Source organism: Methylobacterium sp. P1-11 (genome assembly GCF_008329595.1).
In the GTDB taxonomy this organism is placed as follows: Bacteria; Pseudomonadota; Alphaproteobacteria; order Rhizobiales; family Beijerinckiaceae; genus Methylobacterium.
The window spans coordinates 1-113003 of the sequence record NZ_NPKS01000018.1 but is presented as its reverse complement, the minus strand read 5'-3'; the positions used below and the strand labels follow the sequence as shown (position 1 = coordinate 113003).

100 protein-coding genes and 7 pseudogenes (1 of these 107 running past the window's edge) are annotated in these 113003 nt (G+C 67.7%); 53 read left to right on the top strand and 54 right to left on the bottom strand.

The window, feature by feature from the left end:
• Positions 1 to 1311, top strand: partial view of a PAS domain S-box protein gene (locus CIW48_RS19030; protein WP_149312158.1) — the 3' portion only. 927 nt of this gene lie to the left of the window's left edge; 1311 of the gene's 2238 nt are visible here — the last part of the coding sequence; the start codon falls outside the window, past its left edge; its stop codon occupies positions 1309 to 1311.
• Positions 1312 to 1429: 118 nt separating this feature from the next.
• On the opposite strand, the gene CIW48_RS19025 is transcribed toward CIW48_RS19030, so the two are convergent.
• The 3 genes from CIW48_RS19025 to CIW48_RS19015 form a co-directional block, all read right to left on the bottom strand.
• On the bottom strand, positions 1430 to 1600 hold the full coding sequence (locus CIW48_RS19025) for a DUF3606 domain-containing protein (protein WP_149312157.1): 171 nt from the start codon (positions 1598 to 1600) through the stop codon (positions 1430 to 1432).
• 98 nt (positions 1601 to 1698) lie between these two features.
• Complete coding sequence (locus tag CIW48_RS19020; protein WP_149312156.1) at positions 1699 to 4527, bottom strand: PAS domain-containing protein; 2829 nt, start codon at positions 4525 to 4527, stop codon at positions 1699 to 1701.
• Complete coding sequence (locus CIW48_RS19015; RefSeq protein ID WP_149312155.1) at positions 4524 to 4733, bottom strand: hypothetical protein; 210 nt, start codon at positions 4731 to 4733, stop codon at positions 4524 to 4526. The genes CIW48_RS19020 and CIW48_RS19015 overlap by 4 nt, the downstream gene beginning before the upstream one ends.
• Before the next feature lie 344 nt (positions 4734 to 5077).
• Between CIW48_RS19015 and CIW48_RS19010 the strand changes: the two are divergent.
• A pseudogene (locus CIW48_RS19010) lies at positions 5078 to 5281 on the top strand (IS110 family transposase); the annotation flags it as partial.
• Positions 5282 to 5567: 286 nt separating this feature from the next.
• Here CIW48_RS19010 and CIW48_RS19005 read toward each other — a convergent pair.
• The 3 genes and pseudogenes from CIW48_RS19005 to CIW48_RS18995 all read right to left on the bottom strand — a co-directional run.
• Positions 5568 to 7667: a response regulator gene (locus CIW48_RS19005; protein WP_149312154.1), complete on the bottom strand. Its 2100-nt coding sequence runs from the start codon at positions 7665 to 7667 to the stop codon at positions 5568 to 5570.
• Positions 7664 to 13477 carry a HAMP domain-containing protein gene (locus CIW48_RS19000; protein ID WP_149312153.1) on the bottom strand — a complete coding sequence of 1938 codons (5814 nt, stop codon included), beginning with the start codon at positions 13475 to 13477 and terminating at the stop codon, positions 7664 to 7666. The genes CIW48_RS19005 and CIW48_RS19000 overlap by 4 nt, the downstream gene beginning before the upstream one ends.
• A 354-nt stretch (positions 13478 to 13831) precedes the next feature.
• Positions 13832 to 14570: pseudogene (locus CIW48_RS18995) on the bottom strand (integrase core domain-containing protein); the annotation flags it as partial.
• A 1424-nt stretch (positions 14571 to 15994) separates the two neighbouring features.
• Here CIW48_RS18995 and CIW48_RS18990 point away from each other — a divergent pair.
• The 3 genes from CIW48_RS18990 to CIW48_RS18980 all read left to right on the top strand — a co-directional run bounded on the left by CIW48_RS18990 (position 15995) and on the right by CIW48_RS18980 (position 19781).
• The gene (locus CIW48_RS18990; protein WP_246695321.1) at positions 15995 to 16939 is read left to right on the top strand and encodes a hypothetical protein; all 945 of its coding nucleotides are present in this window, start codon (positions 15995 to 15997) and stop codon (positions 16937 to 16939) included.
• Positions 16940 to 17078: 139 nt separating this feature from the next.
• Positions 17079 to 17738 carry a DUF1345 domain-containing protein gene (locus CIW48_RS18985; RefSeq protein WP_091776619.1) on the top strand — a complete coding sequence of 220 codons (660 nt, stop codon included), beginning with the start codon at positions 17079 to 17081 and terminating at the stop codon, positions 17736 to 17738.
• A 768-nt stretch (positions 17739 to 18506) separates the two neighbouring features.
• A complete protein-coding gene (locus tag CIW48_RS18980) occupies positions 18507 to 19781 on the top strand; it encodes an FAD-dependent oxidoreductase (protein ID WP_149312182.1) in 1275 nt (424 codons plus the stop codon).
• A 253-nt stretch (positions 19782 to 20034) separates the two neighbouring features.
• Here the strand turns inward: CIW48_RS18980 and CIW48_RS33675 are convergent, their stop codons facing one another.
• Positions 20035 to 20391 (bottom strand): hypothetical protein, encoded by a 357-nt coding sequence (locus tag CIW48_RS33675; RefSeq protein ID WP_197739358.1) that lies wholly within the window; start codon positions 20389 to 20391, stop codon positions 20035 to 20037.
• 110 nt (positions 20392 to 20501) lie between these two features.
• Complete coding sequence (locus CIW48_RS18970) at positions 20502 to 21398, bottom strand: hypothetical protein (protein ID WP_149312151.1); 897 nt, start codon at positions 21396 to 21398, stop codon at positions 20502 to 20504.
• Positions 21399 to 21558: 160 nt separating this feature from the next.
• Here CIW48_RS18970 and CIW48_RS18965 point away from each other — a divergent pair, with 160 nt between their 5' ends.
• Positions 21559 to 21792: a hypothetical protein gene (locus CIW48_RS18965; RefSeq protein WP_149312150.1), complete on the top strand. Its 234-nt coding sequence runs from the start codon at positions 21559 to 21561 to the stop codon at positions 21790 to 21792.
• A gap of 31 nt (positions 21793 to 21823) precedes the next feature.
• Here CIW48_RS18965 and CIW48_RS18960 read toward each other — a convergent pair whose 3' ends face one another.
• Positions 21824 to 22885: a histidine kinase dimerization/phosphoacceptor domain -containing protein gene (locus CIW48_RS18960; RefSeq protein ID WP_173009311.1), complete on the bottom strand. Its 1062-nt coding sequence runs from the start codon at positions 22883 to 22885 to the stop codon at positions 21824 to 21826.
• A 590-nt stretch (positions 22886 to 23475) separates the two neighbouring features.
• Between CIW48_RS18960 and CIW48_RS18955 the strand changes: the two genes are divergently transcribed.
• The 3 genes from CIW48_RS18955 to CIW48_RS18945 are packed head-to-tail and all read left to right on the top strand — an operon-like array spanning position 23476 to position 28583.
• Entirely contained in the window at positions 23476 to 23664 is a 189-nt protein-coding gene (locus CIW48_RS18955) for a type II toxin-antitoxin system ParD family antitoxin (RefSeq protein ID WP_149312148.1), read from the top strand.
• Between the two features lie 4 nt (positions 23665 to 23668).
• Positions 23669 to 26434: a PAS domain S-box protein gene (locus tag CIW48_RS18950; protein WP_173009310.1), complete on the top strand. Its 2766-nt coding sequence runs from the start codon at positions 23669 to 23671 to the stop codon at positions 26432 to 26434.
• Positions 26427 to 28583: an ATP-binding protein gene (locus CIW48_RS18945; RefSeq protein WP_149312147.1), complete on the top strand. Its 2157-nt coding sequence runs from the start codon at positions 26427 to 26429 to the stop codon at positions 28581 to 28583. The genes CIW48_RS18950 and CIW48_RS18945 overlap by 8 nt, the downstream gene beginning before the upstream one ends.
• Before the next feature lie 30 nt (positions 28584 to 28613).
• On the opposite strand, the gene CIW48_RS18940 is transcribed toward CIW48_RS18945, so the two are convergent.
• Positions 28614 to 29618, bottom strand: coding sequence for a CorA family divalent cation transporter (locus tag CIW48_RS18940; RefSeq protein WP_246695320.1), 1005 nt, complete (start codon positions 29616 to 29618; stop codon positions 28614 to 28616).
• A gap of 307 nt (positions 29619 to 29925) precedes the next feature.
• On the opposite strand from CIW48_RS18940, the gene CIW48_RS18935 reads away from it, so the two are divergent.
• On the top strand, positions 29926 to 30825 hold the full coding sequence (locus CIW48_RS18935; RefSeq protein WP_173009309.1) for a phosphatidylserine decarboxylase: 900 nt from the start codon (positions 29926 to 29928) through the stop codon (positions 30823 to 30825).
• Between the two features lie 81 nt (positions 30826 to 30906).
• On the top strand, positions 30907 to 31830 hold the full coding sequence (locus CIW48_RS18930) for a DUF6328 family protein (RefSeq protein ID WP_149312145.1): 924 nt from the start codon (positions 30907 to 30909) through the stop codon (positions 31828 to 31830).
• 350 nt (positions 31831 to 32180) lie between these two features.
• On the opposite strand, the pseudogene CIW48_RS18925 reads toward CIW48_RS18930, so the two are convergent.
• From CIW48_RS18925 to CIW48_RS18910, 4 genes and pseudogenes are all read right to left on the bottom strand, one after another.
• A pseudogene (locus tag CIW48_RS18925) lies at positions 32181 to 32336 on the bottom strand (chromate transporter); the annotation flags it as partial.
• 22 nt (positions 32337 to 32358) lie between these two features.
• Positions 32359 to 33171 (bottom strand): rhodanese-like domain-containing protein, encoded by an 813-nt coding sequence (locus CIW48_RS18920; protein WP_149312144.1) that lies wholly within the window; start codon positions 33169 to 33171, stop codon positions 32359 to 32361.
• A gap of 14 nt (positions 33172 to 33185) precedes the next feature.
• Positions 33186 to 34430, bottom strand: a complete 1245-nt coding sequence (gene chrA / locus CIW48_RS18915; RefSeq protein ID WP_149312143.1) for a chromate efflux transporter — start codon at positions 34428 to 34430, stop codon at positions 33186 to 33188.
• Entirely contained in the window at positions 34427 to 34933 is a 507-nt protein-coding gene (locus tag CIW48_RS18910; RefSeq protein ID WP_149312142.1) for a DoxX family protein, read from the bottom strand. Before CIW48_RS18910 ends, chrA begins: the two co-directional genes overlap by 4 nt.
• 179 nt (positions 34934 to 35112) lie before the next feature.
• Here CIW48_RS18910 and CIW48_RS34080 point away from each other — a divergent pair.
• A pseudogene (locus tag CIW48_RS34080) lies at positions 35113 to 35361 on the top strand (cation:proton antiporter); the annotation flags it as partial.
• A 243-nt stretch (positions 35362 to 35604) separates the two neighbouring features.
• On the opposite strand, the gene CIW48_RS18900 reads toward CIW48_RS34080, so the two are convergent.
• The 5 genes from CIW48_RS18900 to CIW48_RS18880 all read right to left on the bottom strand — a co-directional run bounded on the left by CIW48_RS18900 (position 35605) and on the right by CIW48_RS18880 (position 44600).
• The gene (locus CIW48_RS18900; RefSeq protein WP_149312140.1) at positions 35605 to 36453 is read right to left on the bottom strand and encodes a MaoC family dehydratase N-terminal domain-containing protein; all 849 of its coding nucleotides are present in this window, start codon (positions 36451 to 36453) and stop codon (positions 35605 to 35607) included.
• A 468-nt stretch (positions 36454 to 36921) separates the two neighbouring features.
• Positions 36922 to 39963: a PAS domain-containing protein gene (locus CIW48_RS18895; protein WP_149312139.1), complete on the bottom strand. Its 3042-nt coding sequence runs from the start codon at positions 39961 to 39963 to the stop codon at positions 36922 to 36924.
• Between the two features lie 409 nt (positions 39964 to 40372).
• Positions 40373 to 42835: a two-component system VirA-like sensor kinase gene (locus CIW48_RS18890; RefSeq protein WP_149312138.1), complete on the bottom strand. Its 2463-nt coding sequence runs from the start codon at positions 42833 to 42835 to the stop codon at positions 40373 to 40375.
• A complete protein-coding gene (locus CIW48_RS18885) occupies positions 42832 to 43836 on the bottom strand; it encodes a cytochrome c peroxidase (protein ID WP_149312137.1) in 1005 nt (334 codons plus the stop codon). The genes CIW48_RS18890 and CIW48_RS18885 overlap by 4 nt, the downstream gene beginning before the upstream one ends.
• A 2-nt stretch (positions 43837 to 43838) precedes the next feature.
• Positions 43839 to 44600, bottom strand: coding sequence for a response regulator (locus tag CIW48_RS18880; protein WP_149312136.1), 762 nt, complete (start codon positions 44598 to 44600; stop codon positions 43839 to 43841).
• 374 nt (positions 44601 to 44974) lie between these two features.
• Between CIW48_RS18880 and CIW48_RS18875 the strand changes: the two genes are divergently transcribed.
• The 4 genes from CIW48_RS18875 (at position 44975) to CIW48_RS18860 (ending at position 48819) form a co-directional block, all read left to right on the top strand.
• Positions 44975 to 45277, top strand: coding sequence for a hypothetical protein (locus tag CIW48_RS18875; RefSeq protein WP_149312135.1), 303 nt, complete (start codon positions 44975 to 44977; stop codon positions 45275 to 45277).
• A 157-nt stretch (positions 45278 to 45434) separates the two neighbouring features.
• Complete coding sequence (locus CIW48_RS18870; protein ID WP_149312134.1) at positions 45435 to 46718, top strand: nucleotide disphospho-sugar-binding domain-containing protein; 1284 nt, start codon at positions 45435 to 45437, stop codon at positions 46716 to 46718.
• On the top strand, positions 46709 to 47965 hold the full coding sequence (locus CIW48_RS18865) for a Bcr/CflA family efflux MFS transporter (protein ID WP_149312133.1): 1257 nt from the start codon (positions 46709 to 46711) through the stop codon (positions 47963 to 47965). Before CIW48_RS18870 ends, CIW48_RS18865 begins: the two co-directional genes overlap by 10 nt.
• On the top strand, positions 47962 to 48819 hold the full coding sequence (locus CIW48_RS18860; RefSeq protein WP_149312132.1) for an alpha/beta hydrolase: 858 nt from the start codon (positions 47962 to 47964) through the stop codon (positions 48817 to 48819). Before CIW48_RS18865 ends, CIW48_RS18860 begins: the two co-directional genes overlap by 4 nt.
• Before the next feature lie 78 nt (positions 48820 to 48897).
• Here the strand turns inward: CIW48_RS18860 and CIW48_RS18855 are convergent, their stop codons facing one another.
• Positions 48898 to 49110, bottom strand: a complete 213-nt coding sequence (locus CIW48_RS18855) for a hypothetical protein (protein WP_246695319.1) — start codon at positions 49108 to 49110, stop codon at positions 48898 to 48900.
• Positions 49111 to 49397: 287 nt separating this feature from the next.
• Between CIW48_RS18855 and CIW48_RS18850 the strand changes: the two genes are divergently transcribed.
• The 9 genes from CIW48_RS18850 (at position 49398) to CIW48_RS18810 (ending at position 57984) form a co-directional block, all read left to right on the top strand.
• Entirely contained in the window at positions 49398 to 50636 is a 1239-nt protein-coding gene (locus tag CIW48_RS18850; RefSeq protein ID WP_149312130.1) for a cytochrome P450, read from the top strand.
• A 148-nt stretch (positions 50637 to 50784) separates the two neighbouring features.
• Entirely contained in the window at positions 50785 to 52089 is a 1305-nt protein-coding gene (locus tag CIW48_RS18845) for a glycosyltransferase (RefSeq protein WP_149312129.1), read from the top strand.
• Positions 52090 to 52353: 264 nt separating this feature from the next.
• Positions 52354 to 52599 carry a hypothetical protein gene (locus CIW48_RS18840; RefSeq protein WP_149312128.1) on the top strand — a complete coding sequence of 82 codons (246 nt, stop codon included), beginning with the start codon at positions 52354 to 52356 and terminating at the stop codon, positions 52597 to 52599.
• A gap of 146 nt (positions 52600 to 52745) precedes the next feature.
• Complete coding sequence (locus tag CIW48_RS18835; protein ID WP_246695318.1) at positions 52746 to 53540, top strand: adenylate/guanylate cyclase domain-containing protein; 795 nt, start codon at positions 52746 to 52748, stop codon at positions 53538 to 53540.
• 420 nt (positions 53541 to 53960) lie between these two features.
• The gene (locus CIW48_RS18830; protein WP_149312126.1) at positions 53961 to 54458 is read left to right on the top strand and encodes a peptide deformylase; all 498 of its coding nucleotides are present in this window, start codon (positions 53961 to 53963) and stop codon (positions 54456 to 54458) included.
• 204 nt (positions 54459 to 54662) lie between these two features.
• Positions 54663 to 55781 carry an HWE histidine kinase domain-containing protein gene (locus tag CIW48_RS18825; RefSeq protein WP_149312179.1) on the top strand — a complete coding sequence of 373 codons (1119 nt, stop codon included), beginning with the start codon at positions 54663 to 54665 and terminating at the stop codon, positions 55779 to 55781.
• Positions 55778 to 56236: a response regulator gene (locus CIW48_RS18820; RefSeq protein WP_149312125.1), complete on the top strand. Its 459-nt coding sequence runs from the start codon at positions 55778 to 55780 to the stop codon at positions 56234 to 56236. The genes CIW48_RS18825 and CIW48_RS18820 overlap by 4 nt, the downstream gene beginning before the upstream one ends.
• Before the next feature lie 56 nt (positions 56237 to 56292).
• Positions 56293 to 56487, top strand: coding sequence for a helix-hairpin-helix domain-containing protein (locus CIW48_RS18815; protein WP_149312124.1), 195 nt, complete (start codon positions 56293 to 56295; stop codon positions 56485 to 56487).
• Between the two features lie 252 nt (positions 56488 to 56739).
• Positions 56740 to 57984: a capsule biosynthesis protein gene (locus CIW48_RS18810; RefSeq protein WP_149312123.1), complete on the top strand. Its 1245-nt coding sequence runs from the start codon at positions 56740 to 56742 to the stop codon at positions 57982 to 57984.
• A gap of 357 nt (positions 57985 to 58341) precedes the next feature.
• Here CIW48_RS18810 and CIW48_RS18805 read toward each other — a convergent pair whose 3' ends face one another.
• The 3 genes from CIW48_RS18805 to CIW48_RS18795 form a co-directional block, all read right to left on the bottom strand.
• Positions 58342 to 61059, bottom strand: a complete 2718-nt coding sequence (locus CIW48_RS18805) for an ATP-binding protein (RefSeq protein ID WP_149312122.1) — start codon at positions 61057 to 61059, stop codon at positions 58342 to 58344.
• 62 nt (positions 61060 to 61121) lie between these two features.
• Complete coding sequence (locus CIW48_RS18800) at positions 61122 to 62159, bottom strand: HD domain-containing phosphohydrolase (RefSeq protein ID WP_149312121.1); 1038 nt, start codon at positions 62157 to 62159, stop codon at positions 61122 to 61124.
• Between the two features lie 54 nt (positions 62160 to 62213).
• On the bottom strand, positions 62214 to 63524 hold the full coding sequence (locus CIW48_RS18795) for a Tad domain-containing protein (protein ID WP_149312120.1): 1311 nt from the start codon (positions 63522 to 63524) through the stop codon (positions 62214 to 62216).
• A 480-nt stretch (positions 63525 to 64004) separates the two neighbouring features.
• Here CIW48_RS18795 and CIW48_RS18790 point away from each other — a divergent pair, with 480 nt between their 5' ends.
• Both CIW48_RS18790 and CIW48_RS18785 read left to right on the top strand, forming a co-directional pair.
• Entirely contained in the window at positions 64005 to 64613 is a 609-nt protein-coding gene (locus tag CIW48_RS18790; protein WP_246695324.1) for a TadE/TadG family type IV pilus assembly protein, read from the top strand.
• Positions 64607 to 65194 carry a TadE/TadG family type IV pilus assembly protein gene (locus CIW48_RS18785; RefSeq protein ID WP_149312119.1) on the top strand — a complete coding sequence of 196 codons (588 nt, stop codon included), beginning with the start codon at positions 64607 to 64609 and terminating at the stop codon, positions 65192 to 65194. Before CIW48_RS18790 ends, CIW48_RS18785 begins: the two co-directional genes overlap by 7 nt.
• A 100-nt stretch (positions 65195 to 65294) precedes the next feature.
• On the opposite strand, the gene CIW48_RS18780 is transcribed toward CIW48_RS18785, so the two are convergent.
• Positions 65295 to 65516, bottom strand: a complete 222-nt coding sequence (locus tag CIW48_RS18780) for a hypothetical protein (protein WP_091776669.1) — start codon at positions 65514 to 65516, stop codon at positions 65295 to 65297.
• A gap of 376 nt (positions 65517 to 65892) precedes the next feature.
• On the opposite strand from CIW48_RS18780, the gene CIW48_RS18775 reads away from it, so the two are divergent.
• Positions 65893 to 66129, top strand: a complete 237-nt coding sequence (locus CIW48_RS18775) for a hypothetical protein (protein ID WP_149312118.1) — start codon at positions 65893 to 65895, stop codon at positions 66127 to 66129.
• Positions 66130 to 66204: 75 nt separating this feature from the next.
• Here the strand turns inward: CIW48_RS18775 and CIW48_RS18770 are convergent, their stop codons facing one another.
• From CIW48_RS18770 to CIW48_RS33735, 3 genes are all read right to left on the bottom strand, one after another.
• On the bottom strand, positions 66205 to 66585 hold the full coding sequence (locus CIW48_RS18770; protein WP_149312117.1) for a TonB family protein: 381 nt from the start codon (positions 66583 to 66585) through the stop codon (positions 66205 to 66207).
• A gap of 87 nt (positions 66586 to 66672) precedes the next feature.
• Complete coding sequence (locus CIW48_RS18765) at positions 66673 to 67422, bottom strand: sigma-70 family RNA polymerase sigma factor (RefSeq protein WP_149312116.1); 750 nt, start codon at positions 67420 to 67422, stop codon at positions 66673 to 66675.
• A gap of 80 nt (positions 67423 to 67502) precedes the next feature.
• Positions 67503 to 67661: a hypothetical protein gene (locus CIW48_RS33735; RefSeq protein WP_207105491.1), complete on the bottom strand. Its 159-nt coding sequence runs from the start codon at positions 67659 to 67661 to the stop codon at positions 67503 to 67505.
• A 60-nt stretch (positions 67662 to 67721) separates the two neighbouring features.
• Between CIW48_RS33735 and CIW48_RS18760 the strand changes: the two genes are divergently transcribed.
• Complete coding sequence (locus CIW48_RS18760; RefSeq protein WP_091776676.1) at positions 67722 to 67967, top strand: hypothetical protein; 246 nt, start codon at positions 67722 to 67724, stop codon at positions 67965 to 67967.
• Between the two features lie 42 nt (positions 67968 to 68009).
• On the opposite strand, the gene CIW48_RS18755 is transcribed toward CIW48_RS18760, so the two are convergent.
• From CIW48_RS18755 to CIW48_RS18730, 6 genes and pseudogenes are all read right to left on the bottom strand, one after another.
• Positions 68010 to 68261 carry a metal-sensitive transcriptional regulator gene (locus tag CIW48_RS18755; protein ID WP_348645134.1) on the bottom strand — a complete coding sequence of 84 codons (252 nt, stop codon included), beginning with the start codon at positions 68259 to 68261 and terminating at the stop codon, positions 68010 to 68012.
• A gap of 181 nt (positions 68262 to 68442) precedes the next feature.
• A pseudogene (locus CIW48_RS18750) lies at positions 68443 to 69300 on the bottom strand (manganese catalase family protein).
• A 485-nt stretch (positions 69301 to 69785) separates the two neighbouring features.
• The gene (locus CIW48_RS18745; protein WP_091776682.1) at positions 69786 to 70067 is read right to left on the bottom strand and encodes a hypothetical protein; all 282 of its coding nucleotides are present in this window, start codon (positions 70065 to 70067) and stop codon (positions 69786 to 69788) included.
• Between the two features lie 668 nt (positions 70068 to 70735).
• Positions 70736 to 72775 carry a YgiQ family radical SAM protein gene (locus CIW48_RS18740; protein ID WP_149312114.1) on the bottom strand — a complete coding sequence of 680 codons (2040 nt, stop codon included), beginning with the start codon at positions 72773 to 72775 and terminating at the stop codon, positions 70736 to 70738.
• Positions 72776 to 73065: 290 nt separating this feature from the next.
• Complete coding sequence (locus tag CIW48_RS18735; RefSeq protein ID WP_149312113.1) at positions 73066 to 74100, bottom strand: alpha/beta fold hydrolase; 1035 nt, start codon at positions 74098 to 74100, stop codon at positions 73066 to 73068.
• Positions 74097 to 74996, bottom strand: coding sequence for a fatty acid desaturase (locus tag CIW48_RS18730; protein WP_149312112.1), 900 nt, complete (start codon positions 74994 to 74996; stop codon positions 74097 to 74099). The genes CIW48_RS18735 and CIW48_RS18730 overlap by 4 nt, the downstream gene beginning before the upstream one ends.
• 80 nt (positions 74997 to 75076) lie before the next feature.
• Between CIW48_RS18730 and CIW48_RS18725 the strand changes: the two genes are divergently transcribed.
• Positions 75077 to 77113, top strand: coding sequence for a molybdopterin oxidoreductase family protein (locus CIW48_RS18725; RefSeq protein WP_149312111.1), 2037 nt, complete (start codon positions 75077 to 75079; stop codon positions 77111 to 77113).
• Positions 77114 to 77122: 9 nt separating this feature from the next.
• Here the strand turns inward: CIW48_RS18725 and CIW48_RS18720 are convergent, their stop codons facing one another.
• Genes CIW48_RS18720 through CIW48_RS18705 form a run of 4 tightly spaced genes read right to left on the bottom strand, consistent with a single transcriptional unit; the run spans position 77123 to position 82174 of the window.
• Positions 77123 to 78775 carry an ABC transporter ATP-binding protein gene (locus tag CIW48_RS18720; protein WP_149312110.1) on the bottom strand — a complete coding sequence of 551 codons (1653 nt, stop codon included), beginning with the start codon at positions 78773 to 78775 and terminating at the stop codon, positions 77123 to 77125.
• Positions 78772 to 79608 (bottom strand): ABC transporter permease, encoded by an 837-nt coding sequence (locus CIW48_RS18715; protein WP_149312177.1) that lies wholly within the window; start codon positions 79606 to 79608, stop codon positions 78772 to 78774. Before CIW48_RS18715 ends, CIW48_RS18720 begins: the two co-directional genes overlap by 4 nt.
• Positions 79608 to 80594, bottom strand: a complete 987-nt coding sequence (locus CIW48_RS18710; protein ID WP_149312109.1) for an ABC transporter permease — start codon at positions 80592 to 80594, stop codon at positions 79608 to 79610. Before CIW48_RS18710 ends, CIW48_RS18715 begins: the two co-directional genes overlap by 1 nt.
• Positions 80591 to 82174, bottom strand: coding sequence for an ABC transporter substrate-binding protein (locus tag CIW48_RS18705; RefSeq protein WP_149312108.1), 1584 nt, complete (start codon positions 82172 to 82174; stop codon positions 80591 to 80593). The genes CIW48_RS18710 and CIW48_RS18705 overlap by 4 nt, the downstream gene beginning before the upstream one ends.
• Positions 82175 to 82426: 252 nt before the next feature.
• Here CIW48_RS18705 and CIW48_RS18700 point away from each other — a divergent pair, with 252 nt between their 5' ends.
• The 3 genes from CIW48_RS18700 to CIW48_RS18690 all read left to right on the top strand — a co-directional run bounded on the left by CIW48_RS18700 (position 82427) and on the right by CIW48_RS18690 (position 85953).
• Entirely contained in the window at positions 82427 to 83986 is a 1560-nt protein-coding gene (locus CIW48_RS18700) for an ABC transporter substrate-binding protein (protein ID WP_149312107.1), read from the top strand.
• The gene (locus CIW48_RS18695; protein ID WP_149312106.1) at positions 83983 to 85566 is read left to right on the top strand and encodes a GMC family oxidoreductase; all 1584 of its coding nucleotides are present in this window, start codon (positions 83983 to 83985) and stop codon (positions 85564 to 85566) included. Before CIW48_RS18700 ends, CIW48_RS18695 begins: the two co-directional genes overlap by 4 nt.
• A gap of 141 nt (positions 85567 to 85707) precedes the next feature.
• Complete coding sequence (locus CIW48_RS18690; RefSeq protein WP_173009308.1) at positions 85708 to 85953, top strand: ABC transporter permease subunit; 246 nt, start codon at positions 85708 to 85710, stop codon at positions 85951 to 85953.
• 161 nt (positions 85954 to 86114) lie between these two features.
• On the opposite strand, the gene CIW48_RS18685 is transcribed toward CIW48_RS18690, so the two are convergent.
• The 4 genes from CIW48_RS18685 to CIW48_RS18670 all read right to left on the bottom strand — a co-directional run bounded on the left by CIW48_RS18685 (position 86115) and on the right by CIW48_RS18670 (position 90818).
• Positions 86115 to 86882, bottom strand: coding sequence for an ABC transporter ATP-binding protein (locus CIW48_RS18685; RefSeq protein WP_091776701.1), 768 nt, complete (start codon positions 86880 to 86882; stop codon positions 86115 to 86117).
• A gap of 6 nt (positions 86883 to 86888) precedes the next feature.
• Positions 86889 to 88718, bottom strand: a complete 1830-nt coding sequence (locus tag CIW48_RS18680; RefSeq protein ID WP_149312104.1) for a branched-chain amino acid ABC transporter ATP-binding protein/permease — start codon at positions 88716 to 88718, stop codon at positions 86889 to 86891.
• On the bottom strand, positions 88715 to 89590 hold the full coding sequence (locus CIW48_RS18675) for a branched-chain amino acid ABC transporter permease (RefSeq protein ID WP_012329745.1): 876 nt from the start codon (positions 89588 to 89590) through the stop codon (positions 88715 to 88717). Before CIW48_RS18675 ends, CIW48_RS18680 begins: the two co-directional genes overlap by 4 nt.
• 64 nt (positions 89591 to 89654) lie before the next feature.
• Positions 89655 to 90818: an ABC transporter substrate-binding protein gene (locus CIW48_RS18670; protein ID WP_149312103.1), complete on the bottom strand. Its 1164-nt coding sequence runs from the start codon at positions 90816 to 90818 to the stop codon at positions 89655 to 89657.
• 682 nt (positions 90819 to 91500) lie between these two features.
• Between CIW48_RS18670 and CIW48_RS18665 the strand changes: the two genes are divergently transcribed.
• The 11 genes from CIW48_RS18665 to CIW48_RS18615 all read left to right on the top strand — a co-directional run bounded on the left by CIW48_RS18665 (position 91501) and on the right by CIW48_RS18615 (position 101628).
• On the top strand, positions 91501 to 92694 hold the full coding sequence (locus CIW48_RS18665; protein ID WP_149312102.1) for an alpha-hydroxy acid oxidase: 1194 nt from the start codon (positions 91501 to 91503) through the stop codon (positions 92692 to 92694).
• Positions 92695 to 92937: 243 nt separating this feature from the next.
• The gene (locus CIW48_RS18660) at positions 92938 to 93972 is read left to right on the top strand and encodes a polyamine ABC transporter substrate-binding protein (RefSeq protein ID WP_197739357.1); all 1035 of its coding nucleotides are present in this window, start codon (positions 92938 to 92940) and stop codon (positions 93970 to 93972) included.
• A 141-nt stretch (positions 93973 to 94113) separates the two neighbouring features.
• Entirely contained in the window at positions 94114 to 94977 is an 864-nt protein-coding gene (locus CIW48_RS18655) for an ABC transporter permease (protein ID WP_149312101.1), read from the top strand.
• A complete protein-coding gene (locus CIW48_RS18650) occupies positions 94977 to 95795 on the top strand; it encodes an ABC transporter permease (RefSeq protein ID WP_149312100.1) in 819 nt (272 codons plus the stop codon). The genes CIW48_RS18655 and CIW48_RS18650 overlap by 1 nt, the downstream gene beginning before the upstream one ends.
• Positions 95776 to 96921, top strand: coding sequence for an ABC transporter ATP-binding protein (locus CIW48_RS18645; protein ID WP_149312099.1), 1146 nt, complete (start codon positions 95776 to 95778; stop codon positions 96919 to 96921). Before CIW48_RS18650 ends, CIW48_RS18645 begins: the two co-directional genes overlap by 20 nt.
• A 66-nt stretch (positions 96922 to 96987) precedes the next feature.
• On the top strand, positions 96988 to 97605 hold the full coding sequence (locus CIW48_RS18640) for a glutathione S-transferase (RefSeq protein WP_149312098.1): 618 nt from the start codon (positions 96988 to 96990) through the stop codon (positions 97603 to 97605).
• A 460-nt stretch (positions 97606 to 98065) separates the two neighbouring features.
• Positions 98066 to 98488 carry a RidA family protein gene (locus tag CIW48_RS18635; protein WP_091776717.1) on the top strand — a complete coding sequence of 141 codons (423 nt, stop codon included), beginning with the start codon at positions 98066 to 98068 and terminating at the stop codon, positions 98486 to 98488.
• Positions 98485 to 99159: a DUF1028 domain-containing protein gene (locus tag CIW48_RS18630; protein ID WP_149312097.1), complete on the top strand. Its 675-nt coding sequence runs from the start codon at positions 98485 to 98487 to the stop codon at positions 99157 to 99159. Before CIW48_RS18635 ends, CIW48_RS18630 begins: the two co-directional genes overlap by 4 nt.
• 59 nt (positions 99160 to 99218) lie before the next feature.
• Positions 99219 to 100166, top strand: coding sequence for a LysR family transcriptional regulator (locus tag CIW48_RS18625; protein WP_091776720.1), 948 nt, complete (start codon positions 99219 to 99221; stop codon positions 100164 to 100166).
• 77 nt (positions 100167 to 100243) lie between these two features.
• Positions 100244 to 100699: a type II 3-dehydroquinate dehydratase gene (locus CIW48_RS18620; RefSeq protein WP_149312096.1), complete on the top strand. Its 456-nt coding sequence runs from the start codon at positions 100244 to 100246 to the stop codon at positions 100697 to 100699.
• A complete protein-coding gene (locus CIW48_RS18615; protein WP_149312095.1) occupies positions 100696 to 101628 on the top strand; it encodes a glyoxylate/hydroxypyruvate reductase A in 933 nt (310 codons plus the stop codon). The genes CIW48_RS18620 and CIW48_RS18615 overlap by 4 nt, the downstream gene beginning before the upstream one ends.
• Before the next feature lie 393 nt (positions 101629 to 102021).
• On the opposite strand, the gene CIW48_RS18610 is transcribed toward CIW48_RS18615, so the two are convergent.
• A complete protein-coding gene (locus CIW48_RS18610) occupies positions 102022 to 103269 on the bottom strand; it encodes an NAD(P)/FAD-dependent oxidoreductase (RefSeq protein ID WP_149312094.1) in 1248 nt (415 codons plus the stop codon).
• A 693-nt stretch (positions 103270 to 103962) separates the two neighbouring features.
• Between CIW48_RS18610 and CIW48_RS34555 the strand changes: the two are divergent.
• The 3 genes and pseudogenes from CIW48_RS34555 to CIW48_RS34070 all read left to right on the top strand — a co-directional run.
• Positions 103963 to 104202, top strand: a pseudogene (locus CIW48_RS34555) (AAA family ATPase); the annotation flags it as partial.
• Positions 104184 to 104480, top strand: a complete 297-nt coding sequence (locus CIW48_RS34550) for an AAA family ATPase (RefSeq protein WP_281407359.1) — start codon at positions 104184 to 104186, stop codon at positions 104478 to 104480. The pseudogene CIW48_RS34555 and the gene CIW48_RS34550, both read left to right, overlap by 19 nt.
• A gap of 23 nt (positions 104481 to 104503) precedes the next feature.
• A complete protein-coding gene (locus tag CIW48_RS34070; protein ID WP_246695315.1) occupies positions 104504 to 105013 on the top strand; it encodes a hypothetical protein in 510 nt (169 codons plus the stop codon).
• A 116-nt stretch (positions 105014 to 105129) separates the two neighbouring features.
• Here CIW48_RS34070 and CIW48_RS18600 read toward each other — a convergent pair whose 3' ends face one another.
• The 5 genes from CIW48_RS18600 to CIW48_RS18580 all read right to left on the bottom strand — a co-directional run bounded on the left by CIW48_RS18600 (position 105130) and on the right by CIW48_RS18580 (position 106841).
• Positions 105130 to 105375: a hypothetical protein gene (locus tag CIW48_RS18600; RefSeq protein WP_149312093.1), complete on the bottom strand. Its 246-nt coding sequence runs from the start codon at positions 105373 to 105375 to the stop codon at positions 105130 to 105132.
• Between the two features lie 98 nt (positions 105376 to 105473).
• Positions 105474 to 105842, bottom strand: coding sequence for a hypothetical protein (locus CIW48_RS18595; RefSeq protein WP_149312092.1), 369 nt, complete (start codon positions 105840 to 105842; stop codon positions 105474 to 105476).
• 203 nt (positions 105843 to 106045) lie between these two features.
• The gene (locus CIW48_RS18590; RefSeq protein ID WP_149312091.1) at positions 106046 to 106249 is read right to left on the bottom strand and encodes a hypothetical protein; all 204 of its coding nucleotides are present in this window, start codon (positions 106247 to 106249) and stop codon (positions 106046 to 106048) included.
• An 80-nt stretch (positions 106250 to 106329) separates the two neighbouring features.
• Positions 106330 to 106572 carry a DUF6522 family protein gene (locus CIW48_RS18585; RefSeq protein ID WP_149312090.1) on the bottom strand — a complete coding sequence of 81 codons (243 nt, stop codon included), beginning with the start codon at positions 106570 to 106572 and terminating at the stop codon, positions 106330 to 106332.
• Between the two features lie 83 nt (positions 106573 to 106655).
• Complete coding sequence (locus tag CIW48_RS18580) at positions 106656 to 106841, bottom strand: hypothetical protein (RefSeq protein ID WP_149312089.1); 186 nt, start codon at positions 106839 to 106841, stop codon at positions 106656 to 106658.
• Positions 106842 to 107111: 270 nt separating this feature from the next.
• Between CIW48_RS18580 and CIW48_RS18575 the strand changes: the two genes are divergently transcribed.
• The 4 genes from CIW48_RS18575 (at position 107112) to CIW48_RS18560 (ending at position 108823) form a co-directional block, all read left to right on the top strand.
• Positions 107112 to 107327: a hypothetical protein gene (locus CIW48_RS18575; RefSeq protein WP_149312088.1), complete on the top strand. Its 216-nt coding sequence runs from the start codon at positions 107112 to 107114 to the stop codon at positions 107325 to 107327.
• Positions 107328 to 107522: 195 nt separating this feature from the next.
• On the top strand, positions 107523 to 107741 hold the full coding sequence (locus tag CIW48_RS18570; RefSeq protein WP_149312087.1) for a hypothetical protein: 219 nt from the start codon (positions 107523 to 107525) through the stop codon (positions 107739 to 107741).
• 157 nt (positions 107742 to 107898) lie between these two features.
• A complete protein-coding gene (locus CIW48_RS18565; RefSeq protein WP_149312086.1) occupies positions 107899 to 108135 on the top strand; it encodes a hypothetical protein in 237 nt (78 codons plus the stop codon).
• A 115-nt stretch (positions 108136 to 108250) separates the two neighbouring features.
• Positions 108251 to 108823 (top strand): hypothetical protein, encoded by a 573-nt coding sequence (locus CIW48_RS18560; protein WP_149312085.1) that lies wholly within the window; start codon positions 108251 to 108253, stop codon positions 108821 to 108823.
• Between the two features lie 11 nt (positions 108824 to 108834).
• Here CIW48_RS18560 and CIW48_RS34065 read toward each other — a convergent pair whose 3' ends face one another.
• From CIW48_RS34065 to CIW48_RS18525, 6 genes and pseudogenes are all read right to left on the bottom strand, one after another.
• Positions 108835 to 109218 (bottom strand): hypothetical protein, encoded by a 384-nt coding sequence (locus tag CIW48_RS34065; protein ID WP_149312084.1) that lies wholly within the window; start codon positions 109216 to 109218, stop codon positions 108835 to 108837.
• Positions 109219 to 109686: 468 nt separating this feature from the next.
• Positions 109687 to 110279: pseudogene (locus CIW48_RS18545) on the bottom strand (integrase core domain-containing protein); the annotation flags it as partial.
• Positions 110280 to 110369: 90 nt separating this feature from the next.
• Positions 110370 to 110594: a hypothetical protein gene (locus CIW48_RS18540; RefSeq protein ID WP_149312082.1), complete on the bottom strand. Its 225-nt coding sequence runs from the start codon at positions 110592 to 110594 to the stop codon at positions 110370 to 110372.
• A gap of 95 nt (positions 110595 to 110689) precedes the next feature.
• Positions 110690 to 110878, bottom strand: coding sequence for a hypothetical protein (locus CIW48_RS18535; RefSeq protein ID WP_149312081.1), 189 nt, complete (start codon positions 110876 to 110878; stop codon positions 110690 to 110692).
• A 109-nt stretch (positions 110879 to 110987) separates the two neighbouring features.
• Positions 110988 to 111221, bottom strand: coding sequence for a hypothetical protein (locus tag CIW48_RS18530; RefSeq protein WP_149312080.1), 234 nt, complete (start codon positions 111219 to 111221; stop codon positions 110988 to 110990).
• A 200-nt stretch (positions 111222 to 111421) separates the two neighbouring features.
• Entirely contained in the window at positions 111422 to 111652 is a 231-nt protein-coding gene (locus CIW48_RS18525) for an SH3 domain-containing protein (protein WP_246695314.1), read from the bottom strand.
• Positions 111653 to 111743: 91 nt separating this feature from the next.
• Here CIW48_RS18525 and CIW48_RS33325 point away from each other — a divergent pair, with 91 nt between their 5' ends.
• On the top strand, positions 111744 to 111890 hold the full coding sequence (locus CIW48_RS33325) for a hypothetical protein (RefSeq protein WP_173009306.1): 147 nt from the start codon (positions 111744 to 111746) through the stop codon (positions 111888 to 111890).
• Positions 111881 to 112063 (top strand): hypothetical protein, encoded by a 183-nt coding sequence (locus CIW48_RS18520; protein ID WP_149312079.1) that lies wholly within the window; start codon positions 111881 to 111883, stop codon positions 112061 to 112063. Before CIW48_RS33325 ends, CIW48_RS18520 begins: the two co-directional genes overlap by 10 nt.
• Positions 112064 to 112317: 254 nt before the next feature.
• Here the strand turns inward: CIW48_RS18520 and CIW48_RS18515 are convergent, their stop codons facing one another.
• The gene (locus CIW48_RS18515) at positions 112318 to 112536 is read right to left on the bottom strand and encodes a hypothetical protein (protein ID WP_149312078.1); all 219 of its coding nucleotides are present in this window, start codon (positions 112534 to 112536) and stop codon (positions 112318 to 112320) included.
• Positions 112537 to 113003: the final 467 nt, after the last annotated feature.

Sequence of the window (113003 nt, the reverse complement as noted above, 5' to 3'; positions counted from 1 at the left end):
CTCGGCTGGGATGCGCGCGTGCGTGCCCTGTTCGGACTGCCGCCGGACGCACCCATCAGCTACGAGGTCTTTCTGGCCGGCTTGCATCCCGACGACCGGGATTGGGTCGACAAGACGATCCAGGCCACCCTCGATCCGGCCGGCGGTGGCGCCTACGACGTCGTCTATCGCACGGTCGGGCTGACGGATGGCGTGGAGCGCTGGATCTCGGCCAAGGGGCAGGCCTTCTTCGCCAAGGGACGGGCCGCGCGCTTCATCGGCACGGTCCGCGACATCACGGAGAGCCGGCGCGCCGAGCAGATGCTCCGGGAGACTGAGGAGCGTTACCGGCTGGCGGCCCGTGCCACCAACGATGCGATCTGGGACTGGAACCTGCAGACAGACCACATCCGCTGGAATGAGGCGGTGCAAACGCTGTTCGGCTATGCGGCCGGCGCGGTCGGGCCGAGCGGCGCCTGGTGGACCTCGCGCATCCATCCGGACGACCGCGAACGCATCAAGACCAGCATCCACGCGGTCATCGACGGTGGCACCGACCACTGGACCGACGAGTACCGCTTCCTGAGGGCGGACGACACCTATGCGGCCATCCTCGACCGCGGCTACGTGCTGCGCGACGAGGCCGCCAAGGCGGTGCGCATGATCGGCGCCATGCTCGACATCACCGAGCGCAAGCGCGCCGAGGAACACCAGCGCCTGCTCACAGCCGAGTTGCAGCACCGGGTCAAGAACACGCTGGCGCTGGTTCAGGCGATTGCCAGCCAGACGCTGCGCGGCGCCACGGATTTGGACGAGGCACGCGAGGCCTTCGCCGCGCGGCTGATCTCGCTTGGGCGCGCCCACGACATCCTGACCCAGGCGAGTTGGACCGCCGCGCCGATTGCCGACGTGATTGACGGCGCCCTCGGCGTTCACCGGCAGACGGATGCATCCCGGATCCGGGTCAACGGACCCGACGTGCTGCTCGGCGCCAAGCCGGCCCTGTCCCTCGCCCTCGCGCTGCACGAGCTCGCCACGAACGCCGCCAAGTACGGGGCGCTCTCGAACGCGGGCGGCGCGATCGACCTGTGCTGGCATGTCGTTCACCAGGGCGAGCAGCCCCGGTTCTGTCTGACCTGGACCGAGCAGGGCGGCCCCCCGATCCTGAGCCAACCTACGCGTCGCGGGTTCGGCTCGCGGCTGATCGAGCGCAGTTTCGCGGCCGAGGTCGCCGGCGAGGTGAGGCTGACCTATGCGCCGACTGGCTTGGTCTGCCGGCTGGAGGCGCCGCTCGCCTCGATGCAGGAGCCGCGCGAGGCCGCCGCCGCGTAGCTCAGGACCGGCCGCAGGATCACCGGAGAGGGATCTCGGCGCCCCGTCATCAGGAGACCGATCTACTGGCCCCTGGATCTACTGGGCCCTGGTCTGGCTCATCAGGAACAGTACGACGTCAAATCTTGAGGCAGGAGGATAGTATTGCGATGCGCGAGCCGACGATGCGGATCGCGCATCGCAACTTCTCGTCACTCACGTCCATGCGGGCGGCGAACCGTTCGCGGGCGGGGCGGTCCCAGATATCGAGGTGGGAGCGCTCCGGACGATCTCCATGCGTTTCGGCCATGGGTATGATGCCGTGTCCCGGCGGACACGCTCTGATGCTGTTGCTGGTGTGTGGGCAGAACGCAGCGCCTGGAGGTTCGTTGCCGCGTCGTGCGCGGATCAGCGCCTGGACCGAAGTCCGAGAACCTGGTGCAGGATGCGGCCCAGTTGCTCGGCCGAATACGGCTTTTGCAGGAGCTCGAACCCGTGTGTGCCCTCCTGCGCGAGCACGTGGCTGTAGCCGGAAGCCAGCACGACCGGCAGCGCCGGCAGCCGACGCTGCAGCTCCTTGGCGAGGGCCACGCCGCCCATGCCCGGCATGACCACGTCCGAGAACACCAGGTCGAACCCGTTGCCGCTCCGCCCGAGCCGGTCCAGCGCCTCCTCGGCGTTTGCCGCCCAGGTCGTCTTGTAGCCAAGGTCTTCCAGGATCTGGGTCGCGAACTGGCCGACCCCGACGTTGTCTTCCACCACGAGAACGCACTGGCCGGCCCCGAGCGGAGCCGGACCCTCATCCGGGCGCGGGGTCCCCTCCGGCCGGTCCTCGGCCGCGGCCTCCGGCAGGTAGAGCGTGAACGTCGTGCCTACCCCGAGGGTGCTGCGTACGTCGACGTCGCCGCCGGACTGTTTCGCGAAGCCGAACACCTGGGACAGGCCGAGCCCGGTACCCCGTCCAACCTCCTTCGTGGTGAAGAACGGCTCGAAGATCCGGCCGAGCTGATCGGCCGGGATGCCCGCGCCGGTGTCGGTCAGCGACATGGCCGCGAAAGGGTTCCTCGAGCCGGCATGGCCGCGGATCGCGGGAAGCGTCGCGCCGCGGGCCAGCCGCAGGATCAACGTGCCCTCGCCCTCCATGGCATCCCTCGCGTTCACCGCCATGTTGACCAGAGCCGACTCGAACTGGCTCAGGTCCGCACGGATGAAGCAGGGGTCGTCCGGCACCTCCGTCATGACCCGCACCCGGGCGCCCGTGACCGTGTCGAGCATGTCGGCGATGCCGCGCACCCTCTGGCCGACGTCGAACACCTCGGGCTTGAGCGTCTGACGGCGGGCGAAGGCGAGGAGCTGGCCGGTGAGCTTGGCCGCCCGTTCCACAGTGTCGGAGACCGCGTCGAGGTAGCGGCCCTTGCGTTCCTCCGGCAGGTCGGGCCGGCGCAGGAAGTCCACCGACGAGCGGATGATGGTCAGCAGGTTGTTGAAGTCGTGCGCCACGCCCCCGGTCAATTGCCCGACGGCCTCTAGCTTCTGGGACTGCCGTAGAGCCTCCTGCGCCAGCGCGAGCTCGGCTTGGCCGCGCAGGCGCTCGGTGACGTCGGTCACGAACTGGTAGCAGCCGATGCGCTCGCCGTGTTCGTTGCGCAGGGTCCGGAAGTTGATCTCGTAGTAGGGACGAACACGCTCAGGGTCGCCGTAATCCTCGACGATGGTGACCTCTTCCCCGGCGAGGCCCCGCCCCCAACCGGCACGGACCTGGGCCTGGTGCTCGGGCTGATCGGCGAGGAGGTCGAGCATGTTGTCGGCGACCTTGGGACGAACGCCGTAGATGCGTTCGAACTCGTCGGCGTTGGCCTTATTGATGGCCAGGATGTTGTAGGCGAGATCCGCCGCCATCACCATGACGTCGGTGCGTTCCACGATGGTGGCAAGGAGGTCGCGCTCCGCCGTGCGCTCGGAGACTTGCCGCTCCAGCTTGGTGTTGAGGACGCGCAGCTCCTCCTCCATGCGCTTGCGCTCGGAGATATCGGTGAAGAACACCGCGACCCGGCCGGCGGCGGGGTCGCTCACGCGGAGCGCGCGGACGTCGAACCAGCGCCCGAACACCTCGGCCCAGTTCTCGAAATGCGCGGGCTCGCCGGTCAGCGCGACACGTCCGTAGGTCTCAAGCCAGTGGCGTTCGAGGTTGGGCGCGAACTCGCTGACCCATCGTCCGATCACGTTCGCGCCGGTCTGCCGTTCGAAGGCCGGGTTGGCTTCGGTGATGCGGTAGTCGACGGCTTCGTTCGCATCATCGAACCTCATCTCGATGATGCAGAACCCGACGTCGATGGTCTCGAACAGGGTTCGGTAGCGGCTCTCGCTCTCGGCCAGGGCGGCCCGCGAGCGTACCTGCTCGGTCACCTCGTAACCGCCCGCGAAGATGCCCGCGACCGTCCCGGTCTCGTCACGGACGGGCTGGTACAGGAAGTCGAGATAGCGATCGTCCCCATCCGTGAACCGGATCGGCACCGTGCGGGCGGCAAAGGCCTCGCCGGTCGCGTAAACGCGGTCGAGCAGTTCGAAGAAGCCTTGGTCGCGCAATTCCGGGAACACCTCGGGGACGGTCCGACCGAGGTAATCCCGTTCGCCGGCGACGGCGATGTAGGCGTCGTTGACGTATTCGAACACGTGTTCCCGGCCGCGCAACACGGCCACGAACCCAGGCATCTGCTGGAGCAGGGCCTGCTGCCGCTGACGCTCGGATGCGGCCTTGCGCTCCGTCAGGACCTGCCGGGTCGTCTCCGTGCAGGCGCAGAACAAGCCGATGACCGAACCGTCTTCCCCCGGCACCGGCGTGTAGGAGAATGCGAAGTGGGCCTCTTCCGGGTAGCCGTTCCGGTGCAGGGTGAGTTGCAGGTCGTCCATATGCACCGGGTCGCCCGCGAACACGCGGTTCATCAGCGACCCGACTTCGTCCCGGACCTCAGGCCAGGTCTCGAAGAACGGGCGGCCCAGAGCGGCCGGATGCCGGGCGCCCAGCATGGGCGCGTAGCTGTCGTTATAGACCAGGGTGCGGTCGGCGCCCCAGGCGATGAACATCGGCTGGCGCGAGCTGAGCATGACGCGCATCAGGACTATGAGTGAGTGCGGCCAGTGCTCCCGAGGTCCGAGGGACGTCGTCGACCAGTCACGGTCGCGCATCAACGCGCCCATGACGCCGCCGCCCGCGAACAGCGAAGGGTTCGACGTCATCGGCCCTGGCCGGTCCCAGGGCCCGCGGACAGTCGGGCCGTCGAGCCGGGCTGTCCCGACCCCTTCTTCTCCCTGACGCGAAGCGGCCGGGCGGCCATGCGGGTCAGGGCGCCGGCGAGGGCATCGTTCACCGCGGCCAATGGGCCGTGGATCCGAGCGGGCAGCGAGGCGATCTGGGCCACGTGGCGGGGGTGTTCGGCGGGCATCTGCAACTTCTAGCACATGCGGCCCACAGGTATTCCCTTACGCGACGCCATAGAAGCGTCCATCCGGTCGATTGAGGATGATTCACGCCGCTAGCAGGGCCGGGCGGGAACGCGGCGTTAGGGACGTTGCGGTTAAAGCTGCGGTTGCGAAGCGCAAGCGCCGGTAAGGAATTCGACTTCTACAAACCTGGTAACGACGACGATATCTGGGAGTATTCGCCGATGGCCCTGCCAGGAGCTGGTCCAGGATCGCACCAGGGATACGGGGTGCTTTGCGTCGTACCATCGGGAACTTCCTTCGGATCCACTATGGCCGCCCCCACACGAAATTCCCGACAGTCCTCCGCCTGCTCGTAGTCGGCTTGACCTCTCTGATCCGGCGCGCGAAGGCGATGCCGACCTCGATGGACCCGCGGCTGCCGACGCTGCTGCAGCGCAAGCCGGTGCGCGTCCTGACCGTGGCAGCGGCCAATCGCACGGCGCGGGTCGCCTGGGCGATCATGACCCGCGGCGGCACTACCCGCGCACCAGCGGCCACGGCCGCCTGACAGCACGCAGAGGAGACTTTTCCAGGTTGCGAGGACGATGAGAGTTGATGGCGAACCGGTCAGACCGGGAGCCGGGACACCCCGCGTTATGTCCAGGGCGTCATAGCCCGCGAAGCAGAGTGGGACCCAGTTCGCGGATACCATCAGGGCCAGCAGTCAACATGAACGACTGCATCGACAGGCCGGACACAAGACTGCACCCGACCGACGCGTCAGAAGCTCAATTCGCCACTTGCAATGCGGGAGCCAACCACACAGGACATCGCAATCTAGCATACCTCCATATTCACTCGATAGCGGTCAATCGGCCATCCAGAGTCGTCCCCCCACGAGAGCTTCGAAGCAGATTTCGCAAAACCTCAACCAAATCGCTCGCGCGGTACGGCTTCTGCAGCAACTCGAAGCCATTGGTGTCCTGATCTTCCCGAAGATAGCCGGAGGTCAGCAAGATTGGCATTTGCGGCCATCGCTGACGGATGGTGTGTCCGAGGTCAATGCCGTTCGTTGCACCAGGCATATTAACGTCGCTGAAGACCAGGGCGATGTCAGTCTCCATCTGCAGGAGGCGCAAAGCCTCGCTTCCGTCCCGTGCACTGATTACCCGGAAAGCGAGCGCCTCAAAGGTTGAGACAACGGTAGATCGAACTTCGGCGTCATCCTCGACGACGAGCACGGCCTTGCCGGCGCCGTTCACCGGATGCAGAGCTCCGGCAGTCGTCGCCGGATCGATTTCCTTCGACGTGGAACTCCGCCTGAGAAGCGCAGGCAATGTGATAACAAATCGGGTACCATGGTCAGGGCTGCTGTCGACAGAGATAGTTCCACCACTCTGCTGTACGAAGCCGTAGACCATGCTGAGACCGAGGCCAGTGCCCTTGCCGGCCTCCTTCGTTGTGAAGAAGGGTTCGAATACCCGGGCGAGGATAGTGGGCGGCATCCCGGTGCCCGAGTCGGAAACCGCAATCTCTACGGAGCAGGAGCCTTCAACGGATCCCGGCGCAGGGGCGTCGCGACGCTGGATGCAGATGTCCAACGCACCTCCGTCCGGCATCGCGTCCCGTGCATTCACAGCAAGATTGATGAGGGCGGCCTCGAACTGCGCGTGATCGACACAGACCTCCGGCAGGTTCTCCTCCACGTTCGCGGAGATCGTGATCCGCTCGCCGAGCGTCCGTTCAAGAAGCTTGACCAGACCAGGGATGAAGCTCGCGAAGTCCAACGCTCTCGGCTGCAGAGGAGAGCGCCGGGAGAAGGCCAGCAGCCGGCTGGTGAGCTCTGCACAGCGATGCGCCCCGTCGATAGCACTTTCGACGCGGCGGAGCGCTTTCTCGTTCCCCTGAAGCGAGCCTTTCATCAGGTCGAGATTGCCGATCACGATGCTCAACATGTTGTTGAAATCGTGGGCGATCCCGCCGGTCAGACGGCCGACTGCCTCAAGCTTGGAGGCGTGCTGCAAGCTGAGCTCAAGCTCCTTGCGCTCGGTTACGTCGAACCACATCCCGAAAAGTTCGATCGCTGTGCCGCTTTCATCGCGGTTGACGGCGATCTGGTCGAGGATGTGCCGCTCTGTGCCGTCCGCGTTGCGCCAGCGATACTCCAGAGCCACTGCGCCGGCCTTCGACACGGTCCGCAGATCTGCCAAAACGCGCTCCCGGTCGTCCGCTTCGAGGCGAGACTCCCAAAGGCTAGATTCGGCAAAGGTCTCGCGCGAAAAGCCCGTGATGCGCTCGATGCTGTCGTTCGTGAAGTGAAGCCGCCGGTCTTCCAAGCCGAGCGGTGAGGTGTAGAGCGCGATGGGAAGGCCGCGCAGCACGGCGGCTTGATGCTCCGCCTGCCTGCGCAGCGCCTGTTCGGCTTCCAGTTTCTCGCCGCGCACGCGCAGGTTCTCCAGGAGCAGCTGCTTCTCGGCCGCCGCCTTGCGCTTGATCTCCTCGGTCTTGCGATACAGGTCGACGAAGACGTCGACCTTCGATTTCAAGACGAGAGGCTGGATGGGCTTGAACACATAGTCCACCGCTCCCGCGGAGTAGCCGCGGAAGATGTGCATGTCGTCTTTGTTGTGCGCCGTAAGAAACAGGATCGGGACACGAGACGTGCGCGAGCGGCTGCGGATGAGCGCGGCCACCTCATAGCCATCCATGCGCGGCATCTGCACGTCGAGCAGGATCACGGCGAAGTCATCCCGGAGGGCCCGGCGCAGGGCCTCCTCCGGTGAGTTTGCCAGGACAAGATCCACCGCCGGATTAGCAAGGATCTCTGAGGCGGCCAACAGATTGCGTTGGTCGTCATCGACAACCAGGATTTTCGTTCGGATTGTATCCGGATCGGCGAGCTGTTCGGCGGCAGCACCTGTACCAGTCGGATGGAAATCCAGTCGGTCCGTCATTGTGTTTGCCGTTCAAGGTCCTGTGCGCCGCCGCGAACCGGCACGGCGCCGTTTAAGACCTCACCACGCCTCGCCAATTGCACGCGTAGCACGGCGAGGAGCTGGTCCATGTCGATCGGCTTCGAGACGTAATCGGACGCGCCCGCCTCAAGGCACTTTTCGCGGTCGCCTTTCATGGCCTTCGCGGTCACCGCGATGAGCGGCAAGCTTTGGAAGGCAGGCTGAGCCCGGATCGCGCGCATCGTCTCGTAGCCGTCCATCCCGGGCATCATGATGTCGATCAACATCGCGTCGATGTTCGGGTTGGTCTTGAGCAGCGCGATGCCGTCCTGCCCGTTCTCCGCGAACAGGACCTCCAGCCCATGCTGCTCAAGGGCGCTCGTGAGCGAGAAGATGTTGCGCAGGTCGTCGTCGACCAGGATGACTCGACACCCCTGGAGAGACGCCACGTCCTTACGCTCGACGCGGATCTGCGCGTCGAGCGGAACACTGGCGATGGCGCGATGCAGGAACAGGGCGGTCTCGTCGAGGAGCCGCTCGGACGAGCGCGTGTCCTTGAGGATGATCGTCGAGGCGGCCTGTCTGAGCTGCTGCTCCTCGGCGGCCGTGAGCTCCCGGCCCGTATAGACGATGATCGGCAATTCCTCTCCGTCTTGCGAGGCGCGGATCCGCTCGATCAGTTCGGAACCACCGATATCGGGCAGGCCGAGATCGATGATCGCGCAGTCGAACCGGCCGCCGGTCAGAGCTTCCAGCGCGGCCTCGGCCGTGCCGACACCGAAGATCTTGACGTCTTCCTCGCTGAGGAGCGCCGTGATGCTGGCGCGCTGGTTCTCGTCGTCCTCGACGAGCAGAAGGTTACGCACCGGCCGGGTGATGAACTCCTTCGAGCGCTCAAGGGCCCGCATCAGGCCCTCGCGCTCCACGGGCTTCTCCAGGAAGCCGAACGCACCCGCGCGCAGGCCGCGCTTCTTCTCGTCGTTGACCGAGATGACGTGGATCGGAATGTGCCGGGTGCGCGGATCGTTCTTCAGGAGGTCGAGCAACGCCCAGCCGTCCATGTCGGGCAGGCCGATGTCGAGGGTGATGGCGTGCGGCTTGAAGCGATGGGCGAGACTCAGCGCGCCCGCGCCGTCCTGCGCGATCAGGCCCTTGAACCCGCGCTCGCGCGCAAGCTCCAGCAACACCGAGGCGAACATCGCGTCGTCCTCCACGATGAGCACGATATGGTCGCCCGGGTGTACGGCGTGGCGGTCGTCTGCTGAGGCCGAGAGCGCCATCGCGGCGTTCGGCTGCCGGCCCATCAGCGCCGACGTTCCGTTCCCCTCGGACGTCTCCGCCCCACGCGCAGGGACCGTCTGCACAGGCGGTTCGAAGGGCAGGAACAGGGTGAAGGTGCTGCCCGAACCGACGCGGCTCTCGACCACGATCTCGCCGCCCAGCAGACGGGCGATCTCGCGGCTGATCGCCAAGCCGAGGCCGGTGCCACCGTACTTGCGGCTCGTGGTTCCGTCGGCCTGCTGAAACGCCTCGAAGATGATCCGCTGCTTGTCCTCGGCAATGCCGATGCCGGTGTCCGTAACGGACAAGGCCATCCACTGGCTCCCGGCGCGCAGCGGTGAGCCCTCCGCGGAGCCGATCCTCAGAGAAACGCTGCCGTTCTCAGTGAACTTGAAGGCGTTGGAGAGAAGGTTCCGGAGAACCTGCTGCAGGCGTTTCGAATCCGTGCGCACCGCGCGCGGCAGGCTCGGCTCGACATCGATGACGAAGGCGAGGTGACGCTCCTCGGCGAGTTGCCGGAAGGTCCTGTTGAGGTTCTCGACAAGGTCCTGCAGCGTCACGTCGCCGATCTCGAGCGATACGGTCCCGGACTCGATCTTGGAGAGATCGAGGATGTCGTTGATGAGCGACAGGAGGTCGGTCCCGGCCGCATTGATGGTCTTGGCGAATTCCCGCTGCTTGTCGGTGAGGTTCCCGTCCCGGTTCTCGGAGAGAAGTTTCGAGAGGATCAAGAGGCTGTTGAGCGGGGTGCGCAACTCGTGACTCATATTGGCCAGGAACTGCGACTTGTAGCGCGAGGTCAGGCTCAGCTGCTCGGCCTTCTCCTCCAGGGCTGTCTTGGCGACGGAAACCTCGCGGTTCTTGCCTTCGACCTCGCGCTTCTGGATCTCAAGGAGCCGGGCCTTCTCCTCCAGCTCCTCGTTGGTCTGCTGCAGACGCTCGCGCTGGCTCTTCAGAAGATCTTCGGATTGCTGCAGCGAGGCGGCCTGGAGCTCCAGGCGGTCGTTGGTCTTCTTCAGCTCCTCCTGCCGGCTCTGCAATTCGCCGGTCAGCAACTGCGACTGCTTGAGCAGGCCTTCGGTCCGCATGTTGGCGGCGATCGTGTTCAGCACGATGCCGATCGACTCCGTCAATTGGTCGAGGAAGGATTGATGCGTCTCGCTGAACCGGTTGAACGAGGCCAACTCGATGACCGCCCGGACTTCCTGCTCGAACAGGACGGGGAGCACGATGATGTTGAGCGGCGGCGCCTCGCCGAGCGCCGAGCCGATCGTGATGTAGTCTCCGGGCACATGGGTGAGGAGGATGCGCTTCTTCTCGAAGGCGCATTGGCCCACGAGACCCTGGCGCAGGCGGTACCGGTTCGAGAGGTTCTTGCGCTCCGTGAAGGCGTAGCTCGCCATCAGATCCAGAACGGGCTCTCCGCCCTCATCCTCCACCATGTAGAACACGCCACGCTGGGCGTTCACGAGCGATGCGATCTCGGACAGGATCAGGTTCGACACGGTGGCGAGGTCGCGCTCGCCCTGCAGCATGCGGGTGAACTTGGCGAGGTTGGTCTTCAGCCAATCCTGCTCGGCGTTCTTGAGGGTCGTGTCCCGCAGGTTGCGGATCATCTCGTTGATGTTGTCCTTCAGCGAGGCGACCTCGCCGGAGGCCTCGACTGAGATCGAGCGCGCGAGATCGCCCTTCGTCACGGCGGTCGCCACTTCGGCGATGGCGCGCACCTGGGTCGTCAGGTTCGCCGCGAGCTGGTTCACGTTGTCCGTTAGATCCCGCCACAGGCCCGCGGCACCCGGCACCCGGGCCTGACCGCCGAGCTTGCCCTCGACACCCACCTCACGGGCGACGTTGGTGACCTGATCGGCAAAGGTGGCGAGCGTCTCGATCATCTCGTTGACGGTGTCGGCTAGGGCAGCGATCTCGCCCTTCGCGTCGACCGAGAGCTTCCGCTTGAGGTCGCCCTGCGCCACCGCGGTGACGACGTCCGCGATGCCGCGCACCTGTCCGGTGAGGTTGGCCGCCATCATGTTGACGTTGTCGGTGAGGTCCTTCCAGGTTCCACCGACTCCGCGAACCTGCGCCTGTCCGCCGAGCTTGCCCTCCGAGCCGACCTCGCGGGCGACGCGGGTCACCTCGGAGGCGAAGGAATTGAGCTGATCCACCATCGTGTTGATGGTCGACTTGAGCTCCAGGATCTCGCCCTTGACATCGACGGTGATCTTCTTGGACAGGTCGCCGTTGGCCACCGCGGTAGTCACGTCGGCGATGTTGCGCACCTGACCCGTCAGGTTGGCGGCCATCATGTTGACGTTGTCGGTGAGGTCCTTCCAGGTCCCGCCGACGCCGCGGACCTGGGCTTGGCCACCAAGCTTGCCCTCAATGCCGACTTCGCGGGCGACGCGGACCACCTCGGAGGCGAAGGAATTGAGCTGATCCACCATCGTGTTGATGGTCGACTTGAGCTCCAGGATCTCGCCCTCGACAGCGACGGTGATCTTCTTGGAGAGATCGCCGTTGGCGACAGCTGTCGTGACCTCCGCGATGTTGCGGACCTGACCGGTGAGGTTGGCGGCCATCATGTTGACGTTGTCGGTCAGGCCTTTCCACACGCCCCCGACGCCCTTGACCTGCGCCTGACCGCCGAGCTTGCCCTCCGTGCCGACCTCGCGGGCCACGCGGGTCACCTCGGAGGCGAAGGAATTGAGCTGGTCCACCATCGTGTTGATGGTCGACTTGAGCTCCAGGATCTCGCCCTTCACGTCGACGGTGATCTTCTTGGACAGATCGCCGTTGGCCACCGCGGTAGTCACGTCGGCGATGTTGCGCACCTGACCCGTCAGATTGGCCGCCATCAGGTTCACGTTGTCGGTCAGATCGGCCCAGGTGCCCGCCACGCCTTCGACGCGGGCCTGTCCGCCGAGCTTGCCCTCCGAGCCGACTTCCTTCGCGACGCGAGTCACCTCGGAAGCGAAGGAATTGAGCTGATCCACCATCGTGTTGATGGTGTTCTTGAGCTCCAGAATCTCGCCGCGCACGTCGACGGTGATCTTCTTGGAGAGGTCGCCGTTGGCCACCGCGGTGGTCACGTCGGCGATGTTACGCACCTGGCCCGTCAAATTGGCGGCCATCAGGTTCACGTTGTCGGTCAGATCGGCCCAGGTGCCGGCGACTCCGCGCACTTGCGCCTGACCGCCGAGCTTGCCTTCCGAGCCGACCTCGCGGGCGACGCGGGTCACCTCGGAGGCGAAGGAGTTGAGCTGATCCACCATCGTGTTGATGGTGTTCTTGAGTTCCAGAATCTCGCCGCGCACGTCGACGGTGATCTTCTTGGACAGATCGCCGTTGGCCACCGCCGTGGTCACGTCGGCGATGTTGCGGACCTGACCGGTGAGGTTGGCGGCCATCATGTTGACGTTGTCGGTCAGGTCCTTCCAGGTTCCGCCGACACCTTCGACCTGGGCCTGACCACCGAGTTTGCCCTCCGTGCCAACCTCGCGGGCCACGCGGGTCACCTCGGAGGCGAAGGAGTTCAGCTGGTCGACCATCGTGTTGATGGTCAACTTCAAAGCCAGGATCTCGCCTTTGACGTCGACCGTGATCTTTTTGGAAAGATCACCCCGTGCGACAGCTGTCGTGACCTCGGCGATGTTGCGCACCTGACCGGTGAGGTTCTCGGCCATCATGTTGACGTTGTCGGTCAGGTCCTTCCAGACACCCCCGACGCCCTTGACCTGCGCCTGTCCGCCGAGCTTGCCTTCGGAGCCCACTTCCTTGGCGACGCGGGTCACCTCCGAGGCGAAGGAGTTGAGCTGATCGACCATCGTGTTGATGGTCGATTTCAGGTCGAGGATCTCGCCCTTCACGTCGACGGTGATTTTCTTGGACAGGTCGCCGTTGGCGACGGCTGTCGTGACCTCCGCAATGTTGCGCACCTGCCCGGTGAGATTGGCCGCCATCAGATTCACGTTGTCCGTGAGGTCCTTCCAGGTGCCGCCCACTCCCTTGACTTGGGCCTGACCACCGAGCTTGCCCTCTGAGCCGACCTCGCGGGCGACGCGGGTGACCTCGGAGGCGAAGGAGTTCAGCTGGTCCACCATCGTGTTGACCACTTTGCCGATGCGCAGGAACTCGCCCCTCAACGGGCGGCCCTCGATCTCGAGCTGCATGGTCTGTCCGAGATCGCCCTTGGCCACCGCCCCGATGACCCGCGCGACTTCGGTGGTCGGCTGAACGAGGTCGCCGATCATCGTGTTGACCGAATCGACGCAGTCGTTCCAGCCGCCGGTTGCCGCCGGCAGCTTGCCGCGCTCATTGATGCGCCCGTCCTTGCCCACCGCGCGCGCGACTTTGTCCAGTTCTCGCGCGAGCCCTTGGTTCAGCTCGACGATGTCGTTAAACGCCTCCGCGATCTCGCCATCGATGCCTGTCAGATCGAGCGGCAGGCGGGTCGAGAAGTCGCCCTTCCGAAACGCGCGGAGACTCTTCAGGAGGAGCTTCGGCTCCAACTGCGACGTGGTCGGCGTCATTCGGATACACCTTTAGGGTAGATGCATATGCCCAACGAGGCAGCCGTCTGGGTCGCGCGCGGCAGCGACGAACAACCGACGACGAACAGCAGCAATAGGGCCCAGCGAGGATGGTTGTCCAATCGTTCGACCCGCGATTGAGGGCCAGCACGTTGCACTTCCCGATGAGCAACCGCTGGACCGGACACGGGGCGGCGCGCAGCCGAACGTTACAGTTTAGCTTTCGCCGCGCGCTCTGGACTTAATGCATGTTAGGGGCGGTCAACTTTAGCTGAAGACCGACCCGACGTCCTGCGGGCTTGAAATCATCAAGCCTTGAACTGACCGTCATTTTGGACCGGGCCAGTTGCGAGGCTAGTGCATGGTGCCGGCCAAGGGTAGCCGCAAGGCCAGATCTGGGTAGCTGACAGGCGCGGGCGGCCGATAGCCCAGCGACGAATGCGGTCGGACACGGTTGTAGGTGGATTGCCATAGACCGCTCACGATCTGCGCCTCGGTCAGCGAGGAGAAGATCTCCTGGCGTAGTCATTCGTGGCGCATCTTGCCGTTGAAGCCGTCGCAGTGACCGTTCTCCCACGGCGGTCCTGGCGCGATGTACTGGATCTGTGGGCCCGCCTCGGCGACCCGTTTGCGTAGCGCATTCGCGATCGTCTCGGGACCATTGTCGCAGCGGATGTGCTCCGGGATGCCGTGCAGGCACATCGCGTCGACCAGCGCCTCGATCACGCCAAAGCTGTTGATGGGCCGCGCCACCTTCGAGCAGAGGCAAGCCCGGCTGTGCGCGTCGATCCGCGTCAGGAGGCGCAGGCTTCGTCCGTCGTGCGTCCGGACCTGCACGAAGTCGAAGCTCCACACGTGGTTGCGGTGGAGCGGCCGCAGGCGCTTGCCCGAGCCGTCGTTCGGCTTGAGGCGCCTGTGCGACCTATGTCGGCCGGGGGACCTTCAGCCCCTCGCGACGCCAGATGTCCTCATGGTGAGCTTGCCGAACCATGGGCTTAGTCCTTGCCTCTCGCCGGCCCGCTGGCTGCAGCAGCGCGGTAACGCGGCGATAGCCGTAGCGCCCGTACTCGGACGCCAGGGCAACGATGGCGCGGCCTTTGTCCGCGCGTCATCCCAACTCCTCCGGTCCAGACTGATCCTCTCAACCAGCCCGGTCCAAAGCCAGCCGGTCATGTCAGTTCCGACTTGCCGGCCTGCTATGATCGGTTCGGTTGTGAAAATTCGCTTTGGATGGTCTCACCTGACATCCAAATCGGACCGGTGGCAGCGGCTTGCCGCGGCGTTACCCATGATGAACCAGCATCAGGATCGCGGCCGGGATCGCAGCGCGCTGGATCGAACAGCGGTCGGGTGACGTTCCTCACCGCCTACTCTGGCCAAACAGGAGGAACGCTCATGCGTATTCGCTATCTGCTGCCGCTCGTCGGCTTGCTCGCGCTCACGGCCTGCAAAGACGAGAAGAAGGCCGAGAATCCCGCGGCTCCTCCGCCTCCTGCGAGCACTGCGCCGGCAAACCCTGCGCCTCCGGCAACGACGACAAATCCGGCTCCAGCCAACAAGCCGTAATCAACGAGCCTTCGAGGTGGCGGGCCCTGTCATGCATTCCGAGGCCACAGGACCCGCCACGCGCAACCGGGGCTAATGTCGCCGCTCCGGTTGCGAAACTCACACCTGAACCGAACCACCTGGATCGGCTGCCATGGGTGGAGGCTGTGCGAAAACGCCGAAAATCGTCGGCGGCGGTAGAATAATCTCCTCTCAGCCGCGGGGTGCATTGGCTGAATAGGTGGCCTATGGGCACTATAACAGCCCTCTGGCGAGCTGAAATAGCGGCTGAGCAGAGGTTTGTTCTACGGCTTCGCAACGCGCCTGCGTTTTCACACAGCCTCGGTGGTTTTCAGACGGTCGGCTTTCGTGCGGCCATACGTGAGAGCGGACGTCATCGCCCCACTCGCTCACGGCTTATCGCGGATGTAGGTACGGCACCTGAAATTGCGCGCATGGCAGAGCAGTCGAAACCACCCGTCAGTGCCGTGGCCTGCATTCCAGCCGTCACCATCGGAAGCCGCTCTAGCGTGACTGTTCCGACACCGCTGTTCTGCGCCTAGCTGCTCTGCGTCCCATCCAAGTCAGCTGTCCTGACAGCCGTTGCCGCCTCCCGAACGCGATCCTTTTCGCCGTCCAGGAGTTTCAACTCGGAATGGACTGCAGAAGCTGACCTGCCGCCCGCAAGCTGACGTTCTGGAACGCGCCCATCTCAGCCACTCGGTGGCGTGCGTGGGCAGATCCGAAGCGGACCTCGGCTCAGGCCTGATCACAGCTCAAGAACCACCGACTACGTCACCCCTGCGCATTCATCCCTCCAACGCAGCGTTTTTGCCTAGCGTTGCTGTTCTGTGACAGGCAGGCGCCCGTTTGCGCGTCTAGTCATCGTTGTGCGCATCAGTCGAGGAACGCCGCAGGGTGATGATCGGGCACGCTCTGCTGGCGAGATGCATCTCGCAATCCGCTATCGCCATGTTGCTGACCTCGAGCCTCGCTGCGGCCCCTGGGCTCGCCGAGGAGCCGAAGGATGACAAGGCGAAATCCTCGTCGAACAGCGGCAGCTCGGGCGGGGAGCGCGGCAAAACCGACGGGCAGAAGGATGTCGATACGGAGCACCTGTTCGGCTTCACCGAAGGCTCTGACACCGGTGAGAAGGGCGAGCAGGAGGTCCTGGTCGACACCATCTCGCGGTTCAGCAAGCGCCGTGATGGTCCGGGCCCTTCCACCTACCGCGTACTCGACACGCGGTTCTCCTACCAGTTCAACCCCGCTGACCGGTTCAGCGTCGAGCTGAGCGCCTTCGGCAATCTCCGTCGGCAACGCAACATCGCGGACTTGGACGACAAGGCGTTCGGCACCTTCGACGGCGCCTCGGCGGAGCTGAAGTACCAGTTCCTGAAAGGATCGGCCGAGCAGCCACTGGGCTTCGCTATCGAGCTGCGCCCGCGCTTCACGCGGATCCTGCCCGTCGAGGGCAACGGCGCGAACGTGTTCGACATGGAAAGCCTCATCCAGCTCGATGTGCAGCTTGTGCCCGGCGGGGTATGGTACGGCAGCAACATCAGCTTCGAGCCTGCGGCCGGGCGCCAGCGGGGCTCCGCGGGCCGGGGCTACCGATCCTCGACCTTCCTCTGGTCAAACGCAGTGGTTGGGCAGGTGACGGAAGGGACTTTCGTGGGCCCGGAGGTGCGCTACTTGCGCGGCTACGACGGGGTTTTCCTAAATCGGCTGGAGAGCGCGGCAGTGCTCATCGGCCCTGTCCTGCATCACCGGTTCACCGAGAAGATCTGGCTGACCGTGGCCTACGCGGCTCAAGCGTGGGGGCGCGACACCGCTCCGGCCTATGCCCGGCGCGGCCTTGGCCTGACACAGTTCGAGCGCCAAAACTTACGCGTGAAGTTCGGCATGGAATTCTAAGCGGTAAAAACGACCTCGCCCGCGAACCGCTCTGAGCCGTTGCACCACAGTTGGCGCCGTCGTGGGGAGCAAACGCTCTAAACTCCGAATCGGTCGCCCCTGGCAGGCGGCGCGCGCTCCTCAGCGTTGAGTCCGAGAAATGCATCTTCCCAGAACCGCTCAAGCATTTTGGCTCCGGCCGCGACTTCTCGGCTCGGCTGCGCTTTGCTTGGCATTAAGCCTGATCCTACCGGTCCCATCGGTTTGGACAAGGCTCCTAATCGGCTGGTGTGTCGGCGTAGTCAGCTATGTGGCGCTGGTCGTCTTTCAGCTGACGCGCGGATCGAGTGAAGCGCTCCGCCGCGAAGCATCCCGCCTCGATGATAGCGCGTTCACGATCTCCCTGTTTGCAGTTCTTGCCGCTGCTGCGAGCTGCGGAGCTGTGGCAATGTTGCTGTTCGGCCAGGATGAGCAGGATGTATATCGAATCCCTCATATTGTGCTCTCGGCCCTGACGCTGCTCTGCGCATGGGCCTTCGTGCAGGTGGTCTTCACCACTCACTACGCGCACGTCTACTATGGCGAAGAGGGCGGCAAGCCGCGCGGCGGCTTGGATTTCAACGGCGATGACCATCCAGATTTTTGGGATTTCTTCTACTTTTCCGTAACAATTGGAGCGACATCGCAGACATCCGACACTGACATTACTGCAAAGCAAATGCGTAGGATCGCAACCCTGCAGACGCTATACGCCTACTTCTTCAACACGAGCCTCCTGGCGTTAGCGGTGAACATGGCCGCTGGCCTTGCTCAGCATTGAAATAGACGACGGATACAGCGCACGAATTCTGCTTGGCCACACCAAGTTTGAGAGGGCAGCTCGTTGTCCCGGCATCGACGTCGAGGATGCGCTTGTGCTGGCACAAGGCACTGCGATCTGAGCGTCCGGCGTCTCGGCTACAGCGTCGAGAGGCTTCGGAACCAGCCTGACGGTAATGCGCCCGTCCCGGTCATTCGATGGGTGCAGGACAAGGTCTCAGAAGCGGACATCGCGTCCCCGATCGCCATCGATAGCCCCATCTCGCGCGGGCGCCGCCAGGGAGGCCCTGCGCACCGAGAAACTCAAGAACTGCGAGCACCTGCTCTCGCTGGCCGACAAGCTCCAAGCCGAGAGCGCCGCCTTCCTGGTCCGCGCGAAGTAGGTGGAGGCCGATTGCGGTCGCGTCCCGGCCCAGCTGAACAGGGTCGAAAACCAACTCGATCGCTTTCGGGTCGAGGAATTCTTGGACCGCGCCATGCGCGAGATCTCCGAAATCGTACCCGAACTCCGGCCCTGGACCATGCGCGGCGCAGACCTCCGCACGGAGCCGCTCACCCGCGCCACTCCCACGTAGAAGATGGACTTGCGCGTCTTCCACAATCACTACTTCGAGGCTCAGGACGAGCGCCGCGACGCACGAAGGACCGGCTGAAGCTCAGCGTCACCAATCTGCGGAAGGTCCGGCCGGCCACATGACCGCCTCGAACAAGGCCGCCCCCTAATCCTCGACGCTTGTCCTACCCAATGGCCGGCCTCACCTACAGCCACATGGCCAGTGAGTTCGACGTCATCATCGTAGGGGGAGGCGCCGCCGGCATCGGCGCGGCGCGGCAGCTTGCAGCGCACGGGAAGGCGGTGCTGCTGCTTGAGGCGTCGTCGCGCCTCGGTGGGCGCGCGTTCACGCAAGATTTTGGCGGGTACCCGCTCGACCTCGGCTGCGAATGGCTGCACTCGGGCGACCGGAACGCCTGGGTCGGCATCGCCGAGGCGTCAGGTTTCACGGTCGACCGCAGCGACCCTCCTTGGACCAAGGCGCACCCCGGCATCGTCCAAGACGAGGACGAGCGGGAGGCGGCGCAGAGGGCGTTCCAAGACTGGAACGAGCGGCTTCCTCACGTCGCTCGTGGCAGCGACCGCGCCAGCGATGCGCTTGAACCCGGCGGCGTTTGGAACGCCTACGTGCGGGCCATCGCCGGCTTCATGAGCGGGGTCGCACCCGAGGAGATCTCCGCCAGCGATTACCTGGCCTACGACACGGCCTCGACCGGTCGGAACTGGAACGTGCCTCTCGGCTACGGCACCCTGGTCGCAGCAAGCCTGCCGTCCACAGTGACGCTGCGTTTGGCCACTCCCGTCGAGCGGATTGACCTGACGGCGGACGGCGTCGCCGTCTCGACGCGCGCTGGCACCGTCCGCGCCGGGGCGGCAATCCTCACAGTCTCGACCGCGGTCCTGGGCGGCGACGCCATCCGCCTGCCTTCCGGGACCGAACCCTGGCGCGAGGCAGCCGCCGCCCTGCCGCTCGGGTACAACGAGAAGGTCTTCCTGGAGATCGGGCGCGATGCCGCGTTCGAGCCGGACGCGCATGCCTACGGGAATTTGCGCGACCCGAGGTCTGCCTCCTACTCGATCAGGCCCAACGGCTGGCCGATCATCGAGGCGTTCCTCGGAAGCGACGGAGCTCGCATCCTGAAGGAGGAGGGCCCAGCTGCCGGGTTCGCGTACGTGTCCGCTCAGTTGGTCGCGCTGTTCGGGACAACGGTGGCCTCGGCCATCCGTCCGCTCGCCGCGACGTCGTGGAGCCTGATGGCGTCCATCGGCGGCGCGTATAGCTGCGCACTGCCGGGCCGATCACAGGCGCGGGCACGGCTGGCCCGGCCCTTCGAGGACCGGCTCTTCTTCGCCGGCGAGGCCACGCATCCCTTGGACTTCACAACCGCCCACGGGGCCCACGACAGCGGACAGAGGGCTGCCGACGAGGTCCTGGCGTCGCTTCGGGACAGGCACCGCCTCGGAGGACGAGACCCGCTCGCCGCCGCGTGAGGGCGCGCGGCCTGGCAGCCACCTCAGCCGCGGTAGCGCAGCGCCTCGACCGGTGCGGCCCGCGCCGGTTCCGGATCGCGGCGGTTCGGGTCGTAGAGGTGATATAGGCGGGGATCGGCTCGCACCAGTCGTCCGGGACCCGGACAAGCGTCCTGGCCTCCAGGTGCGCCCGCAGCCCGTCGTCGGAGAGGTAGGCGTTCCTGAAACCATCCAGTGCAGCCTGCAGCAGCGGCGCCACGGTGTTGAACACCGATCAACCGTCGACCCAAACCCGCACCTCGCGCCCGTCCTTCTCGAACTCCCATGCGTAGAAGCTGGCGGGGCCGCGACAGCGGCCATGCGCACGTTCGCGGAGGAGGTGCACGACCTGCTGCTGGAAGGTGATCCATTCTGGGTCGACGCCGCCCGCGAAAACCGAGTTGGCGTCGTTGTAGGGCATCACGCCGTCCGCGCCCTGCAGCATCAGCATGGGCACCGGCGAGCGGAGCGGGATCGAGGTCGCCGTCCTGAGACTCTGGGGCCAGATATCGACCAAGCCGAGCTGGGTGCTGGACCAATCCCGCGACGCAATGAGACGCCCGTATGAGCCTTCGGCGAGAAGGCTTAACACGGAATGCTTCGGCCAGGGCGCCGGCCACGGTCGGCCCTCCCGTCAGGGCGTTGGTCAGCGGGGGAGATTTAACCCAGGGCACCGCGGAATTTCGTCAGGATCGTCCCGCGTTACGCCCTCAGACGCGTGGAACGTGCGCGCTCCAAGGAGGCTGCCCTGCGACGCTCCTCGCGCAAAGCCTCGATGGTCGGCTGCCACCAGCCGCGTGCGGTCTCGTCAGGACCCGCTTCCTCCCGCGCGGGCCAGGCCTGGACCAACTCGTCGTGCGTCGGCCTGCGCCGCGCCGCCCAGACCAGCGCGCCGGCTCCTGCCGCAACCCCCGGATAGAAGCGGGCGGCAACCGAGGGCTCGACGACCTCGCCGGTGACCGCCTCGAACACCAGGCAGCCCACATAGGTCTGCAGCACGCGCCCAAGCGGCGGCAGCGCGTCCTCTGGCACGGGGTAGCGGTTGCGGCGACGTTCGGCGGCCTCGGCCAGTCTGTCCGCGTGCTCGGGGGAGGCCCTGCGGCTCGCCTCGCGCTTCCGCCGCTCCTCGGGCTCGGCTTGGCGCGCAGCGTCCTCGATGGCGGGCCAGCGCCTGCGCAGCTCTTCCAAGGACCGGAACGGCACGCGCCACGCCTTCGATGCCGGGTCCCATCGCGCCCAGGGCACCATCCGCAGCTCGGCTACGACGGCGCGGGAGTACGGCGTCCGCACCACTAAGTCTTGGGCGGCCTCCAAGTAGGGGCTCGCGAGCGGCTCGAAGGCGAAGGCATCGCGGCCGCGCTCGTCGGCATGGGCGAGCACGCCCGGCCACTCGCGGCTCGACCAGGCGTTCAGGCGCCGCTCCGCGGTGGCACCCGGCACGAACCAGGCGCCCAGGTCGTCGCGCCACCGCGCGCGGGGGAACGCCGCACGGAACCGCTCCACGGTCATCCGGTCATACGGGAAGGCCGCCCTTGCCCCAGGCACACCGTCGCCGGCCTCCTGCTGCGTCGCGCTGAACTGCACCGTCTCGCCGGCCACCGATCGACCTCTGTGCCCTCTCGGCCGAACCGCCTTTCCGGGCGGATGAAGTGCAAGTTCCGGCAAGAGCCACCAGTTCCCGCGTCGCCTGCCTCGATGTCCCGGGGACCGAATGGCGCGGCGCGGGTTGCTCGTCAGGGGTGCGCATCCGCGGGTCCCGATGCCGGTCTACTACTTCGACTTATGCGCGCGAGGGCGCCTGGAGGCTGATGAAGACGGGCTCGAACCGGCGAGCGCCGAAGAGGCCTACCTGGAGGCATGCGCCGCCATTCCGCCAGTGGCGGCCGAGCTGCTAAGCGCCGGCGACCATCCCAGGCGGTACAACTTCGTCGTGACGAACGAAGTAGGGCAGGTCCTGTTCGAGATCCCGTTCCGCGAGATCCTCGACAGGTAGCGCCCGGGGAACCGCTTCGAAGCCGGTGCCATCAGCCCTCGACGGCGGCGGAACGCTTACGGCCGGGTTCCGGCTCGGCCGCCCGCGCGTCGGACGCTTGGGGGAAGGTCACCGAGACGACAGTGCCGGGCCGGCCCTCATCGGGCTCGACAGTGAGCTGCCCGCCGAGTTGCTGCGCCATCGATTGAACCAGGCGGCGGCCAATGCCTCCGGCGCGGGGCGCCCGCTCCGGGTCGAAGCCGATGCCATCGTCCTTCACACGCAGCAGGAACTCCGGCCCTCGGCGCACAAAGGACACGCTCACGGTGCCAGAGCGCTCATCGGGGAAGGCGTACTTCAGCGCGTTGGTCACCGCCTCGTTGATGATCAGGCCGACCGCCACCGCTTGATCGTGCGGGAGCGAGTGGGGCTCGGCCCTGACCTCCACCGCGACGGGGCGCAGGTCCACGAGTGAGGCCTGCAGGTCGGCGCAGAGCTCTTCGATGAACTCCCGCGTGTTCACCTCCGCGGCGGCGCCGGGCCCGATGCGTAGCCGGTCGTGCACGCGGGCCATGACCTGAACCCGGTTGGTCGTGTTGACGAGCATGGTCTTGGCCGCACCATCGCCAATCCGACGCTCCTGCGTGCGAAGCAGGGAGGCGACGATGGTGAGGTCGTTCTTGAAGCGGTGGACAGCCTCACGCAGGAACAGGTCCTTCTGCTCCTCCGCCGCGCACGCCCGTTGCTCGGCCGCACGGGCCTCGTGCTCGGCACACCGGGTCCGGTGGAGTGACCTGCGCAACTCCTCGACCAGGGCCGCCAGGAAGAGGCTGAAGATCAAAAACGCCAACCAGGCGAACTGGTCGCGCGGTTGCGCGATCCAGAAGCTGTCCCAAGGCTCGAGGCGCAGCGTGACCAGGACGGCCGCGGCGACCGCCGCGACGTAGCCGGCCCGATGGTTGAACAGGACTGCCGACAGGAACACGGCCGGGAAGTAGAAGAAGAACGGGTAGACCTGCATCGACGGCCATGCCCAACGGCCAGCGGCGTAGGCCACTCCGACAATGACAAGGGCGGCCAGATAGCCAACCCAGCGCGACCGCCGGTGCAGCATCTGCTCAGTGATGAGCCCCCACATCGGTTCCGCGCCATAGCCCCCGGCGGCGCAAGCGCAGCCGCCAAGCCAGAATACTGAGAGCTTGAGCGCATGGCCAGCACAGTAATCGAGGCGCAGGCCGGCAGATTCCTAAGCCGACATCACCGCGCCGTAGGACGAGTAGGCCCAGCGTACGAGAGTTCGGTCAGGACCAGGCGAAGAAGCGTGTCGTAACCGTGAGGCTTCGGCCGGTTCCAGACACTTGGAGGCAGCGCATGCGCGGAATCTCCGCGTAACCCGAAGGTGATGACAGGCACTGCCCGCCACCGTTCGTGAACGATGTGGGCGAGCGCCAGGCCATCCTTATCGCCCCGATTGCCTCTTCGGCGGAGCGCGCGCACCGCTGGGGTCGTTGCGACTGTCGCCTCGCTCATGCTCGGGCTCTGGCAGGTACACCCGGCGCTGCGGCGGCGGCGCCACGGCAAAGCGGGGTAAGGGGTTCACCCGACGGCCGCTCGCCGCGCCCGACGTCGCGGTGCTTACCAAGGTCGGGGCCTTGCGGCACGCCGCCGCGTTGTGTGACCTGATCCTACAGGCCACAGCCCCTCATGCCCGTCCGCAAATCCGTCACCATCTCTCTCAGCCCGGAGCTGTTCGCCGTCGCCGAGCGGCTGCTCGCGTCGGGCCGTTACGGCAACATGAGCGAGGTGATGCGCACGGCCCTTCGGCTTCTCGAAGAGCGCGAACTCGCTTTCAAGGCCCACCGCGAAACCATATCTGCGCCGCACGAGGCCTGAACCGGTGAGCGACAGCCTAGCTTTCTTAGCGGGTGGCGGCGAGGCCGCCCGCATGATCCGCGAGCGCGATTGGTTGAACCACCCGCTCGGGCCACCCCATACTTGGCCGGCAGAGCTTCGCACAGCACTCAGCCTGGTGCTGAACTCGCCGGAATCCATGCTCTTGGCCTGGGGCCCGGACCTCACATTCTTCTTCAACGACACCTATGCGCCCCTGCTCGGGCCGCGGCGGCCCTGGGCTATGGGCGAGCGCTTCGACGTGGTCTGGGCCGACGCGTGGGACCAAGCCAAGCCCATCGTCGACGACGCCTTCGCGGGCCGAAGCTCGCGCTTCAACGACCTGCCCTGGAAGCTCGACACCGACCGCGGTCCGGCCGAGACCTGGTTCTCGTTCTCCTACTCGCGCGTGCTCGACTGCGAGGGCCGAATCGCGGGCCTCTTCGTCTTCACCAACGAGACCACCGCGCGGGTCCTGGCCGACCGGGCCCTCCGCGAGAGCGAAGAGCACTTCCGCCAGACGGTCGAGCTCAACCCGCAGGTGCCTTGGACCTGTGACCCGCAAGGCAACATCACCTCCCACTCGCACCGCTGGCTCGAGCTTACAGGCCAGGCACCGGGTGAGCCGGACGGCACCGGCTGGACCAAGGCGCTCCACCCCGAAGACCTGGGGCCGACGGCGGCCGTGTTCGCGGAACGCCTGGCGTCGGGCGAGCCCGTGGATGTCGATTACCGCATCCGCATCGCCGCCACCGGCGAGTACCGCTGGCAGCGTGCCCGCGCCTACCCGCGCCGTGACGAGGCCGGCACGGTCATCCGTTGGTACGGCGTCGTCGAGGACGTGCACGACCGCAGGCTTGCCGAGGCGGCCCTGCGCGCGAGCGAGGCCGAGATGCGCCTCGTCGCCGATGCGTTGCCCCTGCTGGTCTCCTTCGTGGATCGCTCCCTGACCTACCGCTTCGCGAACCATGCCTACCGCGACTGGTTCGACCGCGCGCCTGAGGAAGTGGTCGGTCGAACCATCCCCGACCTGGTTGATGAGGCGGGCTTCCGGGCTCGCTTGCCCCACATCGAGCGGGCGCTCTCCGGTTCGCCGGTTCGCCTGGACCTAGCTTGGCCGTGGCCGGACGGAAGGCGCCGCATCGCCGACATCCGCTACGAGCCGCGCCGCGACGCCAGGGGCGCGGTCGACGGCTTCTACGTGTTCGTCCAGGACGTCACCGCCCAGCGCGACGCCGAGGCGGGGCTGGCCGCCGAGCGAGACCGCCTCTGGGATCTCAGCGAGGACCTGCTCGTCAACGCCGACTACGAGGGTCGGCTCCTTCGGGTGAGTCCGTCATGGACCGTTCTGCTCGGCCACGACGAGGAGACGCTGCTGACCCGGCCTTATGCCGAGATCGTCCACCCCGACGACTTTCCCGTCGTGATGAAGTCGCTGCTCGACATGCGGACGACGGGCCGGCCAGTCCGGTTCGAGGACCGGGTGAAGGCCGCCGACGGGACCTGGCGCTGGATCGCCTGGAAGCTGGCGCCGGAGCCTGGCGGCGAGCGGCTGACGGGCATCGGTCGCGATGTCACCGTCGAGAAGGAGGCTGCGGAGGAGCGCGCCCGCCTCGAAGAACAGCTGCGGCAGGCGCAGAAGATGGAGGCGGTCGGCCAGTTGACCGGCGGCTTGGCGCATGACTTCAACAACCTGCTCGCCGGCATCTCCGGCTCGCTGGAGCTGATGCAGACCCGGATGAGCCAGGGCCGCCTGTCCGACCTCGACCGCTACATGACGGCGGCGCAGGGTGCCTCGAAGCGCGCCGCAGCGCTCACCCACCGCCTGCTCGCCTTCTCGCGGCGCCAGACCCTCGACCCGAAGCCCACCGACGTGAACGCCCTCGTCCATGGCATGGAGGAGCTGATCCGGCGCACGGTCGGTCCTGCCATCGAGGTCGAGGTGGTCGGCGCCTCCGGCCTGTGGCCGGCACTGGTCGACCCGCACCAGCTTGAGAACGCGCTGCTGAACCTCTGCATCAACGCACGCGACGCGATGCCGGAGCGTGGCCGTATCACCGTCGAGACGGCCAACAGGTGGCTCGACACCTACGCGGCCAGGAAGCACGACATCCCGCCGGGACAGTACCTGTCGCTCTGCGTGACCGACACAGGGACCGGTATGACCCCGGACGTCATCGCCAAGGCGTTCGACCCGTTCTTCACGACCAAGCCCATCGGGCAGGGCACCGGCCTCGGGCTGAGCATGATCTACGGCTTCGCCAAGCAATCGGGCGGGCAGGTGCGCATCTATTCCGAAATCGGCGAGGGCACGACCGTCCGCATCTACCTGCCGCGCCACCGCGGTGCATTGGACGAAGACGACCCGCTGGCGGGTTTTGGGGAGGTGCAGCGTGCCGAGCAGGGCGAGACGGTCCTGGTGGTCGACGACGAGCCGACCGTGCGCATGCTGGTGACCGAGGTGCTTGAGGATCTGGGCTACACGGCCATCGAAGCGGCCGACAGCGCCTCGGGGCTGAAGGTGCTGCAATCGGACGTGCGCATCGACTTGCTGATCACCGACGTGGGGTTGCCCGGTGGCATGAACGGGCGGCAGATGGCGGATGCCGGCCGCGAGCGCCGGCCCGACCTGAAGGTGTTGTTCATCACCGGCTACGCCGAGAACGCAGTGGTCGGCAACGGCCACCTGGAGCCCGGCATGGCCGTGCTGACCAAGCCCTTCGTGGTCGAGACGCTGGGCGTGCGCATCCGCGAGATGATCGCACATGGCTGATGCCGAACGGCCAAGCCTCCCCGAGGCGGCGCCCTCCCGGTCGATGAGGGCCGCCGCGCGGGCCCGGTGGATCGCGCGGGCCTGCGGCATCATCGGCGCGGGCGTGTCCCTGATCGTTCTCGCCGGCTGGTGGCTCGACGTGCCGGCGATGCGGCGCCTCATCCCCGGCCAGCCGCCGATGGTCGTCCTCACCGCGCTCGGCACCCTCCTGCTCGGGGCGGCCTTGCTGTTCGCGGCCCGGCGCGACGGCGCGCGGGTTAGCCGTCGCGTCGGGCGGGGCCTTGCCGGCGCGGCCGCGGCCACCGCGCTCGGCGGGGGACTGCAATACGCCCTGTCAGGAAGCTTCCGCCTCGACGACTTCGTCCAGCGGCTTGTGTTCGCGCCGCTGGCACCCGGCAGCGGCATGGCCCTGGCAACCGCCGTCGGCCTCGTCGGCGCGGCTTCGGGCCTCATCCTCCAGGATGCCCGGAGCCGTCACCTCCGTCGCATTGGCACCGCCGCGGCCATGCTCGCCTTCGTCGTCGCGGCGGTTGGCGGCCTCGGCTACGCATACGGCCTCGGCGCCTTCCACCAGGGTGGCCCGTTCTCCCGCATGGCGCTTCTCACCGCGCTGACGCTCGGCACGCTGTCGCTCGGGGTGCTCCTCAGCCGCCCCAACCGGCCGTGGGTGGCGACCGCGCTCGGCGGGGGCGAGGCCGGGCCCATGACCCGCCACCTGCTGCCGGCGACCGTGGTCGCGCCGCTGGTGCTCGGCCTGCTGCAACTCCATGCCGTCCGTGCAGGCCTGCTGGAGGCCGAGACCGGGACGGCCCTCCTCGTCATCGTCCTGGCGCTCTGGCTCGCCGCCCTGACCGCCCGGCTGGCCCGGAACATCGAGCGACGCGCCGTGGCCGACCGGCATCTCCGCGACGCCCTGCAGGGCATGAATGAGACCTTTGAGCGTCGGGTCGAGGAGAGGACCCGCGAACTCGCCGAGGCGCAGGACGCGCTGGTTCAGGCCCAGAAGATGGAGGCCATCGGGCAACTGACGGGAGGCGTGGCGCACGATTTCAACAACCTGCTCACCATCATCCGCTCGTCCATCGACTTCCTGCGCCGGCCCGAACTCTCGGCAGAGCGCCGCACCCGCTACATGGACGCGGTCTCCGACACGGTGGAGCGGGCGGCGAAGCTGACCGCGCAGCTTCTCGCCTTCGCCCGGCGCCAGGCGCTCACGCCGGAGGTGTTCGACGCCGGCGAGCGCCTCGCGGCCGTGGCCGCCATGCTCGATTCCCTCACGGGCGCGCGCATCCGCATCGTGACGGAGAAGCCCGAAACCCCCTGCTTCGTGCGGGCCGACGCCAGCCAATTTGAGACCGCGCTGGTGAACCTCGCGGTGAATGCGCGCGACGCCATGGCGGGCGAGGGCACGCTGACCATCGCGTTGACTTGCAACCGCCAGAAGCCGACGATCCGCGGCCACGCAGCCTCCGCGAACGGTTTCGTGGTGGTGGCAGTCACGGACACGGGTTCCGGCATCCCGCCGGAGCAGCTCGGGCGGATCTTCGAGCCGTTCTTCACCACCAAGGAGGTGGGCAAGGGCACCGGGTTGGGGCTCAGCCAGGTCATCGGCTTCGCCAAGCAGTCCGGCGGCGACGTCGACGTGGCGAGCGTCCTCGGGCGCGGCACCAGCTTCACGCTCTACCTGCCCCAGGCGGACGCGGACGAGGGCGCGGCGAGGGACGCGGCGGAGCCGGAGGGCGTGCCGGTCGAGGATGCCGACCAGTGCATCCTGGTGGTGGAGGACAACGTCGAGATCGGTCGCTTCTGCACGCAGATCCTGCACGATCTCGGCTACGGCACCGTCCTGACCCAGACCGCGGAGGCAGCGCTCGCCGAGATCGAGGCGGTGCCCTTCCGCTTCGACGCGGTCTTCTCGGACGTGGTGATGCCCGGCATGGGCGGAATTGAGCTCGCAAAGACGCTGCGGGAGCTCCACCCTGAGATGCCGGTGATCCTCACATCCGGCTACAGCCACGTGCTGGCGCAGGACGAAGTCCACGGGTTCGAGCTCGTGCGCAAGCCCTACTCAGCCGAGCAGGTCGGCAAGGTCCTGCGGACTGCCATCACGCGCATGCCGAAGGTTCGAGCAGCCCCCTCGGAGGCGTAGGCCCCGAAAGTCGGCACAGGGGCGCCGCCGTCAGCCGCGAGGTGGCCTGATCCCGAGGGCCCGAATGATGCCGTAGGTCGCCACCGCCGAGGCAAGGGACAAGCCGCCGACATACAGGAAGCCGTGCGGATCGTCGGCAAACGGCAGACCCTTTACGTTCATGCCGAACAGCCCAGTGAGAAAGGTAGGAGGCAAGAACAGGGCCGAGAGGACGGACAGCACGTAGAGTTGGCGGTTGCTCTCCTCGGCTACGCGGGCGGCCACCTCCTCCTGCAGCAACCGGGCGCGCTCGGCGAGCGCGGTCACGTCCCGGTCGAGGGCATCCAGCCGCTGTGCCAGCCGCGCCGCCACTGCGACCGCCGGCCCGTGCAGGTCCGGGGCGGCGTCCTCTTCCAGCCGGTGGAAGACTGCGGCAAGCCCGAGCAGTTGCCTGTGCAGGCGCACGGTGCTCCGCCGGATCGGGCCCAAGCGCCTGCGGTCGTCGCGCACGCGCCCGTCGAGCACACGGTCCTCGATCCCGTCGACCTCGTCCGAGAGTCGCTGGCCCGTCGCCGCCATGGAAGCGACCACGTAGCCAACCATCGTCTCCAGGAGCAGCACGGGCGAAAGAATCGGATGCCCCTGCTCGGCGGTGGCGCGGGTGGCATCCGGGCTCTCCGCCGGGCCCCAGCGTCCGCTCACCAGCGAGCGCGGCCCCATCACGAAGTGCAGGCGACCCGAGGCGTCCGGCCTGGCTCCGGGCCGGGCCAAGTCGGCAACCACACCGCCGACGTGGCCGTCCGCGACGGTGACGCGCTGGTGCTCGTCAGGACGGAAGACAGCCTCGGCAAGGTGCTGCGGCCCGACATGCCCGGCGTCGATCAGTGGCCCGAGCTCGGCCACCTTCAGGTCGAAGTGAAGCCAGAGGAAGCCGGCACCGAAGGCACCCAGGTCGGGGAGCGCCTCGTCAGGTTGGAGGCGGTGGCCGCAGCCCCGCTCGTTGAAGGACATCGCCCAGAGCAGGCCGGGCGGCGAGGCGCCTTGCGACATGGTCATCGCGGGTCGGACCGGCCGGCTCAGTCGCTCGCGAACGCCACAAGCGCGAAGGTGCCGGCGATGGCGAGACGGCGGGCGATGAGAAGGGCGGGAAGGGTCATCGTGAGCGTCCGCGACTGAGGTCTCCTCAACGGCCAGCGGCTGCGGTTCGTTGCGGGGGGGTAGGTGGCGGACGCATCGGCTGTGGACGCGGAGGCACGCGGCGAATGCCGCCATGCGTCGGCGGCCGGCCGGAGGAACGCCCCTAGCCTGCGAGGGTTGTTGCTCCCGGACCCGCCATCTTTGCCGGGTCGCGGAAGGGGACGTGATGGCGGCCGATCCGAAGCCATTGAAGCTGTGGGACCGCGACAAGGGCAAGGCGGTCGAGGAGTTCATGCCCGACCACCAGACAACCTATGAGACGAGGCCGCTGCGCGCCCCGGGGCAGTGGCTGCGCGCGACACCTCTCTTCGACAAGCTCTACGCACTCTACCAGGACGCGCCCTGGACGAGACGTAGCATCGACCCGTTCGTGCGCGAGTACCACATCGACATGAGCGAATTCGAGGAGCGCCGGTACCGCTCCTACGCCGACTGGTTCGTGCGCGAGTTCAAGCCCGGCAAGCGCCACTTCCCCGAGGATCCGGGCACGATGGGCGCGCCGGCCGAGGCGCGCTACTTCGGCTGGGAGCGGTTCGGCCCCGAGCAGCGCTTCCCGGTCAAGGGCCAGTCACTCGCGGCAGCGGACATCCTCGGCAATGCCGAGCGAGCCAGGCCCTTCCTCGGCGGGCCCGTCCTGCTGATGCGGCTCTCGCCGGTCGACTACCACCACGTTCACTACCCCGACGACGGGCGGACGCTGGACCACGAGCGATTGGGGCGCAGCATCTGGACCGTGTCGTGGACGGCCGTGCAGAACAAGCCGGACATCTACATCCGCAACGAGCGTCAAGTGAATATCCTGGAGACCGAGAACTTCGGCCGGCTCGGCTTCGTCGAGTTCGGCGCACTCACGGTCGGACGCATCGTGCAGCGTCACCCGCTCGACCGGCCGTTCCGGCGCGGGGAGCAGAAGTCGGTGTTCAAGTTCGGCGGTTCGGCAGTGGCCATCTTCGGTGAGCCCGGCGCGTGGCGGCCAGCGGATGACATCCGGGAGCACACGCCGCAGGGCATGGAGACCATCGTGCGCCTGGGCGAACCCGTCGCAATAAGCCTCAGAAGTGCGTAGTACGCGCCCCGGGTGTGTCTTCGGAACCCGACGTGGCGGTGGTCGATTGCTGCATCCCGGCACCGTTGGACCTCGTTGCGTATGTCCCTGTCGAAGAAAGTGAAGGTTGGCCTCGACGAGACCCGCATCCTCATCCTCGGGTCGCAGATCCTGCTTGGCTTCCAGTTCCAAGGCGCCTTCCGCCCAACGTTCGAGCGCCTGCCGTTCCATGACCGCGTGGTCTGGGTCGCGGCGCTTGCCCTCATTACCCTGACCATCGCGCTGCTCATCACCCCCTCGATCCAGCACCGGATGGTGGAGGGCGGGCGGGACACCAAGCGCCTTCTCGGCGTGATTGGGCGCTATGCCGGCCTCGCGCTCGCACCCTTCGCGCTTGCGTTCGGGGCCGACCTGTTCCTGGCCGCGGAGCCGGTTCTGGGGCTCGGCCCCGGCGCCGTCGTCGGCCTCGTGGCCTGCGGGCTCGCTCTCCTCTTCTGGTACGGGCTGGAAGCGCTCAAGGCGCGGACCATCGGAGACAAGGAGCGCAACATGACGCGCCAGGAGCCCGAGCACGAGCACACCACGCTGGAGACCAAAATCGAGCAGATGCTGACCGAGACGCGCGTGGTGCTTCCCGGCGCCCAGGCGCTCCTCGGCTTCCAGCTGGTGATCACCTTCTCCGAGGCGTTCGAGAAGCTGGCCTTCCCCGCGAAGGTCGTGCACTTGGCGGCGCTCGGCTTCCTGGTCCTGACGGTGGTCTGGCTGATGGCCCCGGCGGCCTTCCACCGCATCGTCTATGCGGGCGAGGACACGCCGGAGTTTCACGCGCTGGGCAGCCGTTTCCTGCTCGCGTCCAGCGCCACCCTGGCGCTCGGCATCTCGGCTGACCTCGGGGTCGTGGTTGCGAAGGTCGTCGCGTCGGACACGGCCGGAATCGTCGCGGCCGTCGCGTCACTCGCGCTGCTCGTCGGCCTCTGGCACGTGTACCCGGCCCTGCTGCAACGGAGGCACGGCGTCACCGATTGAGTGGCAGCCACCGCATGCTCGCGGCCGCTGTGCCCGCGACAGCGCCACGTCCGGCCTGTGCAGAGTGAGCTCAAGCACCGCCCATGAGACGTTGAGTGTTGGCCGCGACGAGCTCCGACGAGCTCCCGGCAGCGCGCGACGACCTGGCCGTGAGAGCCGCCGGTCAGGAGCGTGGTGCCGGCTCCGGCTCCCCTCGCTCAAGCGGCGTGCCTGCCGGCGTAGCAGCGGCAGTGCTGCAGGTAGCCGACCTCGTGGCGGCCGGCGAGCTCGACCACAGCCAGGACGGCGCCTCCTCGCCGCGCGTCCCAGGCCAGCAGCACTCGAAGCATGTGCCCCGCGGCAGCACACTGGATACAGCGCCTTTCCTCGACGAGGATGCGGTGCATCACGGCGATCTGCCCGGCCGGCCCGCCGAAGGAGTGCGCCCCGATGCGCGCCGAGATCTGCACGGCCTCGGCCAGGGTTACGGGCAGCGGCGCTTCGGGGCGGCGCCGGGGCAGAGGAATCCGACCACGGCGGCACCTCGCATCAATGACCGTCGCCGTCCCTCACGACGGGACAGCTTTCATCCTTCGCCCAGTCCGAGAAGCTGAGGTAGTAGGCATCCACCTGGGTGAAGCCGGCCTGCACGGCGGCCAGGGCGGCCAGCGCCGCACGCCCGCCGCCGTCGCAGTGGGTGACGATCCGCTCTCCGGGCCGGAAGCCGGCGCGCTCCAGCATGGCGCGCAGTTCCCCGGCCGGCTTCATCCGGCCCTCGGCCGTCAGCAGGTCGGCATGGCCGACCCGCCGCGCCCCGGGCAGGTGGCCCCCGCGCGCGTTGTTGCGCAGGTCGGCGCCGGCGAACTCGGCGGCCGTGCGCGCGTCGAAGATCTGGGTGCTGCCGTCGAGCCGGTCCCGGAGCTCTTGGCGGGTGACCAAGCCGACGGAAGCGTGGCTGGCCGGCGCCGGATCGAGGGCCGCCGGACTCGGCATCACCGGCATGCTGTCCATTTGGGCGCCGGGCTGGGCGGTCAGCGCAGGCCAGCCGCCATCGAGCACGGCGGCCGGCACCCGGAAATGCTGCAGGATGAACCACACGCGTGCGGCCTCGGTCATCCGGCCGTCGTCGTAGACCGCCACGGGCCGCCGACCGTCGACCCCGAGGTCGCCGATCAGCGTGCGCCAGTGCCCGTCCTCGGACAGGTCGGTGTTCGCCTGCTTGGCGGCCGTCTCCCAGTCGGAGACAGGCACGCGCGCCGCCCCCGGCCAATGGCCTTGCCCGTAATCCCTCTCGCTGCGGGCATCGAGCACCAGCCAGGACGGGTCGAGGGCGGCCGGGTCGAGCAAGGCTGACTGAGACATGGATACCGCTCCGGTCAGAGCAGGGCCAGGACGACACCACCCAAAGCCGTGAGTGCGACGACGACCCACGGCGGCACCCGGCCGACCGTGAGCAGCACGAACGCCAGTACGGCCACCGCGAAATCGCGCGGGTTGCCGACGGCACTCGTCCAGACGGGACTGTAGAGAGCGGAACCGAGGATGCCGACCACGGCGGCGTTGGTGCCGCGCATGGCCGCCTGGGCGAGCGGACGTGTCCGGAAGGCGTCCCAGTAGGGCAGCATGCCGTAGACCAGCAGCACCCCCGGCAGGAAGATCGCGACCAGCGCGATGGCCGAACCGATCACCCCGTGGGGCGCCGGTCCGGCGACGGCACCGAGATAGGCCGCGAACGTGAACAGCGGTCCGGGCACGGCCTGGGCGGCCCCGTAACCGGCGAGGAAGGTGCCGGGGCTGACCCAGCCCGGCGCGACCACCTCAGCCTGCAGCAGCGGCAGCACCACGTGGCCGCCGCCGAATACCAGGGCCCCGGAGCGGTAAAATGCGTCGAACAGCGCCAAGGCTTGGGATTGCAGGCCGGCGGCCAGCACTTGGGGGGCGACCAGGAGCAGGGCGAAGGCGCCCAGGGTCGCCGCGCCGGCCCGCCTGGAGACCGGGAAGGCGAGATGCCCGTCCTGCTCTTGCGCCGCCGCCCGGCAGAGCACGAGACCGGCGAGGGCGCCGAGGATGATGGACCCGAGCTGCCCGACCGAACCTACGACGAACACGGTGAGGAACAGTGCCGCAACCGCGATGCCGGCGCGTGGCCGATCCGGCGCCAGCGAGCGGGCCATGCCCCAGACCGCCTGCGCGACCACCGCGACGGCGACGAGCTTGAGGCCGTGGATCGCACCCTCGGCCACCGGGCCCGAAAGCGCGCTGGCGCCGTAGGCGAAGGCCAGAAGCAGCAGGGCCGACGGCACGGTGAAGCCCGTCCATGCGGCGAGACCGCCGAGAAGCCCGCCGCCCCGCAGCACGCCGAGCGAGAAGCCGACCTGGCTGGAAGCAGGCCCGGGCAGGAATTGGCAGAGCGCCACCAAGTCGGCATAGGCGCGCTCGTCCAGCCAGCGCCGCCGGGTGACCAGCTCGTCGCGGAAGTAGCCAAGATGCGCAATCGGGCCACCGAACGAGGTCAAGCCGAGCTTGAGGAAGGCGAGGAACACCTCCCCGATGGAGCCGGGCGAGCTTGTCGAAGCCGTATCGGTCCGTCCGGGCTCCGTGGACGACGGGGCATAGGTCATGGGCGACCTCGGTCTGGGCGTGTCGAGAGGAAGCGGGCGAGCAGGGCATCCAGGGACCAGCGTCCGGCACCGACGATGAGCAGGAACAACAGCCCCAACGTCATCGTCAGGTCGGCGCGCGCCTCGTGCTGAGCGCTCCAGAACCCAACCCGCTTGATGTCAGCCGGGAGATGGAAGGATCCGAGGTCATGCCCGAGCAGAATCGGCACCTTCGTGGAGACGAGCGCCACCGCCATCACGACTAGAAGCGGGACCGTAGCCGCACGGGTTGCCAGACCTACGACGATCAGAAGTCCACAGAGGGTCTCGACGACGCCGACGAAGGGTCCCATCAGTTCAGGATAGGGGATGCCGATCCTGGCGAAGCGTCCAGCACCGAGCACCTCGGGGTGGAGCAGCTTCTGCAGGCCTTCCGGAAAGAACACAACGAGACCCACCAGCAGGCGCACAAGGACGACCCACCCCGTCTCCTTGGTTTGCAGAAGGGCGTGCCAAACGCTCATCCCGTCACTTCCCTGTCAGGAGGGCGGCCGGCCCAGGACCGCCATGGATTCTCGCCTCGGAACGCGGTCGCACCCATCCGGATCGGAGCGGGACCCTACAGTATCGGCTTTCGATATGGGGAGCGAAGGGTTGGAACAAGGCTCCCACGCGGGCCTGTCCCGCCGCTGTCGCGACCAGGTTGCTCGGCGCGATCATGACCGGCAAGTCGCTCGCCGCGGTGGGGATCGTACTGGCTTTCCGACACCCGCTGGCCACCGCCATGACGATTGCCGAGGGCCTCGCCCAAATCGGCGAGTTCTCCTTTATCCCGGTCTCGCTCGGCCTTTCGCTCAAGCTCCTACCCGAGGATGCGCGTAACCTGCTCCTCGGTGGAGCCTTGCTGTCGATCACGCTGAACCCGCTCTTCTTCGCTCTGGCGGCACGGATCGAACAGGTCGTCGCCGACCGCTGGACTGGACCTCGCGGCCCGCTTCGACCGCAAGGGCGTGGCCGGTGTGACGGTCTCCGATGCGGGGACGCCAAGACGCGACACCATCCCGATCGCGATGCGGCGGACATGTCCTGAGGTGCGACCAGGTGGCCGCCGCGCCGGATGCTGCAGGCGGGGCTTCGTCGGCCTCGTCGCGGCATCCGCCGTCGGCTCGCGCGCCACGTCTGGATCGTCGTTCCTTCAACGGTCAGCGGATGCCGTCATGCAGGCGCCGCCACCGGCGTCGAGGGTCACACCGGCAAAGGCCGCGCCGTTCGTCTGCCCGGCGACGCGGAAGGTCTGGCCGGCGATCATCGGAGACACGCCACGGTAGCGGAAGGTGCGGGGGACCCCGCCCAGGCTCTCGGCCGCGAGATTGAACAGCAGGCTGGCCTGGATCGGACCGTGGACCACGAGACCCGGATACCCTTCGACGTCCGTCGCGTACGGGAAGTCGTAGTGAAAGCGGTGGCCGTTGAACGTCATGGCCGAGTAGCGGAACAGCAGGATCGTGGTGGCCTCGACCGCCCGCACGCGGTCGGGCGCGGCCGTGAGCGGCGAGGGTTGAAGCGTCGCGCTCTGGCGCCCGGGCTCGGCCGCCGCGCGGTAGACGATGTCCTGCCGCTCGCGAATGGCCACGCCACGGGGCGTCTCGTATTCGTGCCGGACGGTGACGAAGCAGAGGGCCCCGGTGCGGCCTTCCTTGGCGACCACATCCGAGACGGTTTCACGGCGCATGACCTCGTCGCCGAGACACAGGGGCGCCAGGGTCTCGATCTCACCGCCCGCCCACATGCGCCGCGGCAGGGGCACCGGCGGGAGGAAGCCGCCCTTCGCAGCATGCCCGTCCGGCCCGAGCAAGTCGGCCGCCGGCGTCTCAGGGGCAAGGCACCAATGGAGCGCCAGCGGCGCCTCATCCTCCCGCACGGGCGCCAGGGCACTTCCGAAGGTGGCGCGGAACTCGTTCACGAGACGGGGCGTGACGCTGTCGCGGACCGAGCGGGTGCGACCGATCCAGCTGCGCAGGTGATCCACATCGAGCGCGGTCATCAACGATACCTCGGTCGTTCGCGAGTGGCTCGGAGCCTGTTTGACGTCTGACAACACCGCCGAACGAGGTCCATGACGGCGGTTCTGCAGCCCGCGCCGTCATCCTGAAATGAAAGATTGGGAAGCCGCGCTCAAAAAGGCTCTCAGATCGCCTTGGTCTCACGCAGGGTGGCGATGCGGGCCTCGCCGAGGCAGAGGCGTTTCCGCGTCGCGGTGACATCCAGATGATCGTGTCCCCCGCTGGCCGCGCAGCGGCGCCTCGCCTTCGGCGACCCGCGGGATCTGCCACATGGTCGAGGATCTGGCTGACCTCGCCATCGTGCCGGCTTCGGATTCTGGGGATCCGCATCATTCCGCTTCAGGATATCGGGGCCTCGCAGCGCCTGACCATCTGCGCGCGCCGCAGCGGAGCGTTTGCGCGACGTATCAGCAAGTCCGTCCCGCGGGGTCGCTATAGCAAGACCGGCTTCAAGCCGGATCGGAGAGCACGCCCGATGTCCTGCGCAGGCCCAGGACCTGATGAAGGATCCGGCTGAGCTGCTCGGCCGAGTACGGCTTGTGCAGCAACGTGAACCCATGTGCGTCCGACTGGGCAAGCACGTGGCTGTAGCCCGATGTCAGCACCACCGGCACCCGTGGTGAGCGCTGCTGCAGTTCCTGCGCGAGCGCGACACCACCCATACCGGGCATCACCACGTCCGAGAACACCAGATCGAACCGGTTCCCCGCCCGCCCGAGTTCGTCCAGCGCCTCCTCGGCATTGGCCGCCCAGGTCGGCTGGTAGCCCAGATCCTCCAGGATCTGGGTCGCGAACTGCCCGACGCCGACATTGTCCTCGACGACCAGGATGCGCTGACCCGTCCCGAGAGGCGCGAGGTCCGCATCCTGCAGATGATCGTCGGCCGGTCGCTCCGCGGACGGCACTTCCGGCAGGTAGAGCGTGAACACGGTGCCCTGGCCCAGCGTGCTGCGCACATCGACATCGCCCCCCGACTGCTTGGCGAAGCCGAATACCTGGGACAGGCCGAGGCCGGTTCCCTTGCCCACCTCCTTGGTGGTGAAGAACGGCTCGAAGATCCGTCCGATCTGCTCAGGTGGAATGCCGGTGCCGGTGTCGATCAACGACACCGCCGCGAAGGGCTTCAGGGAACCGGCGTGGCCGCGAATGGCCGGCAGCGCCGCACCGCAGGTCACGCGCAGGATCAGTGTGCCTTCACCATCCATGGCATCACGGGCGTTGACGGCCATGTTGACCAGTGCGGTCTCGAACTGGCTCACGTCCGCCCGGACGAGGCAGGTCGCATCCGGCATCTCGGGCAGGACCTGCACCCGTGCACCCGTCAGCGTATCGAGCATGTCGGCGATCGCCAGCACCCGCTGGCCGACGTCGAACACTTCAGGCGTGAGGGCCTGGCGGCGGGCGAAGGCCAGCAGCTGACCCGTGAGCTTCGCGGCTCGTTCGACGGTTTCGGTGACCGCGTCGAGGTAGCGGCGCTTGCGGACCTCCGGCAGATCAGGCCGGCGCAGGAAGTCGACCGAGGATCGGATGATGGTCAGCAGGTTGTTGAAGTCGTGCGCCACGCCGCCCGTGAGCTGTCCGACCGCTTCCAGCTTCTGGGATTGGCGCAAAGCTTCCTGCGCCTGGGCCAGCTCGGCGTGGCCACGTAACCGATCCGTGACGTCCATGACGAACTGATAGCAGCCCATGCGCTCGCCCCGCGCGTCGCGCAGCGTGCGGAAGCTGATCTCGTAGGAGGGGCGTGCCCGCTCGGCATCGCCGAAATCCTGGACCAGAGTGAACTCCTCACCGGCCAGTCCGCGCCCCCACCCCGCCCGAACCTGGGCCTGATGCTCGGGTTGATCGGCCAGCAGATCGAGCATGTTGTCGCCGACCCTCGGTCGCACGCCGTAGATGCGCTCGAACTCGTCAGCATTCGCCTTGTTGATCGCCAGAATGTTGTAGCCGAGATCAACCGCCATCACCATGATGTCGGTCCTCTCGACGATCGTGGCGAACAGATTGCGCTCTGCCGTCCGTTCGAAGACCTGCAGCTCCAAGGTCTCGTTCAGGTGCTGGAGGCGGCGCTCGCTCTCGGCCAGCCGCTGCTCGGCCTCCTTGCGCCGGCTCAGATCGGCCGTCACGATCAGCAGGCTCTTGAGCCTGCCGTCCGCGTCGTCGAGACGCCGAATGCTGCTGCTCGCCCAGATCGATGAGCCGTCCGGACGAAGGTACCGCTTGTCGAGGGCGACGCTTTGGTCGGTCTCAAGGGCCTGCGCGATCGCGGCCCGGCTGGGCGACAGGTCTTCGGGGCTGGTGACCTGGGCGATGTCGAGACGCAACAGCGCAACTTCCGAACGCCCGAGGATGCGGCAGAACTCGGTGTTGACCCGCAGAAAGCGACCGGTGGCATCGACTTCGGACAAGCCGACGGAGGCACCCGCGAAGATGGCCGCCAGATGCTCCTCGCTCCTGCGCAAGGCCGCCTCGGCGCGGGCACGCTCGATCGCCGCCTTGATGCGTTCGCCGACGTCCCGGATCAGGTTGCCTTCGGCCGTGGTCCAGACGCGCGGGATCGCGCTTTGCACGGCCAGCAGGCTCACCCACTCCTCGCCGCGAAACAGCACGACGTCGACGAACGCAGCCACCTGCCGCGATTGGAGGCCGGCACGCGCCTCGTGGCTGAACCGAAGGTCGGTGGCCACGTCCTCGACCGCGACGACCGCGCTGTTGCGGTAGGCGGCCAGAAGGTCTGGGCCGAACGCCGCCAGCGAATGCTCCCCCACGATCGAACCGACACCCCGGGCGTATTCCCGCTCGACCTTCATCAGGCTGCCGCCGATCTCGGCATAAAAGACGCGGCTGGCACCGAGCCGCTCGCCGAGGCGACGCGAGGCTACCTCGACGATCTCCGCCGATGCGGTCAGCGGTCGCAGCGTGTCGCTGAGATCCAGCAGGAAGGATTGCTGCTCCTCGTTGTCGCGGCGCGACGATTCCGTCTCTTGCGGACGGCGCGCGACGGGCACCGGATCCGCGATCACGGTGCAGGTCCCATACAGACCGTTTACGTGCCCGGCCGTCTCCCGGATGGGCACGAAAGAGAGGGAGAACCGAAGCTCGTCCGCAAAGTTGCGGCCGTGCAGGACGTGCTCGACATCTCCCGCATGGACAGGGCGGCCGAAATAGGCCTTGTCCACCAGGGGCTTGAGGTCGGCTTCAATCTCGCGCCAGATCTCGAGGTAGTCGCGGCCGAGAGCCGAAGGATGCCTGTCGCCCAGGATCTGGGCGTAGAGATCGTTGTACAAGAGACTCCGCTCCGGTCCCCAGACGATGAACATCGGCTGGTTGGAACCGAACATGATGCCGATGAGCGTCGTCAGAGCGTTCGGCCAGGAGAACAGGTCGCCGAGCGGCGTGCCCGCCCAGGGGTGCTCGCGCAGGAGCACGCCCATTCCGCCGCCGTCAGCCAGGAAGGCCGGGGCGCAGATCGTGGCGTCAGTTCTCCCGTGCATGACATCCTGGCGGTGCTTGGAAGGGCATCGGGAGCTTATCCGCTCCCGACAGGACGGTGCCGGTCTTGCTCTGTCGGGCGGCCAGCCGCGATGTCGCGCGCCAGCGGATGATCGGACGATGGGGTCTCGGCAAGGACGTACCCGTTCCGTCCGATTGTCGGGGCGCGATCGCGTGTCTGTTCCCCCAGCATGGCCGAGCGGTCCCACGAGTCGCCCGGCTTGTCAAAGCCAACGAATCGAGAGGGTTGCTCAATCGCGGGATCCAGAGGATCGATCGGGCCGACCGAACGGGCTGCAGCCCTGCTGCTGCCACGGGTCGACGGGATGGGATACCCACAGCTGCGGTAATTGCGGCGCTAGGCCCGATCGACTTCCTTGGATCCCGCGCTCCGCGCAGCGAACAGCGACCTCACGAAACGGCGGCCGGGCGAAGCGCCGCATGGGCGGATATGAGGGGGCGTCGCAGCGTCAGCGCCAGGGTGTTTGAACGCCACGGCCGGCGGATGACATCGGCAACGGGAACCGCCGCGAGAATCTCCGGCTGTACCGAGTCGGTGGCCGACAGCGAGAGCACGATCGGGCATTCGGAGATCCGCGCGGCCTGCTGCGCAACGGCGATTCCCGAGAGATTAGGAAGCGGGTGATCGATCAGCAGCAGATCGAATCGTCCCGGCTCCCGCCGCAGGACGGCCAGGGCCGTGTCGGGATCCGCATAGCCGATCGGCTCGTAGCCCAGGGCGGCCAGCGTCTCCTCGTCCTCCTGGACTGACCGGCGCGTGCGCCCGATCAACATTACGGTCCCGCCGTCCGCCGCACGGTCCCGGGCGTGCGGAATCACGGGTAGCCACACCGCGAAGGTGCTGCCCCTGTTCGGCGCACTGCGCACATCGAAGGCGCCGTCGTGCTCCTGAACGAACTCGAAGGCCGTGGCGAGCCCGAGCCCGGTCCCGGCGGGCCGGGTGGTGAAGAACGGTTCGAAGATCCGCGCCAGGGTGGAATCGTCCATCCCGCGGCCAGTATCGGACACCCGGATTCGGACATGATCGCCCGGGCGCAGGGTGCCGTGCGTCAGGGTGCTGGAACGCGGAAGCGCGACTCGGTCGAGCCGGACGTCGACGGCCGCGCCCGGCTCGGAGGCCTGGACGGCATTGCGGATCAGGTTATGGACAACCTGCTGCAGCTGCGCCGGCTCACCGCCGACGCGGGCGCCCTCCGCGGTGCCCGAGAGCTGGATCGTGGCCGGACCGGTCGTGGAGGCACGGATCTGCGCCACGGTCTCGAAGACTACTGCTTCGGCCGCGCTGGTGCATTGCGCGGGACGCCCGCGGCGGCCGAAATCGAGGATCTGGCCCGCGATCTCGCGCGCGCGGCCGCCGGCCTGGACCAGCAGCCCGATATGCTCGGCCGCCCGGGCGGAATGGGCCGGCAGCGCGTCCCCGGCGATCTCGGCATGGCCGAGCATGACGTTGAGCACATTGTTGATGTTGTGCGCCACGCCACTGGCGAAGGTGCCGATGGCCTCCAGCCGTTGCGCGCGGCGCAGGGCCGCCTCGATCTCGCGGCGCTCCTCCCAGACGTGCTGCCGCTCCAGGGCGGCTCCGAAGCTGTCGGCGACGACTTGGATCAGGCCGCGCGAATGCCGCAGCCACGGCGGCAGGCCGGTGGTGCTGCGCTCGAAGCACAGCAGGCCGACGATGCGCTCGCCCCGGCGCAGCCGTGCACAGGCCCAGGAGACGACTTCGCGCTCGACCAGGGTCCGGCGCAGGGCCGGCGGCCCGGTTTCGTCCGCGACCTCGACGAAGATGAGATCGCTGGGGGCGGCCGCGATGTCGTGGATGAGGGCCTGCTGTGCCACCGGCCAGCCGCGGGGCGGCGCGAGGCCGGGTCGGTTCCAGAGGTGCACCGCATTGGTCCCGTCGAGCATGAGAACGTAGCAATGGTCGGTATCGAGACCCTCGCCCACCATGGCGAGGACGTCGACGATGCGCGCGGAGGTCTCCTCCGGCTGGCTCGCCAGAAACCAGTTGGCCGCCTGCGCGACGACGATCTGGAAATCCACGGTCCGGCGCAGGATCCGGGTTCCGGCCCGCATCAGCATACCGACGCGGACCACCAGGGCGAGCAGCGCCAGGGCGACCGCGTAGAGCGCGAGGCGGAAGCCGTCTGCCCGGACTTGGCGCTGGTCCCGGATCGCGCGCTGGGCTTCCAGCAGCGTCTGCCGGGCCTCCTCGCTCGACGAGGACGGGAGCGAGCGCGTGACGGCATCGACCTGGGGCAGCAATTCCAGGAGTTGACGCCCGTGCAGGACGATGGCGTCGACGTCGGCAGTCCGATCGGCCGCGCCGTCGGCGGCGTGCAGCGTGTCGAGGCGGGTGCGGATCTCGGCGAGGCGCTTCGGGGCCGAGTCGCGGGCGAGTTCCGAAACGCGGATCTGGAGCGCGGCCACCGCGCGCGCCAGCCCCGGGGCGATATCAGTCTCCGACAGACGGTCGCTGAGCGAGTCGAAATAGGCGATCGAATTCTGCACCAGGGCGTTGCCGGTCTTGAAACGCTCGACCATCTGCGCCTCCCGGTCCACCGCCTGGGCCACGGCATGGACGTCGGCATCGCCGGCATTGTTCGCCTTCAGATCGGCCACGGCCTTCTGCATCTCGCGCAGATGCCTGACGATCGGATCGTAGTTGCGCAGGAGCCCGGTCCGCGCCCGCAGCACGTCGTGCTGCATGCGCGACTCGGCCAGCGCGAGGGCATCCACGGTCCGCTGGGTGGCGACGTAGGCGGCCTCCATCCCGCCATTGCCGTTGATCAAGAGCCACGTCAGCAACGCCGCGAGCAGCGCGCCGAACACGACGGCCTGGAGGGTCAGCCTCATGGCTGTGGCACGCCGTCCCGAGGCGTCGCCTCGGTCGCTCGCGGCGCGGTCAGAGGCCGCCCCTCGAAGGAGCCGGTGAGCGTCCCAAGGAAGGCGACGATCGCGTCGATCTGCGCCGCGGTGAGTTCCCGGCCGAGCTGGGCCCGCGCCATCAGCCGCACCGCCTCGGGAAGCGTGGCGACCCCGCCATCGTCGAAATAGGGCGCCGTGACCGCGACGTTGCGCAGGCTCGGCACCCGCAGGACCTCGGCGACCTTGTTGGGGATCGTGACGAAGATCCCGACCTTCTCGAACAGGTTGCCGCCGACATTGACGCCCTGGTGGCAGGCCGCGCAACCGATCCTTCGGAACATGTCGTAGCCCGCCCGCTCCGCGTCGGTGATGGCGTGGGCGTCGCCGTGCAGCCAGCGGTCGAACCGGCTGTCCGGGGTGAGAAGACTGCGCTCAAAGCTGTTGATCGCGTCGATCACCGCCCCCCGGTCCGCCTCACGCCCGTAGGCGGCCCGGAAGAGCGCGGCGAGCGCCGGATCGCCGCGGACCACGTCGAGGATCCGGGGCCAGGATCCGCCCAGGAACTCGGGCCGCGTCAGCGCCACCTCGGCCTGCTCCTGCAGCGTCGAGATGTCGCCCGCCCAGCCGAGGCGAAAGCTCAGCGCCGCGTTGAAGGCTGTGGGCGTGTTGCGCGGCATTGGCGTACCGCCGGTGGTCAGGTTCCGGGGGAGGGCGCTCGCGCCGTTGCTGCGGATGTCGTGGCAGGTGATGCAGGCCCGATCGCCCCCGCGCGACAGGCGCGTATCGGTGAAGAGCAGGCGACCGATGGCGGCCCGGTCCGCATCCGCCCCCAGCGTGGTCGGCACCGGCGTGATCACGCCCAGCGCATCCGCGGCCTCGGCGGAGACCAATACGGCTGCGGGCTTCTCGTGGGCGGCCGCGGCAACGATCGCCGTGGCGCTGCCGAGGAGCACCGCGACGAGGCGCCAGCCTGGGCGGAGAGCGGCCACGGCTACAGCTTCTCGACGGTCGTGTTGAGGACGTAGCCGACGCCACGCTCGGTGACGATCAGGCGCGGCGCGCTCGGATCCACCTCGAGCTTGCGGCGCAGCCGCAGGATCTGGACATCGATGCTGCGGTCGAACACGTCCTCGTGGACGCGTGTGGCCTGCAGGAGCTGCTCGCGGCTCAGCGGACGCTGGGGTGCATCGAGGAAGGCCACCAGCAGCGCGTACTCGCCCTTGCTGAGCGCGACATCCGCGCCGTCGGGGTTGGTGAGGCGCCGGCGGCGCCGGTCGAGCACCCAACCGTCGAACCGACTGCGATGGGAATCCTGGCCCCGGGCTGGGGCGGGCGCGACCTCGGCCCGCCGCAGGATGACCCGCACCCGCGCGAGCAGCTCGCGCAGGCCGTAGGGTTTGACGAGGTAATCGTCCGCGCCGAGTTCGAGGCCGATCACCCGGTCGATCTCGTCCCGGCGGTGGCCGGTGGTGATGATCACCGGCAGGTCGCTCCGGGCCCGCAGGTCGCGCAGCAGGTCGAGCCCGTTCTCCGAGCCCAGCCGCAGGTCGAGCACGACGAGGTCGAATTCGGCCTCGGCGAGCCGCTTCTCCGCTTCCGCCCGGTTGATCGCTGCCGTGACGTCGACGTCGTGGTCGGCGAAATGGTCCGAGACGATGCGCTGCATGCCCGCATCGTCCTCGACGAGGAGGATCCGGGTCGTCCCGGGTCGCGCGCTCCGACCCTGACCCCGGTCCAGGCTGGGTTCGATCATGGCCACCTCCGATTCACGGCAACCGGCCGCGACAGCACGATCTCGGCGCGCCGGCTCGGGGACCGAGAGGCGCCTCCGGATCGGGGACATCGCCGCCCAGGCGACCTTCGCGTCCGTCGCCGGCCCGTCCCGGTGGCCTATCTGGGCGCGTCCGGACGTCGGGCCTTACACGGCTCAGTTGATATCACGCCCCCCAAAGGATTGCGCCCTTCATATTGTGCGTGACAGCACAGCACGAGCATTCGCATCGGGCGCTGCGGTATCAATCTGACGAAAACCCGCTTCGTTACCGCAGTAACGTGAATCAACATGGCTCGACATGCGGATGTAACAGGCAAATACCAGGATCATCCTCTCGCAATCGAGAGGCGACCATGACTGACGCCGTGATCCCGGGCAACCATCCGCGCGCCCGGAGAGACTTCGGTAAATCCGGGCCTGATTGCCGGGAGTCGAAGGCTGACTTTGCCAGGCTGCCGCGGCGCCTCCTCTGGCAGCGTGACGGCCGGGCTTCATCTCCATTCGGGCTCCATCAACCAGCTCGGCGCGGTTTTGGGCGGCAGCTGCTGGATCTGCTGGTGGTCAGCTTCGCCTTCGGCGGCTGCATCCACAGCATTCACCCTGATTACGTCGATTTCCTTCAGGATATCAGCAGCAGACATCATCATAAAAACTAAACCTCATTCCCTTCCAACCGTCTCAACATCTGCTCTGGCCGGCCCGGGCCGCCAGCTCCTCGGCCTTCTTTCGCGCCGCCGCGCCTGCAGAGCGGGACTTGCGTCCGCACGGTCCGAACGCCGCGCAAGCGCGCGATCAGATTGGGAAACCCAAACCATGTCGCTCAATGTCCTCTGCATCTCGTGGGGAACCACGGGCAATCTCAGTCCCGTGCTTACGGCGGCCCGGCAGCTGCACCGGGCGCGGCACCGCCCGCGTGTCATGGCCGACCCGGCCATGCGCGCTGAGGTCGAGGCGGCGGGCTTTCCGTTCATCGGATGGCGCCGGGCACCGACCGGCCTCGATGCTGATCCGGTCGATTTCTCGGATCTCGCCGACTGGCTGCGCCAGACGATGTTTTCTCCGGCGAGCGCCTACGCGGCCGACACGCTCGACGAGATCCGCCGCCTGCCGACCGATGCCGTCCTGAGCCTCGACCTCCTGCCCGGCTGCGCCCTCGCGGCGGAGGCGGCCAACCTGCCGCACGCGGTCCTGTCGCCGCATGTCAGCATCCGCCCGATTTCCGGCATTCCGCCCGCCGCGAGCGGCCTGACGCCGCCGCGGACCGAGGCGGAGCGGGACGCGGTGGACGCGGCGACCGCCGCCATCGTGTCGGCGATGGAGCAGGGCCGGCCGGCGCTCAACGCCGCGCGGCGCGCCTTCGGGCTGCCGCCGGTCGCCAGCGCCTTCGCCCATTTCGATCGCGCCGACCGCGTCCTCTTGGCCGTCAGCCGGGCCTTCGACTTCGACACGGAGGCGTTGCCCGCCAACTACCGCTACATCGGCCCACTGCTCGACGAGCCGGGCTGGTCCCGCGGGACGGAGACCGGGTGGTTCGGGGCGGGGCGGCCGCGGATCCTCGTCGCCGGCAGCACCGGCGCCCAGAACCAGACCGACCTGCTGCGCCGCGTCGCGCGCGCCGTCGGCACGGTCGAGGCCGAGACCGTCTTGACGACCGGCCCGAATGTCGGGGCAGGGGACTTGGCCGCTCCCGCCACCGTCCGCGTCGTGGCGGCCGCCTCCCACGATGCCCTCATGGCGCGGGCCGATCTGGTGGTGTGCCAGGGCGGTCACGGCACGGTCAGCCGCGCGCTGCTCCACGGCGTGCCGCTGCTGGTGATCCCGCTCGCTCGCGATCAGGCCGACAACGCCGCCCGCGTCGCCCAGCGCGGCGCGGGCCTGCGCCTTCCCGCCGGGGCGAGCGAGGCCGAGATCGCCGCGGCGGCGCACCGGCTCCTGGCGGGGCCGGGCTTCCGCAGGGCCGCCGCGGTTCTCGGAGCGGCCGTGCGGGCGGATCTCGAAGCGGGCGGTCTCGTCCGCGAGATCGTCGCGATGGTGGCGGCGCGCCGGGGTTCCGCGGATCGGGCCGTTGCTCGGGGCGGAGGCCGGCTTTGGGCCTGATCCAGGCGGCCGCGCCGGGGCATCCCCGCATCCGCCCCGGCTCGACCGCCTTCTCGGCGCTGCTCGGGCTGCTGGCGGCGCTCCCCACCTTCGGGATCGACATGATCCTGCCGAGCCTGTCGGACACGGCGGCCGCGCTGCATGTCCCGGCCACCGCGATGGGCGCGGCCATGGGCGCCTACCTGCTCGGCTTGGGCGGCGCGCTTCTGGTCTACGGTCCGGCCTCGGACCGCCTGGGCCGCAAGCCAGCGATCGTCTGCGGCTGCCTCCTCCTCATCGGCGGCAGCCTCGGCTGCGGCGCGGCGCGGACGCTGCCGCACTTCCTGCTGTTCCGGGCCCTCCAGGGGATCGGCGCCGCCGGCCCGGGCATGGCGGTCCTCGCGATGGTGAGCGACCTGTTCGAGGGCGAGGCGGCGCGCGTCCGGATGTCGTTCGTCGTCCTGACCATCAACGTGGTGCCGATGGTGGCCCCGACCCTCGGAGCCGGGCTGATGGATCTCGGCGGCTGGCGGCTGATCCACGCCGCGCCGATCGCCGCCGCCCTGGTGGCCCTGGCAGCGACCCGGCACATCGACGAGCCCCTGCGGCGCGCCTCCGCTACGGGGCCGGCGGCGGCCGGAATCCTGCGCGGCTACGGGCAGATCCTGGCGAGCCGGGTCTTCCTCGGCCATGCCCTCTGCAACGCCGCCGCGGCCGGGGCGGTCTTCGCCTACATCACCGGCTCCGCGCTGGTGTTCATCGACGCCTTCGGCCTCAGCCCGCTGGCCTACGGGCTGGTCTTCGGGGCGAGTTCCCTGTCGGTGATGGCCGGCGCCTTCCTGAATGGGCGCGGCGCGGCCCGGGGCGTCTCTCCCCCGTGGGTGATCGGCGCCGGCCTCGCCCTGGCGACCGTCTCGGCGGCGTTGCTCCTCGTCGCCGCGCTGGTTCGGCCTCCTACGGTCCTGCCGGTGATCGCCGCGATGGTGGGCGTGGCCCTGGCCTTCGGCCTCGTCTCGCCCAACGCCATGCACGGCGCGACGGAACGCAACCCGGAAGCCGCGGGTGCGGGCAGCGCCGTCGCGGTCTTCCTGCAGATGCTCGGGGCGGCCGTCGCCAGTGACCTCGTTGCCCGGTTCTTCGACGGCCGGTCCGCCCTGTCGATGGCCGCCGTGATGCTCGGCTGCTGCCTCGCGGCGACCGCTGCCTATGCCGGCCTCGCGCGCCCGGCCTCCCGCTCCCCCTCCCGGCAACACGGAAAACCCGCATGATCATCGACCCACCCCGGTGGCAGCCCGTCCACCTGACGCGCGACGGCGTCCGGCTCGCCCATATCGAGGCCGGACCGCTCACGCCCGAGGGGCATCCCCTGCTGCTGATCAACGGCTGGACCGGCGATCACGGCATCTTCACGCCGCAGATCGCGCACTTCTCGCGAACGCGTCGCGTCGTTGCGGTGAACCTGCGCGGTCACGGCGCCAGCGACGCGCCGGAGCAGGACTACACGATGGGCGGCTTTGCCGAGGACATCGCGTGGCAGTGCCGGACGCTGGGCTTGGTGAGGCCGGTCGTCATCGGCCACAGCCTGGGCGGCGCGGTGGCGCTGGAGATGTGCGGTCGCCATCCCGAACTCGCCGCCGGTCTCGTCATGATCGACACGATCGTCCTGCCGTCGCCCGACACGGCCGGCAGCGCCGATATCGAAGGTCTGCTGGCAGGCGTCGGCGGCCCGAATTATCAAGCCGTCGTGCGGGATATGGCCTGGGCAATCGGCTGCGACTACGACGATCCGGCGCGGCGGCAGGCGCTCTTCGACACGTTCATCCTCGGCCCGTGCTTGAGGACGCCGCAGCACGTGGCCTACGCGGCGCTCCGCAACATGGTGCTGCACCACGATCCCGTTCCGGCCGCGCGCGCCTGTCGCATCCCCATGGCCTATCTCTCGGCAGACGTGCCGCTGGTGGAGGCGACGCGCGACCTCGACCGGTTGCGGGAGCTTTGCCCGCAGCTCGTGACGGCCAAGACGCTGCTCGCGGGCCACTTCAACACGATCGAGGTGGCCGAACAGGTCAACGCGATGATCGAGCGCTTCCTGGCTGTCGGCTTGAGGGCCAGCGCACGGTAACCTGCTACTGCACGAACGCCACCGGAGAGGCAGGGCGGCACCCGGCCCGGATGCCATCCCGCGCCCTGCCGATCCGCGTCACGGATCCAGCCCCGACCCGTCACCCAGAAGGCGCCGCGCCGACAAGAGGACCTGGAGCGTCTGGGAACTCAGCTGCTCCTGGCGCGCCCGCCGCTCATACTGCCTCAGGCGGATGATGAGGTCGTCCTCGCCGGCTTTCCGGTGATCCATACCGTCGATCACAGACTCCGTGATCGTCCGCCTGAGCAATGTCTCGAAGACGTCGTCCATATTCGCCCGTCCTGCAACCATGAGGACTTCTCCTTCTGCAAAGCGGTGCCTTTCTCGAAGGGCCAAGTTACGGCATGATTTCGGAAGATCTGACACACGAAACGCGCGGCGCCCGACGTGCTCTTGCGCACAAGCCGGCCGATCGGGCGCCCGGCGCGCTTCCGCGTCCTGCCGTGCAGCCGGCCAGTCCGAATGTTATGATCGTAATCATCGGCCGAGCTTCCGAAATTATCCTGTAGCTCGGGCCTCTGAAAGTTCTCGCGCACCACAGAAGCGAGAATTGACAGATGAACGGGATCGAAAACCTGACGCGACCGGCCGGCTCGCCCCGGTCTCCGGACAGCGTCCCGACGCTGACGGTGGCGGAACTCGAAGCCGATCCGCACGGCGTGTTCCGCGCGTGGCGGCCCCGGCTGCCCTTCGTCGGCCATGAGGTCGCGGGCGTCCTCGTCCTCCGTTCCCGCGATGTCGACCTGCTGATGCGCGATCATCGAGCCCAGGCGACGGAGACGCTCTATCCGGAGTCGCGCGCGATCCCGGATGGCACGTTATTCGACATTTTCGCGCACGGCATGCTCACCGCCAACGGATCGGCCCATCGCCGACGTCGCTCGCCCTTCACCCGCACCTTCGCGGCCCGGCTGGTCGAGGGCCTGCGCCCCCAAATCCGCGCGGCCGCGGAGAACCTCGTCCGGGATTGGCTGGAGGAGGGGGAGGTCGATCTCGTCGAGCGCTACACCGCCCTGATTCCGGCCCAGACCATCGCCGACATCCTCGGCCTGCCGCGCGACGACATCCCCCGCTTCACGCAGCTCGCCTACGAGGTCTCGCGGGTGCTGAGCTTCACCTTCGGACCGGAGGACATTCCGGATCTCGAAGCGGCGGCGGTCGCGCTGCAGGATTACGTCGCCGCGATCCTCGAGGCGCGCCGGTCGGCGCCCCAGGACGATTTCCTGACGCGCTTCCTCGCGGAAGCGGAGGCAGCGGGCGAACTCACGCCGCAGGAGGTGGTGATCCAGCTCGTGCAGTTGATCATCGGCGGCACCGACACGACCCGGGTCGCCGGGGCCATGCAGGTGGCGCTGCTGCTGCAGCACCCCGAGCAATGGGCGGCGGTGAGCGGCGATCCCAGCCTGATCCCGGCAGCGGTGGCGGAGTCGCTCCGCTACGAGCCGAGCGTCGGGTCAGCGGGGCGGGTCGCCCGGGAGGATATCGGCCTCGACGGGCATGTCGTGCCGGCTGGAAGCCTGATGCTGCTCTCCACCCTGTCGGCACTGCGGGACGAGGCGGTCTACGCGCATCCCGGCACGTTCGACATCCGGCGCACCGACCTCCCGCGTCTGCATCCGATCTTCGGCGGCGGCGCACACCGCTGCATCGGCGAGGCCCTGGCCCGGATCGAGCTGGAGGAGGGCCTGGGCGTCCTGCTGCGCCTCGCCCCACGCCTGCATCTGACGGACGCGATGCCGGTCCTCCGGGGCCACAGCGGCATCCGCCGCATCGACGCTCTGCGGGTCGCCGCCTAGCGCCGGACCGGACGCCTTCGCCGACGTTGCAGCCGCAACCGTTCGATCGCGATCCGCAGCCACGCCGTAACGTCCGGCCCCCAGCCTCGCTCCCGGGCCTGCCGGCGATTCCGCGGCGCCCGATCTCCCCTCACCGATAGGACATGTGATGAAGGTCCTCCTCTGCTCGACGCCCGCCACGGGCCATCTCAATCCCCTCCTGGCCATCGCCCGCATGCTGGCCGAGAACGGCCACGAGGTCATGGTCCTCTCGGGCTCGGCCTTCCGCGACCGCATCACGGCGGTGGGCGCCCGCTTCGTGGCCTTGCCGGGATGTGCGGATTTCGACGGACGCGATCTCCGCGCCGTCGTACCCGAACTGGCTCGGATTCCACCCGGGCCGGACTGGCTGCGCGTCGCCATGGAACGGATCTTCGTCGACCGGATCCCCGACCAGTATCGCGGTCTGCGCGAGGCGCTGCAGGCCTTTCCGGCCTCGGTGGTGATTGGCGACGACATGTTCTTCGGCGCCCTGCCGCTTCTGCTGGGACCGCGCGCGGAGCGCCCCGCAATCGTCCTGTGCGGCACCTCGATCCTGCACTGCGCGCGGCCCGACCGGGCGCCGGCCTTTCTGGGTCTCCCGCCGGCCGAGACGCCGGACCAGGCGGCGGCCTATGAGCGGATCGCCGAGGCCTACGACGCGGCCGTCGACCGGCCGGTCGGTCTGAGCCTCGCCGCGGTGCTGGCGGAACTCAATCTGCCAGCCCCGCCCTGGCCGCTGTTCGACTCGGTGGTGCGGCTTGCAGACACCTACCTGCAGCTCAGCGTCCCGAATTTCGAATACCCTTTCGCGCGGCCGCCGACGGTGCGCTTCATCGGGGCCCTGCCGATCGTCCCGGGACAGGCGGCGGCCCCGCCCTGGGCAGCCGACCTCGACGGCACTCGCAAGGTCGTGCTCGTCACGCAGGGCACGGTCGCGAACCACGATTTCGGCCTCCTCGTCGGCCCCGCGCTCCAGGCCCTCGCCGATGAGCCCGACATCCTGACCGTGGTGACGGGGGGCGGACGGGGGCTCGACGCCATCCCGGGCCCGATCCCGGCCAATGCGCGGCTCTCGCCCTACCTGCCCTTCGAGTGGCTGCTGCCCCGGATCGATGCCATGGTGACCAATGGCGGCTACGGCAGCGTCAACCAGGCCCTGAGCTTCGGCATCCCCCTCGTCGCCGCCGGCCTCACCGAGGACAAGGCCGACGTGAACGCCCGCATCGCGTGGTCGGGGGCGGGGATCGACCTCGCTGCGAACGACCCGACCCCGGAGGCGATCCGGAAGGCGGTGCGGATCGTGCTCGACGCGCCTCACCATCGCCGGGCGGCACGGCGCCTCGCCGCCGAATTCGCCACCTACGACGCGAACGCCGAAATCCTTCGGCTCCTGGCCCAATATGGAGGCGGCCGCGTGCGCAGCGCCGCCTGAGCGTTAACCGGAGCTGGCGGAGGGCCGCTCCCGGAAGAACGGCAACCTCATCCGCGCATCACGGCACCCGGCCGACTGGACCGGGTGCCATCCGCGTATTGCTAGACTCTAGCATAAATCAAATCAGACCTTGTTCGGCAAGAAACTCAACTCAATTCTACCGATACCGCCCTGTTTCTGCTGTCATCATTTCTGGATCCGACGACATCGCATTGAAAGATCGGGCACCTACTCCGGCGGCTCCATACTCTGGAGCATGAGATTATGATCGATGACTGGATGAAAGCCGCGGCGGGCGCGGCGATCGGAGCTAGTCTTGCGGCCTTGACGACCCCGACGGCCGCGGAGGCGCAGCCGGTCCCGCGCTTTGCGCAGCCCGACGTTCCGAGCCCCTCCGCGATCAGCCGGCCTCTCCCGTTCTGGACGCATCGGGATCTCCGTTCTCCCGCGGTGGAGCGCGAGCACATCCGGGCCCAGCGGGTCATCAACCGCATCTGCACGGGCTGCTGATGCCGGAGATGCCCCTTCGGGAGCCTCCCGCGGAGACGGCCGGCGCCTTTCCCTGGCTCCGACGGGCGGGCAGAGGGGGCCCCAATCCCGTCCGCCGACGCTTCGCCGTAGCGGCGGGACGCGGCCCGCTCCTTGCCGCGGCGCCGATGCCGCTGCTTCTGGGGCTCGCGGCCGCGACCACGCCGGAGCCCGTCACCCTCGGTCTCGCCGGCCTCGCCCTGGCTTGCCTCTCGCTGCGGGTGCAGCGCCTGCGCAGGTCCGCACGGGCCGCGACGCGGCACCGGAACAACCTCGCGCGTCTGACCGCACCGGCGATCGCCCGACTGATCGCCGAGACCGGTTCCGCGGCCCCGCGGGCCGGCTGGGAGCAGGAGGCGACGGTGCTCTTCGCGGATATCCGCGGCTTCACCCGTCTTTGCGAGGGCCTGGCACCCGGCGACGTCGCCGCCTTCCTCGCCGATTTCCGGACCCGCGCCGCGGGCGCGATCGAAGCGGCGGGCGGACTCATCGACAAGTTCGTTGGAGACGAGGTGATGGCGCTATTCGGCGTGTCCGATACAGCCCCCGGAGACGGCGACCGCGCTGTCGCGGCGGCGCGTGCCCTCGCAGCCGCGATGGCGGCCTGGAGCCGGGATCGGGCTCAGGCCGGTCTTCCGCCGGTCCGGCTCGGCATCGGGCTGCACCGCGGCCCGGTCTTCATCGGCATCATCGGGACAGAGCGCGTCGAGTTCACGGCGGTGGGCGACACCGTCAACGTTGCGCGCCGCCTGGAACAGATGACCCGCACGCTACCCTGCGACTGCCTCGCATCGGAGGCCGCGGTCCAGGATGGGACGTCCAGCGAGGCACGGATCGTGGCCGTCAGGGCCGTGCGCGGGGCACGTGCCGTCCTGCGCCTGTTCACCCTCCGGCTCGATACCGGCGAAGGCGCGGATCGATGACAGGGGCAGCAGGGTTCGCGCCTTCATCAATCCGATCCAGGGGCTTGAGCGCTTGCTCCACCTCTACGACGGCGTGCGACCCGAATGGGGGGATGCGCGGTCGGCGATGGTCGATCTTGCCTGGATCGACGGGGTACCGGGATCTGTCAGCCGCGAACGCGGCAGTCTCCTTCGGACGACGGCGATTGCGATCGGGAACGGCCGGATCAACGCCATCCAGATCACGGGCAGCCGCCATCGCAGTCAATCGGGACGGGGATGCATTCCGACAATGTGCTCCCGCCCCGCGATGCGGCCGCTGGGCCGGGGCGGCCCCGACGGGACAACTTCGACCCTCATCCGTCTTGACGATCCGCGCCGCTGACGGGCTTCCATAGCGCGCGGCGGGATCTCGCAACGCCGCAAGGGGAGTGATCAACTGTGCCGGCGCGTGCCCTCGTCCTGTTCCCCGATCCCCGTCTCATGCGTCCGGCCGCCCCGGTCGACGATTTTGGGCCGACCCTGACGGCCCTTGCGGACGATGTTCGGGACACGCTCATGGCCGCGAGCGCCATCGGCCTGACGGCCCCGCATATCGGCGTGGCTGCACGGCTCATGGTGGTCAGGATATCGCCGGACGAGAACGCGCGCGTCTACGTGAACCCCACCGTTTCCTGGGCTTCTCCGGACACGGCGGTCCACGACGAGGGCAGCGTCAGCATGCCGGGGGTGCGCGAGCGGGTCACCCGGGCCGCCCGTGTTCGCCTGAGCTACCGCGACCTCGATGGGTCAGCCCACGAAGAGGCGGTGGAGGGCTTTCCGGCCGCGGTCATCCAGCACGAGATCGATCAGCTCGACGGCGTATTCTGGATCGCCCGCTTGTCGCGCTTGAAGCGTGATCGACTCGTGAAACGCTTTGCGAGGCTGAAGTCCGCTTAGTCCCGTCCGGCTCCGCATCAGCGTGGCCCGGGCGGGACAGGCCAGCCTGCCCGTTCCCGAGGCGGAACATCTGCTAAGCATGGTGTGTTGCACACCCCAGCTCTGCGCCTCTCAGCGCAGGCGCCCCTCCATCGTGCCCAGCGGCAATGGTCCAACAGGACCGCGCGCAGGGTGTCAGATCAACCCGCGTGAAGGGTCGTGACCGTGCCGAATTCACGGCAGCCGCTTCAGTCTTCCACCGCCGCCAGTGCGCCGCTTGTGAGCCTGCGGCATGGATCGGGGCAGCTGTTCGAGAGTGAGCGGCGCCTCAATGCAGTCCTCGACAATGCCTCCGTGTCGATCTTCCTGATGGATGACCGGCAGCACTGCATCTACATGAATCGGGCCGCCGAGCAGTTGACCGGATGGACGCTTCAGGAGGTTCTCGCGCGCGACTGCCCGCTGCACGACATCGTCCATCACACCTACCCGGACGGACGCCCCTTCCCGCTGGCGGAGTGTGCGATCGATCGTGCCTTCCCGGAGAACAACCAGGAGCGGGGCGAGGAGGTGTTCGTGCACAAGGACGGGCACTTCTTCCCCGTTGCGTTCACCGCCAGCCCGATCCGGGATGATGCGGCCAACATCATCGGCACGATCATCGAGGTCCGCGACATCAGCGAGGAGAAGGCGGCGGCCGAGCGCCAGCACCTGCTGCTCAACGAGCTGAACCACCGGGTGAAGAACACCCTTGCCATCGTGCAGTCGATTGCCGCGCAGACCTTTCGCGGACAGACGGACCAGACGGCGCGGGCCGTTTTCGACGCCCGGATGGCCGCGTTGTCCAACGCCCACAACGTGCTGGTCGAGGACAATTGGGAGAGCGCGAGCCTGCGCAGCGTGGTCGACCGCGCGCTGGCCCCCCACCTTTTGGCGGAGATCGACGTTGAGCGCTTTCAGCTACAAGGGCCGGATGCGCGGCTGCATCCCAAGGTGGCAGTGACACTCACGATGGCGCTGCATGAGTTGATGACCAATGCCGCGAAGTACGGTGCGCTGTCCACGCCAGAAGGCCAGGTTGCAGTGACTTGGTCCCTGCGTGACCTGGATGTCGGCCGTCAGCAACTCGACCTGCTCTGGGAAGAACGGGGCGGCCCCGCGGTCACACCGCCAACCCGCAAGGGGTTCGGTTCGCGGCTTATCGAGCGGCAATTGCCGCTGGAGTTCGATGGCAGCGCCGCGCTCACCTATGCGCCGGCAGGCCTGACCTGCCAATTGCACATCCCACTGACCCAGCTCGGTTGGGTCGGCCAGGAGACGCTCGCGGGGCTGCGCGCTCCATGACGCCATTGGCTGGACGCCGGGTACTGCTGGTCGAGGACGAGAGCCTCGTCGCCATGCTAGCCGAGGACATGCTGCTCGACCTGGGCTGTGAGGTCGTCGTAGCCATGCGCCTCGACAAGGCCTTGGCGCATGCCCAGGCTGAGGATTTCGATCTGGCGGTGCTGGATGTGAACCTTGGCGATGCGCGCAGCTATCCGGTCGCCGATCTGCTGCTGGAGCGCTGCACGCCGTTCCTGTTCGCGACCGGGTATGGGCAACACGGCCTGGACGCGGCCTATCGAACTGTCCCGGTGCTTCAGAAGCCCTACCAGGCAGCGCCGCTGGAGCACCTGCTCGTCCGCCTGCTCAACGGTGAGGGGCGAGACCGCACGGCTGCGGCAGGTCTGCCGCCGTCATGCCGCTGTCCGGCGACTGAACCCGCGCCCAAGCAATTCCGGGCCGATCCTGTCCGTTGAGATCATCAGGCTGACGTGGAGCCAGCACCGAGAGAACCATAACGGTGGGGACCGCGATGATCGATCTCAACACGGCAACGGCCGAGGAACTGGACCGCGTGCCGGCGCTGAAGGGCCACGGCTTCGAGATCGTGCGCTATCGGGAGGAACGCGGCCGTTTCACAATCCTGCGGCAGCTCGACGAGGTTCCGGGCCTCAGCGGCAAGACCGACGGCCTCGCGGATCAGATCACGGTCGCGGCAAGCTCTTGACCCATGAGAGGGCCCTTCCTGCGCATGCAGAGAAGGCTGCAACCGTGCGCTGCGACCTATCGATCGCGCGCTCTGGGTCGCGGGTCCTGCCCCGATGCATCGCGGTCGCGTCCGTCCCGGCCGACCGCGCCGCCCTGGGTCGATCTCGGCTGACATGCTTTCGCCGCCTGTCCGTGTGATGGGCTGTGCGAGCGGCAAGACTGCCTCGCGGACCGATCTCGCCCGCACCAGCCCGAGCTTCGAGTAGCAACGATGAACATGCAGGTCGAGAAAGCCCAGGGCCGGCCTCTGAAAGGCATCGACCGGAACACCGTGATCGCGCAGTCGCTGCGGCAGTTCGCGCGCCTGCCCGGCCTTCCCGACACCAAGAAGGGCGTGCGCTCGTATCAGAGCCACGTCAAAAGCGATCCCTGGCTGCCGCTGCTCTTCGTCATCTGCTTCGTCCTGCCGACCCTGGCCGGCGCGATCTATTACGGCCTGATCGCCTCCGACCGCTACGTGACCGAGGCGCGGTTCGCGATCCGTCCGACCGTCGGGACCGCCGACAGGGCGACGCCCGATACGGTCGGCACGAACGCGGGCGTGATCAAGGCGACGGTCGCCCAGGAGACGCTGATCGCACAGGAATACATCCATAGCCGGCCGATGGTCGAAGCCGTCTCGGCAGAACTTCCGATCCGCGAATGGTATGGCCGGGACGACATCGACATGTTCTCCCGCTTCAACCCGGAGAAGCCGATCGAGAAGTTCCTGCGGTACTGGACGCGTCGCGTCGACGTCGACGTCGAATCCGCGTCCGGCATCATGTCGCTCTCTGTCGAGGCCTTCGACCCCGACGAATCGCTTGCCATCACCAAAGCGGTGATGGCCGATATCGAGCGGATGTTGAATGACCTCAGCATGAGGTCCCGCCAGGATGCCCTGGATGTGAGCACGCGTGTCCTGAAGCTCGCCGAGGAGCGGGAGGCCAAGGCCAATGCCGCCCTGAACGAGCTGCGCAACCGTGAGGGGGTGCTGGACGTCATCAAGTCGAACACCGCCACCATCAAGTCGGTATCGGAACTGCGGGAATCGCGCACCAAGCTCGCCGTGCAGTTAGCGGTGCTTCAGCGGGATCTCGGCCCGCAATCCCGCAGCATCATCGACCTGAAGCAGCAGATCGCCGATCTCGACACGAATATCGCGAAGGTTCAGCAGCAGCTGGCCGGCACCGCGCCGACGGAGAAGCGGCGCCTGTCGGACGCGCTCACGCGGTTCGAAGGTCTGGAGCACGAGCGCGAGAACGCTGAGAAATATCACCGCGATGTCCAGCTGGCCTATGACCGGGCCCGCATCGTGGCCCAGCAGCAGGTCGTGGCCCTGGTACCGATCGTCGAGCCCATCAAGGCTGGATCTTCGACCGAGCCGCGACGGATCCTGATGACGAGCATCATCACCGCCGCCGCCGCCGTGCTGTTCGCGGCCGCGATGTTCACTCGGCGTATGCTCATGAATTGACGGTGCCCGGATCGGGGCACGCCCGCGCACGGGCCTGTCCGCATCGGCTACGAAAAGGCCCGCCGCGGCGAACCGGGCGGGCTGAGGGAGTGCTTGGGAGGAAGCGAGACCGTAACGCGCTCTCGACTGGCATGCCAGTTGGCGGAGCGCAGGGCTGGGCTGCGAAATCTCTTGGTCTTCCGGAGGAATACGCGGCCGTCGTTCTCGTTGATCCAATCGGATATGCGGGTCGTGGGACCGCCGACGCCCCGACGGCATCGGGCCGCACAGTCAAGCTTGCCGGTCGGCTCTACAGAAGGCGCAGCGGCCGACCTGTGGAGCCAGCCCTACTTCATCGCCTTCCGCTTCGGTGCGATCCTAGGCCGCCGCCGCTTGGAGCCGGGTTCGCCGCTCGAGACCGTCGATCGTCGCGGTGAGCAGGGACTCGAGTACGTCGCATGCGCCCGGCGGCTCGGCACAGGCCGCGCTTCGGGCGGCCTCCTCAATGGTGCGCAGCCGTGCGACGAGCGCGCGCGCCCCGACATTCGCACTCATCGACCTAAGGCTGTGTGCGGCCCTGGCGATGGCCGGCTGATCCGAGGCGGCGAAGGCCGATCTGAGGATGGCGAGCGCCACCGGGCCCTGCTCCCGATACAGGTCGAGGACGCGCTCGAGAAAGGCGCCGTCGCCCAGGCCGAGCAGACCGTCCAGGACCTCGGCGTCGAGAAGGTCGTCGGCGGCCGGTGCCTCGGGTGGTGCGGCGACCGGTGCGCCAAGCTCCGCCATGCCCGTTTGCGCTGCGGCGGCAGATCCCGTGTCCCGGAGCGCCGGAACATGCGCCTGCAGGAGGTCGGCCAATTGCCGCAGCGTGAACGGCTTCAGGAGCGTTCCGTCCATGCCGGCGGCCTCCGCGGCCTCCGCGGCCTCGCCAAGAACGTGAGCCGTGAGCGCGACGATCGGAATGCGCCGCCCCGTGGCCACCTCGCGCTGTCGGATCGTTCGCGCAGCCGTGAAGCCGTCGAGGACCGGCATGCTGCCGTCCATCAGGATCAGGTCGAAGCGCCGCGCTCCAGCGGCCGCCACCGCCGCGGCCCCGTCCTCGACGGTCACGACCTCGGTCACGCCGCAGCGGGCCAGCGCCTCGAGGGCGACCTCACGGTTGACCGCGCTGTCGTCGGCGACGAGCACCCGCGCAGCCGGAAATTGCGGGAGCCGGTCGGCCGCGACGGCGCCCGCGCTCGACGACGCGAAGGCGCCGCCCGCGGTCAGCGCCGCGAGGAGGGGCTGCCATTCCGCCTGGGTCACGGGCCAGCGCAGCACCGCGTCGGCGAGGCCAGACCGAAGCGCTTGGTCGGCTACGACGTCATCCGGCCCCGCGAGGACCAGCACACGCTCGGCCCGGTCCGGCCGGCGTCCTGCCACCACGAGGGCGGATGCATCGAGGATCCAGTGGGCGGGAGCGCCGCTATCCGCCGTGACCAGTACGAAGCCGGCCGTCCTCAGGCTGGCCGCAAGGGCAGACCGCGTGGCTGGAGCGGCCATGTCCAGCGCGATCGCGGCCGGCACCGCGGTGCGGCGCAGGATCGGGCGGGCGGGTTCTGCGACGGTCACGGGGATACGCGCGCTGAAGGTCGAGCCAGTGCCGACGCGGCTTTCCACCGCCACGGTGCCGCCCATCGCGGCGATGATCTGCCGGGCGATCGACAGCCCAAGGCCGGTGCCGCCGAAGCGGCGGGTCGTCGATTGGTCGGCCTGCGAGAAGGCCGAGAAGATCGTGGCCAGCTTGTCCTGGGGGATGCCGATCCCGGTATCGGTCACCGCGATGACGAGGCATCCGTCGTCGGCATCGATCGCCATCCGGACGGCGACGTGCCCGGCCTCGGTGAACTTCAGCGCGTTCGACACGAAGTTGCTCACCACCTGCCCCAGGCGGACCGGGTCGCCGAGGATCGCCTGGGGTACCTCCGGCGCGACCTCGGCCGCGAGGTCGAGCCCGGCCGCCCGGGCTCGCTCGGCGAAGAGCGTCACCACCGTGTCGGCGATCTCGGCGGGGCTCAGGGGCACGCACTCGAGATCGAGCTTACCCGCCTCGACCTTCGCGAAGTCGAGGATGTCGTTGATGATCGCCAGGAGCGACCTTCCCGAGCGGGCAATGACCTCGGCGTAGCGGCGCTGGCGTGCGGGCAGGTCGGAACTCGCCAGCAGCTCCGCCATGACCAGGACACCGTTCATCGGCGTCCGGATCTCGTGGCTCATCGTCGCCAGGAAGGTCGACTTGGCAGCGTTGGCGGCGTCGGCCGCCTGCTTGGCCTCGCTCAGATCGGCCGTCCGGGCCTGGACCTCCGTTTCGAGGAGGGCGGTGTGGGTGGCGAGGCGATGGTCACGCTCGTTGACCGCAGAGAGCAGATCGTTGAAGGTGCGCGCCAACGCGCCGACCTCGTCGTCGCCCCCCACGGGCGCGCGCTGCGCGTAGTCGTGGCGCAGGCGCACCGCCTCCATGGTGCGGGTGAGGGCGGCCAGCGGGCGTGTGACGCTGCGCTGCAGGTAGACCGAGACACCGATCCCGATCGCGACGGCTAGCAGCGCCGCCAGCGCGGCGTTCTGCGCCGCCGCCCAGATGTGGCCGAGGATGTCGTCGGTCTCGCCGATCAGCACGACCCGGCCGACGGGGCGCCCGTTCTCCAGGATCGGCGCGGTCGCCTGAAGGCTCCGGGTAGCGAGGAGGTTCAGGAGAGAGAGATCCGCGCCGTCCAGGGCGGCGTCCTGTGTCAGGCGAAGGCCGAGGCCCTGCTCCGCGAGGATGGACCCGTCCGGCCGCTCGATCGCGCCGTAGACGATGGACGGCACCTTGCCGATGGCCCGCAGCGACGCGGCCGCGGCGTCGGCATCGTTTTCGGCCGTGGCTCGGGCACCGCCATGCGCGAAGACCTGCGCGACGGCCTCCAGAGCCGCGTGCTTGTCGGCGGCATAGCGGGCGACTTCACGCCAGACCGCCAGGGCGGCGGCCAGGACGAGCGCCGCCGTGACGGCGCCGGTCACCGCCAGCGCCAGCCGGCCGGCCAGAGAGCGTCTCGGCCTGAGCCACGCGAGATGCACGCTCTACTCCTTCAGGCGGCCCGGACAGGCCCGATCGCGGGGAGGGGTGGCAAGAGACCCTATCAGGCGGCCGCGCGGAGGCAGGTTCGCGTCACCGCGTCCCAGCCCGCCAGGAAGGCATCGACGCAGCGCGGGTCGAAGTGGCGGCCGGCTTGGTCCGCCACGAAGGTCCGCGCGCGCTCGAGGGGCCAGGCCGCCTTGTAGGGCCGCTCGGTCACCAGGGCGTCGAACACGTCCGCCACCGCCACGATGCGGCCGGAGAGTGGGATCGCCTCGCCGCTGAGGCCTTTCGGGTAGCCGGTGCCGTCCCAGCGCTCGTGGTGGGTCTCGGCGATCTCGGCGGCGAGGCGCACGACGTCGGAGGTGCTGCCCTCCAGGATCCGCCGGCCGCGCTCGGCATGCTTCTCCATCTCGGCGCGCTCCTCGGAGGTGAGCGGGCCCGGCTTGAGCAGGATCGCGTCGGGAACGCCGATCTTGCCGACATCGTGCATCGTGGAGGCAAGCTTCAGGATCCGGATCTCCGCCGGATCGAAGCCGAGGTTCCCAGCGATGACGCCCACATAGCCGGCCACCCGGGCGATGTGATCGCCGGTATCGGTGTCGCGGTGCTCGGCGGCGCGCATGAGGAGGGCGATGATCTCGCGCTCCCGCGCCTCGATGACCGCGACCGCCGCCGCGACCTCGCGGGCGAGACAGGCGGCCCGGTCCTGCTCCTGCCGGTGGGCCGCGCTGATCTTCATCAGGTTCGTGATGCGCGCCTGGATCTCGACAGGATCGCAGGGCTTGCCGAGGAAGTCGGTGGCGCCGGCGCGCAGGGCCTGGTGGCGCAGGCTGCGCTGGTCGAGACTCGTCACCATCACGATCGGCACATGCGCGAAGCCCGGGATCGTCCGCGCAGCCGCGATGACGTCGAGGCCGGTCAGACCGGGCATGTCGTAATCGGTGACGACGACCCCGATCCGCTCGACATTCGCCCGCAGAAAGTCGAGCGCCGTCACGGGGCTCGTGAAGGCGACCGGCTCGCAATCGGCCACGGGCTTGAGCGCCTGCATGATCAGCAGGTTGTTCATCTCGGAATCGTCGAGGATCAGCGCGAGCACCGTTTCACTCCCGAGCGTCAAGCCATCGACGAAGGGGCGGCATCGCGTCCTCCACTATTGCGACAGCAGCAGCTTACCCGACAGGGGGCCGACCCCTTTGGGCACCGGCACGCTGGTCGAGTCGTAGTTCGCGTTCAGGTACAGGTTCGGGCCCTGGTAGAGATTGACCTGCTGAGCCACGATCACCGTGTAGGCGGACTGGTCGGAGACGGGCTTGCTCGCGTCGATCACCACGCGGCCGGCCGGCAGGTAGAGCGTGCCCAGCATGGTCCGCGCGTTGTCGCTGATGATGCGGTAGGTGCGCATGGGCCTGGTCGCCGCAAGCGGCGGCGGCGTTGGGGCGATCGGGCTCAGCACGTCCCCCAGAACCGCCGTGGTTGGATCCACGGGATCGCTGACCGTGCGGTCCTCCATCATCAGAAGGCCCGCCATGGGTCCGGTGGTCGGCGCCGACAGGCTGACCGTGGTCTTCTTGTCGAAGACGAGGCCGGCCCTGTCGCCGGTGAAGTAGAAGGCGACGTCGGTTCCGGCCATCGCGGCATTCTTGTCGACGATCAGCGGACCGTCCTTCATCACGTAGGTGCCGGCGCGCAGCGTCACGGACGCGTTCTTGGTGATATGCAGGCCGCCGCAATAAGTCCCTGGATCGAGGGTGGCGCTCTGGTCGACGAGATTGCCGCTGGTGTCGCGATTGCTGTTGGCTGAGGACGGGATCGACGAGCATGCGCCGATCGGCGGAGGCGCCCTGTCCTTCAGGGGGTCCTGGATAGGCGGACAGCCCGTCTGCGGCGGCGGCGCGAAATTCGCGCGCGCGCCGTCGAAGCCGCCCGAGGAGCAGATCGTCTGAGCCCGGGCATAGGCGCTGTCCATGCCGACCATGCCGCGCGGGCTCAGCGAGTTGCTGTAGAGCGAGCAATCCAGGGCGGTGACCTCGGCGCTCTTCTCCAGCTCGAAAGCTCCGGGGGCGAGGGGGTCCAGCGTCAAAAGGCACAGGCGCATCTTGCCGACGACGCTGGCCTTGGAGCGAACCGCGACCTTGACGGTCGGCACTCCGACAAAGCCGCCGAAGGCGAGCTTGACGGTCTCGTCGACCGTCACGGCAACGCTGGTCTTGTCGTCCGCGACGTCGACCCGGAGGGCATAAGGGCTCTCTTGTCGCGGCACCGCCTGAGCCTGAATCGTGTCGACCACGATGCTCTTGGCCGCCGTCGAGGTGGAGACGGCAAGTTTGAGGTAGTTGCCCGCCGCCAGGACGCCGGCATCGGCCGCGTTCTGGAGCTGGCTGCGCCGGGCGGCGAGGCGGGCGTAGTCGACGCCGCCGCCGGTCAGGCCGAGCAGCACCACGGCGCTCAAGCCGAAGGTCAGGGCTACCGAGCCGGACCGGTCCGCCAGGGCGCGCGAACCGATACGGAGCGCTCTCCAGAAGGCGGAAATGGGCTGTTCTCCCTGGAGGATCGGATCGGCTAAAGCAGCGGCTTCAGCCGCCCGCCCGAAGGTTTAGGGCCCAGCTCCTAAGAATCCGTCGCGCTGATGCCCCACAAAGCTATCGTGGCTCGAACGAGCCTTGTTTCAGTGTAAACAAATTCTAAACGCGGCCCTGTTGAAGCCCGGCGCTGCGCGAATAGCTGATTGTGTGGTATTCCTCAAGCTGATCGAGTCCGGCAATACATATAAACGAGGCGCACACGACAAGATAGTGGAGGAGTTTTGATGCGCCCCGGGAAAGGCGGCAAATAGCACTCGGATTCGAACGGTTTTTAAACGGCCGCACGGGTACCGTGTTTTGCCCGCGCCACTGTGGCGGGACGGCGGCAGGCTCAGGACCTGCAGAGTTCGTGTGTCATGATGGGCATCTTGCGACGCCGCGCGACTGTCCGCCGTCCACGCAAATCCGGCAGCCGTACCGGCATGGCTGGACGCGTCGGGCGGTTCGCCGGCCATCGGGCCGGTGCCTCAGCGGTTGAGTTCGCGCTTCTGGCCGCACCGTTCCTGGCGCTTCTGGGCGTCGTAGCGGAATCCGGCGTCGTAGCCATCGAGCAGCAGACGCTCGACATCGCGGTCGACCGCAGCGTCCGACAGTTGCGCACCGGCACCTTTCACGACGGGTCCGACGGCAGCGATCCGAGCCAGCGCCTCCGCAAGATCGTCTGCGCCGGCCCGTCGGCGTTGTTCCCCTGCGCCGATCTGCGCCTAGACGTATCGCGAGCAGCCTCGTACTCGACGTCGCAACCGGCGGAGCCGTTCGACAAAACCACGAAGACCTGGGCGACCGGCTTCGGCACGCGGTTCGAATGTCCCCAGGGCGGCGATACGATAACAGTCCGGGTTGCTGTCCCCGTGATGCGCCTGTTTCGAATGCTGGATTTCACCGGTCGGATCATGTCCGACAAGTCGCAGCTGTTGGTCACGACCGAGATCTTCAGGGCCGAGGATTACGAGCCCAAACCGTGCTGACTGGTCGTCTCCGCGCCGGCCTGATCCGCCTCATCGGCAACCGGGACGGCGTCAGCGCGATCGAGTTCAGCATGATCGCCCCGATCCTGCTGCTGATCCTGATGGGATCGATCGAACTGCCTCGCGCCTACATGATCGGCAAACGCCTCGACAATGCAACGGCCACGATGGCGGATCTGATCTCCCGTGGCAGCTACGCCGACCTCAAGCCGATCTTCGCCGCGACGGGCGCGATCTCGAACCCCTACGACGTGAGCAGTGCCAGCATCGTGCTGACGGCGGCGGGCACCTACAGCAACGGCAGCTCGCCGACGACCAAGGTCTGCTCAAGTGCTGAATCCAACGGCCAAGCCTACACCGCCGGCGCCTCGCTGGGGGCACCGCCCGCCGGAATGACCCGGAACGGCGACCGCTTCGTCATGTCGGAAGTGACGATGGTCTATCGTCCGATCTTTCCGGTCCTCTCGAAAATGACCAGTTGGACCTTCCGATACAAGAAGGTCTGGCCGATGCGCGGTGGCGATATCTACAACGGACAGAGCGAAGTGGTTCTGCCCGGCGGCAAGCCCTGCCCAGCCTGACCGGCGGGCACACAGATTCCGGGCGGACGCGTGCCGGACCGGATTTGCTGCCGGCGCCACTGGATCATCCGGTGGCGCCGGATCATGGCCACGGCCCGCTTCAGCGGGTCGAGACCGCGGCGGCGACGACCCGCCGCGAGGCCGGGCTCGCGGGGACGAGGCGCGGCGTCGTGCTCAGCTCGGAGGCCGGCCTGACGGCGGCCGTGGGACGAGCCTGCTCACGATAGATCGGCGGTGTCAGCGCAATGGTCTCATCGGCCAGGGCGGTGCCGATCATCGGAGCGGCGGCGAGGGCGGCGATAACGATGGTGCGAATGGTCATGGTGTGACAACCTCTCGTTGTCCGGGTCCTACCCGGCTTCGAGGGGTTATCTACGTTGCGGAGCAACATGATCCAAACAAATGCGATCGATACTCCATATTGATCTCGTCGATATGGAGGCGAGATCGTCGGATCTAGGTCGAGTCTGGAATCCGCGTGGCTCGCATTCTGCATGTCCTCGCTCATGCACCGCGCTGGTCGTGGAAGAGGGAAGCCGCGCCAGACCATAACGGGTGACGGACAGCGCAAACGGAACACCCAAGTTAATACAAAATTAAAACTCACCCGCGAAGGTCGGGACCGCGGCCTAAAATCCGTTAACCGCCAGTGGCTTAGCACGTAAAATTTTATCTTTCGCGCGGAAGGAGACAACCCGTTGCTGGTTGCTGCCCTGCTCTTTGCGGTGGGCATGTGGGAGGGCTGGCGGTATCGGGCAGCGGTTTTGATGGCCAGCTCGATGCTGGTCAGCCTCGCTTGGCTGAGCCTCTGGGTCTTCGTCTGGGCACATCTCGACGCCGAGAAGATCCTGCTGTTGTTTGCCTATCTGACAGCACTTCAGGCTGGTTACCTCGTCGGGGCCTATCTGAGCGCCGACACCGATCCGAACCGCTGACCGGATCTGTGGCGATGTTGAGGAGGAATCGGGAATGCCAGCGGCCGTCCGCGGCACCGGCCGGCTGCCTACCGTTCAGCGGCCGAACTCGACCGGAATGCTGAGATCGACGATCCCGGCCTCACCCAGGAGTGCGGCGGGCGGCACGGGGGCCGGGCTGATCCTCTGCACGGCGCGGAGCGCGCGCTGATCGAGCTTCGGCGAGCCCGAACTCTGCTCGATCTCCGCGGCCTGCACCGCCCCGTCCGGGGCGATCTGCACATGGACGAGTACGGTTCCACGACCCCGGCCGGGAGCCTGTCGGGTCTCGGCACGGTCGGCGGCATCGATCCGTGTGACGAGTTCCGAGAGCCACGCTCGCGCGGCCGGTCCCGGGGCGCTCCGCGCCCCAGCCACCCCGGGTGCCAGGATCAGGCCGAATACGACGGAAGCGGATTTGACGACGCGCGGCGACATGGGAAAAGGGCGGCTCCCTGAGCCTGGATCGAGGGCCGACCCTACCCGCAGAGGCGGGTCTCCTGCGACCCCGATCACCGGTCGCCGTCACGAGACTGCGGTGGATTTCCGGCCCTTCGGGCCCGCGGCGGCCAGCATGACGTCGTCGCTGCCGACCTCGATACCGGTATAGCCCAGCATCTCCGCGAGCTGCGTCCGGGCCCGCCAGACCCGGCTCTTCACGGTGCCGATCCGGCACTGCATGACGGCGGCGGTCTCCTCGTAGGTGAGGTTCTCGATTGCCACGAGCACCAGCGCCTGCCGCATCGGCGGCGCCAAGCGGTCGAGGGCAGCCTGCACGTCGCTCAGGTCGAGATGGCCCCCTTGCTCGGGCAGTGACACCATCCGCTCCGCCTGGGCGCCATCCTCGTCCTGCACCTCGCGCCCGCGCTTGCGGTGCTCGTTGTAGAACTGATTGCGCATGATCGTGAACAGCCAGGCTTCCAAGTTCGTGCCCGGCGCGAAGCTGGCACGGGAGCGCCAGGCCCGCAGAAGCGTGTTCTGCAACAGGTCGTCGGCACCGACATGGCTACGCAGAAGCGAGCGCGCGAAGCGCTGTAGGTTCGGCACCATGGCCAGGAGCGCAGTCTGGAACGCCTTCTCGCGGCCGTCCTGCACCCGGCCGAAGGCGCCGTCCAGCAACCTCAGCAGTTCGGCGAAGCGATCCGCGATGGTTGGCTCGACGTTATCCTGCGCGTAGGTCGCCGCAAGCAGATGGCCGAGATGATACTGCACGCTGTCCGGGAGCCGGGGCGCCTGCGTGTCGATTGTATCAGCGTCGAGCGAGAGTTCGAGCATGATAGCCGATCACCTGAATGGGATGAAAATGCGAGCGCTGCTACTAATCCCTGATCACACTAAATCTGCCGCAACATAGATCAGCGGCCCGGCATATATCCGAACGGATATATGCTTGATTCTCCGACAATCGCGCCAGATATGGAAACAGGAAAAGGGGCTTCGGTGAGGACATACGTGCCGGAAAACTGCTCACTGCGCATCCGGATCTGCGGCAGCGCATTCAATAATTTCGCCACTGCGAAGGGGGATCCTGACCGTAGCGTGGGTCCGACCGACCGGACCGGAGGTTCGCGCCTATGACCAGGCTCTCGGATCTCGAGCACGACCCTGCTTTCCAAGAGGCTGTCCTCGCAGTACGGGGTGCGGCCAGCACCTTGAGCGGCCGGGCCGTGACCGTGGAGGAGGCACGCTTCCTCGTCGGCATCGCCCTGACCACCTTCGCCCATGCCGGTGGCCTTGAGGAGCCGAGCCGGAGCCGGCTCGCCCGCTTTTCGGAGCGTATCGGGCCGGGCACGGTCGTCGAGACGCTGACCAAGCACTGAGCTGCAGACCAAACGAGGCGCTGGGGCCGGCGACCCGCACGCCTAACCGGCCTCCGCCATCGCGGCCCGCAGAACCCGGAGGAGGTCCGCCATCACCGCCTCCCGGTCCTGATCGCGGGCAGCCAGGCGGAGCCCCTCGGTGACATGCTGGTCGATGATCAGCAGGCCGACTTCGCGCAGAGCCGCCGTCATGGCCCGGATCTGTTGGATCTCGTCCAGGCAGTGCCGGTCGGCCTCGACCATCGCCCGCAGGCCCCGAACTTGTCCCTCGATCCGCCCCAGCCGCCGGATCAGCGGCGTGCGCTCCGCCTCGGTTCGGACGAGACAGACACGACCATCGACGACTGTGCCGCTTGTCACCGTTCTGCAAGCCACTTGTTTTGGGTCTACGCCCGCGTCGTTGCACGCCGGGGCATAGCCCTCTCCGATGGAGGCGCCCCGGCCGGGAGGCGGACCGGCCGGGGCGCCGAGCCGATCAGCCGATCTGCTGGGATTGCGCGCCGCTGTCGGGGCGTGCCGGGCCGAGTACCGGCTCCTCGCCCATCGGCTGGTTCTGGACGACGCTGAACTCGCCCTTGCCGTCGAGCGACGGGCCTTGTGTCCAGCGGCCGGCCGGGGGCGGTGAGCCATCTGCCGACGTCGAGAAGAAGTTTTAGTTGAACTTCTGGTTCTCCTCGCTCTGCGGGAAGGAGTTCGGGATCGGCAGCGTGCCTTCGTGGCCGCCGAGTTCCTCGATCACCGACAGCCATTGCTGCTGGTGCATCGTGTCGCGGGCGATGAGGAAGCTCCACATGTCCCGCATGCCGGCATCGTTCGTGGCATTGTAGAGCCGCACCGCCAGAATGCGGCCCGTCGCCTCGGCAGCGACGTTGCAATACATGTCAGCTGCGATGTTGCCGCTGGCGTAGATGTGGCTCATGTCGAAGGGCAGGCCGTCGGAATTGCCCGGGAAGGCGGCCATGCCGGTGGACAGCAGCGTCTTGTGCAGCATGCCCTCGGCGATGTGGCGCGGGTTCTCACCGCCCATCACGGCCCCGACGATGGCGTCGGCGGCCCCGGCCTCCTGCACCTTGGTGGGCGCGGTCTCAAGGTTCATCGCCACCGCGGTCGCGAGCATCTCGATATGGCCGATCTCCTCGGTGGCCGTATTGAGCAGCATGTCGCGGTATTTCGTGGTCGGAGCGCGGTTGCCCCAGGCCTGGAAGAAGTACTGGAAACAGACTCGGATCTCGCCCTCGATGCCGCCGATCGCCTGCTGGAGCATGCGGGCGTAGATCGGGTCCGGGCTGTCGACCTTGACCGGGTACTGAAGCCGCTTGTCGTGATAGTACATATTGTCTGTCCCTCGCGAGAGGCACGGCGTGCTCAAGCCCACCGCACGATCGGCCACCGGCCCGGTACTCCGTGGGAGCATCGAGCCTCGCACCCTGTTCAACTCCGCTTTGAGACTCCGGTTCGATCTTCGGCGATATTTATAACGATCTATTTCCAGCATAACCTATTTTATTATGCCATGTCAGGCTATTGTCGGGGAAAATCCCAGGACACGGCGACGCTTAAGAGACGGCAATTACATGATTTATGTTATGGATAACACATCCATGTTAGCCTAGCGCGCGAAACGCCGGCCGGCGGGATATGTTTTCTGGCCGCACGGGTGCCGCCGGCGCTTCGTCCGAGCGTCCGAGGCGCACCCGCGCCGCGCAAGGTTCGGAGTCACCGTCAGGAGTGGGCAGCCGGGCCTCGGATTGGTGCCGCCGCTCTCGTCATCCCGGAACCGCGGCCTCGGGGCCGTGCCGAGTCGAAGCCCGCGGGAGCTTACAGGAGCCCTGTGCGCCGGGCGAGCATCATCCCGAAGGCGAGGCAGGCGGCGAGGCTGACAGCCAGCATGGCGACATTCGTCCAGAACCGAACCGGCCGGCTGGAACCGTCGATCCCGCTGGCACGCAGCCGGACCCACGGAACGTAGAGGTAGAGTGCGACCACAGTCAGGATCAGGAACGCGAATGTGGCAATCCGGCCGGTGATCAGGGCCGCGCCCGCCAAGGTCGCCCAGCCGAAGACGAGGCCGAGCATGGTGAACAAGGCTGTCGAGTTCACGTCCGCACGTCCTCTTCAGCGCATGATGTCAGCCTGATCGCCGCTGCGGGCCTCTGTCTGCAACAGCTTCCGCTCGGGAATCCGAAGCATCGTCCAGACGGGCCGCGAGAAAGGATCGAACCCTCGCTCTCAACCTATATCTTATTGAGAAACAAAGAGTTAGTCCCAGACCTCCCGTGCTTTGTGTGGAAATCCAGTGTGCTTGTCAAGCGGACGTGACGCGTCCCAGATGGAGTGGCCCGCTCCGAGATGTGGCTTCTAAGCGAGTACAAGGACGGTTGGGAACGAAGCCGCACAAGCCTGCGGACGTGAGCCCCACGCAGTGGCCGGAGGATAGGCTGGTGTCTCAAGGCCGGAGCGTCGGGGCGCGATCCGCTGAATGGCGTGACGCGGAAGCCTATGTCGGCGGGCGTGAGGCGTAAGGCGGCCAGAAGAGCGACGAGATTCGGCGCGTGAGGGATCTGGCGGCGCGCCGGGTTCAAGGTGCCGGGCCGTCAGACGAAGAGGTGACCGCTGCGGTACGAGAGCAGCCCCTGTCTGCGGCGACGGTCGGAGCGACGCCGCATCATGGCCGCAGGTTCCGGATGCTCATTGCGGTCGGCAGGTCCATGCGGAACTCATCCGCGATCCGCGTCACTCGTAAGCTGCGCTATCAGGTGCACGGACCGTCACTTCCGCAGCGGCACGCCCTTCGTGGTGAATCGGGGCCCGCCGCCCGTGTAGCGGGGGCGCGGCTGGCCTCCCGTCCTGCCCGCCCCCGCGCCGGTTCCCGGCGGCTGCGAGAACGGCACGAGTTGGTCCGGCCGCGGCCCGATGAGATCCGCGCGGCCCATCTCGCGCAAAGCCTCGCGCAGCAGGGGCCAGTTCTCGGGATCGTGGTAGCGCAGGAACGCCTTGTGCAGCCGCCGCTGGCGCAGCCCCTTGATCGCCTCGACCGGCTCGCTGCCGCCGCGCCGCACGCCCCGCAGGGTGTTGATCTCGGTGTGATACATGGCCGTGGCGGTCGCCATCGGCGAGGGCAGGAACGTCTGGACCTGGTCGGCGCGGTAGTTGTTCGCCTTGAGCCAGAGCGCGAGGTGCATCATGTCCTCGTCGGTCGTGCCCGGATGCGCCGCGATGAAGTACGGGATGAGGTAGTACTTCTTGCCCGCCTCCTTGGCGGCGGCGTCGAACATCTCCTTGAAGCGGTCGTAGGTGCCGATCCCCGGCTTCATCATCTTGTCGAGGGGGCCGCGCTCGGTGTGCTCGGGCGCGATCTTCAGGCGGCCGCCGACGTGGTGGGTCACGAGCTCCTTGATGTATTCGGGGCTCTTGACCGCGAGGTCGTAGCGGACGCCGGAGGCGACCATCACCTTCTTGACGCCCTTCACCTCGCGGACCTTGCGGTAGAGGCGGATCAGGTCGTCGTGCGAGGTGTTCAGGTTCGGGCAGATGTCCGGGAACACGCAGGACGGCAGCCGGCACGCCGCCTCGATCTTCGGGTCTTTGCAGGCCATCCGGTACATGTTCGCCGTCGGTCCCCCGACATCCGAGATCACGCCCGTGAAGCCCGGCGTCTTGTCGCGGATCCGCTCGATCTCGCGCAGGATCGAGCCCTCCGAGCGGTTCTGGATGACGCGGCCCTCGTGCTCCGTGATGGAGCAGAAGGTGCAGCCGCCGAAGCAGCCGCGCATGATCGTCACCGAGAACTTGATCATGTCCCAGGCGGGGATCTTCGCGTCGCCGTAGGACGGGTGGGGCGCGCGGGCGTAGGGCAGGTCGTAGACCGCGTCCATCTCGTCGCTGGTCAGCGGGATCGGCGGCGGGTTGAGCCACAAGTCGCGGTCGCCGTGGCGCTGGACGAGCGGGCGCGCGTTGCCGGGATTGGCCTCCCGGTGCAGGACGCGCGAGGCGCGGGCATAGGCCTCCTTGTCGTCCTTGACCTGCTCGTAGGCGGGGAGCCGGATCACGGTCTCGCCGGGCCGGCGGGTCGCGGCCTCGTCCGTCGAGTCGAGATCGTCGGCGGGCAGCTCGGTGTAATGACCGGGCACGCGGCGGAACAGGGCGACGCCCCGGATCGCATCGAGTTCGTGCGGCGCCTCCCCGGCCGCGAGGCGGTTCGCCACCTCGACTACGGCGCGCTCGGCATTGCCGTAGAGGAGCAGATCCGCCTTCGCGTCCGCCAGGATGGAGCGGCGCACCTTGTCGGACCAGTAATCGTAATGCGCGATGCGGCGCAGTGAGGCCTCGATACCGCCGAGCACGATCGGCACGTCCTTGTAGGCCTCGCGGCAGCGCTGCGTGTAGACGATGGTGCAGCGGTCCGGGCGCCGGCCGCCTTCGCCGCCGGCCGTGTAGGCGTCGTCGTGCCGCAGCCGCCGGTCCGCCGTGTAGCGGTTCACCATCGAATCGAGGTTGCCGCCGGTGACGCCGAAGAACAGCCTCGGCCTGCCCAAGGCCTTGAACGGCTCCGCCGAATGCCAGTCGGGCTGGGCGATGATGCCGACCCGGAAGCCCTGCGCTTCGAGCAGCCGGCCGATGATGGCCATGCCGAAGCTGGGATGATCCACGTAGGCGTCACCCGTCACCAGCACGATGTCGCAGGATTCCCACCCGAGCGCCGCCATCTCGCTGCGGCTCATCGGCAGGAACGGCGCCGCCTTTGCGGTCGGTGACGGTTTACAGGCGAAGGGAGCCAAGGATTGTTTGGCGGAAGCTCGGATTTCCATGGGATCCATGCATAGTCCGCCGGGACCGCGAGCTCAATGAATCGCAAAGGTGTGACGGGAATCACCGCCGTATCAGAGCGGTTGAGCCTTGCCGCCCACCTGCGCCTGAAGCGTTTCCGCGATGGCAAACCTACCGTGGGCGAGGCGGGAGCCGAGCCTGATCCCGGCCGCGATACCCGTGCGGCACGGTCATGGGCCCGATGCGGACATGCCTCGTCTCGATGCTGTTCGCGACAGGGGCTTGGACCCCTGAGCCGGTCCGCGCATGTCTCTGTCGCCGGTCCCGACGATCAGGGGGCGATCATTTCGGACGAGGCCAGGAACGCCCGCACGGTGTCGCGGAGAAAGGCGGCATCGGCCGGATGGGTCGACGGATTGCCCGCGCGATGGCCCCAGATGCTCGGGATCGGCCGCAGCACAGCCGCGCGCAGGTGCGGCAGTTCGGCGGCGTTGTCGGCGACGCGGAAGTAGAGATCGGTCTCCCCCGGCATCAGCAGCAGCCGGGCCGTGATCGCACCCAGCGCCCTCACGAGGTCGCCACCGAAGCGCGGGTCGCGACTGACGTCACCCGCGTCCCAGGTGCAGAGCTGCGCGTAGAGGTCGGCGGCGGGGCGGCGGGCGAAGCGCTCCTCCCAGTCGGTGCGCAGGAAGGTGTCGAGATCCGGGGCGCCGAGTGCGGTCCGGTGCAGGTCCGCCCGGTAGAAGTCCTGGCTGAGCGCCCAGCCCGCATAGATACGTCCGAAGGCCCGGAGGGCGGCGGCGGGCTCGGCCGAGAATCGGCCCGCGCCGCGGTGCTCCGGCGCCGCCTCCAGGACCGCCATCAGGCCCTTCAGAAACACGCGGTTGTGCGTGGCCGTGCGGGCGCTCCCGCAATTGATCACCGCCCGGGCGACCTGCTCGGGAAACAGGGCGGCCCAGTGATAGGCCTGCTGCGCCCCCATGGACCAGCCGTAGACCGCGTGGAGCCGCTCGATCCCCCAGGTCTCCGCGAGCAGGCGGCGCTGGGCGTGGACATTGTCCCAGGCGGTGACGAGGCCCGGCCAGTCCGGCGTGTTCGACGGGCTCGACGACAACCCGTTGCCGAACATGTCCGGGATGACGATGAACCAGCGGCCCGGATCGAGCACCCCATCGGGCCCGATCAACCATTCGAGGTCCGGATGCTGGGCCCCGTAGCTCGTCGGGTAGAGCACGACGTTGTCGCGCCCGGGCGACAGGGCCCCGTGCGTCTTCCATCGCAGGCGCGCGCCCGGCAGCACTGCCCCCGATTGCAGGGGCAGGTCGCCGAGATCGAAGGTTCCGGTGGCAGTCGGCCAGCCGGTCACGCGCGCAGCGTCCGCACGAAGCCGACATGCCAGCGGGCGTAGCCCCGCTGCAGCACGCCGAGACGCGCGCGCATCGCCCGATGGGCGTCCGGCAGGCGGTGGAACGGGATCGACGGGTAGAGGTGGTGCTCGGTGTGGAAGGGCATGTTCCACATGAGGAGCCGCATGAGGCCGTTGGTCAAGGTCGTGCGGGTGTTGGTCAGGCCGTTGTCGTCCATCGTGCAGAGTGTGTGCTCGGTGAGCAGGTAGAGCCGCAGGAATGGCTGGCCGAGAAGCTGCGGCCCGATCCAGAACACCAGCGGTGCCCACCAGCCGACCAGCACCATCGCGAGGGCGGAGACGGCGAGCAGGAACGCGCACATCGCCCGAAGCGAGCGGATGATCCGAGGTGCGGCGCGCTCCGGGATGAACGGGTAGGCGGAGAGGTCGCCGCGCAGGCCGGCCCAGACCACCTGAAGGCGGGTGCGCCAGTAGGGCAGCGCCAGGACGCGCCAGACATAGGCGTCGAGGGTCGAGGGTGGCATCAGCGCGAGTTCCGGATCGCGCTCGGGATCCTGGGTGTGGCGATGGTGAGCGAGGTGGAAGGCCGTATAGAAGTGCCAGTTCAGGAGCGACGGACAAGCCACCAGCCAGCCCGCCACCGCGTTGGCGCCCCGGGAGCGGAAGGCCGTCAGGTGAATGGTCTCATGGATCGGTGCGAACAGGGCCGATTGCACGATTCCCAGCAGCAGCATGGCGGGGACGAGCGTCCAGGGCCCCGAGCGCCAGACCAGCCAGCCGGAACCGGCCAGCATCAGCACATGGGCGCCGAGGCGCATGGCGCCGCGCAGGTCCGAGCGCCGCGACAGCGCCTTCACCTCCGTGCCCGTGAGAATTCGTCCGCTTGCCGAAGCCATTTGTTATGCCGGACCGTGTGAGCGCCTCAAAAACGCACGGACCTTGCATCATCCATGCCGGTGCCATGGGAGTTCGTCGCTTGGTCCGGACCGTCTGCCCGCATGATTGCCCCTCCGCCTGCAGCCTCGACGTGCAGGTGGCGGACGGCCGCGTCGTCTCGGTCCGGGGCGGCGACAACCCCTACACGGCCGGGGTGATCTGCGCGAAGGTCAGCCGCTACGGCGAGCGCGTTCACCATCCCGACCGGATCCTCCACCCGCTGGAGCGCGTCGGCCCGAAGGGCAGCGGACAGTGGCGGCGGATCGCCTGGGACGCGGCGCTCGACCGGGTGGCCGCGGCCTTCTCGGAGACGGCGGAGCGCTGGGGTCCGGAGGCGGTCTGGCCGTACAATTCCGGCGGGACCATGGGTCTCGTCCAGCGCGACGGCATCCACCGGCTGACCCACGCGATGGGCTATTCCCGGCGCAAGCGCACGATCTGCACGGCGGTGGCGATCGCGGGCTGGAGCGCCGGAATCGGCCGGATCGCCGGGCCGGATCCCCGCGAGATGGCCTTGTCCGACCTGATCGTGGTCTGGGGTGGCAACCCGGTGAGCACGCAGGTCAACGCGATGACCCACATCAGCCGCGCCCGCAAGACGCGGGGCGCCAAGCTGGTGGTGATCGATCCCTACCGCACCGGCACCGCGGCGGCCGCCGACCTCCACCTCGCGCCCCGGCCCGGCACCGACGGGGCTCTCGCCTGCGCGGTGCTCCACGTGCTGTTCCGCGACGGCCACGCGGACCGGGCCTACCTCGCCGCCCATGCCGAGGACACGGCGGCGCTGGAGGCGCATCTCGCGTCGCGTACGCCCGAATGGGCGGCGGCGATCACCGGCCTGGAGCCCGCCGCGATCGAGGCCTTCGCGGCCCTCTACGGCCGGACGCCGCGCAGCTACATCCGCTGCGGCTTCGGCTTCACGCGGACCCGCAACGGTGCCGTGAACCTGCACGCGGTGACCTGCCTGCCGACCGTCACGGGCGCCTGGCAGCACGCGGGCGGTGGCGCCCTCTGGCAGCAGGCCGCGATCTTCAACTGGGACAAGACCCTGACCGAGGGCCTCGACGTCAAGGCGCCGGGCGTGCGCGAGCTCGACATGAGCCGGATTGGCGCCGTGCTCACCGACGATCCCGACGCCCTGCAGGGCGGGCCGCCGGTGCGCGCCATGCTGATCCAGTCGGCCAATCCCGCAATCTCCGCCCCCGACAGCGCCCGGGTGCGCGCCGGCCTGGCGCGGCCGGACGTGTTCGTGGCCGTGCACGAGCAGTTCATGACCGAGACCGCGGCGCTGGCCGACCTCGTGCTGCCGGCCACCACCTTCCTGGAGCACGACGACATCTACGGGGCCGGCGGCCACAGCCACATCCAGGCGGGGCCGGCGATCCTGGAGCCGCCGGGGGAATGCCGCTCGAACCACGCGCTGCTCGGCGCGCTCGCAGCCCGGCTCGGCGCGGACCATGCGGGATTCCACCTGAGCGCCCGGGATCTCGCCGACGCGACCCTGGCCCGCTCGGGCTGGGGCGGCCTCGACCGGCTGGAGGCCGCCGGCTGGATCGACGCGCAGCCGGACTTCGCCGAGAGCCACTTCCTGAACGGGTTCGGCCACCCGGACGGTCGCTTCCGCTTCGCCCCCGACTGGGCGGCGCTCGGCCCCCGCGCGGACGGGATGCCGGCCCTGCCCGATCACTGGCCGGTGGCCGAGCCCGGAGACGCGGAGCACCCGTTCCGGATGATCGCCCCGCCGGCCCGCCAGTTCCTCAACGCCACCTTCACCAACGTTGCCGAGTCGCTCCGCCGCGAGGGGCGGCCGACCTGCCTGCTCCACCCGGCGGACGGCGCGCGGCTCGGGATCGGCACGGGCGACGCCATCGAGATCGGGAATGCCCGCGGCCGGGTCCGGCTGCACGCGCGCCTCGCCGAGGGGCAGCAGCCGGGCGTGGTGGTGGTCGAGAGCCTGTGGCCGAGCGCATCCTTCGCGGGCGGCAGCGGGATCAACACCCTGATCGGCGCCGCGCCGGCGGCGCCCAACGACGGCGCCGCCTTCCACGACACCGCGGTCTGGGTCCGGGCGGCCTGAGCCGGGCGCTCAGGCCGTCAGCGCCTCGGGCACCGGCGCGTCTCCCAGGCCGCCGAACAGGCGCCGGCCCGGGATCGCCGCGATCAGCCCCCGCGTGTAGGCGTGCGCGGGCGTGGCGAACAGGGTCTCGGCCGGACCGGCCTCGACGATCCGGCCCCGCTGCATCACCGCCACCCGGTCGGCGATCCGCGCGGCGATGCGCAGGTCGTGGGTGATGAACAGCATCGCGAGGTTGTACTCCGCCCGGAGCTCGGCGAGCAGGTCGAGCACGCGGGCCTGCACCGAAACATCGAGGGCCGAGACCGCCTCGTCGGCCACGAGGATGCGCGGCTTCAACGCCAGCGCCCGGGCGATGCAGATGCGCTGGCGCTGCCCCCCCGAGAACTCGTGCGGGAACCGGTCCGCCGCACCCGCCTTCAGGCCGACCCGGTCGAGCAGCGCCCGCGCCTCGGCCATCGCCCGATCCTTCGGCGCCCCGTAGGCCATGGGCCCGCGGGCGATGGCGTCGCCGACCCTCTGGCGCGGGTTCAGCGCCGCGAACGGATCCTGGAACACGATCTGGATGCGCCGCCGTGCGGCCCGCAGGGCCTCGCCGCGCAGGGCCAGGAGATCCTGGCCGCCGAAGGTGATGCGGCCCGAATCCGGCTCGGCCAGGCGCAGGATCATCTGGCCCAGGGTCGACTTGCCCGATCCGGATTCGCCGACCACCGCCACCGTCTCGCCGGCCGAGAGGGTGAGGGAGAGGGCGTCGGCGGCGACCACCTGCCGGGACGGGCGGAACCAACCCTGCCGCAGGGTGAAGGTCTTCGAGAGCGCCTCGATCTCGAGGAGCGGCGACCGCGCCGCCGGGGCCGCGCGCGCCGGGCGGCGGCCGGCATGCGGCACCGCCGCGACCAGCGCCCGGGTGTAGGGATCGCGCGGCGCGGTCAGGACCGCCTCGGCGCTGCCCTGCTCGACGACCCGGCCGTCGCGCATCACCACGACACGGTCGGCGACCTCCGCGACGACGCCGAAATCGTGGGTGATCAGCAGGACGCCCATCCGGCGCTCGCCCTGGAGCCGGCGGATCAGCGCGAGGATCTGGGCCTGCGTGGTCACGTCGAGGGCGGTGGTCGGCTCGTCGGCCACCAGCAGCGCCGGGTTGTTGGCCATGGCGATGGCGATCATCACCCGCTGGCGCTGGCCGCCCGACAGGGCGAACGGGAAGCTGTCGCGGATCCGGGCCGGGTCGGGCAGGCCCACGGCCTCGATCAGCGCACCGACCCGCGCGGCGACCGCGGCGCGCGGCGTCGCGGGGGCCTGGACCCGGATCGCCTCGGCGATCTGTTCGCCCACCCGCTTCAGCGGGTTCAGCGCGCTCAGCGGCTCCTGGAAGATCATCGCGGCGTCGCGGCCGCGGATGGCCCGCAGCTCCGCCTCGGTGGCGGCGGCAACGTCGCGCCCGCACAGCCTGACCGCGCCGCCCGCCACCGCCACGCCGGGCGGCAGCAGGCCGAGGATCGTGTGGGCGATCATCGACTTGCCGGAGCCGGACTCGCCCACGAGGCAGACGATCTCGTTGGCCGCCACGGTGAGCGAGACGCCGCTCACCGCCTGGGCGCGGTCGGCGCCCGCCGGCAGGCTGACCGAGAGGTCGGTGATCGACAGGACCGGCTCGCTCATGCGCGGCTCCCCCGGGCGAGTCGCGGGTTGAGCGCGTCGTTGAGCGCCTCGCCGACGAGGTTGATGGCCAGCACCGTCACGAGGATCGCGGCGCCGGGAAACACGCTCATCCACCAAGCCTGCCGGATCACCGTGCGGGCGGCGCCGACCATGTAGCCCCAGGACATCAGGTTCGGGTCGCCGAGGCCGAGGAAGCTCAGCGCGCTCTCGATCAGGATCGCGGTGGCCACCGTGAGCGCGCCGGTGACGATGAGCGGCGCCACGGCGTTCGGCAGGATGTGGCGCAGGACCAGGGCGGCCGGCCGCTCGCCCTGGCAGGCGGCGGCGCGCACGAAGTCCCGGTTCCGCAGCCGCAGGAACTCGCCCCGGGTCAGGCGCGCCAGGGGCGGCCAGCTGATCGCCGCGATGGCCAGGATCTCGTGGGACAGGGACGGCCCCAGGGTGGCGACCAGCAGGACGGCCAGGATGAAGCCGGGGATCGTCTGGAACAGCTCGGCCACCCGCATCAGCACGGCGTCGACGAGGCCGCCGAACCATCCGGCCGTCGCCCCGATCACGACCCCGACCAGCAGGGCCGCGAGCGTCGAGGACAGGCCGATCGCCAGCGAGACCCGGGCGCCGTGGGCGAGCCCGGCCGCGATGTCCCGGCCCATCGTGTCGGAGCCCAGGGGCAGGTCGGGGCTGAGCGGCGGCTCGAACGGGGCGCCGACCATCTCCCAGGGATCGACCGGCGCCAAAAGCGGCGCGAGCAGCGCCACCGCGACCACCGCGATCAGGAGGACGAGGCCGATCAGGCCGCCGGGATTGCGCAGGAACGCGCGGACGAAGCCCATCACGCGGCCCTCGCGGAGGCGGCGATCCGCGGGTCGATCAGCCGCGCGAGCAGGTCGGTCAGCATGTTGATCACGATCACGAGCACCGACATGACGAGGAAGAGGCCGAGCAGGACCGGGTAGTCGCGCTGGCTGAGGGCCTCGAAGACCAGCCGGCCGAGGCCCGGCCAGGCGAAGACGGTCTCGACCACCACCGAGCCGCCCACCAGCGCCCCGGCCTGCATGCCGGCGACGGTGACCACCGGCAGGATCGCGTTGCGGATCATGTGGTCGCGGATCACCCGGCCGCGGGTCAGCCCCTTGGCGCGGGCGGTCTTCACGAAATCCTGGGCGGCGACCTCGACGATCGCGGTCCGCATCAGCCTTGCGTAGACCGCGAGGTAGACCGCGGCGAGCGAGACGGCCGGCAGGATCAGATGCGCCAGCACGTCGCCCACTTGCCCGAGCGGCGAGAAGGTCGCGCCGACGCTGCGGTAGCCGAAGGCCGGCAGCCATTCGAGCTGGACCGAGAAGACCAGCACCAGCATCAGGCCGAGCCAGAAGACCGGCATAGCGTAGAGCACCAGCGCCACGAGGCCGATCAGGGTGTCCGACCACCGGCCCGCCCGCACGCCCGAGAGGGTGCCGAGCAGGATCCCGAGGCCGAGCGCCAGGGCGAAGGCCGTGCCGGTCAGCAGCAGGGTCGCGGGCAGGCGCTCCAGGACGAGGCCGAGAACGGGCCGCTGCTGCCGGTAGGAGTAGCCGAGGTCGAGCCGCAGCACCCGGCCCAGATAGGTCGCGAGTTGCACCGCGTAGGGCTTGTCGAGGCCGTACTCGGCCCGGAGCTGCCGGAGCAGGGTCTCGTCCGAGGCGCCGGACTGGCCGGCGATGACCTGCGCGGGATCGCCCGGCGCCGCATGGACGAGGGCGAAGTTCACGCTGGCGATGACCAGGATCACCGCCAGCGTCCGCACGATCCAGGCGGCCAGTCCGGCCAGCATCCTCATGCGCGGTAGGCCCGGGCGAAGGTGTCGTTCACGCCGCTGCCCGTGACGACGAGATCCTTGATGCGCTTGTCGGTGAAGGTCGGGAAGTCGAGTTCCATAAGCCACGCCACCGCGGCGTCCTCGACCAGGATCTTCTGGACCTGGCTGTAGAGCTTTTGCCGGGTCGCGTCGTCCTGCGCCACGGCGGCCTCCTCGAACAGCCGGTCGACCTCGGGGTTGCTGTACCCGGAGGTGTTCGAGAACAGGATGCCCTTGCGGATGTTCGAGGCGATGTAGGAGCGCGACACGCCGAGCGCCGGATCGCCGTACTGGTAGGTCCAGGGCGCGGACATCTCGAACTCCCAGTTGCCGCAGCGCGCCGCCCAGCCGCCGACGTCGATGCCCTCCAGCACGATGTCGATCCCAACCTTGCCGAGGGATTGCCGCACGTACTCGGCCACCCGCTGCCACATCTCGCCGTAGGGCGGCACGAGGTACTTGAGGCTCACCCGCTTGCCGTCGGCGCCGGGCTTCAGCCCCATCGCGTCGAGGAGCGCCACCGCCTTGGCGGGCGCGTACTCGTATTTCTGCACGTCCGGCTCGTAGAACCGGGTCTTCGACGAGACCGGGCCGGTGGCGACCTTGCCGAGACCGAAGAACACGCGCTTGCGCAGGGCCTCCCGGTCGATGGCGTACAGCACCGCCTGGCGGAAGCGCTTGTCGTTCATCGGCGCGATGCGGGTGTTCATCTCCAGCCAGAGATGCGGCGCGTAGAACTCGTAGCCCTTCGTGGTCATGTCGAGGTTCGGCAGCGCCTTGAGGCGGGGCACGTCGAAGGCCTCGACATCGTTCCACTGGGTCAGCTGGATCGTGCCGCTCTCCAGGGCGACCGCCCGGGAGGCGGCGTCCGGGATCACCCGGTAGTAGATCTCGTCGAGATAGGGCTCGCCCTTCCGATAGTAGCCCTCGTGGCGCACGAGGTGGATGTGGGAGCCCTTGACCCACTCCTTCAGCTTGAACGGTCCCGTGCCGATCGCCCGGGCGTTGTTCGGGTTCTGCCGCAGATCGGTATTCTCGTAGAGCGCCTTCGAGATGATCGGCGCGGTGGTGGCGTCGAAGGCGTGCAGGAACGGCGCGAACGGCGCCTTCAGCTTGAACACCACCGTGAGCGCGTCGGGCGCCTCAGCCGAGGCGAGGCGCGCGAAGGTGCCGCGCGCCCGGGCATGGGCCTCCATCAGCGCCTTCGTGACCGAGAACACCACGTCCTCCGCGGTCATCGGCGAGCCGTCATGGAAGGTGATGCCGGGAAACAGCTTGAACGTGTAGGTCAGGCCATCCGGGCTGCGCTCCCAGCTCTGGGCCATGCCGGGCCTGGGCGTGAGATCGAAGTCGTAGGTCAGCAGGCTCTCGTAGATCTTGCCGCAGACTGTGAGCGTCGGCGCCTGCTGGTTGAGCGTCGAGACCAGGATCGGCGGCTCGGGCTGGATCACGGTGTTGAGGATCCCGCCGCGGGTCTGACCGGCGGCGCGCGTGATGCCGAAGGGTATCGGCCCCGCCGCGCCTGCGGCGAGAACGAGCTTGGCGAAATCGCGTCGATTCATCCGTGACCTTTCCGGCGCCTCGGAACATGCTCAAGGCGGTCCTGCGATCTCCACCGAAGACCGGGATCGCTGGACAGCCTGATGCATCGAACAGGCCATTTCCCTCGGATGCAGGCGCGCTCCGCGGTACCTCCGGGTCGATGAGGCCGGCGCTGGACCGGTTCTGGCGTATTCCGGCGATGTCCCACCGCCGGCGCGCCAGTCGCTTGGTATCCGGTTTGCCTACCGGGTCAGGGCAAAGGGTGAATGCACATGAGACGATCCTGGTTTTCCGGCCTGCTCGCGGCCGCGGCCCTGCTCGCGCCGGCCTCCGCCCGAGCGGAGACGACGGTGAAGGCGGTGCTGGAAGCCGAGATCGTCACCCTCGATCCCTACTTCACCACCGCCTACATCACGCGGACCTTCGGCTTCATGGTCTACGACACGTTGTTCGCGCCGGACGCGAAGGGCGTGTTCAAGCCGCAGATGGTGGACAGATGGTCGGAGTCGGAGGACCGCCTGACCTGGCGCTTCACCCTGCGCGAGGGCCTGCGCTTTCACGACGGCACGCCGGTCCGGGCCGTCGATTGCGTTGCATCGCTGAGACGCTGGGCGGCCCGCAGCGCGCTGGGCGGCCGACTCATGGACGTGACGGCCGCCCTCGACGCCGTGGACGACAGGACCTTCGTGCTGACGCTGCGGGAGCCCTACGGCCTCGTGCTCGACACGCTCGGCACGACATCGAGCCCCGTGCCGTTCATCATGCCGGCCCGGCTCGCGGCGACGCCCCCCGCGACGCAGCTTTCCGAGGTCGTGGGGTCCGGTCCCTTCGTCTACGACCGCACCGCGCACATCCCCGGCGACCACATGCTGCTGCGCCGGAATCCCGATTACCGGCCGCGCTCCGAGCCGGCCGACTTCCTGGCGGGCGGCAAGGTCGTGAAGATCGACGCCCTCGACATACGCGTCATCCCCGACGGCGCAACGGCCACGGGCGCCCTCGGCGCGGGTGAGATCGACTTCATGCAGTACGCGCCCTTCGACCTGATCGACCAGATCGAGGCCAACAAGGGCCTGGCGGTGATGAACTTCACCGGCCCGCATCGGTTCACAGGCCATTATCGCATCAACGCGGCGTCCAAGCCGTTCGACGACCCGGCGATCCGGCGCGTGCTGCTGAGGCTCGTCGATCAGCGCGAGGTCCTGGACGGGTTCGGCCTCGACCAGCGCTTCTCGCAAACCTGCGACGCCTTCTTCATCTGCGGCTCACCCTACGAGACGCATGTCGGGACCGAGCTCCTGCACGACCCCTCGGTGGCGGCGGCACGGGCCGCCCTGGCGGCGACCGCCTACAAGGGCGAGCCGGTGACCGTGATGGTGGCCAATGATCTTGAGGCCGCGCGCGTGTCTTCGACCATCCTGGCCGACCGCCTGAAGCGGGCCGGCTTCACCGTGGACCTGCAGGTTATGGATTGGGCAGCCCTGCTCGCCCGGCGCACGAAGAAGGCCGGGTGGAGCCTCTTCGGCATCCATGCTCTGGGCCTCGATCTCAGCTCGCCGCTGACGAACTCCGCGATCAACTTCAACTGCAAGGACGCGGCGAGTTCAGGGTTCATGTGCGATCCGCGCATGGTCGGCCTGTTCGACCGCTTCGCCCGCGAGCCCGATCTGGAGAAGCGGCGCGCCATCGCGGGCGAGATCCAGACCGTCATCTACGGCGAGGGGCTGGTCGTCCCTTTCGGCCAGTTCGCCCAGCCGGCGGCCTACCGGACCTCCCTCACCGGCCTGATCCCCTCCGCCATCCCGCTCTTCTGGAACGTCGAGAAACAATGAGCGCAAACCCGTACGATATCGTCGTGGTCGGCGCCGGCTCCGCCGGAGCGGCGCTGGCGGCCCGCCTGTCGGAGGATCCGCACCGGCGTGTGCTCCTGCTGGAGGCCGGACGCGACTGGCGCTCCACCGACGCGCCCCCGGCGCTGCGCTCGGCCAACATCGTCCCGTTCATGCATGACCCGGAGCATCAGGCGGACTGGCAGTGGCCCGGGCTGATGAGCCGGCGAACCCGTGTGCAGGAGCCCCGCTTCTACTGGCGCGGTCGTGCGCTCGGCGGCAGCTCGACGGTGAACGCGCAGATCGCGATCCGCGGCGTCCCGGCGGCCTTCGACGCCTGGGCCGAGCAGGGCTGCACCGGCTGGTCGGCCCGGGATGTGCTGCCCCTCTTCGATCGGATCGAGGACGACGCCGATTTCGCTGCCGCGGACGGTGCCCGGCGCGGCGGCCCGCTCCCGGTCTACCGCGCGAAGCTGGAGGCCTGGGGCGCGGTGGATCTGGGCCTTCGCGAGGCTGCCCTCGCGGCGGGCTATCCCTGGAAGGCGGATCTCAATGCGCCGACGGGCGAGGGGGTCTCGTGCAACCCGATCAACAGCCGAAACGGTCACCGGGTGACGACGAATGACGGCTACCTGGAGCCGGCTCGTGACCGGCCGAATCTCGACATCCGCTGCGAGGCGCTGGTCGATCGCGTCCTGTTCGAAGGACAACGGGCGGTCGGACTCCGCGTCCGCTTCGGTGCGGAGCCCTGGACCGAGATCCATGGCCGCGAGATCGTGCTCTGCGCCGGCGCCGTCCACAGCCCGGCGATCCTGATGCGCTCCGGGATCGGCCCGGTCGAGCCGCTCCGCGCCCTCGGCATTCCCGTCCGCCAGGCGCATGAGGCGGTCGGCCGCAACTTCATGGACCATCCGATCCTGCGGGCGACGATGGATCTCAAGCCCCAGCACCGGGCGCTCGGCCCGGATGCCCGCCACACCAATTGCTGCGTCACGTATTCGAGCGGTCTCGCGGGGGGCGGGGAGCGCGACATGATCGTGGTGGCCTATAATCACCGGACCCTGACCGGGCCGGAACCGACGCCGCAAGGGGCAGTCGGCGTCGGCCTCTACGACGCGTTCTCACGCGGGACGCTGCACCTCACCTCGGCCGATCCCGAGGCCCATCCCGTCATCGACGAGAACATGCTCGATGATCCGCGAGACCGCGTGCGGCTGCGCGACGCGGTGCGCCTCCTCGCCCGGCTGACGGAACATCCGGCTCTGGACGGTCTCGCGACGGCGATCCGGTTCGGTGAGAGCCCGCTCCCGATCGGCGACGCCGCGGGCCTCCCTGATGGGGATCTCGATGCTTTGATGCTCGCCGAAGCCGGTGACATCCAGCACGCGGCCGGCACGTGCCGCATGACCGGCTGGCACGACTCGTCCGGCGTCGTCGATCCTGATCTCAAGGTTCGTGGAATCGACGGATTACGGGTCTGCGACGCCTCCATCATGCCGAGCGATTGCAGAGCCAATCTGCATTTCACCTGCGTGATGATCGGCGAAAATCTTGCTCGAAGGATCCGTATAGACAATCCTTAATATTGATTTCAGACGGAATTGCTATTTCAACTTGCCAGCCCGCATCCGCCTCAAGCCCATATTCCAGAGAATGTTTGCCCTGGAATGGGTATGATGACGGCGTGCCGGCAATCCGCCCCGGGCCAGTGGCTTACGACACCGGTGGCGCACAAAAAGGGTCGGGACGAGGCCCAGGACGTCGGCCGCCACCTCGTCATGCCGGCCGTCGCGCTCGCGCTGTTCTACCTCGCGGTCTGCGCCCGGGTGATGCGCGCCTGCCTGCGGGATCAGATCGGCATAGATTACGCCACCACCGCCCGCGATGAGGGCGAGGCCGAGGCTCGGGTGACGACCGGGCACGTCCTGCGCAATGCGCTGCTGCCGGTGGTAAGAGCAGGCGCACGCTGAGAAGGATGTCGCCCTTCGCGGCGCGACCTTCTCGGACGCTCCGCACATGATCCGCCGCCGGGCGGCACGAAGGAGGCACGGATGCGGCTGGAGATCCTGACCATCGGACCCGCCTTCGCCATCAGCGTGAAAAACGAAGCTGCCACCGAGGAACGGTACGGTCAGACCGCAAGCTCAGGCCTCGTCCGTCCTCCGAGATACGCCGATCGGATCTCGTCGTTGGCCCACAATGCCTGAGGCTCGCCTTCCAGGACGAGCCGGCCCGTCTCGAGCACGTAGCCCCGATCGGCGACCGAGAGACCCATCCGGGCATTCTGCTCCACCAGCAGCACCGTGGTCCCGCGGCGGCGCACCTCGGCGATGATCGCGAACACTGCCTGGACGATCACCGGAGCTAAGCCGAGGGAGGGCTCATCCAGCAGCAAGAGGCGCGGCTTGGCCATCAGACCGCGGGCGAGCGCCACCATCTGAAGCTGCCCCCCCGACAGCGTCCAGCCCAGGGCGTCGCCGAACCGGCGGATGTCGGGAAAGAGGTCGAACATCGCCTCGACCTCGTCGCGCAGGGCCCGCTTGGCGAGCCCGGAGCGGTTCGAGGCGCCCAGCATGATGTTCTCGCGCACGGTCAGGCCCGGGAAGATCCGGCGCCCCTCCGGCACGTGGGCGACACCCATGCGCACGATCGCCTCCGGCTTCAGGCCCTCAAGAGGCTGCCCCTCCAGCAGGATCGTGCCGGCGGCGGGCCGCACGAGCCCCGAGATCGCCTTGAGGGTTGTTGACTTGCCGGCCCCGTTGGAGCCGAGCAGCGTCACGACCTCCCCGGCATCAACGGAGACCGACAATCCGCGCACGGCCTCGATCTCCCCGTAGCGGACCACGAGGTCGCGGATCTGCAGAAGCGGCGCGGCGGGCGGGGTCTCAGGTGGCGTCATCGCGGGTCACACCGGAGCGAGGTCGGTTTTCAGGCTCGTTGCCGGGCCCGCGGAGGCGTCCTCGCCGAGATAGGCCTCGATCACCGCGGGCTCGCGGAGCACGCCTGCCGTGACGCCATCGGCGATGCGGCGGCCGAAGTTCAGCACGGTGATGTGACCCGCCACGTCGCTCACCAGCGTCATGTCGTGGTCGATGATCAGGATGGTCAGACCTTTGGCGGCCATCCGGCGCAGCAACCCCGTCAGCGCAATCTTCTCGGTGGAATTGAGACCCGCGGCCGGCTCGTCGAGCAGCAGCAGCACGGGGTTGCCGGCGAGCGCCCGGGCGATCTCGATCAGGCGCTGGTGCCCGTACGAGAAGCCGGAGATCGGCTCCAGCGCCCGCGCCTCGAGGCCGACGAAGGCCAGGGCCGCCCGGGCGCGGGCCTCCAGGGCCGCCCGATCACGGGCGGAAAGTGGGTTGTTGGGCCGCTCAGCGCCGATGATGACGTTCTCCAGGGCACTCATGGAGCGAAACAGGCGTATGTTCTGGAAGGTGCGCCCGATGCCGGCCGCCGCCCGCCGGTGCGGCGGCAGCCGCGTGATGTCCTGTCCGGCCAGGCGCACGGTGCCCCCCGTGGGACTGTAGAGGCCCGAGAGGACGTTGAGCGTCGTGGTCTTGCCGGAGCCGTTCGGCCCGATCAGCGCGTGAATGCCGCCCCGCGCCACCGTGAAGCTCACCGCGTCCACCGCCTTGAGGCCGCCGAAGTGCTTGGCAAGCCCCGAGACCTCAAGCATCGGCGCGGCGGAGGCCTCACCCTGGATGAGCGTGAGTTCGGGCACTGGCGCCTGCGCAGGGCGGACCCGGCGCAGGCGCCGGACCTGGTCGCCGAGGAACCCCCAGATCCCGTCAGGCATGAACACCACGATCAGGATCACCGCGAGCCCGTAGATCGCGAGGTAGAGCCCCGGAATCTCCTTGAGAAAGCGGAGCCATTCCGGGATCAGGATCAGCAGGGTCGTGCCGATCACGGCGCCCACCGGCGAGCCGACGCCACCGAGAAGCGCCATCGTCAGGAAGACGATCGACTCGGCGAAGGAGAACTGGTCCGGGCTAATATAGGTGAAACTGCCGGCGAACAGGCCGCCGCCGAGCCCCGCAAGAAGCGCACCGAGCGCGAAGGCCGCGATCTTGGTGCGGTAGATGTCGATCCCCGATACGCCCGCGGCGAGCTCGTTGTCCCGTACCGCCCGCATGGCGCGCCCGAGCCGGGTCTGCGGCATGTGCCACACGAGCCAGCCCACGATCGCCAGGACGAGCACGCACAAAGCGAGGTAGCTCTGCCCGTCCGCGAATAGGGTAGGGCGGCGGATGTTGGGCACGCCGTCGGGCCCGTGCGTCACCGGGATCCAGTTGGTGAGCACCAGCGTCAGGATCTGCTGGAACGAGATCGTCACCATGGCGAGGTAGTGACCGCCGAGCCGCAGCGTAGAGGCGCCGAGCCCGGCGCCGAGCACTACGGCGAGGCCGAGGCCGATGATCAAGCAGATCCAGAAGTTCAGCCCCCCGTCGACCGTACCGAGCCCGACCGCGTAGGCGCCGATCCCGAAGAAGGCGGCCTGGGCCAAGTTGATCTGCCCGCACAGGCCGAGCACGATGGTGAGCCCGATCACCGCGATGGCATAGGTGGCCGCCTGCATCAGGATATTGAGGGCGTAGCCGCTGAGCGGCGTCGTGGCGGCGAGCGCCATCAGGACGGCCGCCAGCACCGCGTAGGCAAGGCTGCCGAGGGACAGACGTCGGGGGGCCGGCGCCGATGCGGCCGGGCTGGCGACGGGGGAGGGGGTGCCGCTCATGCCTTCTCCGCCACGCGCTCGCCGAACAGGCCCTGCGGGCGCACGACCAGGAAGACCACGAGGACCAGGAAGGCGAAGGCGTCCTTGTAGGGCACCGAGATGTAGGCCGCCCCGAAGGTCTCGATGATGCCGAGCGCCAAGCCGCCGATGATCGCCCCGGTCACGTCGCCGAAGCCGCCGATGATGGTCGCCGCGAACGCCTTGAGGGCGATCGTGGCCCCCATCTGGATCGACACGAACAGCACAGGCGCCACCAGGATGCCGGCGATGCCGCCGAGCACCGCGCTGTACACGAAGGTCAGCATGATCATCCCGGCCACCGGGATGCCGAGGAGTGCGGCCATCTCCTTGTCCTGGGAGGTCGCCTGCAGCTTCTTGCCGACCAAGGTGTGCTCGAAGAACCAGTACTGGAACGCCACCAGCGCCGCCGTCACCGCGATGATCAGCAGATACTGGCTGTCGAGAAAGACCGGCCCGAGCAGGAACCCTTGGGTCTCGAAGACGGGCGGGAGCACCTGCGGCTGCGGTCCGTAGAGGGCGAGCGTGGTGTTGGCCAGGAAGATCGAGGCGCCGATGGTCGAGATGATCACCGGCAGGTAGCTGCGGTGGCGCAGCGGATAGTAGACGCCGAGATTGAACAGCGCGCCGAGCAGCGCCATCCCTCCAAGGGTGAGGAGGAGCGAGAGCCAGTAGGGCCATTGCAGGTCGACGGCGAAGACCACCATCAGGAAGGCCGCCACCATCGAGAACTCGCCCTGGGCGAAGTTCACCACGTTGGTGGCGCGGAAGATCAGCACGAAGCCGAGCGCCACCAGGGCGTAGACGGAGCCGATGCCGATCCCGGTGAAGAGGAGCTGCAGGATCAGGTCCATGCGGTCCGCACTCTCATGTCCCCGTCGAAGGTTGTTCCCGCGCCTGGGCGGTGAAGACCCGGTCTCAACCCTTGTAGAAGTCGATCCGCCGGTCGAAGACGATGTTGCCTTTGTCGTTGCGCACGACGTTGTAGCCGTGCAGGCCGTCACCGTTCTTGTCGAAGTTGTAGGTGCCCTCGGCGCCCTCGTGGCCGCGCACCGCGAGAATCGCCTCGCGGATCGCCTGCGGGTCGGTCTTGCCCGCCGTGTTGATCGCCTTGGCCAGCACCGTGACCGCGTCGAAGGTCCAGGACGATTGGTTGTCGGGGGCGACCTTCATCGCCGCCCGGTAGGCCTTGCCGAAGGCGCGGGCGGCGTCGCTCGATTCCTCGGCGTAATCGGCCACGCCGTAGGTGCCGTAGAGCGACGGTCCGGCGAGCTTCAGGGCGGTCACGTTGGTGATCGACGGGGAGCCGACCCAGGGTGCGGTGACGCCGAGCTGGCGCAGTTGCCGCGCGAAGATGCCGATGTCGTTCTCGAAGGTGAAGTACGAGCCGATCACGTCGGCGCCCGACTGCCGGATCGCCAGCACGACTGGCGTGAAGTCCTGGCTCTGGTTGGTGTAGCCCTGGTCGAGGGCGACGGTAGCGCCGCCCTGAGCGAGGCTCTCGGTCAATGCCTTGGCGCCGCTGGTGCCGAAAGCGTCGGTGGAGTGGATGATCGCCCACTTCTTCTTGCCCAGCCCGTTGACGCCATGCTCGGCGATCACCCGTGCCGAGAAGCTGTCGTTGGGGCGGAAGCGGAACAGCCAGGGATTGCCGAGTTGCGTCAGCACCGGATCGGTACCGCCGAAACAGACAGGCTTGCCCGTCTTCAGGATGTCGGGCGCCATGGCGTGGTTCTGCGTCGAGCGGATCGAGCCGAGGAAGCCAACGAGGTCGCTCTGCGAAGCGAGTTTTGAGAAGGCGAAGACCGCGCCCGGGTTGGTGGTCTGATCGTCCTCGGTGACGATCTCCAGCGGCTTTCCCAGCACCCCGCCGGCCTTGTTGACCGCCTCCAGGGCGATTTTGGCCCCGGCGAGCGCGTAGCGGCCGGCATCCGCGCCTGGCCCCGTCACCGGAAGCACCATGCCGATCCGGACCGTCGCCCCGGCGCCCTGTGCGCAAGCCGAGCGGATCACGCCCGGCGCAAGACCGCCCGCGAGCGCGGATGCGGCACCCGTCAAGAAAACGCGGCGCGTCGTCCTCATTGGCGTATCCGTCCCACCGCCGATGCTCGAGGCCGGCGTTGCCAACGATGGTCCATACTCCGCGCGGCGATGTCTATCCTGCGACAGGTTCGCTGGTCTGCTTCAATGAGAAGAAGCCTTCAGATCGTCACTCGGCGGCCTCCGGTGCGGCGCGGCGAACGGGACGAGCGATCGCGGAGAGACACGCACCACAGACACTCTATGTGTATTTTCAGGCAGACCTCCGACGCTTGTCTCGGGCGCGGACGAGATCCATGAGTTTTATAGAAGGTCTGTACGCTCGCGCGATCCTGCCAGCTTCGACACAACGCGAAGGTGATGGACCGGCACCCATGTGTCTCAGCCGCGCGGGACGTCGGCGTGCCTGCGGCTTGAGTCCGGAAGCGGGCAGGCCGCGAGCGGCGATGTCGGAGGTCATGCCCGGCTTCGTGACCTGAAGCCGCCTCGGCCGAATCGTTCGACGTCGATGGGAATGCCGCGCATCCCCGCCTCAGCCCCGCTTTGACAGAGGGTTCCGGCCGCTTGGCCTTTCGTTTTCCAGCAAACCGTTGCACCGTTGAACGCCCGACACGGGTCATCGGGCCCTGAGACGCTTGCAGTGCTCAGGGCAGCTGGGTCAGCGGGCGCGATCCTGCGACTCCCGCGATCCGTCCCCTCATCCGATCGCGAGGCCGAACATCCCATGGCGCCCATTATCACGACGGTCGAGGACCTGCGGCGGGTTGCCAAGCGGCGCGTACCGCGGATGTTCTACGATTACTGCGACTCCGGTTCGTGGACCGAGTCGACCTACCGCGCGAACGAGGCCGATTTCGCCGGTATCAAGCTCCGCCAGCGCGTCGCGGTCGATATGACCAACCGTTCCCTCGCCACGACGATGGCCGGCCAAGCCGTCGCGATGCCGGTCGCCCTAGCGCCCACGGGGCTCACGGGCATGCAGCACGCCGACGGCGAGATCCTGGCGGCGCGGGCGGCGGAGGCGGCAGGCGTGCCGTTCACGCTGTCCACGATGAGCATCTGCAGCATCGAGGATGTCGCGGAGAAGGTGAGCAAGCCGTTCTGGTTTCAGCTGTACTTCATGCGCGACCGCAGCTTCAACGACCGCCTCATCGACCGCGCGAAGGCGGCGGGCTGCTCGGCCCTGGTCCTGACGCTGGACCTCCAGATCCTCGGCCAGCGCCACAAGGACATCCGGAACGGCCTGTCGGCCCCGCCGAAGCTGACGCCGGGCACCGCCCTCGATCTCCTGACCAAGCCGCGCTGGTGCTGGTCCATGCTGCGCACGAAGCGCCGGACCTTCCGCAACATCGTGGGACATGTGGAAGGTGTGCGCGACACTCGCTCCATCTCCGCGTGGGCGGCGGACCAGTTCGACCCGCGCCTTGACTGGGACGACGTGAGACGGATCCGCGACCGCTGGCAGGGCCCCCTGATCCTGAAGGGCGTTCTGGACGTCGAAGATGCCGAGAAGGCAGCCGCGACCGGCGCGGAGGCGCTTATCGTCTCTAACCATGGGGGGAGGCAGCTCGACGGCGCCCCGTCGTCCATAGTCGCGCTTCCCCGGATCACGCAGGCGGTCGGCACGCGCATCGAGGTGTTGATGGATGGCGGGATCCGCTCGGGCCAGGACGTGCTGAAGGCCATCGCGCTGGGCGCGAAGGGCGTACTCATCGGGCGCGCCTTCCTCTATGGGCTCGGCGCCTACGGCCAGGCGGGCGTCGCCCGATCCCTGGAGATCATCCGCACGGAACTCGACACGACGATGGCTCTGTGCGGCCATCGCGACATCCGCGCCGTCGACCGGTCGATCCTCTGGACGCCCGCCGCGCAGGATACCCGCAACGATGCGCCACCCGCGCGCCGGATCGCGTCCTGACGGCGCGCGACAGCCATTTCGATGCAGAGCTTCCCTGCATCAAAATTTCCGATCCAGAGGCCTCCGTAAATCTTACTTTATGGCGTCGCTTGGCGGTCTAGTTTTTCCAGCCTGAGCCGAGATGAAATAATGAAATCGGTCGTTCGTATATTTGAGTGAAGATATCGGTCAGTCTCGGTTTGAGCAAATGGCCCTCTATTTGCAAAGCACCATCAGCCGATCTCATCAAGAGGAACAGCCGACGTGACATCCCTTCCAGCCTCTCTCATCGCCGTCTCGGTGCTGATCGCCTCGATCGTTCCGGTTCAGGCGGCCGAGAAGCTTGTCGTCAGCACCTGGGGGGGAAGCTTCCGTGATCTGATCGACGAGGCCATCGCCTCGAAATTCAAGGCCGAGACCGGCGCCGAAGTCGAGTACATTACCGGCGGCACCATCGACAGGTTGAACAAGGCCAAGCTCGCCAAGGGTTCGCCCGAGAGCGACGTCACTTTCACGACCGCCCATGTCGGCTGGCTCTACGTCAATGACGGCCTGTTCGAGACCCTCGACCTCGCGAAGATCCCGAACGCGGCGAACCTCGTCGATCAGGCCAGGGTCAGCCCCGCCCATATCGGCACCTGGGGCTACGTCTACACGATCGGCTACCGGGCGGACCTCGTCCCGACGGGGATGACCTTTGGCTCCTGGGCCGATCTGTGGGACCCGAGGCTGACGAACAGCCTCGCCGCGCCCGACTTCGACCCCAGTCACATCATCGCCGTCTCGGCGCTGCTCTCGGGCGGCGACCCGGCCACCTGGGAGAAGGGACAGGCCAAGCTCGAGGCGCTAAAGCCCAATTTCCGGGCCTTCTACACCAACGACGCCAACAGCCAGCAGCTCATCGCCACCGGCGAGACGCCGGTCCAGGTCGTCCTGACCATGAACGCCTACTACATGAAGGGCCAGGACGTGCCGATCACCGTGGTGATTCCGAAGGAAGGCGGCGTGCTCGGCATCGACACGGTGGCAATAAACGCGGGCTCCAAGAAAGCCGATCTGGCCTACAAGTTCATCAACATCGCCCTCGACCCGGCAGTGCAGGCCAAGATTGCGGAACTCAAGAAGGGCAGCCCCACCGTCACCAACGCCAAGGTCGACCCCGAAATCGCCAAGCTCCCGGGCGTATTCACCACGGCCGAACAGTGGAAGTCTCAGGCCATCAACATCGATCCGAAGCTCAGGGCCGAGAAGACCGCTGTGTGGCGCAAGTGGTTCGCCGAGAACATCATGGCGCGTTGAGGCCGGCTCTCTGATCCTCCGCCCCCTGCGCGGGCAGCGTAGGGTGGGGGTGGCGCAGCAGGCACCGCCCCGCCTCACCCTGAATCACCCCCACTTCCGGCTCCTCCCGACACAGCGGAGGAGAGCGTTCCGGGGAGCCCTATGAAATCCGCGATCCGCCGCCGGCCCTTCCTGCCCCTGTTCGTAACGCCGGCCGTGCTGGTGGCCACCGCGATCGTGGCCGCGATGGTCGCGATCCTGCGCTACAGCCTGCACGCCTACGTGCCTGGCTCCCTCGACGTCGGCGGGTTCACGCTGGAGAACTTCTCGGATCTCACGCGGCCGATCGTGCTGCGGGCGCTGCGCGACACCGTGCTGATCTGCTTCGAGACGGCGCTGATCACCTTGTTCGTCGGATATCCCGTCGCCTACGCATTGGTGCGCACGCGCTCGATCCTGCTGAAATCGATCATCCTCATCATCGCGGTGACGCCGCTCTTCCTGGGTGAGGTGGTGCGTACCTATGCCTGGACGGTGGTGCTCGGCAACACGGGCTTCGTCAACGCGAGCTTGCGCCAGATCGGATTGATCGACCGGCCGATCCAGCTCATGTTCACCGAACTCGGGGTGATCGTCGCCCTCGTCCACGTAACGCTGCCGGTGATGGTCATCATGCTGGCGGCAGCCCTCGCCCATATCGACCGCGACTACGAGCGCGCCGCCCAGAGCCTCGGGGCCGGGCCGGTGCGCGCCTTTCTCACGGTGACCCTGCCGCTCTCGATGCCGGGCGTCGTGGCGGGCTTCACCACCGCCTTCGCCTGGACCTTCAGCGCTTTCGCCACGCCCCAGGTGATCGGCGGCGGCAAGATCGGCGTCGTCTCGACGCTGGTCTATCAGCTCGGTCTCTCCTCCTTCAATTTCCCGGTCGCGGCCACTCTGAGCCTCGCCGGGCTCGTAATGGCGCTTGGCACGATGTGGCTCGTACGACGCGCCGCCCGTCCCCTCGAAGCCCTCGGAGGCCATTGATGCGCCGAGGCCTCAGTACCCAGATCCTGGGGATCTCCGGCAAGCTCCTCGTCGGGCTGATCCTCGCCTTCATCGTTCTTCCGGCCTTCGTGGTGACGCTCGCCGCCTTCAACGACCGGGCGATCCTGAGCTTCCCCCCGGCGAAGTACTCGACGCGCTGGTTTACCCGGGCGCTGACCTACCGCGACTTCCAGACAGGCCTGTGGAACAGTCTCGTCATCACCGCCTGGGCCTCGACCATTGCGCTCGCCGTCGGCACCGGCTTCGCGATTGCCCTGAAGCGTTACAGCTTCCGCCTCAAGGGGGGTCTGGAGGGCGTGCTGCTCTCGCCGCTGATCGTACCGCACTTCACCATTGGTCTGGGTCTCCTGGTCCTGGCGACCGGGATCGGCGCCGCGCGGGGCTTTCCCGTCGTGGTGCTCACCCACGTGATCGTCGTGCTGCCCTTCGTGATCCGCAGCGTCTACATCTCGCTCCAGAACATCGATGAGCGACTGGAACTCGCCGCGGCGAGCCTCGGTGCCCGGCCGGGCCGGGTGCTCGGCACCATCACCCTGCCGCTGCTGGCGCCCGGCCTCGTCAGCGGCTGGCTGTTCGCCGCGATCCTCTCCTTCAACGAGTTCACGGCCTCGCTCTTCGTGACGGGCCAGGCGACCCAGACCCTGCCGGTGGCGATGTACGGCTACGTCCGCGAGTTCGCGGACCCGACGCTGGCGGCGGTCTCGGTGATCTACATCGCGGTGACGGCCACCCTTCTGATCGTCGCCAACACGTTCCTCGGGCTCGGCAAGGTCCTGAATGTTGAGCAAGGCCGTTGACCTCCCCCCGCCGGCGAGCCTGCCCGGGGCCGCCGCAAGCCCGCGGGGCAACCCGGCGGTGCGCCTCGACGGCGTGGTGAAGCGCTTCGGCGCTGTGACCGCGCTGGAGGAGACCTGGCTGCAGGTGGAGCAGGGCGAGTTCCTGACGCTCCTTGGCCCCTCTGGCTGTGGCAAGACCACTCTGCTGAATCTGATGGCCGGCTTCCTGGAAGCGGATGCTGGCGAGATCTTCATCGGGGGCGACCTCGTGACGGCCACGCCGCCCTACGAGCGCGAGATCGGCATCGTCTTCCAGAACTACGCCCTGTTCCCGCACATGAGCGTGGCGAAGAACGTCGGCTACGGCCTGCGCATGCGTGGCGTCCCGAAGCGGGAGATCGCCGAGCGCGTGGACGCGGCCCTCGCCCTCGTGAAATTGACGGGGTTTGCCGACCGCTCTCCCCGCCAGCTGTCCGGAGGACAGCAGCAGCGCGTGGCGCTCGCCCGCGCCCTCGTCATCCGGCCGAGGGTGCTGCTCCTCGACGAGCCATTCTCGGCGCTGGACAAGAACCTCCGCGGGGCAATGCAGGTTGAGCTGAAGGAGATCCAGCGCCGGCTCGGGGTGACGACGGTCTTCGTCACCCACGACCAGGGCGAGGCGCTGAGCATGTCGGACCGGATCGTGGTGATGTCGGCCGGCAGGGTCCGCCAGCTCGGCACGCCGGATCAGATCTACCGGCATCCGCAGGATCGCTTCGTGGCCGGTTTCATCGGCGACGTGAACCTGCTGCCCGGTCGCCTCGAGGCCTGCGCGGGGGAGCGCGCTACGGTCGCGATCCGCGATTTGCGCCGCGAGGTCGCGGCCGGCGCCTTGAGCACGTGCGCGGCGGGCGCCGCTGTCGACGTGTTCGTGCGGCCGGATCATCTCGGCGTACGGCCGGCCGGCGAAGCGGGAACCCTGCCGGCGCAGGTCGCAGCCCTCGTGTACCAGGGCACCCACATCGATCTGCATGCCGATCTCGACGAGGGCGGGCGCGTGGTGGTGCGGGTTCCGGGGCAGGGTGCGCTCGCCACCTACGCGCCCGGAACACCGGTCGGCCTCCTCGTGCCTCAAGGCGGCCTCGTCGCCTTCCCGCCGGAGGCGTGATGCGGTTCGGCCCTTGCGGCGTCGCGCGTTGCCGGGCCGGTTCTGGCCGGGACAGGAACACACCCGATGAAGCTCCTCTACGCGAGAACCTCCCCGTACGTTCGGAAGGTCATGGTCGTCGCTCATGAAACCGGCCAGGCCGAAGCGATCGAGAGGGTGCCGGTCATCGCGACGCCGACAGAACGCAATCCGGAGACGGCGCGCCACAACCCGCTCGGCAAGGTGCCGACCCTGATCACCGGCGACGGAACCGCCCTGTTCGACAGCCGGGTGATCTGCGAATACCTCGATGTGCGTTCCTCCGGCCCCCGCTTGTTTCCCGAGGGCGAAGCCCGCTGGGACGCGCTCACCCGCCAAGCGCTCGCGGACGGATTGCTCGATGCGGCGCTGCTGCTTCGCTACGAGCGCGTCATGCGGCCGGCCCCCGCGCGCTGGGACGCGTGGGAGGCGGGCCAGATCGCGAAGATCGGCGGCGCCCTCGACCGAATGGAGGCTACGCTCACGCGGGATGCGGGCGAAGTCGATATCGGCGCGGTCGCGGCGGGCTGCGCCCTCGGCTACCTCGATTTCCGCTTCCCCGATCTGGCCTGGCGGAGCGGCCGGCCAGCAGCGACCGCGTGGTACGCGGCCTTCAGCCAGCGTCCGTCAATGGTGCACACGACGCCTGATGCCGCCTCCGCCTGATCGAAGCGGAGGCCGGGTCAACGACAGGGCCGCTTCGGTCCCGTAGGGTACCTCAGCGCACACGTCGCGGCCGGACGGCCACTCGGCAAGGGAGCCCCGGATCGTCGACGTGGGACGCGATCGTGACGTGCAGGTGGAGCCGGTGAGTGTCATGCCCGGCCGCGGAGGGTGAACTGCGCCGCGTTGGTGCCTTCGTGCAGGACAAGCACTTCCAACCAATCGGCTCCCGCCAGGGTCAACACGTCAGTCGCTCGTTTCGGCCGGGTCGGGCGGTCGGCGGCTTCGGATTTTCCGAACCAAAACCACGGCAAGTGCTTATTGTTGCCGACGGCCGGATCGATATCCTCGGCCTCCTCAGTCTCAACACAGGCGCTGTCCGGGTGGCTGCTCCAGTGGCGGGAGAGCCGCCCGGCGCATCGCCGCAACCGTGTCCCCCGCTCCCGGAGGTAGGAACGACCCGATGACCGTCCACAAACGGATCCGGCCTTTCAACACGCGCGACACCTATCCGGAGCAGCAGATCGACAACGATCTCTGCCAGACCGTGGTGGCACGGGGGCAGATGGTCTTCGTGCGCGGGCAGATCGGCCAGGATCTCGACACCTCCGAGAGCGTCGCTGTCGGCGACGCGGCGGGTCAGGCCGAGAAGGCGATGGCCAATATCGCGATGCTTCTGGAGGAGGCGGGCTCGAAGCTGGAGGACGTCTGCAAGATCACGATCTACCTCGTCGATCCGCGCTATCGCGAGCCGGTCTATCGGACCGTCGGGCGCTGGCTGAAGGGCGTCCATCCGGTCTCGACCGGGATCGTCGTCTCCGCGCTCGCTCGGCCCGAATGGCTCGTGGAGATCGACGCCATCGCGGTCATCCCGGAGGACGCGTGACCTTCTCGATCGTGGCGCGCTGCGCGTCGACCGGCATGTTCGGGGTCGCCGTATCGTCCTCCTCGCCCGCGGTGGCGGCGCGTTGTGCCCACGCCCGTGCCGGAATCGGCGCGGTCGCGAGCCAGAATGTCACGGATCCTGCGCTCGGTCGCCGTGCCCTCGACCTGATGGCGCTCGGCGCCGACGCCGCGGAGGCCGTCGCGGTCCTGCGGCGGGCCGGCGGAAAGATGGAGTACCGCCAGGTGCTCGCCGTGGACGCCGCCGGAGGCGCGGCGATCCATTCGGGCCCCAGGGCGCTCGGGATCTGGGCGGAGGCGCGCGCCGCGGACGTCGCCTGCGGCGGCAATCTCCTCGCGGATGCGGGTGTCCCCCAGGCGATGGTCGACGCCTTCCTTGGCACGTCGGGCCATCTCGGTGACCGTCTGCTCACTGCCATGCGGGCCGCGCTGGCCGCGGGCGGCGAGGCCGGACCGGTCCACTCGGCCGGGCTGATGCTGGTGCGCGAGGTCGCGTGGCCCGTCGCCGACCTGCGGGTCGACTGGACCGAGGATTGCCCGATCGCGGCGCTTTCCGCGCTGTGGGACCTCTATCATCCGCAACTCGACGCCTACGTTACCCGCGCCCTCGACCCGGTCGCCGCCCCGAGCTACGGAGTACCGGGCAACCTATGAACGGTGACGGGGCGCGCGGCGGCATTCCGGTCGGCTTGGCTGCTCGCTGAAAGCGGCGGATGCGGTTCACCCTGCGCCAACTCGAATACTTCATCGCCGCCGGCCAGACCGGAAGCATCACGCTCGCATCCGAGCGCATTCACATCTCACAGCCCTCGATCTCGACGGCCATCGCCCATCTGGAGCGGGAACTCTCGGTGCAGCTCTTCGTGCGCCACCACGCGCAGGGGCTCTCGCTGACGCCGATCGGGCGCGAGGTGCTGCGCGAGGCCAAAGCCCTCGTGGAGCAGGCCGAGGGCCTCTACACCCTGGCCTCAGAAGCTGGCGGCCAGGTTCGGGGGCCTCTCTCGCTCGGCTGCATGGTGACTCTCGCACCGATGCTGGTGCCTGAACTCGCCCACGCCTTCACCACGGCCTTCCCCGCCACGCAGATCCGCTACGTCGAGGGCGATCAGGAACAGCTGATCACCGGCCTGCGCCGTTCCGAGACCGAAGTCGCGCTGACCTACGATCTGCACGTGCCGAACGACATCCACTTCACCCCCCTTGTCGATCTGCCGCCGCACGTGCTGGTGGCGGAGGGGCATCCTCTCGCCGAACAGGCGGCGGTCGCGATGGCCGACCTCGTCGACGAGCCGATGATCCTGCTCGACCTGCCGCTGAGCCGCGAATACTTCCTCGCCCTCTTCATGGCCGAGGGTCTGCAGCCGAAGGTCGTTGCCCGCTCGGCGCATCAGGAGGTGGTGCGCACCATGGTGGCAAACGGCCACGGCTACACCCTGTTCAACGTGCGCCCGCGCTCCGATCTCGCCCTCGACGGGAAGAGGCTCAAGCGGGTGCGCCTCGCCGGCACCCACCGCCCGATGCGCATCGGCCTCGCACGCCTGAAACAGCTCAATCGCTCGCGCCTCGTGGAAGCCTTTGAGACGCATTGCCGGGCCTTCATCTCGGATGCCTACATCCCCGGCATGGTCGCCCCGGCCATCGAGAGGCGCGTGCCGCGTTGACCCTCCTCGCCCCCGCGCAGCCGGGGCGGGCAGGCCCCGATCCAGTCACGGCAGAGAGATCCTTCAAGGAAGGCCGCATGACCGCTCCGATCCCGATCCTCTTCCTGAACGGCCCGAATGCCAACCTCTACGGGCTCGATCCCAGCGGCACCTACGGGACGGAGAGTTTCCCAGAGTTGAAGGCGCGTTGCGAGCGCCACGCCGAATCCGTCGGCGTCGCCCTCGATTTCCGGCAATCGAACCACGAGGGCGTGCTGATCGACTGGATCCAGGAGGGGCGGGGGACGGTTGCGGGTCTCGCCATCAACGCCGCCGGGCTCACCTACACCTCGATCGCGATCCTCGACGCGCTTCTCGCCTTCCCCGGTCCCATCATCGAGGTGCACATGAGCAACATCTGGAAGCGCGAGCCCTTCCGGCACCATTCCTACATGTCGCGGGCGGCGACCGGTGTCATCGCGGGGCTCGGCGGCTTCGGTTACGAACTCGCGATCACAGCCCTCGCAACCCGAGTGCGCGAGGCGCGGACATGAGCGAAACCCTAGTCTTCGCGAGCGCGGTCGATCCGGTCGAGCCCTGGCGCACCGCGTTGGAGGGGCTTCTGCCGGATCTTCGCGTCAGGACGCCCGAGGTGATCGGGGCGGAGGACGATGTCCGCTACGCCCTTGTCTGGAAGCCGCCCGCTGGGTTCTTCGCCCGCTACCCCGGCCTCCGGCTCGTCACCATCCTCGGCGCGGGCGCCGACGCCCTCGCCGGCCGGGACGACCTACCCGATGTGCCGGTGACGCGCCTGTCCGACCCCGAAATGGCGCGGATGATGACGCATTACGTGCTGTTCGCAGTGCTGCGCTATGCCCGCAACATTCCGACTTTCGAGGCAGCCCAGCGTGCCGGCCGCTGGCACTACGTCCATCCGCGCGAGGCCCGCGAAATCCGGGTCGGCGTGCTCGGCTTGGGCGAACTCGGCGGCGCGGCAGCGCTCGAACTCGCACGTCAGGGCTTTTCCGTCGCCGGGTGGTCCCGCACGCCGAAGACGCTGCCGGGGATCGCCTGCCACGCGGGCCCGGATGCGCTGATCCCGTTCCTCGCGCAGACCGAGATCTTGCTGGTGATGCTGCCGCTTACGCCCGAGACCCGGCGCCTGATCGGAGCGGCCGAGATCGCCGCGCTGCCGCGGGGCGCCAAGCTCGTCAACGTCTCGCGCGGGGCGGTCATCGACGAGGCGGCCCTGGTGGCGGCCCTGGCGTCGGGCCATGTTGGCGGCGCGACCCTCGACGTCTTCGAGACCGAACCCCTCGCCGACGGGCACGCGCTCTGGGGGATGGAGAACGTCCTCGTCACGCCCCATCTCGCCTCGGTCGCGATTCCGGCCTCGGCCGCCCGGCAGATCGCCGAGAACATCCAGCGGGTGCGGGCAGGTCACGCCCCGGCGCAGCGCGTTGATCTTACAAGGGGATACTGACAATGCCCCCTTCGCGGGTCGGTGGGAAGCGCCAGGCCCGCGGACGCGCCCATGGGAGTTCCTATGGGCTGTCGCAACGCGCTCGCTTGCGGCGCGCTCTTGCACCGACCCGGCATCAGAGGCGGCCGTGACCGCACTCCTACGGGTCAGCTGATCGCCTAGGCCTGGCGCGCATCGTCCTCGCCCCTGCTTGTGAGGAGAGGTCTTCCTGACCCGTGTTCGGGCCTGGAGGGCGCTGGCAGGCGAGAGCGAGAGCGAAGGAGGCGCGTGAATCCGTGGTGACGGGCCGGAGACGGCTCGGCTCGGACGCGCGGAGACTGCCAGCGCGCCCTTTCATCGGGCGCAGGAACACATTCCGTCTCGGGCATGGAATCCCGACGGATCCGCCGCTCATCAGCGCGTATAGGCGTCGTAGTTGCGCTGAATGACGATATGGTCGGCAATGTGCTTGGCGTCCTGCCAGCATCCGTAGATGAAAGCCGACGCACGGTTCGTCAGATCGGGAAGTCCGAGGAAGTATATACCGTTCTCGGCCGAGACGCCCCGCTTGTGCAGTGGCATGCCCTGCTCGTCGAACGCATCGACGTCGAGCCAGCTGAAATCATATTTGAAGCCGGTGGCCCAGAGAACGGTCGTGATGTTGAGCGCCCTGATATCGAGGCTGGCAATCGGCTGCTTGAGACAGGCCGGATCTTCGAGGAGCTGCCACGCTTCGGGCTCGGGCGGCAGGTCCATGCCTTTGCGCTCGATATAGGCGTCGGCGTCCCGCAGGACTTCGAAATAGGCCTCATCGCCTTGGGCGATGTTCCTCTTGAGGTCGTCCTCGAAGCGCAGGATGCCGTCCTCGTAAGCTTTGGTCACCCCGACGAGCGTCACCCCCATATGGGCCAGTCGCCGGAAGTCCACGGTCCGCCCGCCTTCGTAGCCGCTCACGGCGAAAGCGACGTGCCGCTTCTTGCGCTTCGACTTGACCTCGTCCCAAAGGCCGAGCGCGCCCAGCCACCATGTGTAGTCGCGCTGGCGATAGGCACGGGGCGGCCGGTAATGCTCGCCGACCGAGAGATACACCGTCTTGCCGGCCTTGCAGAGTTCCTCGGCGATCTGCGAACCCGAAGCGCCGCATCCAACCACCAGCACAGCGCCAGCGGCCAGTTGCTGAGGGTTCTTGTAGGCCGAGGAATGCAGTTGATCGATCGGCGCATCGGTCGGAATGATCTCCGGAAACGACGGCACCTGAAACGGTCCGGTCGCCGCCACGACTCGCCGAGCCTCGAAGACGCCGTCCGAGGTGGTGATGGTGTATCCGGGCCGGCCCTGGCTGTGCTTGACGTGCTTGACCTCCACGCCCGTTCGGATCGGAGCCTCAATCATCGTGGCGTAATCGTCGAAATACTGTGCCATCCGGTCTTTTGCAGGAAATGCATCCGGGTGCACGTCCTCGAATTTCAGGTTCGGAAATCGGTCGTGCCAGGCCGGACCGTTGGCGACGAGCGAGTCCCAGCGCATGGAACGCCAGTTCTCCGCAATGCGGCTGCGCTCAAGAACGATGTGCGGAATACCCAATGCGCTGAGATGCTCGCTCATCGCGATGCCGGACTGGCCTGCCCCAACGACCAGGGTGTCGGTGGCTTCGACTGACATATCAGCTCCAAAAACGTCCCAGGCGCTCTGAACGCAGACGCGCGCGATGCGCCGTCAGGCGCGGACCTTCGATCTGCCTTAGTGAGGATCACGAAAGTTGTTGCGAGTATTGAAGTTGCTGGATCTTGACAGCACAAGCACGATTTTCTTATCGCACGCTTCGGAAAAAGCGAACTGCGCGACCCCCGGTCAGAGCATCAGGACCCGAAAGACCAGCTCGAGCCGGGCGGGACGCAACGATCTGACCGCACGACGGTGCGACACCGTAAGTGCGACGCGGCGATCCGACGCCCCGAACGCGTCTCAGCGTCGACAGGTCGGTCTGGCCCGGAGCTGAAAGGGTAGGGTGGCCGTTCGGGCCATTTGTGAAGCTGCTGATCCTCACGGCGCAGCGGCGCGACGAGGTCGCGGGCCTCACGCGGACCGAGCTGCACGAGCAGGGCACGGAATGGCACCTGCCGGCAGCACGATCCAAGAATGGATCGTCGCGTATCATCCCGCTGAGCGGATCGGCGCAAACGGTCTTAAAGGCTCTCCCGAGGATCCAGGGCGACCTTCTTCTAACCACGACAGGGGAGGGGCCCATCCGAGGCTTCTCGCGCGCCAAGGTCCGCCTGGACAACGAGATCAAGGCGGCCAACGGCGACACGAGTCTGGTGGCACGGCGAAGCGGACCCGGACGCCGATCGAGCTTGGTTGGTCCAAGATCTCATCAGCGAGACCGGCAAGGGGTTGATGCCCGGTCAGTGGGGCTGCGGGAAGACCTTCACGGCCATCGACCTCTCCGCGTCCGTGATGACCGGCCAGCCGTTCGCGGGACGACGTGTCATCCGACAAGGTGGCGTCCTGTTCGTCGCCCGATCCGCCTCCGCGGCCTCGTCCAGGGCAAGCTCGGCTCCGAACCCGACGAGCACTTGCCTTTCGCTTGGATAGACGACTGCCCCCGCCTCCTCAACACAGAGGCGGTCGCCCAACTCGTTGCGGTGGCAAAGGCGGCTGAGCATCTGCGCCAGGTCTTCGACCTGCCACTCGCGCAGATCATCGTGGACACCGTCGCGGCCGCGGCCGGCTTCGGCGATGAGAACTCAGCCGCTGAGGCGCAGCGGGTTATGAACGCCATGGAGGCGCTGCGCCGCCAGACGGGGGAGTTCGTGCTCGGAGCGACCACTTCGGCAAGACCACCGAGACCGGCACCCGGGGCTCCTCGGTAAAGGAAGCGGCTGCGGTTCTCGCTGTGCTCGCCAACCGTGATGAGGGTGGCGCTATCAGCAACACGCGCATGGCGATCCGGAAGGTGCGCGGTACCCGCAGCGGGTACGAGATCCCTTTCGACTTGGAAGTTGTCACCGTCGGCGAGAACTACGACCGCGAGCCGATCACGACCTGTGTCGTGAACTGGCAGACGGACCGCACCTCTACGTCAGCCGTCGCGGCCAGAAGGGAGCGCTGGCCGACATCGTCGAAAGTGTTCCGCCAAGCCCTTCTGACGAGCCTCGCCGACCATGGCATCCGCGCGTGGCCGTTCGGCAACGAGGGCTCTGAGGTTCGTGCCGTCGCTCTGCAAGCTGTCAGGACGGCGCTCTTCTCCATCAACCCAGCCGATGGGGATGACGAGGCCAAGCGGTCAGAGGCCAAGCGCAAGGCGTTCAACCGAGCCGTCGAAGCATGCCTCGGCCGCAGCCTGATCGGCTCGGTGACCCTGAACGGCGTCGACCACCTCTGGCTGATCGAGGCGTCGGAGTGAGTCCCGCGACCGAACGGACAGGACAGATCCCCAGGGTTTTGCCCTGTCCGTCCGGTGTCGGACGCCGGACAAACGGGACATCTGCCCGGATTGTCCGCATTTTCCGGCCGCGAGGCTTAGGCGGCTTTGTCGTCGATCACCGGCACGGCGAAGAACTTGAACGGGTCCTCGAAAACCCCGCCTTGCGCATCCATGGCATCGGCACAGTGCTGGCTCTCGATTGTCGTCGAAGGTCGAGAGGAGAAAGTGGCGGTAGGCGCCTCTAGGCTCGCGGCTCTGATTTGCTTTTCGACTTCGCCCTCATGGGTCGAATGGCAGAACATCCAAGGCTCGCCATCCTTCTCGATCGTCACGTAGGCCATGGGCATCTCCTGCGGTTCGGCAGGGACAACGCAGCAGGATGCGATTGGGCAGCGGACGATGTGGCCAAATGGTGGTCCGGCAGGACTATCACCTGACCCTAGATGCCGGCGCTCGCTGCGCCTGCTTCGGCAGCCTGCTGAACGGTCGCTCCCTCGCGTAGGGCCATGGCAATGGCGGTCGACATCGTATCGACGGCCATGGCGCGATCCTCTCCGTGGTCGTAGGGGCTGTTCTCGCCAGATCTCAGCCGCCCATAGTGGCCGCTCGGATACCTCGTATCCAATCGATCCCTGAGCAACTTGACGGCGGCGTTGTAGTCACTCTCGAAACTGCGCGCCCGGCTCGAATACTCGCCCTCGAAGACACCGGCCTCCTTATCCGCAGCGACCGAGTCGGCGCGTCGTTCGTGTCTGCTGCCGAAGATGATCTGCATCATCTTGGAAAGCAGCCAGCTAAGGAACTGCATGGTAGCCCTCCGATGGGTCGGCGCTGGCCGCGCCTAACCGGCCTGAGTCGATGCAGATCAAAGCAGCGGCCGCGAGTTCGGTATCGAGCCGATGACGGCGCGGCAGCGTGCACGGCGTGGCCGGCGGACCGGACGGGCGAAGAAGGTCGGCGATCGCCTGCAACTTCACATGCGCAGCCAACCAGAGCCGAGCGATGGGCGGATCAGCGCCGGCCGCCGCCAGTCGGTTTCGTGTCGTTCTCGATCGCCCGCATGGCGTTCTCGAAGGCCTTTTCCTCCGTCAGGAATGCGCGGTCCGATCGCTCGGACAGCTTACCGTACTTCCGCAGCGCCCAGCCGAACTGGCCTTCCGGCTTCTTCAGGGGCTCGATGGTAATAGAGTAGGGGTGCGGCACGTCGTTCGTCATGGCCGAGCTATGCCGACCATGCCCGTCGGCTGCAAGCACATCTCTCAGTCACGAAGCGACCGGCTTGCCAGGCGGTGACGTCACCAGAAATCTTCGCCGATTAGCGCGCCGCTCCGGTCGAAGGTGCCGCGCCAACCTCTATCGGGCAGACGGACTGTCACTAGTGTCTGACCAGCACCCTCATCACTGCCGGCTTTGATCCGCGCATCGACCTGGCCTTGACGCTCCATGCGCCTCAGGTCCGTCGCGCTCATGCCGAGACACAGCGCTAGCTCGCGGGGGTCGACGATCCAATCGCCCAGATGTCCGAAGGTGAGCCTCATGGGGCGGCCCTTCATCAGTTCGGCAGCGGTAGCGAGGCAGCGAGTGACGATAGCGCGCCTAGGCTTGAGGCAGGCCGTGGCGCTCAACCGATGATCAACCGGATCAGCAGGCACGCCACCGCCGAGCCCGAGAGTGCGATGCCGAGTAGATATGGGCTGGGAAGTTGATCGCCCAAGTTGACGTTTTCACCCCATCGATGAGCCGGCTTGTTGGCAGCCGTTCCGCTTGCCGAGCTGGTGTTCACGTCTCGATAGATGTGCGCGCTCATGGCGAATTCCTTCCAATGGTCGAGCTTGCAGAAATTATCCGACCACTCCTTGCGTGGTTCAGTTCTCGGATCGGCACTGGAAAACGAAATTCGAAGGCGCGACAAATTAGCATGAATATCCGGCATTGGATATAACGAAGCATCCCGCTCCATAACTAAGGCCGACAAAGCGACAGCGGGCGAATTTTAGATAGCTACGGCAGCATCTTGCTGCGGCGCATCATGTAATCCATCGTTCTAGCTGCGCAGTGATTGAGGCGTAGTCACATCATGACCAATTCTCTCCGACGAGACGCTTTGCTCCGGCTGAAGGCCGAGACCGATCTCGCCCGAGCGGTGGAGACCACCGCCGGTCAGCGCGGCCAGACGATGAGTGAATTCACGCGCCAGAGTCTGCGCGCTCACCTCGCCCGTCACGGTGTCGGCTCAGCCCGGATGACGGTCCTCGCACCGCCGGCCGCACCCGCCCTCGCTCGTGCAGATTGAGGGAGACCGGCTTGAACCTTCCGGTCGCCAACATCCGCAACGACCGCCATGTCGCCTCCTATGTCAGCCTCGGCCGCAGCCGGCCTGACCTGAAGCCGGTGGTGTTGGATACACCGCGCAGCGCGACGCGGATTTGCGCTGAGCGCGACGCCGCCCAGGGCGAACGCGAGGCCCTGGAAGCCAAGCCGGTCCGTCGTGCTGCTGAACGGCACCTCCGACGACGTGGCTGCCCTCGACCACCGCATCGCTCTCACCGAGATCCGGCTCGACCAGCTGGAGGTGCAGCACGCCGCCGCGGTGCTCGCCGAGGCTGAGACCAGGGCGGCTCACGAGACCGAGCAGAAGCGCCGCAAGGATCTGCACCGCAAGGCCATGAAGACTTCTGCCGAGGTTGCCAAGCTCGCCGATGAGTAGGTCATCGAGGCCAACCGCTTGATGCCGCTACTGGAGAAGATCCGCGAGCGGGCCGCGCTCATCGAGGCCGCCAACTTCGCCTTGCCTGACGGCACTGAGCCAGTGCCACCCGGCGAGCCCCGCTGCAGCGGTCTCTCCCGAGATTGAGGACGTCACCATGACCACCGGCACGTCACTCCATCTGCTGACGGTCTTCGTGGTCGTCGCCGTATTGCTGATCCATCGCACCTCTCCTTTGCTGAGAACTGCAACTGCCGCGCCGACACGAACCCGCCGGGCCGACTCGCCCAATCAGCGGAGGCCGTCGTGGTTAACGAAACCTTGCCGCGAGACCGGGTCGACGTCCGTGATGTGCTTCACGCTCGCCGTCTTGGATTGGGGCTGCATCGCTTGAGGAAGGTGGGACCCATCAGGGCTCTCCGCACGGAGGGTGCCCGGTCAAGCGAGTTCCCGGGTCCTTCCAAGCGAGGGGAGAACCTGAGGGTCCGCCCGAGCAAAGCTTTGTCTAGGTGCAAAGTCCCAAAACCATGCAACGCGCAACAGGCAACTCACGCAACATGGCAACAACTGAGACCAGAGCCGCCTTCGCCCGCCGTCACGGGGTGAACCGTTCGACGGTTGGCCGCTGGGAAGCCAAGGGCAGCCTCGTGCTGACTGTTGATGGCCTCGTGAATGTCGAGGCATCGGAGCAGTTGCTGTGCGGCCGGGCGGAAACCTACCGGGGCGGCAAGGTCAAGGGGCCGAGCGCTCGGAAGGACCGTCCGAGTTTTTGCCCAGATCCGGGGCATGGATCGGTCCAGGATCGACCGCAAGGATTGGCCGCCGACGGCGGGGGTCGGGCTGCCCGGGAGAAGGCTAGGAAAGCGTTCGAGGCGATGCAGAAGGGCGAGGGCCGCCTCGATGCCTCAGCCGGACGTGCAGGTGTCGTGGGAGGCCCGCACATCGAGAACAACGGCAGCGTCAGCGTCGTCGTGCAGCGGCCAGGACCGGACACGAACGTCCGCACCTCGACCGCCGGCAACCTCTTCAAGGATGTCGTCTTGCGGAAGGGACGGACGATGGCTTCGGCCGGGGGCGGTTGAGCGTCAGCCTCTTATCGAGCCAACTTCGCTGCACGAATTGGCGGAGCCACACTCGACGGATTGGATGCAGCGAACGAGGCTACGAAGCCGGCCAGAGAGCGCACATCATCTCGCTGCCGCGGATCCCGAGCGACCGCCTCTGCCTCGCGTTCTAGCCGAAGGTTACAGGCTTTCGAGGGCAGCCCGACGTCCGGCGTGCAAGCGTCGTGGTGAGCACATGCTGCATCGAGAGCGTCGATTGGTGGCAGCGGGGCGTTGTTGCCGGGGCCGCAGTAGTTGCCGTGAATGAGGAGCTTGGCGCCGCCATTTGCGGCGGGCTGTGCCAGGGCCGGAGCAGCCCACGAGGCGATCAGGAAGATCGGGGCGGCGAAGCTGATGGCGGTGCGAGTCAACATGGTGGAGACCCTCCAGCACCCACGCCCCACAAGTCACGTTGGCGATGACGGTGCAGTGGCGAGAACATCACTACAATCCAGCCTGCGCTGTGCTTGAGAGCACAAGCCCCGCGACGAGTGCGCCCTACCAGCGCGGCCGAAATCGGAGCCTCAGACAAGCCGGTTAGAGACGTGGTGCCGAACCGCGTCTTGTGGGTGTGCGTGGCCCGCTTCCGTCGCCCTTCGCGACGTTCTCTCATAGGCCCTTTGAGATGCAGCTACGAAGGCTTCGGCGAGTTCGCGGCTCAGATCATCCACGACGAGCCCGGGCGCAATAACTGTGCAGCGCCCATCACAGTTTTCCGAGATCGCGAACTCCGGCATTTGACCTCTCCGGATGCAGTCCTTCCCAGAGAGTCTCGGCTGTTTCGATCGCGCGTCAATACTCCATTCGAAGACCTATTGCATGATGTCAGCATGCCCCCTCAGTCAGCAGCAAATCTCATCCGCGACATCGTGCAGACCCACGGGCAGCAGATGGCGAAGGTGACCGGACCGGTATTTTGGACCGGGCCATTTGCGAGGCGACTGCATGGTCGCTGCCATTGGTGGCCGGAAGGCCCGATCCGGGTCGCTGACAGGCGCGGGCGGGCGGTAGCCTAACGACGAATGCGGGCGGACGCGGTTGTCTGTGTTTCGCCGTAGACCGATCACGATCTGCGCTTCTTTCAGCGAGTAGAAGATCTCCTGACGCAGGCACGCATCACGAAGGTTCCCGTTGAGGCTCTCGCACTACCCGTTCTCGCACGGCGAGCCCGGAGCGATGTACTGGATCTGCGAGCCAGGACGCACTTGCGCAGTGCTTTGGAGTTCATCTCCGGGCCATTGTCACAGCGGATGTGCTCCGGGATGCCGTGCAGGCACATGGCGTCGGCCAGCGCCTCGATCACGCCGACGCTGTTGATGCGCCGCGCCACCTTCAGCGCCAGGCAGACCCGGCTGTGCGCGTCGATCAGCGTCAGGATGCGCAGGCTCCGCCCATCGTGCGTCTGGGCTTGGACGAAGTATCCCCAACTCCTCTGGTCCAGGCTGATCCTCTCAATCAGCCCGGTCCAAAGCCGGACGGTCAGGTCAGGCACCGCGGCTCTGGCCTTTGGGACCGGTAGGCATGTTCAACCTCTGCTCCGATTGTTCATTTGAACCAGCCGGGTCAGAACCTCTTCAAAGCTCGAATCTCTTTTGACGCCATCCACGACGGCTGCTGTCGCGATCAAATCGCGCTGCATGTCGGGATCCAACAAGGGCCACGCCAGGATCACGGCCGCCCCTAACTGGGCCAAGGCGATGTTGTCTCGCTCGCCGTGGGTCTCGATGAGCGCACGATCTTGATCGGCCATGGAATCCTCCTGCTTGCCGCCAAGCATACGGCAGCCGGATGGGACGCGCGAGTGTACGGAACGAGAATGCGGAACGGTCCAAATGGGGGCAGATCTTAAATTGAGGCGCTGCCAAGTTTTGTGCTGGCACTGCTTTGTATAGCTTCCTCGTCCGCAATCGCTCTATCAATTGCCTCAATCTCAGCCTGAACGTTCTGGATACTCTCCTGCTGATCCACCAGCTTGCGGCGATCCATTACCATGTCGTTGCGGAGCTTCCGCAAGGCTTCGACCGGACTTAGCATGTCTAGCTCCTATCGGTACGAGCCGCTCTGGGCCCTCGCCGTTCTCCTCGATGAAGATGACGCCGGCGGCTTCGAGGGCGGTTCAACGCCTCAACGGGTGCGGCCCAGATCATAGATCGGGAACAGTCGCGTCGAGCCACTCCGCAGCCCCCAGCAGTGTCGGGAATGTGTGCTTTGCGCGCTCGAACGGCGCAGGGAAGGGCGGGCTGTCGTCTAGGGTCTCGGCCATCCAATCGCCCTCGCGACCGTCCTCGGACACGTCTCTGACGAGGCTACCGACCACCTTGCCGTCGAGGACGAGATCGAAGCTGCCCGCGGCGAGCCGTTGAAGGATGTAGGTCATCGAGTTTCCAGATTGGACGCCGCGCCACGCGACATCAACGCGGCAACGCCGGGCGAGGATGTCAGTTCGCCCCCTCAGGACCGTCCCGGTGCCGCACGTAGCCCTGGCCGCTGAGCTTACTCTGCATCATCCGGATCCAGGCTCCCACCTCTCCGTACCGGCGGCGTTTCTGAGTACAGGAACCGTCGAGATACCCAGCCTTAGACCTTCCGGTAGCGCACGAACACCCAGTTGCCGTTGCGCTCGCCAGTCGGAACGATCCCGCGTCCATCGGGCGGGATCACACCAACGATCTTGGCGTCGGCCGTAGGAAACTCGCGGACGTTCAGCACGTCGTTGGGCGCGGTATCAATCACCCGCAGGGTCTGCTGCGCCTGTGCCGAGCCGCCAGCTATTACCGCGAGCATCGCGGCTACCCACACCTGCTTCATTTCAGATAGCCCTTTGCCTTCAGGTGCTCGGTGAGGATCTGGCGGATGGCCTCAGATCGATGCTGTCCGTCGGATCCATCCTCCGATCGTCGTGCGCATTCAGGAGCCAAGCGCAAGCCTGCGCGACCTCGCCGGGAAGGCGCGTCTCATGATCACCGAGCACGACGACGGCGACCAGTATCAGGGGCATCGCGCTCTCATCGCACTCTTGAACGAGGTGGTGGCGCTATGCGGCTGATCTACGCCTTCCTTGCAGTCCGGATGCTCCGGCTGGCCCGCTTCGACCTGTTCCGGCACGAGCTGCTGATGGCTGATGCGGATGCGGCTCTAGCCCGGTCCAGGCAGCGAGTGCGGATCGCCGAGGCCCTGGCTGCTCGGGCGGATCTGCCGTCACGGGCGGCACTGCGGTGACGCTTACTGGTAATGTTGCCGGTGAGAGCATCCACGCCCGCGACGGCGGCTTGAGGGACACACCAGTCCGCGAGTGTGGAGGTCGAGCACTCTCGACGCACCCGAAATGCAGAACTCCAGAAAAGGGTTCAATTCCAGCGCAGCGCATCCACGCTCGCCCCCCAGCCCGCCGGACTAGAAGGATTGGGGGCCAGTATTCAGTTCAGCGATGCCATATGGCGGCCCGACGGAGACCACGGCCGGGCCTTAAGCCCTCAACGGTAGACGATGCAGCTGTTGACGTCCCCGGTCGGCAGGAACTCGCAGTTGGTGACCAGTGGGATCACTCCATCGTCCGTCAAGGTCGAGACGGCCGCCTCGCTGATCGGCGGGGAGGTCAGCATCACTGTGCCGAACGCCAGGGTGGCGGCGGCGAACGCGAGAACGAACAGCAGGAAGTTGCGCTGGAGCGCGGGGAGCAAGGCAGTGGCCATGGTTGTCCTCCCATGCAGCGCAGTCGGTGCGCAGGATCGAAGGCTAGGCTCGGATGCCAGGCAAAGCGTCCCTCGAATGAAGGAGGAACATGTGATTTCAAGCGAACGCCGCCGAGGGTTCACCATCCACGCCCGCCGCAACAGCTGAGGGGCATATCCGCGAGCGGGCGTGGATGCGCCGTGAGACGGTCGAAAACTCACTGGCATGACAATTAAGCACGGCGAGGCTTGCCAAACCGTGACTGCCCTTCACGGACGCCGCCCGCGCATCCGGCGCGGGCGTGAGATCACGAACGTGTGACCGCCCGCCGTTACCCGGTGCGTTACCCAGAAGCTTTTTGGAGAGCCCGAAAACCGAGCTAAGTGACTGGTGCTGCGAGAGAGGATTGAACTCTCGACCTCTTCATTACCAATAGAGCGTGCCGGCATATGTTCCGACTCCGTTTGCGCGCTGTGCGCGATGTGTT

What these genes read in the sequence shown, in the direction of transcription:
- CIW48_RS19025 (WP_149312157.1), bottom strand. Translation starts at nt 1,600, where the DNA reads ATGGCCGAAACGCATGGAGATCGTCCGGAGCGCTCCCACCTCGATATC.
- CIW48_RS19020 (WP_149312156.1), bottom strand. Translation starts at nt 4,527, where the DNA reads ATGACGTCGAACCCTTCGCTGTTCGCGGGCGGCGGCGTCATGGGCGCG.
- CIW48_RS19015 (WP_149312155.1), bottom strand. Translation starts at nt 4,733, where the DNA reads ATGCCCGCCGAACACCCCCGCCACGTGGCCCAGATCGCCTCGCTGCCC.
- CIW48_RS19005 (WP_149312154.1), bottom strand. Translation starts at nt 7,667, where the DNA reads ATGACGGACCGACTGGATTTCCATCCGACTGGTACAGGTGCTGCCGCC.
- CIW48_RS19000 (WP_149312153.1), bottom strand. Translation starts at nt 13,477, where the DNA reads ATGACGCCGACCACGTCGCAGTTGGAGCCGAAGCTCCTCCTGAAGAGT.
- CIW48_RS18990 (WP_246695321.1), top strand. Translation starts at nt 15,995, where the DNA reads ATGTTGCTGACCTCGAGCCTCGCTGCGGCCCCTGGGCTCGCCGAGGAG.
- CIW48_RS18985 (WP_091776619.1), top strand. Translation starts at nt 17,079, where the DNA reads ATGCATCTTCCCAGAACCGCTCAAGCATTTTGGCTCCGGCCGCGACTT.
- CIW48_RS18980 (WP_149312182.1), top strand. Translation starts at nt 18,507, where the DNA reads ATGGCCAGTGAGTTCGACGTCATCATCGTAGGGGGAGGCGCCGCCGGC.
- CIW48_RS18965 (WP_149312150.1), top strand. Translation starts at nt 21,559, where the DNA reads ATGCCGGTCTACTACTTCGACTTATGCGCGCGAGGGCGCCTGGAGGCT.
- CIW48_RS18960 (WP_173009311.1), bottom strand. Translation starts at nt 22,885, where the DNA reads ATGCTGCACCGGCGGTCGCGCTGGGTTGGCTATCTGGCCGCCCTTGTC.
- CIW48_RS18955 (WP_149312148.1), top strand. Translation starts at nt 23,476, where the DNA reads ATGCCCGTCCGCAAATCCGTCACCATCTCTCTCAGCCCGGAGCTGTTC.
- CIW48_RS18945 (WP_149312147.1), top strand. Translation starts at nt 26,427, where the DNA reads ATGGCTGATGCCGAACGGCCAAGCCTCCCCGAGGCGGCGCCCTCCCGG.
- CIW48_RS18940 (WP_246695320.1), bottom strand. Translation starts at nt 29,618, where the DNA reads ATGACCATGTCGCAAGGCGCCTCGCCGCCCGGCCTGCTCTGGGCGATG.
- CIW48_RS18935 (WP_173009309.1), top strand. Translation starts at nt 29,926, where the DNA reads ATGGCGGCCGATCCGAAGCCATTGAAGCTGTGGGACCGCGACAAGGGC.
- CIW48_RS18930 (WP_149312145.1), top strand. Translation starts at nt 30,907, where the DNA reads ATGTCCCTGTCGAAGAAAGTGAAGGTTGGCCTCGACGAGACCCGCATC.
- CIW48_RS18920 (WP_149312144.1), bottom strand. Translation starts at nt 33,171, where the DNA reads ATGTCTCAGTCAGCCTTGCTCGACCCGGCCGCCCTCGACCCGTCCTGG.
- chrA (WP_149312143.1), bottom strand. Translation starts at nt 34,430, where the DNA reads ATGACCTATGCCCCGTCGTCCACGGAGCCCGGACGGACCGATACGGCT.
- CIW48_RS18910 (WP_149312142.1), bottom strand. Translation starts at nt 34,933, where the DNA reads ATGAGCGTTTGGCACGCCCTTCTGCAAACCAAGGAGACGGGGTGGGTC.
- CIW48_RS18900 (WP_149312140.1), bottom strand. Translation starts at nt 36,453, where the DNA reads ATGACCGCGCTCGATGTGGATCACCTGCGCAGCTGGATCGGTCGCACC.
- CIW48_RS18895 (WP_149312139.1), bottom strand. Translation starts at nt 39,963, where the DNA reads ATGCACGGGAGAACTGACGCCACGATCTGCGCCCCGGCCTTCCTGGCT.
- CIW48_RS18890 (WP_149312138.1), bottom strand. Translation starts at nt 42,835, where the DNA reads ATGAGGCTGACCCTCCAGGCCGTCGTGTTCGGCGCGCTGCTCGCGGCG.
- CIW48_RS18880 (WP_149312136.1), bottom strand. Translation starts at nt 44,600, where the DNA reads ATGATCGAACCCAGCCTGGACCGGGGTCAGGGTCGGAGCGCGCGACCC.
- CIW48_RS18875 (WP_149312135.1), top strand. Translation starts at nt 44,975, where the DNA reads ATGACTGACGCCGTGATCCCGGGCAACCATCCGCGCGCCCGGAGAGAC.
- CIW48_RS18870 (WP_149312134.1), top strand. Translation starts at nt 45,435, where the DNA reads ATGTCGCTCAATGTCCTCTGCATCTCGTGGGGAACCACGGGCAATCTC.
- CIW48_RS18860 (WP_149312132.1), top strand. Translation starts at nt 47,962, where the DNA reads ATGATCATCGACCCACCCCGGTGGCAGCCCGTCCACCTGACGCGCGAC.
- CIW48_RS18855 (WP_246695319.1), bottom strand. Translation starts at nt 49,110, where the DNA reads ATGGACGACGTCTTCGAGACATTGCTCAGGCGGACGATCACGGAGTCT.
- CIW48_RS18850 (WP_149312130.1), top strand. Translation starts at nt 49,398, where the DNA reads ATGAACGGGATCGAAAACCTGACGCGACCGGCCGGCTCGCCCCGGTCT.
- CIW48_RS18845 (WP_149312129.1), top strand. Translation starts at nt 50,785, where the DNA reads ATGAAGGTCCTCCTCTGCTCGACGCCCGCCACGGGCCATCTCAATCCC.
- CIW48_RS18840 (WP_149312128.1), top strand. Translation starts at nt 52,354, where the DNA reads ATGATCGATGACTGGATGAAAGCCGCGGCGGGCGCGGCGATCGGAGCT.
- CIW48_RS18835 (WP_246695318.1), top strand. Translation starts at nt 52,746, where the DNA reads ATGCCGCTGCTTCTGGGGCTCGCGGCCGCGACCACGCCGGAGCCCGTC.
- CIW48_RS18820 (WP_149312125.1), top strand. Translation starts at nt 55,778, where the DNA reads ATGACGCCATTGGCTGGACGCCGGGTACTGCTGGTCGAGGACGAGAGC.
- CIW48_RS18815 (WP_149312124.1), top strand. Translation starts at nt 56,293, where the DNA reads ATGATCGATCTCAACACGGCAACGGCCGAGGAACTGGACCGCGTGCCG.
- CIW48_RS18810 (WP_149312123.1), top strand. Translation starts at nt 56,740, where the DNA reads ATGAACATGCAGGTCGAGAAAGCCCAGGGCCGGCCTCTGAAAGGCATC.
- CIW48_RS18790 (WP_246695324.1), top strand. Translation starts at nt 64,005, where the DNA reads ATGGGCATCTTGCGACGCCGCGCGACTGTCCGCCGTCCACGCAAATCC.
- CIW48_RS18780 (WP_091776669.1), bottom strand. Translation starts at nt 65,516, where the DNA reads ATGACCATTCGCACCATCGTTATCGCCGCCCTCGCCGCCGCTCCGATG.
- CIW48_RS18770 (WP_149312117.1), bottom strand. Translation starts at nt 66,585, where the DNA reads ATGTCGCCGCGCGTCGTCAAATCCGCTTCCGTCGTATTCGGCCTGATC.
- CIW48_RS18765 (WP_149312116.1), bottom strand. Translation starts at nt 67,422, where the DNA reads ATGCTCGAACTCTCGCTCGACGCTGATACAATCGACACGCAGGCGCCC.
- CIW48_RS18760 (WP_091776676.1), top strand. Translation starts at nt 67,722, where the DNA reads ATGACCAGGCTCTCGGATCTCGAGCACGACCCTGCTTTCCAAGAGGCT.
- CIW48_RS18740 (WP_149312114.1), bottom strand. Translation starts at nt 72,775, where the DNA reads ATGGAAATCCGAGCTTCCGCCAAACAATCCTTGGCTCCCTTCGCCTGT.
- CIW48_RS18730 (WP_149312112.1), bottom strand. Translation starts at nt 74,996, where the DNA reads ATGGCTTCGGCAAGCGGACGAATTCTCACGGGCACGGAGGTGAAGGCG.
- CIW48_RS18720 (WP_149312110.1), bottom strand. Translation starts at nt 78,775, where the DNA reads ATGAGCGAGCCGGTCCTGTCGATCACCGACCTCTCGGTCAGCCTGCCG.
- CIW48_RS18715 (WP_149312177.1), bottom strand. Translation starts at nt 79,608, where the DNA reads ATGGGCTTCGTCCGCGCGTTCCTGCGCAATCCCGGCGGCCTGATCGGC.
- CIW48_RS18710 (WP_149312109.1), bottom strand. Translation starts at nt 80,594, where the DNA reads ATGAGGATGCTGGCCGGACTGGCCGCCTGGATCGTGCGGACGCTGGCG.
- CIW48_RS18705 (WP_149312108.1), bottom strand. Translation starts at nt 82,174, where the DNA reads ATGAATCGACGCGATTTCGCCAAGCTCGTTCTCGCCGCAGGCGCGGCG.
- CIW48_RS18700 (WP_149312107.1), top strand. Translation starts at nt 82,427, where the DNA reads ATGAGACGATCCTGGTTTTCCGGCCTGCTCGCGGCCGCGGCCCTGCTC.
- CIW48_RS18695 (WP_149312106.1), top strand. Translation starts at nt 83,983, where the DNA reads ATGAGCGCAAACCCGTACGATATCGTCGTGGTCGGCGCCGGCTCCGCC.
- CIW48_RS18685 (WP_091776701.1), bottom strand. Translation starts at nt 86,882, where the DNA reads ATGACGCCACCTGAGACCCCGCCCGCCGCGCCGCTTCTGCAGATCCGC.
- CIW48_RS18680 (WP_149312104.1), bottom strand. Translation starts at nt 88,718, where the DNA reads ATGAGCGGCACCCCCTCCCCCGTCGCCAGCCCGGCCGCATCGGCGCCG.
- CIW48_RS18675 (WP_012329745.1), bottom strand. Translation starts at nt 89,590, where the DNA reads ATGGACCTGATCCTGCAGCTCCTCTTCACCGGGATCGGCATCGGCTCC.
- CIW48_RS18670 (WP_149312103.1), bottom strand. Translation starts at nt 90,818, where the DNA reads ATGAGGACGACGCGCCGCGTTTTCTTGACGGGTGCCGCATCCGCGCTC.
- CIW48_RS18665 (WP_149312102.1), top strand. Translation starts at nt 91,501, where the DNA reads ATGGCGCCCATTATCACGACGGTCGAGGACCTGCGGCGGGTTGCCAAG.
- CIW48_RS18655 (WP_149312101.1), top strand. Translation starts at nt 94,114, where the DNA reads ATGAAATCCGCGATCCGCCGCCGGCCCTTCCTGCCCCTGTTCGTAACG.
- CIW48_RS18650 (WP_149312100.1), top strand. Translation starts at nt 94,977, where the DNA reads ATGCGCCGAGGCCTCAGTACCCAGATCCTGGGGATCTCCGGCAAGCTC.
- CIW48_RS18645 (WP_149312099.1), top strand. Translation starts at nt 95,776, where the DNA reads ATGTTGAGCAAGGCCGTTGACCTCCCCCCGCCGGCGAGCCTGCCCGGG.
- CIW48_RS18640 (WP_149312098.1), top strand. Translation starts at nt 96,988, where the DNA reads ATGAAGCTCCTCTACGCGAGAACCTCCCCGTACGTTCGGAAGGTCATG.
- CIW48_RS18635 (WP_091776717.1), top strand. Translation starts at nt 98,066, where the DNA reads ATGACCGTCCACAAACGGATCCGGCCTTTCAACACGCGCGACACCTAT.
- CIW48_RS18625 (WP_091776720.1), top strand. Translation starts at nt 99,219, where the DNA reads ATGCGGTTCACCCTGCGCCAACTCGAATACTTCATCGCCGCCGGCCAG.
- CIW48_RS18620 (WP_149312096.1), top strand. Translation starts at nt 100,244, where the DNA reads ATGACCGCTCCGATCCCGATCCTCTTCCTGAACGGCCCGAATGCCAAC.
- CIW48_RS18615 (WP_149312095.1), top strand. Translation starts at nt 100,696, where the DNA reads ATGAGCGAAACCCTAGTCTTCGCGAGCGCGGTCGATCCGGTCGAGCCC.
- CIW48_RS18610 (WP_149312094.1), bottom strand. Translation starts at nt 103,269, where the DNA reads ATGTCAGTCGAAGCCACCGACACCCTGGTCGTTGGGGCAGGCCAGTCC.
- CIW48_RS18600 (WP_149312093.1), bottom strand. Translation starts at nt 105,375, where the DNA reads ATGGCCTACGTGACGATCGAGAAGGATGGCGAGCCTTGGATGTTCTGC.
- CIW48_RS18595 (WP_149312092.1), bottom strand. Translation starts at nt 105,842, where the DNA reads ATGCAGTTCCTTAGCTGGCTGCTTTCCAAGATGATGCAGATCATCTTC.
- CIW48_RS18590 (WP_149312091.1), bottom strand. Translation starts at nt 106,249, where the DNA reads ATGACGAACGACGTGCCGCACCCCTACTCTATTACCATCGAGCCCCTG.
- CIW48_RS18585 (WP_149312090.1), bottom strand. Translation starts at nt 106,572, where the DNA reads ATGAGGCTCACCTTCGGACATCTGGGCGATTGGATCGTCGACCCCCGC.
- CIW48_RS18580 (WP_149312089.1), bottom strand. Translation starts at nt 106,841, where the DNA reads ATGAGCGCGCACATCTATCGAGACGTGAACACCAGCTCGGCAAGCGGA.
- CIW48_RS18575 (WP_149312088.1), top strand. Translation starts at nt 107,112, where the DNA reads ATGACCAATTCTCTCCGACGAGACGCTTTGCTCCGGCTGAAGGCCGAG.
- CIW48_RS18565 (WP_149312086.1), top strand. Translation starts at nt 107,899, where the DNA reads ATGACCACCGGCACGTCACTCCATCTGCTGACGGTCTTCGTGGTCGTC.
- CIW48_RS34065 (WP_149312084.1), bottom strand. Translation starts at nt 109,218, where the DNA reads ATGTTGACTCGCACCGCCATCAGCTTCGCCGCCCCGATCTTCCTGATC.
- CIW48_RS18540 (WP_149312082.1), bottom strand. Translation starts at nt 110,594, where the DNA reads ATGGCCGATCAAGATCGTGCGCTCATCGAGACCCACGGCGAGCGAGAC.
- CIW48_RS18535 (WP_149312081.1), bottom strand. Translation starts at nt 110,878, where the DNA reads ATGCTAAGTCCGGTCGAAGCCTTGCGGAAGCTCCGCAACGACATGGTA.
- CIW48_RS18530 (WP_149312080.1), bottom strand. Translation starts at nt 111,221, where the DNA reads ATGACCTACATCCTTCAACGGCTCGCCGCGGGCAGCTTCGATCTCGTC.
- CIW48_RS18525 (WP_246695314.1), bottom strand. Translation starts at nt 111,652, where the DNA reads ATGAAGCAGGTGTGGGTAGCCGCGATGCTCGCGGTAATAGCTGGCGGC.
- CIW48_RS18520 (WP_149312079.1), top strand. Translation starts at nt 111,881, where the DNA reads ATGCGGCTGATCTACGCCTTCCTTGCAGTCCGGATGCTCCGGCTGGCC.
- CIW48_RS18515 (WP_149312078.1), bottom strand. Translation starts at nt 112,536, where the DNA reads ATGGCCACTGCCTTGCTCCCCGCGCTCCAGCGCAACTTCCTGCTGTTC.